Annotated in this window: 76 protein-coding genes (1 of these 76 only partly in view); 42 read left to right on the plus strand and 34 right to left on the minus strand. The window is 64.2% G+C overall.

Features of this window, described 5'->3' with window-relative positions:
* Positions 1–317, minus strand: the 5' portion of a protein-coding gene (locus ACREXZ_RS20070; protein ID WP_431765861.1) for an MFS transporter. The gene continues 922 nt to the left of window position 1, outside the view; the window shows 317 of its 1239 coding nt (coding positions 1–317); the start codon lies at positions 315–317; the stop codon falls past the left edge of the window.
* Positions 318–481: 164 nt separating this feature from the next.
* Here ACREXZ_RS20070 and ACREXZ_RS20075 point away from each other — a divergent pair, with 164 nt between their 5' ends.
* Positions 482–1195, plus strand: a complete 714-nt coding sequence (locus ACREXZ_RS20075; protein WP_431765862.1) for a pseudouridine synthase — start codon at positions 482–484, stop codon at positions 1193–1195.
* A gap of 219 nt (positions 1196–1414) precedes the next feature.
* Entirely contained in the window at positions 1415–1603 is a 189-nt protein-coding gene (locus ACREXZ_RS20080; protein ID WP_431765863.1) for a hypothetical protein, read from the plus strand.
* Between the two features lie 19 nt (positions 1604–1622).
* Here ACREXZ_RS20080 and ACREXZ_RS20085 read toward each other — a convergent pair whose 3' ends face one another.
* Positions 1623–2690, minus strand: coding sequence for an NAD-dependent epimerase/dehydratase family protein (locus ACREXZ_RS20085; RefSeq protein ID WP_431765864.1), 1068 nt, complete (start codon positions 2688–2690; stop codon positions 1623–1625).
* Positions 2691–2759: 69 nt separating this feature from the next.
* Between ACREXZ_RS20085 and ACREXZ_RS20090 the strand changes: the two genes are divergently transcribed.
* The 3 genes from ACREXZ_RS20090 to ACREXZ_RS20100 all read left to right on the plus strand — a co-directional run bounded on the left by ACREXZ_RS20090 (position 2760) and on the right by ACREXZ_RS20100 (position 5765).
* Positions 2760–3791, plus strand: a complete 1032-nt coding sequence (locus tag ACREXZ_RS20090) for a CDP-6-deoxy-delta-3,4-glucoseen reductase (protein WP_431765865.1) — start codon at positions 2760–2762, stop codon at positions 3789–3791.
* Between the two features lie 325 nt (positions 3792–4116).
* Positions 4117–5301 carry an acetylornithine transaminase gene (locus ACREXZ_RS20095; protein WP_431765866.1) on the plus strand — a complete coding sequence of 395 codons (1185 nt, stop codon included), beginning with the start codon at positions 4117–4119 and terminating at the stop codon, positions 5299–5301.
* Positions 5302–5318: 17 nt separating this feature from the next.
* On the plus strand, positions 5319–5765 hold the full coding sequence (locus tag ACREXZ_RS20100; protein WP_431765867.1) for a GNAT family acetyltransferase: 447 nt from the start codon (positions 5319–5321) through the stop codon (positions 5763–5765).
* 109 nt (positions 5766–5874) lie between these two features.
* Here the strand turns inward: ACREXZ_RS20100 and ACREXZ_RS20105 are convergent, their stop codons facing one another.
* The 7 genes from ACREXZ_RS20105 to ACREXZ_RS20135 form a co-directional block, all read right to left on the minus strand.
* Positions 5875–6591, minus strand: coding sequence for an ABC transporter ATP-binding protein (locus tag ACREXZ_RS20105; protein ID WP_431765868.1), 717 nt, complete (start codon positions 6589–6591; stop codon positions 5875–5877).
* Positions 6591–7367, minus strand: a complete 777-nt coding sequence (locus ACREXZ_RS20110) for an ABC transporter ATP-binding protein (protein WP_431765869.1) — start codon at positions 7365–7367, stop codon at positions 6591–6593. The genes ACREXZ_RS20105 and ACREXZ_RS20110 overlap by 1 nt, the downstream gene beginning before the upstream one ends.
* Positions 7368–7387: 20 nt before the next feature.
* Positions 7388–8557 carry an ABC transporter permease subunit gene (locus ACREXZ_RS20115; RefSeq protein WP_431765870.1) on the minus strand — a complete coding sequence of 390 codons (1170 nt, stop codon included), beginning with the start codon at positions 8555–8557 and terminating at the stop codon, positions 7388–7390.
* Positions 8558–8573: 16 nt separating this feature from the next.
* On the minus strand, positions 8574–9524 hold the full coding sequence (locus tag ACREXZ_RS20120; protein WP_431765871.1) for a branched-chain amino acid ABC transporter permease: 951 nt from the start codon (positions 9522–9524) through the stop codon (positions 8574–8576).
* Positions 9525–9750: 226 nt separating this feature from the next.
* The gene (locus ACREXZ_RS20125) at positions 9751–10686 is read right to left on the minus strand and encodes an ABC transporter substrate-binding protein (protein ID WP_431765872.1); all 936 of its coding nucleotides are present in this window, start codon (positions 10684–10686) and stop codon (positions 9751–9753) included.
* A gap of 519 nt (positions 10687–11205) precedes the next feature.
* Entirely contained in the window at positions 11206–12165 is a 960-nt protein-coding gene (gene ispH, locus ACREXZ_RS20130; RefSeq protein WP_431765873.1) for a 4-hydroxy-3-methylbut-2-enyl diphosphate reductase, read from the minus strand.
* 5 nt (positions 12166–12170) lie between these two features.
* Positions 12171–12626 (minus strand): FKBP-type peptidyl-prolyl cis-trans isomerase, encoded by a 456-nt coding sequence (locus ACREXZ_RS20135; RefSeq protein ID WP_431765874.1) that lies wholly within the window; start codon positions 12624–12626, stop codon positions 12171–12173.
* Positions 12627–12788: 162 nt separating this feature from the next.
* On the opposite strand from ACREXZ_RS20135, the gene radC reads away from it, so the two are divergent.
* From radC to nadB, 4 genes are all read left to right on the plus strand, one after another.
* Positions 12789–13574, plus strand: coding sequence for a RadC family protein (gene radC, locus ACREXZ_RS20140; RefSeq protein WP_431765875.1), 786 nt, complete (start codon positions 12789–12791; stop codon positions 13572–13574).
* Positions 13575–13830: 256 nt separating this feature from the next.
* Entirely contained in the window at positions 13831–14064 is a 234-nt protein-coding gene (gene rpmB / locus ACREXZ_RS20145) for a 50S ribosomal protein L28 (RefSeq protein WP_431765876.1), read from the plus strand.
* 10 nt (positions 14065–14074) lie between these two features.
* A complete protein-coding gene (rpmG, locus tag ACREXZ_RS20150) occupies positions 14075–14242 on the plus strand; it encodes a 50S ribosomal protein L33 (RefSeq protein WP_133647679.1) in 168 nt (55 codons plus the stop codon).
* Positions 14243–14453: 211 nt separating this feature from the next.
* Entirely contained in the window at positions 14454–16052 is a 1599-nt protein-coding gene (nadB, locus tag ACREXZ_RS20155) for an L-aspartate oxidase (protein WP_431765877.1), read from the plus strand.
* Between the two features lie 225 nt (positions 16053–16277).
* Here the strand turns inward: nadB and nadA are convergent, their stop codons facing one another.
* From nadA to purN, 5 genes are all read right to left on the minus strand, one after another.
* Positions 16278–17408, minus strand: coding sequence for a quinolinate synthase NadA (gene nadA, locus ACREXZ_RS20160; protein WP_431765878.1), 1131 nt, complete (start codon positions 17406–17408; stop codon positions 16278–16280).
* Between the two features lie 120 nt (positions 17409–17528).
* The gene (locus ACREXZ_RS20165; protein WP_431765937.1) at positions 17529–18725 is read right to left on the minus strand and encodes a DesA family fatty acid desaturase; all 1197 of its coding nucleotides are present in this window, start codon (positions 18723–18725) and stop codon (positions 17529–17531) included.
* A gap of 202 nt (positions 18726–18927) precedes the next feature.
* On the minus strand, positions 18928–20310 hold the full coding sequence (locus tag ACREXZ_RS20170; RefSeq protein WP_431765938.1) for a mechanosensitive ion channel family protein: 1383 nt from the start codon (positions 20308–20310) through the stop codon (positions 18928–18930).
* Positions 20311–20344: 34 nt separating this feature from the next.
* Positions 20345–21604: an RsmB/NOP family class I SAM-dependent RNA methyltransferase gene (locus ACREXZ_RS20175; RefSeq protein ID WP_431765879.1), complete on the minus strand. Its 1260-nt coding sequence runs from the start codon at positions 21602–21604 to the stop codon at positions 20345–20347.
* Positions 21601–22260 (minus strand): phosphoribosylglycinamide formyltransferase, encoded by a 660-nt coding sequence (gene purN / locus ACREXZ_RS20180; RefSeq protein WP_431765880.1) that lies wholly within the window; start codon positions 22258–22260, stop codon positions 21601–21603. Before purN ends, ACREXZ_RS20175 begins: the two co-directional genes overlap by 4 nt.
* 120 nt (positions 22261–22380) lie before the next feature.
* On the opposite strand from purN, the gene ACREXZ_RS20185 reads away from it, so the two are divergent.
* From ACREXZ_RS20185 to dut, 6 genes are all read left to right on the plus strand, one after another.
* On the plus strand, positions 22381–23376 hold the full coding sequence (locus tag ACREXZ_RS20185; protein WP_431765881.1) for a bifunctional riboflavin kinase/FAD synthetase: 996 nt from the start codon (positions 22381–22383) through the stop codon (positions 23374–23376).
* Positions 23377–23495: 119 nt separating this feature from the next.
* Positions 23496–26333 carry an isoleucine--tRNA ligase gene (ileS, locus tag ACREXZ_RS20190; protein WP_431765882.1) on the plus strand — a complete coding sequence of 946 codons (2838 nt, stop codon included), beginning with the start codon at positions 23496–23498 and terminating at the stop codon, positions 26331–26333.
* Entirely contained in the window at positions 26333–26830 is a 498-nt protein-coding gene (lspA, locus tag ACREXZ_RS20195) for a signal peptidase II (protein WP_431765883.1), read from the plus strand. The genes ileS and lspA overlap by 1 nt, the downstream gene beginning before the upstream one ends.
* 57 nt (positions 26831–26887) lie before the next feature.
* On the plus strand, positions 26888–28111 hold the full coding sequence (coaBC, locus tag ACREXZ_RS20200) for a bifunctional phosphopantothenoylcysteine decarboxylase/phosphopantothenate--cysteine ligase CoaBC (RefSeq protein ID WP_431765884.1): 1224 nt from the start codon (positions 26888–26890) through the stop codon (positions 28109–28111).
* Positions 28112–28133: 22 nt separating this feature from the next.
* Complete coding sequence (locus tag ACREXZ_RS20205) at positions 28134–29138, plus strand: LLM class flavin-dependent oxidoreductase (protein WP_431765885.1); 1005 nt, start codon at positions 28134–28136, stop codon at positions 29136–29138.
* A 32-nt stretch (positions 29139–29170) separates the two neighbouring features.
* On the plus strand, positions 29171–29617 hold the full coding sequence (gene dut, locus ACREXZ_RS20210; protein WP_431765886.1) for a dUTP diphosphatase: 447 nt from the start codon (positions 29171–29173) through the stop codon (positions 29615–29617).
* Between the two features lie 85 nt (positions 29618–29702).
* On the opposite strand, the gene clpA is transcribed toward dut, so the two are convergent.
* Both clpA and clpS read right to left on the minus strand, forming a co-directional pair.
* Positions 29703–32000, minus strand: coding sequence for an ATP-dependent Clp protease ATP-binding subunit ClpA (gene clpA / locus ACREXZ_RS20215; RefSeq protein WP_431765887.1), 2298 nt, complete (start codon positions 31998–32000; stop codon positions 29703–29705).
* A complete protein-coding gene (gene clpS / locus ACREXZ_RS20220; RefSeq protein WP_431765888.1) occupies positions 31997–32311 on the minus strand; it encodes an ATP-dependent Clp protease adapter ClpS in 315 nt (104 codons plus the stop codon). Before clpS ends, clpA begins: the two co-directional genes overlap by 4 nt.
* A gap of 538 nt (positions 32312–32849) precedes the next feature.
* Here clpS and cspD point away from each other — a divergent pair.
* Positions 32850–33056 carry a cold shock domain-containing protein CspD gene (gene cspD / locus ACREXZ_RS20225; RefSeq protein WP_091011243.1) on the plus strand — a complete coding sequence of 69 codons (207 nt, stop codon included), beginning with the start codon at positions 32850–32852 and terminating at the stop codon, positions 33054–33056.
* Positions 33057–33152: 96 nt separating this feature from the next.
* Here the strand turns inward: cspD and ACREXZ_RS20230 are convergent, their stop codons facing one another.
* From ACREXZ_RS20230 to ACREXZ_RS20245, 4 genes are all read right to left on the minus strand, one after another.
* Positions 33153–34775, minus strand: coding sequence for a multicopper oxidase family protein (locus tag ACREXZ_RS20230; RefSeq protein ID WP_431765889.1), 1623 nt, complete (start codon positions 34773–34775; stop codon positions 33153–33155).
* A gap of 173 nt (positions 34776–34948) precedes the next feature.
* On the minus strand, positions 34949–35263 hold the full coding sequence (locus ACREXZ_RS20235) for a hypothetical protein (RefSeq protein WP_431765890.1): 315 nt from the start codon (positions 35261–35263) through the stop codon (positions 34949–34951).
* 230 nt (positions 35264–35493) lie between these two features.
* A complete protein-coding gene (locus ACREXZ_RS20240; protein WP_431765891.1) occupies positions 35494–38145 on the minus strand; it encodes a GH92 family glycosyl hydrolase in 2652 nt (883 codons plus the stop codon).
* A 315-nt stretch (positions 38146–38460) separates the two neighbouring features.
* Positions 38461–41379, minus strand: a complete 2919-nt coding sequence (locus ACREXZ_RS20245) for a GH92 family glycosyl hydrolase (RefSeq protein ID WP_431765939.1) — start codon at positions 41377–41379, stop codon at positions 38461–38463.
* A 457-nt stretch (positions 41380–41836) separates the two neighbouring features.
* Here ACREXZ_RS20245 and ACREXZ_RS20250 point away from each other — a divergent pair, with 457 nt between their 5' ends.
* Positions 41837–43267: a glycosyl hydrolase family 28-related protein gene (locus ACREXZ_RS20250; RefSeq protein ID WP_431765892.1), complete on the plus strand. Its 1431-nt coding sequence runs from the start codon at positions 41837–41839 to the stop codon at positions 43265–43267.
* An 85-nt stretch (positions 43268–43352) separates the two neighbouring features.
* On the opposite strand, the gene icd is transcribed toward ACREXZ_RS20250, so the two are convergent.
* A complete protein-coding gene (gene icd, locus ACREXZ_RS20255) occupies positions 43353–44609 on the minus strand; it encodes an NADP-dependent isocitrate dehydrogenase (protein WP_431765893.1) in 1257 nt (418 codons plus the stop codon).
* A 355-nt stretch (positions 44610–44964) separates the two neighbouring features.
* Here icd and ACREXZ_RS20260 point away from each other — a divergent pair, with 355 nt between their 5' ends.
* The 4 genes from ACREXZ_RS20260 (at position 44965) to fusA (ending at position 49195) form a co-directional block, all read left to right on the plus strand.
* Positions 44965–45537 (plus strand): pseudouridine synthase, encoded by a 573-nt coding sequence (locus ACREXZ_RS20260; protein ID WP_431765894.1) that lies wholly within the window; start codon positions 44965–44967, stop codon positions 45535–45537.
* 404 nt (positions 45538–45941) lie between these two features.
* Positions 45942–46145, plus strand: a complete 204-nt coding sequence (locus ACREXZ_RS20265) for a hypothetical protein (protein ID WP_431765895.1) — start codon at positions 45942–45944, stop codon at positions 46143–46145.
* A 145-nt stretch (positions 46146–46290) separates the two neighbouring features.
* On the plus strand, positions 46291–46800 hold the full coding sequence (locus tag ACREXZ_RS20270; RefSeq protein ID WP_431765896.1) for a DUF192 domain-containing protein: 510 nt from the start codon (positions 46291–46293) through the stop codon (positions 46798–46800).
* A 292-nt stretch (positions 46801–47092) separates the two neighbouring features.
* Positions 47093–49195 carry an elongation factor G gene (gene fusA, locus ACREXZ_RS20275; RefSeq protein ID WP_431765897.1) on the plus strand — a complete coding sequence of 701 codons (2103 nt, stop codon included), beginning with the start codon at positions 47093–47095 and terminating at the stop codon, positions 49193–49195.
* Here the strand turns inward: fusA and ACREXZ_RS20280 are convergent.
* Positions 49179–49478, minus strand: a complete 300-nt coding sequence (locus tag ACREXZ_RS20280; protein WP_431765942.1) for a hypothetical protein — start codon at positions 49476–49478, stop codon at positions 49179–49181. The two genes, fusA and ACREXZ_RS20280, sit on opposite strands and share 17 nt — an antisense overlap.
* A 366-nt stretch (positions 49479–49844) precedes the next feature.
* On the opposite strand from ACREXZ_RS20280, the gene ACREXZ_RS20285 reads away from it, so the two are divergent.
* Both ACREXZ_RS20285 and ACREXZ_RS20290 read left to right on the plus strand, forming a co-directional pair.
* Positions 49845–50645, plus strand: coding sequence for a hypothetical protein (locus ACREXZ_RS20285; RefSeq protein WP_431765898.1), 801 nt, complete (start codon positions 49845–49847; stop codon positions 50643–50645).
* A 315-nt stretch (positions 50646–50960) separates the two neighbouring features.
* On the plus strand, positions 50961–51425 hold the full coding sequence (locus ACREXZ_RS20290) for a hypothetical protein (RefSeq protein ID WP_431765899.1): 465 nt from the start codon (positions 50961–50963) through the stop codon (positions 51423–51425).
* Between the two features lie 25 nt (positions 51426–51450).
* On the opposite strand, the gene ACREXZ_RS20295 is transcribed toward ACREXZ_RS20290, so the two are convergent.
* Entirely contained in the window at positions 51451–52299 is an 849-nt protein-coding gene (locus tag ACREXZ_RS20295) for an aldo/keto reductase (protein ID WP_431765900.1), read from the minus strand.
* 176 nt (positions 52300–52475) lie between these two features.
* On the opposite strand from ACREXZ_RS20295, the gene ACREXZ_RS20300 reads away from it, so the two are divergent.
* The gene (locus ACREXZ_RS20300; protein WP_431765901.1) at positions 52476–53222 is read left to right on the plus strand and encodes a GntR family transcriptional regulator; all 747 of its coding nucleotides are present in this window, start codon (positions 52476–52478) and stop codon (positions 53220–53222) included.
* A gap of 21 nt (positions 53223–53243) precedes the next feature.
* Here ACREXZ_RS20300 and ACREXZ_RS20305 read toward each other — a convergent pair whose 3' ends face one another.
* The gene (locus tag ACREXZ_RS20305) at positions 53244–54638 is read right to left on the minus strand and encodes a CoA transferase (protein ID WP_431765902.1); all 1395 of its coding nucleotides are present in this window, start codon (positions 54636–54638) and stop codon (positions 53244–53246) included.
* 123 nt (positions 54639–54761) lie between these two features.
* Here ACREXZ_RS20305 and ACREXZ_RS20310 point away from each other — a divergent pair, with 123 nt between their 5' ends.
* A complete protein-coding gene (locus ACREXZ_RS20310) occupies positions 54762–55997 on the plus strand; it encodes a citrate/2-methylcitrate synthase (protein WP_431765903.1) in 1236 nt (411 codons plus the stop codon).
* 30 nt (positions 55998–56027) lie between these two features.
* On the opposite strand, the gene ACREXZ_RS20315 is transcribed toward ACREXZ_RS20310, so the two are convergent.
* Entirely contained in the window at positions 56028–56345 is a 318-nt protein-coding gene (locus tag ACREXZ_RS20315) for a DUF2917 domain-containing protein (RefSeq protein ID WP_431765904.1), read from the minus strand.
* 284 nt (positions 56346–56629) lie between these two features.
* On the opposite strand from ACREXZ_RS20315, the gene ACREXZ_RS20320 reads away from it, so the two are divergent.
* The 3 genes from ACREXZ_RS20320 to ACREXZ_RS20330 all read left to right on the plus strand — a co-directional run bounded on the left by ACREXZ_RS20320 (position 56630) and on the right by ACREXZ_RS20330 (position 61145).
* Positions 56630–58045, plus strand: coding sequence for a PLP-dependent aminotransferase family protein (locus ACREXZ_RS20320; protein ID WP_431765905.1), 1416 nt, complete (start codon positions 56630–56632; stop codon positions 58043–58045).
* A gap of 152 nt (positions 58046–58197) precedes the next feature.
* Entirely contained in the window at positions 58198–59634 is a 1437-nt protein-coding gene (gene mdtD, locus ACREXZ_RS20325) for a multidrug transporter subunit MdtD (RefSeq protein ID WP_431765906.1), read from the plus strand.
* 233 nt (positions 59635–59867) lie between these two features.
* The gene (locus ACREXZ_RS20330; RefSeq protein WP_431765940.1) at positions 59868–61145 is read left to right on the plus strand and encodes an EAL domain-containing protein; all 1278 of its coding nucleotides are present in this window, start codon (positions 59868–59870) and stop codon (positions 61143–61145) included.
* On the opposite strand, the gene ACREXZ_RS20335 is transcribed toward ACREXZ_RS20330, so the two are convergent.
* Complete coding sequence (locus tag ACREXZ_RS20335; protein ID WP_431765907.1) at positions 61101–62075, minus strand: sigma-70 family RNA polymerase sigma factor; 975 nt, start codon at positions 62073–62075, stop codon at positions 61101–61103. The two genes, ACREXZ_RS20330 and ACREXZ_RS20335, sit on opposite strands and share 45 nt — an antisense overlap.
* Positions 62076–62281: 206 nt before the next feature.
* Between ACREXZ_RS20335 and clpP the strand changes: the two genes are divergently transcribed.
* From clpP to ACREXZ_RS20365, 6 genes are all read left to right on the plus strand, one after another.
* Positions 62282–62923, plus strand: a complete 642-nt coding sequence (clpP, locus tag ACREXZ_RS20340) for an ATP-dependent Clp endopeptidase proteolytic subunit ClpP (RefSeq protein ID WP_431765908.1) — start codon at positions 62282–62284, stop codon at positions 62921–62923.
* Between the two features lie 204 nt (positions 62924–63127).
* Positions 63128–64465, plus strand: a complete 1338-nt coding sequence (locus tag ACREXZ_RS20345; RefSeq protein ID WP_431765909.1) for a chloride channel protein — start codon at positions 63128–63130, stop codon at positions 64463–64465.
* 222 nt (positions 64466–64687) lie between these two features.
* The gene (locus ACREXZ_RS20350) at positions 64688–65020 is read left to right on the plus strand and encodes a DUF4148 domain-containing protein (RefSeq protein WP_431765910.1); all 333 of its coding nucleotides are present in this window, start codon (positions 64688–64690) and stop codon (positions 65018–65020) included.
* A 123-nt stretch (positions 65021–65143) separates the two neighbouring features.
* Positions 65144–65452, plus strand: a complete 309-nt coding sequence (locus tag ACREXZ_RS20355; protein ID WP_431765911.1) for a DUF4148 domain-containing protein — start codon at positions 65144–65146, stop codon at positions 65450–65452.
* A 235-nt stretch (positions 65453–65687) separates the two neighbouring features.
* Positions 65688–66860, plus strand: coding sequence for a class C beta-lactamase (ampC, locus tag ACREXZ_RS20360; RefSeq protein ID WP_431765912.1), 1173 nt, complete (start codon positions 65688–65690; stop codon positions 66858–66860).
* Between the two features lie 24 nt (positions 66861–66884).
* The gene (locus ACREXZ_RS20365; RefSeq protein ID WP_431765913.1) at positions 66885–67301 is read left to right on the plus strand and encodes a cupin domain-containing protein; all 417 of its coding nucleotides are present in this window, start codon (positions 66885–66887) and stop codon (positions 67299–67301) included.
* A gap of 182 nt (positions 67302–67483) precedes the next feature.
* Here ACREXZ_RS20365 and sodB read toward each other — a convergent pair whose 3' ends face one another.
* Both sodB and xseA read right to left on the minus strand, forming a co-directional pair.
* Positions 67484–68062 carry a superoxide dismutase [Fe] gene (gene sodB, locus ACREXZ_RS20370; protein WP_431765914.1) on the minus strand — a complete coding sequence of 193 codons (579 nt, stop codon included), beginning with the start codon at positions 68060–68062 and terminating at the stop codon, positions 67484–67486.
* 208 nt (positions 68063–68270) lie between these two features.
* Positions 68271–69650: an exodeoxyribonuclease VII large subunit gene (gene xseA, locus ACREXZ_RS20375; RefSeq protein WP_431765915.1), complete on the minus strand. Its 1380-nt coding sequence runs from the start codon at positions 69648–69650 to the stop codon at positions 68271–68273.
* Between the two features lie 542 nt (positions 69651–70192).
* Between xseA and lpxK the strand changes: the two genes are divergently transcribed.
* The 5 genes from lpxK to ACREXZ_RS20400 all read left to right on the plus strand — a co-directional run bounded on the left by lpxK (position 70193) and on the right by ACREXZ_RS20400 (position 74146).
* Positions 70193–71218 carry a tetraacyldisaccharide 4'-kinase gene (gene lpxK, locus ACREXZ_RS20380; protein ID WP_431765916.1) on the plus strand — a complete coding sequence of 342 codons (1026 nt, stop codon included), beginning with the start codon at positions 70193–70195 and terminating at the stop codon, positions 71216–71218.
* A complete protein-coding gene (locus ACREXZ_RS20385; protein ID WP_431765917.1) occupies positions 71199–71405 on the plus strand; it encodes a Trm112 family protein in 207 nt (68 codons plus the stop codon). Before lpxK ends, ACREXZ_RS20385 begins: the two co-directional genes overlap by 20 nt.
* 128 nt (positions 71406–71533) lie before the next feature.
* Positions 71534–72355: a 3-deoxy-manno-octulosonate cytidylyltransferase gene (gene kdsB / locus ACREXZ_RS20390; RefSeq protein ID WP_431765918.1), complete on the plus strand. Its 822-nt coding sequence runs from the start codon at positions 71534–71536 to the stop codon at positions 72353–72355.
* A gap of 191 nt (positions 72356–72546) precedes the next feature.
* Positions 72547–73209, plus strand: a complete 663-nt coding sequence (gene adk / locus ACREXZ_RS20395; RefSeq protein ID WP_431765919.1) for an adenylate kinase — start codon at positions 72547–72549, stop codon at positions 73207–73209.
* 178 nt (positions 73210–73387) lie between these two features.
* On the plus strand, positions 73388–74146 hold the full coding sequence (locus tag ACREXZ_RS20400) for a 3-hydroxyacyl-CoA dehydrogenase (protein WP_431765920.1): 759 nt from the start codon (positions 73388–73390) through the stop codon (positions 74144–74146).
* Positions 74147–74269: 123 nt separating this feature from the next.
* On the opposite strand, the gene ACREXZ_RS20405 is transcribed toward ACREXZ_RS20400, so the two are convergent.
* The gene (locus ACREXZ_RS20405) at positions 74270–75112 is read right to left on the minus strand and encodes a SirB1 family protein (RefSeq protein ID WP_431765921.1); all 843 of its coding nucleotides are present in this window, start codon (positions 75110–75112) and stop codon (positions 74270–74272) included.
* A 5-nt stretch (positions 75113–75117) separates the two neighbouring features.
* Positions 75118–76668 (minus strand): murein biosynthesis integral membrane protein MurJ, encoded by a 1551-nt coding sequence (gene murJ, locus ACREXZ_RS20410; RefSeq protein WP_431765922.1) that lies wholly within the window; start codon positions 76666–76668, stop codon positions 75118–75120.
* A gap of 474 nt (positions 76669–77142) precedes the next feature.
* Between murJ and rpsT the strand changes: the two genes are divergently transcribed.
* Positions 77143–77424 carry a 30S ribosomal protein S20 gene (rpsT, locus tag ACREXZ_RS20415; RefSeq protein ID WP_431765923.1) on the plus strand — a complete coding sequence of 94 codons (282 nt, stop codon included), beginning with the start codon at positions 77143–77145 and terminating at the stop codon, positions 77422–77424.
* Between the two features lie 214 nt (positions 77425–77638).
* Here rpsT and ACREXZ_RS20420 read toward each other — a convergent pair whose 3' ends face one another.
* A complete protein-coding gene (locus ACREXZ_RS20420) occupies positions 77639–77968 on the minus strand; it encodes a DUF3579 domain-containing protein (protein ID WP_431765924.1) in 330 nt (109 codons plus the stop codon).
* A 426-nt stretch (positions 77969–78394) separates the two neighbouring features.
* Between ACREXZ_RS20420 and argF the strand changes: the two genes are divergently transcribed.
* Positions 78395–79324 (plus strand): ornithine carbamoyltransferase, encoded by a 930-nt coding sequence (argF, locus tag ACREXZ_RS20425; protein WP_431765925.1) that lies wholly within the window; start codon positions 78395–78397, stop codon positions 79322–79324.
* Positions 79325–79357: 33 nt separating this feature from the next.
* Here argF and murB read toward each other — a convergent pair whose 3' ends face one another.
* On the minus strand, positions 79358–80407 hold the full coding sequence (gene murB, locus ACREXZ_RS20430; RefSeq protein ID WP_431765926.1) for a UDP-N-acetylmuramate dehydrogenase: 1050 nt from the start codon (positions 80405–80407) through the stop codon (positions 79358–79360).
* A 161-nt stretch (positions 80408–80568) separates the two neighbouring features.
* On the opposite strand from murB, the gene ACREXZ_RS20435 reads away from it, so the two are divergent.
* On the plus strand, positions 80569–81054 hold the full coding sequence (locus tag ACREXZ_RS20435; protein WP_431765927.1) for a YajQ family cyclic di-GMP-binding protein: 486 nt from the start codon (positions 80569–80571) through the stop codon (positions 81052–81054).
* Positions 81055–81070: 16 nt separating this feature from the next.
* Here ACREXZ_RS20435 and plsY read toward each other — a convergent pair whose 3' ends face one another.
* Positions 81071–81709: a glycerol-3-phosphate 1-O-acyltransferase PlsY gene (gene plsY / locus ACREXZ_RS20440; RefSeq protein ID WP_431765928.1), complete on the minus strand. Its 639-nt coding sequence runs from the start codon at positions 81707–81709 to the stop codon at positions 81071–81073.
* 141 nt (positions 81710–81850) lie between these two features.
* On the minus strand, positions 81851–82342 hold the full coding sequence (locus ACREXZ_RS20445; protein ID WP_431765929.1) for an aminoacyl-tRNA deacylase: 492 nt from the start codon (positions 82340–82342) through the stop codon (positions 81851–81853).
* Positions 82343–82654 lie beyond the last annotated feature (312 nt).

The following is an 82654-nucleotide window of genomic DNA, read 5'->3' on the forward strand; positions in this document are numbered from 1 at the left end:
AACGGCAGCGACAGCGCGTGCGCAAAGATCAGCAGCAGCACCGCCAACATCGCGAGCACGCGCACGCTTTCGGCTACGGTCATCAACGTGCGGCGCGAACGGCGGTCGACCCACACGCCGAACGGAATCGACAGCAACAGGAACGGCAGCGTCTGCGCGGTCTGCAGCAGACCGGTCTCGCGCGCGGTCGCGCCCAGCGCGAATACCGCGACGAGCGGCGCGGCAGCGAGACCGATCTGTTCCGCCGACTGCGCGGCAAGATTCGACCACGCGAGCCGCCGGAACGCGGGCGGCAGGATCGGATGCGATGCGTTCATTCGATGACCTCCAGTGACGATGAGACCATCGTCACTGGATCGACGCGCGGTCGCGCTCCGGTTCTTGCTGTGTCATTCACGTTGCACGCCCGGCGCTCAGGAGGGACGCAGCGTGTGCCGGGTAAAATGCGGGCGCACGTCGCTACCACTGGCCTTCTCTCTCCATGGATCTCGAAAGCGTTCTCTTCACCCAGGGCTTCGGCTCGCGACGCCAGTGCCGCGCGCTGATCGCGGAAGGCCGCATGGCGATCGACGGCGTCGCGTGCGACGACCCCGACGCCGACGTCGCGACCGATAGACTCGACACGCTGACGTTCTCGGTCGACGGCACGCGCTGGCCGTATCGCGAGCGCGCGTATCTGCTGCTCAACAAGCCCGCGGGCTACGAATGCTCGCGCGATCCGCAGCATCATCAGAGTGTGTTCGGTCTGCTGCCCGCGCCGTTCATCACGCGCGGCGTGCAGTGCGTCGGCCGGCTCGATCAGGACACGACCGGCTTGCTGCTGCTGTCCGACGACGGCCAGTTCGTCCACGCGTTCACGTCGCCGAAACGCAAAGTGCCGAAGACCTATGTCGCGACGACCCGTCATCCGCTCGACGATGCGCAACTCGCTGCGCTGCGCGGTGGCGTGCTGCTGCACGGCGAAGCGAAACCCATCCAGGCCGTCGAGGCCCGCGCGCGCGATTCGCACGTCCTCGAACTGACGGTGCTCGAGGGCAAGTATCACCAGGTCAAGCGGATGGTCGCGGCCGCGGGCAACCGCGTCGAGGCGCTGCATCGCGAACGGATCGGCGGGCTTATGTTGCCGGCCGCGCTCGTCGAAGGCGCATGGCAATGGCTCGACGATGCCCAGCTCGCGGCGCTGCGCGGCGGCTGATTTTCGTCGGCAAAAGCTTGCCAGATCCTTCAGGAAATTTACTGACGGGGTAAACATCTAACGGACCCCGCGTGCCGCGCAAAAGCCCGCCGGAGCTAGGCCCGCCGCCCGTCGGCGCGCGCCGGCGCCGTTTTTGCGTTGCGTCGCAGCATGCCCTTCCTGACAGTGCACCCTATACTCGATTAAACAAACATTACAAGGGAAACAAGGGAGGGTGCTATGTACACCAACGGCAATTTCGCGATCTCGTACGTGATGCTTGCGTTCACGGGTCTAGGCGCGATTCTGGTCGGCGGCTTGCTGACCGCGATGCATCTGAGGCATCAATATCATCCGAACCTGATCGGCGCGCTGATCGGTGCAATGCTCTGCTTCCTGTTGCTCGAGGCACTGCCCGCACTGACGTGATGCGCCGGCGCAACCGGGATCAGACGTCGCTCCCGGGCGACGTCTTGCGCTCGTGCGCGCTATGGGTCTGGGTCTGAGTCTGGGTGCGCAGGAAATCGTCTACGCTGGGGTAGCGCAGGCGCACGCGCAGTTCGCGCTTCAACCGCGTGTTGACGAGCCGGCGCGACTCGCGCATGAACGACAGCAGCATCGGATCGAGTTGCTGTTCCGCCGCGTCGCGCGCGATGCGCGGTGCGCGTGCAAGCCCATACGCATCCGCGACCTTGTCGAAGTACGCTCCCATCTTCATCTCGCTGTCGTCCGACGCGTGGATCACGCGCGCGGTGCGACCGTGCGTTGTCATGCGCACGAGGATCGCCGCGAGATCGTCGGCGTGAATGTGACTCGTGTAGACGTCGTCCGCATCGATCAGCGCCGGTGTGCGCTTCTCGAGCCGCGCGAGCGGCAAGCGGTTCGCCGCGTAGATGCCGGGGATCCGCGCGATGCACGCGCGCGCGGCGCCGCGCGCCGTCGCGCGCCGCAACTGGCGCTCGGCCGACACGCGCCGCAACGCGCGCGGATTGGCCGGTTGCACCGGTCGCGTCTCGTCGATCCGCGCGCCGCCGCAGTCTCCGTAGACCCCCGTCGTGCTCGCGTAGACGACCTTGGGCGGGACGCTCCACGGAGCGGTCCGGACCACCCCGTCGGGTACAATAGCGCCTGTTTCGCGCTCCATCCGTGCTGTGCACAAGCGCCGCAAACGCGCCACCGGCACGATCGTGGCAGCGCGTGCGGGACTGGCCCGGCGGGCACTCAGCGCAGCAAGCAACGCACGCGTGCGGCGGTCGTCATCGCCGGTTTTCTGCGGCGGCGCCAGGTGCAGCACGGTCGGCGCAAGCCCTGCGAGTCGCATGAGCGAGCGGCGTACGTCGAGGTCGCCCACCAGCGGTGTCACACCGGCGGCACGCAGTTCGGCGCATCGTGCGGGCTGGGTGGTCAACGCGACGACGCGAGCGCGCGGTTGCAGTTGTTCGGCGCAGCGCATGCCGACATCGCCGCAACCGACAATCAGCACACGCGGGCGACGCAGTTTTCGTATCGCTTTCATGGTGGACGCATTGTAGCCGTCGCGAACGGCATGCATCGATTACCGACCCTTCGATCTCATCATCTCTCTATGGCATTTAACGTCACGCTCCGGCAAAGCGGCCGGCAGTTTCAGGTGGAACCCGATGAACCCGTGCTGACCGCCGCGCTTCGCCAGGGCATCGGTCTCCCGTACGGCTGCAAGAACGGCGCGTGCGGTTCGTGCAAGGGCACGCTGGTGAGCGGCGAGGTCGCGCAGCGCGCGCATTCGTCGTCGGCGCTGTCGAACGATGAAAAGACCCGCGGCATGGCGCTCTTCTGCTGCGCGACGCCGCAAAGCGATCTCGAGATCGACATCCGCGAAGTGGCCGGCGTCGGCGACGTGCAGGTGAAGAAACTGCCGTGCCGCGTGAACGCAATCGAGCGCAAGGCCGACGACGTCGTCGTGCTGAAGCTGCAGTTGCCGGCCAACGAGCGTCTGCAGTATCTCGCGGGCCAGTACCTCGAATTCATCCTGAAGGACGGCAAGCGCCGCAGCTATTCGATGGCGAGCGCGCCGCACGCCGAAGGGCCGATCGAACTGCACATCCGCCACATGCCCGGCGGCGCATTCACCGACCACGTCTTCAGCGCGATGAAGGAGCGCGACATCCTGCGCTTCGAAGCGCCGCTCGGCACGTTCTTCCTGCGCGAAGACTCCGACAAGCCGATCGTGCTGCTCGGTTCGGGCACCGGCTTCGCGCCGCTGAAGGCGATCATCGAGCACGCGGTGTTCCAGAACATCGAGCGGCCAATGACGCTCTACTGGGGCGCGCGCCGCAAGAAGGATCTGTACCTGCTCGATCTCGCCGGGCAGTGGGCGAAGGAGGTTCCGAACTTCCGCTTCGTGCCGGTGCTGTCCGAGCCGGACGCGGACGATGCGTGGACCGGCCGCACGGGCTTCGTTCATCGCGCCGTCATCGAGGATCTGCCAGACTTGTCCGGCTACCAGGTGTACGCATGCGGTGCGCCGGTCATGGTCGAGTCGGCCCAGCGCGATTTCACCCAGCATCATCGGCTGCCGGAAGACGAGTTCTACGCGGATTCGTTCACGAGCGCCGCCGATCTGGCGAACCCGGTCTGACCGGGTCACGTCAACGGGGCTGCGGCGGCGCACGCGAAATTCATGGTTTACATGAGCGCGCGCGTTGTCGTATTCTTTCGCGCATGAACCGCATCCAGTCCGAATTCCGACGTCGCCGCTCGCCGCTCCCTTAGGGGCGCCGCTGGCTCGTCACGGATTCGCGCCGTTCAGGCGCATGCAGTTCGAATCATGAAAGCCACGGCATGCCGTGGCTTTTTGTATTTCCGTTTCACCCGTTTGCGCTGTCCTCGAGTTGTCGTCGGGTTGTCCTCGATTAACCGCCCTTTGCCGGCCCTTCCATTTGCATCGCCTGGAGTCTGTCGCCATGAATTTCAATGAGTATCCGATCGAGTCGTTGATGTACATCACGAACCGGCCCGAAATCGTTTTCACGCACGGCAAGGGGTCGTGGATCTACGACAACGAAGGCAAGCGATATCTCGACTTCATCCAGGGCTGGGCCGTGAACAGTCTCGGCCACTGCAACGACGGCATGATCGAAGCACTGGAAAAGCAGGCACGCCAGCTGATCAACCCGTCGCCGGCGTTCTACAACGCGCCGATGGCGCAGCTCGCGAACCTGCTCACGGAGCACAGCTGCTTCGACAAGGTGTTCTTCGCGAACAGCGGCGCGGAAGCGAACGAAGGCGCGATCAAGCTCGCCCGCAAGTGGGGCCGCAAGTTCCGCGACGGCGCGTACGAGATCATCACGTTCGATCACAGCTTCCACGGCCGCACGCTCGCGACGATGTCGGCGAGCGGCAAGCCGGGCTGGGACACGATCTACGCGCCGCAGGTGCCGGGCTTTCCGAAGGCCGATCTGAACGACATCGCATCGGTCGAGAAGCTCATCACCGGCAAGACAGCCGCGGTGATGCTCGAACCGATCCAGGGCGAAGGCGGCGTGATTCCGGCGACGCGCGAATTCATGCAGCAGCTGCGCGCGCTGACGAAGCAGCACGGCATCCTGCTGATCGTCGACGAAGTGCAGAGCGGCTGCGGCCGCGCGGGCACGTTGTTCGCGTACGAACTGTCGGGTATCGAGCCGGACATCATGACGCTCGGCAAGGGCATCGGCGGCGGCGTGCCGCTCGCGGCGCTGCTCGCGAAGAAAGAAGTGGAAGTGTTCGAGGCCGGCGATCAGGGCGGCACGTACAACGGCAATCCGCTGATGACGGCGGTCGGCTATTCGGTGATCTCGCAGCTCACGGCGCCCGGCTTTCTCGAAGGCGTGCGGGAGCGTAGCGAGTATCTGCGCACGAAGCTGCTCGAACTGTCGAACGAGCGCGGTTTCGAGGGCGAACGCGGCGAGGGACTGCTGCGCGCGCTGCTGCTCGGCAAGGACATCGGTCCGCAGATCGTCGAGAAGGCGCGCCTGATGCAGCCGGACGGACTGCTGCTGAACGCCGCGCGGCCTAACCTGCTGCGCTTCATGCCGGCGCTGAACGTGACGCGCAACGAGATCGACCAGATGCTCGCGATGCTGCGCACCATACTCGACTCGCTGTGATTGCCGGAGCGCTGCCGATGACCGACACCCTGTCTATCCGTTGCTTCGACGCACGCGATACCGAACCCGTGATCGCGCTATGGCAAACGGTGTTCCCCGAGTACCGGAACCCGGACAAACCGCAGCGCGACCCGCGCCTGTCGATTGCGAACAAGCTCGCCACGCAGCCCGAGCTGTTCTTCGTCGCCGAACGCGAGGCGCGTGTGATCGGCACCGTGATGGCCGGCTACGACGGCCATCGCGGCTGGCTGTACTCGCTCGCGGTCGATCCCGCGCAACGCCGGCTCGGCATCGGCACGCAGCTGGTCGCGCACGTGGAAGCGGCGCTGAACGCTCGCGGCTGTCCGAAGCTGAATCTGCAGGTGCTATCGACGCGCGCCGATGTGCGCGCGTTTTACGAGTCGCTTGGCTATCGCGCTGATGAGGTGATCAGCTTCGGGAAACGGCTCGGCGTGGCGGCCTGATTCTCTGCTGACTCACAAAAGGAAAAGCCGCATGCAGTTCATTCTGCATGCGGCTTTTTCGTGTGCCTTCGTGCGCCGGAACAGCGCTTACGAAGCGCTCAAGCTTCGATCATTCGCCCAGATACGCAGCGCGCACCTTCGGATCGTCGAGCATCTGCTTCGCGTCGCCGGACATCGTCACCGTGCCCGAGTCCATCACATAGCCACGGTTCGCGGCCTGCAGCGCGAGGCGTGCGTTCTGCTCGACGAGCAGCACCGTGATGCCCTCCTTCGAGACTTCGCGCACGACTTCGAAGATCTTCTCGACCATGATCGGCGACAGACCCATCGACGGCTCGTCGAGCAACAGCAGCTTCGGCTTGCTGATGATCGCGCGCGCCATCGCGAGCATCTGCTGCTCGCCGCCCGACAGCGTGCCCGCGTATTGCGATGCACGCTCCTTCAGGCGCGGGAAGAAGCCGAACATGCGCTCGACGTCCGCCTTGATGCCATCGGTGTCGTTGCGCAGATACGCGCCCATCTGCATGTTCTCGATGATCGACATCCGCGCGAAGATGCCGCGGCCTTCCGGCACCATCGCGAGACCGCGCTTGAGCAGTTCGTGCGCGGGAATGCCCTTGATCGACTCGCCCATGTATTCGATGTCGCCGGCCGAGTACGGCTTCAACCCCGTGATCGCCTTCATGGTCGTCGTCTTGCCGGCGCCGTTCGCACCGATCAGCGTGACCAGCTCGCCCTGCGCCACTTCGAGGTCCACGCCCTTGACGGCCTGAATACCACCGTAGTTGACCTGCAGGCCCTTGACTTTCAACATTGCCGTAGCCATCAGTGGACTCCTGCACCCAGATATGCCTCGATCACCTTCGGGTCCTTCTGCACATCCTGCGGCAGCCCCTGGGCGATCACCTTACCGTAATCGAGCACTGTCATCTGATTGCACAGGCCCATCACCAGTTTCACGTCGTGCTCGATCAGCAGGATCGTCTTGCCGTCGGAGCGGATCTTGTCGAGCAGCCGCGTCAGTTCGACCTTCTCCGTCGCGTTCATGCCGGCAGCCGGTTCGTCGAGTGCGAGCAGCTTCGGATCGGTAGCGAGCGCACGCGCGATCTCGAGACGCCGCTGGTGACCGTACGACAGATTGCGCGACGTGTAGTCCGCGTACTGCGCGATCCCTACGTAGTCGAGCAACTCGACCGCGCGCTCCTTGATCTCGCGCTCTTCCTTGCGCTCGGACGGCGTCTGGAACACGGCGCCGATCAGGCCGTGTTTCGTGCGCACGTGGCGGCCCACCATCACGTTTTCCAGCGCGGTCATGCCGCCGAACAGACGGATGTTCTGGAACGTCCGTGCGATGCCGGCCTTCGCGACCTGATACACCGCGGTCGGCGTGTAGTTCGTGCCGTCGAGTTTGAACTCACCGGAATCTGGCGTGTAGAGCCCGGTGATCACGTTGAAGAACGTGGTCTTGCCCGCACCGTTCGGTCCGATCAGTCCGTAGATCTGCCCCGCCTTGATTTCGATGCCGACGTCGGACAGGGCCTGCAGCCCGCCGAAGCGTTTGTTGACGCCCTTGACGGACAGTCGAATGTCACTATTGCTCATATGTTCTCTCCACCCGTCCGTTACGCGCGCACCGGCTTCTTGCCGCTGCGCCTTGCGAACTTCGCGATCTTGTCCTCATGCTTCGGCGACGGCCACAGACCCTCCGACCGGTACAGCATGATCAGCACCATCGCCAGACCGTACAGCAACTGGCGGATCACTTCAGTGTCCACGATCTGGTGACCGAAGATCGCGTTCTGCAGCGGACCCATCGTCGAGCGCAGGAACTCGGGGAATACGGAGAGCAGCACCGCACCGAGGATCACGCCCGGAATGTGGCCCATGCCGCCGAGCACCACGCACGCGAGCACCACGACCGACTCCCAGAACGTGAACGATTCCGGCGACACGAAGCCCTGAAAGCCCGCGAACATCGCGCCCGACAGACCGCCGAACGACGCACCCATCGCGAATGCCAGCAGCTTGACATTCCGGGTGTTGATGCCCATCGCCTTGGCTGCGACTTCATCTTCGCGGATCGCGGCCCATGCCCGGCCGATGCGCGAGTGCTGCAGGCGCGTACAGACCCAGATCACCAGCAGCGCGCAGAGCACGAACAGGTAGTAATACATGTACACGGTCGTGAACGTGAAGCCGAACAGCGTGTGGGTCTGCGACAGGTTGAAGCCGGCGACGTGGATTGGATCGATGCCGGTGATCCCCTGCGGCCCGTTGGTGATGTTCACCGGACGGTCGAGGTTGTTCATGAAAATCCGGACGATTTCCCCGAAGCCCAAGGTGACGATCGCGAGGTAGTCGCCCCGCAGACGCAAAGTCGGCGCGCCGAGCAGAATCCCGAAGAGCGCGGCAAGGCCCATGGCAACCGGCACGATGACCCAGATCGGCGCGTGCAGGCCGTTGGGGAACATCGCGGCGATCCACGCGAACTGTGTGGTCAGGTGCGGCGACGACAGCAGTGCCGCGACATAGGCGCCGATCGCGTAGAACGCGATGTAGCCCAGGTCGAGCAGGCCGGCAAAGCCGACCACCACGTTGAGACCCAGCGCGAGCATCACATACAGCATCGCGAAGTCGAGCACGCGGACCCAGTAGTTGCCGCCGACGGCGCCGATGATCATCGGCGCCGCAATCACGAAGAACGCGGTGACGAGGCCGACGATCAGCGTCTTCGTCATGTTCTTTTCGGGGATGAGCGTCGTGGACGGCTCGATCGGTTGAATGGAAGTCATTTTGCTCCTCTCCTTCTTACGCTCGATCCGCAACACGTTCGCCGAGCAGGCCCGACGGACGGAACACCAGCACGATGATCAGCACGATGAACGCGAACACGTCCTGGTAGTTACTGCCGAATACGCCACCGGTGAGATTGCCGATGTAGCCCGCACCCAGCTGTTCGATCAGCCCAAGCAGCACACCGCCCACCATGGCGCCGCCCAGATTGCCGATGCCGCCGAGCACTGCCGCGGTAAAGGCCTTGAGACCGGGGATGAAGCCCATGTAGAAGTGCGCGTTGCCGTATTCGGACGCGATCATCACGCCGGCGAGCGCGGCCAGCGCCGAACCGATCATGAAGGTCGCCGAAATCACGAAGTTCGGGTTCACGCCCATCAGGCTCGCCACGCCGGGGTTCTCGGCGATCGCTCGCATCGCGCGGCCGAGCTTCGTCTTGTGGACCAGCAGCAGCAGGCCGCCCATCACGAGGAACGCGACGACGATGATCACGATTTCGGTCATCGAGATCACGGCGCCGGGCGTCGTGTCGGTGGCCTTGATCACGTTGATCGGGTCGGTGGGCAGCAGTTGCGGGAACGGCAGCGGGTTACGCGACCAGATCATCATCGCGAGCGTCTGCAGCAGGATCGATACGCCGATCGCGGTGATCAGCGGGGCGAGACGCGGCGCTTTGCGCAACGGCCGGTACGCGACCCGTTCGATCGTATAACCGACCACGGAGCACACCACGGCGGCAATCGCCAGCGCGATGATGAGCGTCGGCACATTGCCTAGCCAGGGGAAATGATTGTGCAGGACCCCGATGGCCGACAACGCCACCATCGCGCCCACCATCAGAACGTCGCCGTGAGCGAAGTTGATGATGCCGAGAATCCCGTAAACCATCGTATAGCCCAGTGCGATGATGGCGTAGACGCTGCCAAGCACCAGTCCATTGAGGACCTGCTGGATGAAAATATCCATTTAAAGCTCCTTAGCCCGTGCGACTGGATTCGCGTTCGTCATCGGCCGGTGGGCGGCGATGAGTCGGGGAATCGCAACGGCACTGCGGGTACTGATGTAAAAGACCGGTAAGGGTTATCCGCTCGCGTCGCGCCGCGCGACCGGGGTGCGGTCGCGGGTTTGCCGCCAGCGGATGCAAAAACGGCACCGTAGGATGGTTCGGTGCCGTCACGTTGTACGTCCCGTCTTACATCTTCACGACGTCGAGGACCGCTTTTTTGCCGTCCCTGAAGTCGTAAAGCGTAATCGCGTGGTCTTTCAAATCGCCCTTGTCGTCGAATGCGATATCGCCGATCACCTCGTTGTAACCGGTGGACGGCGTCGCAGCGAGTACTCTGGGCGCGTCGATCGAACCGGCGCGCTTCATTGCATCGACGATCGCGTACAGGGCGTCGTACGCGAACGGCGCGTCAATCTGCGCCGGCGTGTGAATGTGGTCGCCAGACTTCTTTTCGAAGCCAGCCCCCTTGTCCATAGTCGAAAGCGCGAGTCCCGCTTTTGAACGGACCAGGTTCTGCACGGCGATCTCCGCCTGCTCCCCTACCTTGCCGGTACACACGCCGTCGCCGCCAAGGATTTTTGCCCTGCTGCCGGGCGCCGCCTGCTTCATAAATGGCGCGCCCGTCGCGTTCATTCCGCTGGACATGATGACGTCCGGCTGAACGCTGCTGATCTTTGTGACCTTCGTGAGAGTCGCCCGGATATCCGTGGCAAGGTCGTTCGTCGTTTTGCGCTCGACGATCTTCGCCAGGCAGGTCACTGCGTCGGCGTGATCGTCGACAAGCGCCCGCGCCGCCTGCGTGCAGGCTTTCGGATCGGCCGCGTCGTGCTGCCCGTCGAATTGCCTCTCGATGCGACGACCGTCGACCGTCAGACCCTGTGCGTTGATTTCTTCGACCGCCAACCGCGCCCCATTTTCGTTGTCCTTGCCGAGATGCGCGATGCCCCTCGTCAAAGGAGCCGTATGGCCGATCTTCACCGCCGTAACGCTGCCTGCCGATACTGCCGCGGCCACTGCCACCGACGCACCGTTGCCCGCCTCGCCATCGCTCTTTTTGCCGTAAGCGGTCAATAGTGCAACCGCGGCCGCGATGGACTCCGCGTAAGCAAACTTGACTCGCATTAACTGGTCTCCCGCGCCTTGCAAAATCCGCTGTCCCAAGGCCCACAGGGCTCCAGAAACGCGCGCATTGTAACTCCAATTATGCGGCGGCCAATATATTGAACCGGCAGGGTTTTCCTGCATTGCAACCTTATTTTTAGCCGCACTCCCGGTCGCTGGCGCAACCTGGTTGCGCCTGCTTTTCGCGCATCAGTTGCACCATATTTGAGATGACCGTCACCAAGTGTTGCGACGGTCTGGTTAAGGAGCCTCGTAATCATTGAAGCGGACGGGTTTTGGATCAACCCGTCCGCGCGGACGAGTTTGGACCACCAAAAATCCAGTGAACAGCCGATTTCGGTGGAAATGGGGATCGAGTGGGGTGAAGGTGCCCGAAATAATCGCGCTCGCGTCGAAAATAGTGGCTACGAATGCGTGCCGAAGCGGCATTTTTGATGATGCGCCCCTTAATTTTCAAGAAGGCGAGCGAGCAATAAAAAAGCGCGCCGAAGCGCGCTTTTTTATTGGCGAGGGACTGGATCAGGCGGGCAGACCCAACCCGCGTGGCAGCGGAAACGCGATGTTTTCCTCGATGCCTTCGAGCGCGCGCACGTTGCGCACGCCCAGCTCGTGCAGTCTCGCAATTACCGCCTGCGCAAGCACTTCGGGCGCCGACGCGCCGGCCGTCACGCCGATGCGCCGCTTGCCGACGATCCACGCGGGATCGATCTGGTCCGGCGAATCGACCATATAGGCAGGGATGCCGCGCTTTTCGGCCACTTCGCGCAGCCGGTTCGAGTTCGAGCTGTTCGGGCTGCCGACGACGATCACCACGTCGCACTGCGGCGCCATGAACTTCACCGCGTCCTGGCGGTTCTGCGTCGCGTAGCAGATGTCCTGCTTCTTCGGTTCGCGGATCGACGGATATTTCGACTTGAGCGCCGCGATGATTTCCGCGGCATCGTCGACGGACAGCGTGGTCTGCGTAACGAACGCGATCCGTTCAGGGTCCGTCAGCGACAGCGCCTGCACGTCCTCGATGTCTTCGACGAGATACATGCCCTCGCCCGTCTGTCCCATCGTGCCTTCCACTTCGGGATGGCCCTTGTGGCCGATCATCACGATGTCGAAGCCGTCCTGACGCATTTTCGCGACCTCGATGTGCACTTTGGTCACGAGCGGACAGGTCGCGTCGTACACGCGCAGCCCGCGAGATTCCGCTTCGCTGCGCACGGCCTTCGACACGCCGTGCGCGCTGAAGATCACCGTATTGCCGGCAGGCACTTCTTCGAGTTGCTCGATAAAAATCGCGCCCTTCTTGCGCAGATCCTCGACGACGTACGCGTTGTGGACGATCTCGTGGCGCACATAGATCGGCGAACCGTGCAACTGGATTGCCCGCTCGACGATTTCGATCGCCCGGTCGACGCCGGCACAGAATCCGCGTGGCTGCGCCAGCAGGATTTCGGTGTCGGCGAGGGTCGTGTCCGTGATGCTCATGATATTTACAGAATCCCGATGATTTTCACTTCGAACGCCAGCGGCTGGCCGGCGAGCGGGTGATTGAAATCGAACAGGGCGGACGTTTCGCCGACTTCCTTCAGCACGCCCGCGTAACGTCCGCCGCCCGGTGCATTGAATTCGACGAGATCGCCCGGAGAAAAATCCTCGCCAATCATGCTGTTTTCGCGCAGCGTCGCGAGCGACACGCGCTGGATCAGCTCCGGATTGCGCGGACCGAATGCGGCGCCGGGCGCTAGCCGAAAGGTCGAGTGGTGACCCACCTTCAACCCCAGCAGAATGTCTTCAAGCGGAGGCGCCAGTTGCCCTGCACCCAGTAACAGCGTCGCCGGCTTGTCGGCGAACGTATTGATGATGTCGGCGCCATCGGCGAGCGAAAGCCGGTAGTGAAGCGTCACGTGCGAACCGGGTTTCACTTCGGAAATGTCGATGATGCTCATGCGGTACTCATTCAGTCGGAACGCGCCGCCGGCGCAGTCGGTGCGCACGGCGCGCGCATTGCGGCGCGACGCGCAAAGGCTCTATTGTAAGCCACATATCCCGCCCCGGTCGTGCGCCCGTCGCAGCATGCCGGGCATCGCCCCTACTCACGCAGGTCGCGCATGAACGACAACCTTTGTTTGCACGTCGACACCACGATTGACGCATCGCCCGATGCCCCGGCCGTGGTGGCCACCCGTGCGCTGGTCGCCGGTGTGCCTGCTGCTGCGCCCCCACGTCGCGGCCGCCGGATGCATCACGATATGCCGCGCGAACGGTTGCTCGAAGCGGGGCCCGGTACGTTGACGGACGTCGAACTCATTGCGCTGGTGCTCGGCTGCGGGCTCCCGGGCCAAAACGTGCTCGAGCTCGCACGCTCGCTGCTGTCCCGCTTCGGCTCGCTGCGTGCGATGCTCGACGCGACACCCGGCGATTTCGGCGGGATTCGCGGCATCGGGCCCGCCAAGACGGCTCAGTTGCTCGCCATTCTGGAGACCGCCCGCCGGGCGCTCGCCGAAAAAATCCGCGAGCGCCCAGTGATCGATTCGCCGGAAGCGGTGGAAGACTATCTCCGCCTGCTGATCGGCACGCGTCCCTATGAAGTGTTCGTCAGCCTGTTTCTCGACGCGCGGCACCGGCTGATCCGCTCGGAGGAGAGTTCGCGCGGCTCGCTGACCCGTATGGCGGTCTACCCACGCGAAATCGTGCGGCGCACGCTCGCGCTTAATGCGGCCGGGCTGATCGTCGCGCATAATCACCCTTCCGGCGCGGTCAAGCCGAGCGCCAGCGACCGGCGGCTCACCCGTATGCTGCGCGAAACGTTGGCCTTGATCGACGTGCAGCTGATCGATCATTTGATCGTCGGGGCGCAGGAGACCTTCTCGTTCGCCCGCGCCGGGCTGCCGTGAGGCCTGCCGCCCCGCCGCCGCGCCCTGCCGAGGCATTCCCGGCGGCCATGCAGCCCACTTCCGGTCCGCAAATAAGGTTTGATTTTTCGGCTTTTTTTCTGCTAGAATCGCGGTTTGCTTCTTTCCAACCCTGTTCTGAAGCCAGTCGGTCGAGGTCTTCCGAAAACCTAGAGAAAGCGCCAACCATCGGTGCATTCGCTTTTCGGAAACTTTCGTGGCGTCGAACTCAGAATTTAAGCGTATTAGGAGTGCTCTCATGGCACGCGTATGCCAAGTAACTGGGAAAGCGCCGATGAGCGGCAATAACGTTTCCCACGCGAACAACAAGACCAAGCGTCGTTTCCTCCCGAATCTGCAAAATCGCCGTTTCTGGGTCGAAAGCGAAAACCGTTGGGTGCGTCTGCGCGTTTCGAACGCCGGCCTGCGCCTGATCGACAAGAACGGCATCGACACCGTGCTCGCAGATGTGCGCGCACGCGGTGTAGCGTAAGGAGTAAATCATGGCCAAGGGCGCACGCGACAAGATCAAGCTGGAATCGACCGCAGGTACGGGTCACTTCTACACGACGACGAAGAACAAGCGCAACATGCCGGAAAAGATGGAGATCTCGAAGTTCGATCCCGTCGCCCGCAAGCATGTGGCGTACAAGGAAACCAAGATCAAGTAATCTCGGTTCCTGCTGCAACGAAAAAGCCCCGCCTCTGCGGGGCTTTTTGTTTTCTCCCAGGCTTTAACCTCACTCCCGCCTTTTCTCGAGCCGTGATCCTGCGAGCTTTCCCTCCCAGGCGCCCGCGCGTATCCTCTTTCGTTTGCCGGGACGCGCGGCATGCAGGCAGGCGCACGCGTCGCAACAACAGCGAAAAACGGAGAAGCAGAGCATGAACTTCGATGTGGCGATTGTCGGCAGCGGGCTCGCGGGTTTGAGCGTCGCACTGAATCTGGCGGAAACGCGGCGCGTCGCGGTAATAGCCAAACGCTCGTTGACCGACGGCGCGAGCGATTGGGCGCAAGGCGGCATCGCGGCCGTGCTCGATTCGACCGATAGCGTCGACAACCACGTCCGCGATACGCTCGTTGCCGGCGCCGGTCTCTGTGACGAAGCGGCGACGCGCTTCATCGTCGAGCACGGCCGCGACGCAATCGACTGGTTGATCGCGCAGGGCGTGCCCTTCACGAAAGACGATGCGGCCGAACTCGGCTTTCATCTGACTCGCGAAGGCGGCCACAGCCACCGCCGCATCATTCACGCCGCCGACGCGACTGGCCACGCCGTCATCGCGACGCTCAGCGAACGGGTCCGGCGCCATCCGAATATCACGCTGCTAGAAGATCACTACGCAATCGACCTGATCACATCGGACCGCCTCGGCCTGCCCGGGCGTCGCTGCCACGGCCTGTACGCGCTCGACCTCGCGAGCGGCCGCACCGTCACGATCGAAGCGCCGCACACCGTGCTTGCGACCGGCGGCGCGGGCAAGGTCTATCTCTACACGACGAACCCCGACACGGCGACCGGCGACGGCATCGCGATGGCCTGGCGAGCCGGCTGTCGCGTGTCGAACATGGAGTTCATCCAGTTCCATCCGACCTGCCTGTTCCATCCGTACGCGAAGTCGTTCCTGATCTCGGAAGCGGTGCGCGGCGAAGGCGGCATTCTCAAGCTGCCCGACGGCACGCGCTTCATGCCGAACCACGACGAGCGCGCCGAACTGGCGCCACGCGACGTCGTCGCGCGTGCAATCGACTTCGAGATCAAGAAGCGCGGCATCGATTGCGTGTATCTGGACATCAGTCATCAGCCAGCGGCATTTCTCGAGGAACACTTCCCGACGATCCTCGCACGTTGCCGCGAGTTCGGCATCGACATCACGAAAGAGCCAATTCCGGTCGTGCCGGCCGCGCACTACACGTGCGGCGGCGTCGTGACCGATCTGGCCGGCAGGACTGATCTTGCCGGTCTCTATGCGGTCGGCGAGACGTCGTGCACGGGCCTGCACGGCGCGAACCGGCTCGCGAGCAACTCGCTGCTCGAATGTATCGTGATCGGCCGCTCGGCCGCCGCCGCGATCGAGGAAGAAGGCTTCAGCGCTGCGGCCTACGCGCCGCTGCCGGATTGGGACGAAAGCCGCGTGTCCGATCCCGATGAAGAAGTGGTCGTCGCGCACAACTGGGACGAACTGCGCCGACTGATGTGGAATTACGTTGGGATCGTGCGGACCGACAAGCGCCTTGCGCGTGCGAAACATCGGCTCGCGATGCTGCGCGACGAGATCCACGAGTTCTACGCAAACTTCCGCGTGAGTCGCGATCTGCTCGAGCTGCGCAATCTGGTCGACGTCGCGTCGCTGATCGTCGACAGCGCGCGTTCACGGCGCGAAAGCCGCGGGCTGCATTTCAGCCGGGACTGGCCGGCCGCGTTGCCGAAGGCGCTGCCCACGGTGCTATCGCCGGAACGCGTGCGCAACCGCAACGTGTAACGCGCGCTCGAATGAAAATGCCATCGCGCGTCGCGATGGCACTCTCCAACCCGGCAATGAAACGCGACGAAGAGCCGTGCGTTAAATCACCCGCGTCGCGCATCGCGCCAAAAGCGAAGCAGTCGAACAACACGCATTCGACCACTCAGGTAGCCGCTGCAGCCACCTTCCATAGCTACTGCATCGACAACGCGACATCAAGCTACCCCTGCAGCATCGCGCCGATCACGCCGCCCCCACATTCGAAAAGAGCCCCCCGTCGCGCGCCAGATCGCCGCTCGTCTGCACACGCTTCTTGTGACGCGCGGCGAAGTCGAGCATCCGGTCGATCGGACGCTTCGCGCGCTCGCCGATGGTCGGATCGACGGCGATCTCGTTGTGACCGCGTTCGAGCACGTCGGCGAGATTGGCGAGGCCGTTCATCGCCATCCACGGACAGTGCGCGCAGCTCTTGCAGGTCGCGCTGTTGCCGGCGGTAGGCGCCTCGATAAAGGTCTTGCCCGGTGCCGCGAGCCGCATCTTGTGCAGGATGCCGAGGTCGGTTGCGACGATGAAATGCGTCGCGTCGAGCCGTTGTGCCGCATCGATCAGCTGGGTGGTCGAGCCGACCACGTCGGCCAGCGCGACGACGCCCGCCGGCGACTCGGGATGCACGAGCACCTTCGCATGCGGATATTCGGCGCGCAGCAGATCGAGCTCGATGCCCTTGAACTCGTCGTGCACGAGACACGAGCCCTGCCACAGCAACATATCCGCGCCGGTCTTGCTCTGGATGTAGCCGCCGAGATGCCGGTCCGGCGCCCACAGGATCTTTTCGCCGCGCGCATGCAGGTCGGCTACGATCTCGAGACCGATCGACGACGTCACCATCCAGTCCGCGCGCGCCTTCACCGCCGCGCTCGTATTCGCATACACGACGACCGTGCGGTCGGGATGCGCATCGCAGAACGCGGAGAATTCGTCGGCGGGACAGCCGAGATCGAGCGAACACGTCGCGTCGAGATCGGGCATCAGGATACGCTTGTTGGGGCTCAGGATCTTCGCGGTTTCACCCATGAAGCGCACGCCCGCGACGACCAGTGTCTGCGCGTCGTGATCGCGACCGAAGCGCGCCATCTCCAGCGAATCCGCGACGCAACCGCCCGTTTCGTCGGCGAGTTCCTGCAGTTCCGCATCGACGTAGTAGTGCGCGACGAGCACGGCCTTTTCGCGCGCGAGCAGCGCACGGATGCGTGCCTTCAACGCTGCTCTTTCTTCCGCCGACGGCGCGTCCGGCACCTTCGCCCACGCCTCGCCCACGCCGCATGTCATCCCCTGCGGCCGGTCGTATTCGACGCTCCTGATCGCCTGATTCATGAGTCACCTCTGCACTGCGGCCAGGCAGCGCGCGATGCAGCTCGCGCGGTGGCCTCCAAAAGAAAAAACCCCGCCAACGCGGGGTTTTCTGACGTACTGAAATTCTAAAGGATTTCGTGCTCAGGCGTAGCGGCGCAAACGCATCGCGAATTCCTGCAGCGCCTTGATGCCGCTTTGTTCGGCGCGATGACACCAGTCCTGCAACTGCGTCAGCAGCTGTTCGCGCGATACATTCGAACGCTCCCACATCGAAGCCAGTTCGCTACGCAGTTCGATATACGTGCGCAGCTTCTGGCTGTTCGCGAAGATCTGCGGCAGCTGGCGCTTCTGCGGTTCGTCGAGACCCGACTCTTCCTTGTGGAACCAGCCGCGCGCGCCACGCATCAGCTGATACTTTTCGCGCGCGCCCACTTCCTTCAGATGCGCGAGTTCCTGGCGGTACGCACGCTTGAGCGCCTTGCCGTAACGCGCCATCACTTCGTAGCGGTTGGCGAGCACGGCCTGCAGCGTCTCCTGATCGAGCACGAGCTTGCCGGCTGCGAGGCGCGGCGTCGGTGCGATCTTCTTCACCTTAGCGAGACGGAACGCGGACAGGATGCGGATGTACATCCAGCCGATATCGAACTCAAACCACTTGTTCGACAGCTTCGCTGAAGTCGCATACGTGTGGTGATTGTTATGCAGTTCTTCGCCGCCGATCAGGATGCCCCACGGCAAGATGTTCGTGCTCGCGTCGGCCGAGTTGAAGTTGCGGTAGCCCCAGAAATGCGCGAGACCGTTGACCACGCCGGCGGCCCAGAACGGAATCCAGATCATCTGCACGGCCCACACGCTCAGGCCGACGATCCCGAACAGCGCAACGTCGATAACCATCATCAGGCTGATGCCGAGAATCGGATACTTCGAATAAACGTTGCGTTCCATCCAGTCGTTCGGCGTGCCGTGGCTGAACTTGCGCATCGTCTCTTCGTTCTTCGCTTCCGAGCGGTAGAGTTCGGCGCCTTCCAGCAGCACCTTCCAGATGCCGCGCGTCTGCGGGCTATGCGGGTCTTCTTCGGTTTCGCATTTCGCGTGGTGCTTGCGGTGAATCGCAGCCCACTGACCGGTCAGCATGCCGGTGGTCATCCACAGCCAGAGCCGGAAGAAGTGGCTCGCGGCAGGATGCAGATCGAGCGCGCGATGCGCCTGGTGACGGTGCAGATAAACCGTCACACCGATGATCGTCACGTGCGTCATCGCCAGCGCGAACAGCACGATCTGCCACCACGAAAAACGCAGCAGGCCGTGGGCCAGAAAATCAAGCGAGGAGTTCAGCAAGGTCATCTACCTGTAGCTCGAAAAAACATCCGCACGAGGCGGGTGTCAAGAAAGTGAAAGCATGTGCCGGGGTTCGTCGGCATTTTACTAGAACCGTTCCAAGTGTTTGTAACAAATGGGGATTTTTTTGTTGCGCTTCAAGGGGGCGAGCCTTCGGTGGACCCAAAAAATCACCGCTCCGACGTGTCCGCGGCCGCGTGCTTCAGCGTGCAGCGGGCTCCGGCGGGGCGTTGCCCGCCGGGCTCGCTTCGTTCGCAGCGGCTCCGGTCATTGTTACCGCCTGCGGCAGGATGTCGCTGGCCCCGCCGACGATGCGCACTTCGCGCTGCGCGTACGGGATCGAAATGCCGTGTTCGACGAACAGTCGCCAGATGTTGCGGTTCACCGCCGAGCGCACCGAGGCCGTGCCGGTCGCCGCATCCTCGATCCAGAAGCCGAGTTCGAGATTGATCCCATCCGCGCCGAAGCTCGCGAGATACGGCGTCGGCGCCGGCTCCTGCAGCACGCGATCTACGCCGTGGGTCGCGTCGACCAGCAGCGCCATCGCGCGCTCGACGTCCGACGTGTACGCCACCTGCACCGCGGCCTTCGCATAGCCGCGCGTCAGGTACGACGACTGGTTCTGCACGACATCGGTGATCAGCTTCTCGTTCGGAATCAGCGTCTCGTTGCCGTCGAGCCCGCGCACCACCGTATAACGCGTGCGGATCTGCGTGACCATGCCCTGCAGGCCACCCACGTTGATCGTGTCGCCAAGGCGCAGCGAGCGGTCGATCAGGATGATGAACCCCGACACATAATTGCTCGCGATCTTCTGCAGCCCGAAGCCGAGCCCCACGCCGAGCGCACCGCCGAACACGCCGAGCACCGTGATATCGATACCGACCAGCGACAGACTGATCAACACCGCGGCCAGGATCAACAGCGCCCGGCCGACGCGCGCGAGCACCACCTTCAGGTTCGCATCGAGCGTGCGCGAGCGCATCAGCCGGTCTTCGAAGGTCGAGCCGAGCCACATCGCGACGATCATCGTCACGCACACCCACAAGATACCGGTCAGCAGCGACAGCAGCGTAATGTGCGTATTGGCGATGCGAAACCGCACGCTCGCCATCCACGCGATCACCTGGTCCTGGATACCCAGCACGGTGAGCACCATGCCTGCCCACACCGCGAGCGACACGAGCTTCTCGACGAGGGAGAGCCACACATGCGTCTCACCGTCCGAGCCGAACACCCGCCGCGCGACGAAGAACACGATGTAGATCAGGCCGATCCCGAACAGCGGCACGAGTGCGAGGTCGAGCAGCGACGTGGACATGAACTGCTCGGTGATCGCCTGCGCGATCAGCACGAGCACGCCGCCCACCAGCGGGAAGAACGCCTTGTTCAGGCTTTCCGCCCCGAAGCGCAGCGTCTGGTAGCGCGTCTGGCGCCGCAGGTCGAGCGTCCGCCGCAGCAGCCGCGCGAGCACCCATGCCAGCGTCAGCGTGCCGAGCAGCACGCCAACCTGCCACGCGATCCCCGGCTGGCCGAAATCGCGCGCGAGGCCGCCGAGCATGTGTGAAAACAGGCGATCTGACAGTGACATGAGATCTGAGGTCGTGAAGTCGGCGGGCCTAGCCTCGACGTTCCAGCACGGCGGCAAAGAAGCCGTCGGTCGCATGGCGATGCGGCCACAGCGACAGATACTCGCCAGTGTCGAGATCGATGCGCTGCTCGGCGAGGACGTCGCGCGCGGGCACCAGTGCGAACTCCGCGTGATCCGCGAGGAACTGCTGCACGATCGCTTCGTTCTCCGCGTCGAGCACGCTGCACGTCGCGTAGATGAGCCGGCCGCCCTTCTTCACCAGACGTGAAGCACTCGCGAGAATCGACGCCTGCTTCGGCGTCAGTTCGGCGATCGATTGGGGTGTCTGCCGCCACTTCAGGTCGGGATTGCGGCGCAGCGTGCCGAGCCCACTGCACGGCGCGTCGACCAGCACGCGGTCGATCTTGCCGGCAAGGCGCTTGATCTTCGCATCGTGCTCGCTGTCGATCAGCACCGGGTTCACGTTCGACAGGCCGCTGCGCGCGAGCCGCGGCTTGAGCTTCGCGAGCCGCCGGTCGGAGATGTCGAACGCATACAGCCGGCCGGTGGAACGCATCATCGCACCGAGCGCGAGCGTCTTGCCGCCGGCGCCCGCGCAGAAATCGACGACCATCTCGCCACGCTTCGGTGCGACGATCGAACATAGCAGCTGGCTGCCTTCGTCCTGCACCTCGATCCAGCCGTCCTGGAACGCGTCGAGCTTCGTCAGCGGCGGCTTGCCGACCACCCGCACGCCGAACGGCGCGAACGGCGTCGCGCCCGCTTCGATGCCGGCCTTGCCGAGCGCATCGAGCACCTGATCGCGGGTCGCCTTCTGCGGATTGGCGCGCAGATCGAGCGGCGCGGGGTAATTCAGCGCGGCGGCCAGTTGCGCGAGTTCCTCGGGCGAGAAGCGTTTGCCGAGCGCATCGCAGAGCCAGTCGGGCAGATTCATCCGGATGCGCAGCGGCAGGCTCTCCGGATCGATCTTCGCCACGTGTTCGAGCCACGTGCTTTCGGCGTCCGACACGAACGGCTTCAGCGCGTTGCGGCCGGCCGTCTGCATCAGGCCGAGCAGCGCGAGGCGCCGCGCGGGGCTGCCGTTGCCGCTCTCGGCCAGATGCGCGAACTCCATCCGGCGACGCAACACCGCGAACACCGCCTCCGCGATCACGCCGCGTTCGCCATGCCCAAGCTTCGGGTGCGCCCGGAAAAAGCGGCTGGTCGCGGCATCGGCGGGGCCGGCAAACTTCAGCACGTCCGCGAGCAGCGTTTCGGTTTGTCCAATCAGAAATCCGTGCAGTCTCATGCGCCCTCCCCGGCGTGGCTGGTCGTATCGGCGAAGAGCCACTGCGGCTCGGACGGTGTCAGCACGACGCGCAGTCCGTCGAGCGCGAGGCGCCCTTCAACGAACCAGCGCACCGCGCGCGGATAAAGAATATGTTCGACGGCAAGCACGCGCGCGGCAAGCGCCACGGCGTCGTCGCCCGCCTGCACGGGCACGACCGCCTGCGCGACGATCGGACCGTGATCGAGTTGCGGCGTGACGAAGTGCACCGACGCGCCGTGCACATGCACGCCCGCATCGAGCGCCTGTTGATGTGTCTTCAGGCCGGGAAAGCACGGCAGCAGCGACGGATGGATGTTCAGCATGCGGCCCGCGTAGCGCTCGACGAAGCCGGTCGTCAGGACGCGCATGAAGCCCGCGAGCACCAGCAGATCGGGCGAGAAACGGTCGATTTCCGCGGCGAGCGCGGCGTCGAAAGCGGTACGGTCAGAGAACTGGCGGTGGTCGACGACCGCCGTGGCAATGCCTTGCGACGCCGCGAACGCGAGGCCCGCGGCGTCGGGACGGCTGGCAATCACAGCGGCGACCTGCGCCGGCCAGCGATCGCGCTCACACGCGCGAACGATGGCTTCCATGTTGCTGCCCCGCCCCGAAATCAGGATAACGAGTTTTTTCATCCGCGGATTTTATCATCCGGGAGGAGGCGGAACGGCGCAGCGGCGCCGCGGCCGGCCTGTAGCGTTTATAATCATTTGTTTTGCGGCACTCCAGCCGCGCCAATCGACGCCCCCGCTATCGTGAGAGTTTTCCGCGGTCTTCCCAATGCCGAAAGCCGTGCGCCGTGCGCATTGACGATCGGCAATTTCGACGGTGTCCACCGCGGACATCAGGCGTTGCTCGCGCACGTGCGCGCCGCCGCCGATGCACGCGGACTGCCCGTCTGCGTGATGACCTTCGAACCCCACCCGCGTGAATTCTTCAACCCGGCCGGCGCGCCGCCGCGTATCGCGATGCTGCGCGACAAGCTCGAGGCGCTGCGGATGAACGGCGTCGATCGCGTCGTCGTCGAGCACTTCAACCAGACCTTCGCGAGCCAGTCGCCGGATACGTTCGTCGAACGGATCATCGTCAACGGGCTGCACGCGCGCTGGGTGATGATCGGCGATGACTTCCGCTACGGCTCGAAGCGTGCCGGCGACTTCGCTTCGCTGAAGGCCGCGGGCGATCGCTACGGCTTCGAAGTCGAACAGATGGCGACCGTCGCCGATCCGTCCGGCGCGCGCATCTCCAGTTCCGGCGTGCGCGCCGCGCTGGTCGCCGGCGATCTCGATGCGGCGCGCGCGGCGCTCGGCCGCGACTACGTGATCAGCGGCCACGTCGTGCACGGTCTGAAGCTCGGACGCGACCTCGGCTTCCCTACGCTGAACCTGCCGATCGCGCACAAACGTCCGGCGCTCGCGGGCATTTTCGTCGTCCGTGTACACGGCGTCGAAGACCAGCCGTTGCCGGGCGTCGCGAGCCTCGGCTTGCGGCCCACCGTCGACGACTCAGGCCGCGTGCTGCTCGAAGTCCATCTACTCGACTGGCACGGCGACGCCTACGGCAAACTCGTGCGCGTCGAATTCCTGAAGAAGCTGCGCGACGAAGAGAAATACATCGATCTCGAAACGCTGACCGCTGCGATTGCCCGCGACGTCGACCATGCGCGCGAGTGGTTCGCCGCGGCGGGCGTTGCATCGCCGGGCAGCCGCTCGACGGGTTTCGCCACCTCGGCCACCGACCGAATTAGCTAGCCGCGCGGACCGCGCCGGCCCAGCGCCCGCACGGTCCGATCGCCGCATCCAGCAAGGCTCGCTCATTGCGCGGGCCGCACACTGACCGCGCACTTATACCGTATTCAACCGACCTCATTATGAGCAACAAGAAAGCCGATTCGAAACCGCAGGCCCGCTACCCGGTCAACCTGCTCGACACGCCGTTTCCGATGCGCGGCGACCTGCCGAAGCGCGAGCCGCAGTGGGTCAAGGAGTGGCAGGAAGGCCGAGTCTACGAGAAGATCCGCGAGGCGTCGAAGGGACGCAAGAAGTTCATCCTGCACGACGGCCCGCCGTACGCGAACGGCGACATCCACCTCGGCCACGCGGTGAACAAGATCCTGAAGGACATGATCGTCAAGGCGCGCAATCTCGCGGGCTTCGACGCCGTCTACGTGCCGGGCTGGGACTGCCACGGCATGCCGATCGAAATCCAGATCGAAAAGCAGTTCGGCAAATCGCTGCCGGCCGCTGAAGTGATGGAAAAGGCGCGCGCGTATGCGACCGGCCAGATCGAGAAGCAGAAGGTCGGCTTTCGCCGCCTGGGCGTGCTCGGCGACTGGGACAATCCGTACCGCACGATGAACTTCGCAAACGAGGCCGGCGAAATCCGCGCGCTCGCGAAGATCATCGAAAAGGGCTACGTGTTCCGCGGCCTGAAGCCGGTGAACTGGTGCTTCGACTGCGGCTCGGCACTCGCCGAGGCGGAAGTCGAGTACAAGGACAAGACCGACCCGACCATCGACGTGCTGTTCGCGTTCGCCGATCCGGAGAAGACCGCGCGCGCGTTCGGCCTCGCGGCGTTGCCGCGCGCCGAAGGCGGCATCGTCATCTGGACCACGACGCCGTGGACCATTCCCGCGAACCAGGCGCTGAACGTGCATCCGGAAGTGGTCTACGCGCTCGTCGATACGCCGCGCGGCCTGCTGATCCTCGCTCAGGAGCGCGTCGAAGCGTGCCTGAAGGACTTCGAGCTGACCGGCAACGTGATCGCGACCACGCCCGGCGAGAAGCTCGCGAACCTGCGCTTCCATCATCCGCTCGCGTCCGCGCATCCGGGCTACAAGCGCACGGCGCCGGTGTACCTCGGCGACTACGTGACGACCGAGACCGGCACCGGCATCGTCCATTCGTCGCCGGCCTATGGTGTCGAAGACTTCGTGTCGTGCAAGGCGCACGGCATGGCCGATTCCGACATCATCAACCCGGTGATGGGCGACGGCCGCTACATCGAATCGCTCGCGCTGTTCGGCGGTCTGTCGATCTGGGCGGCGAACCCGCAGGTCATCGACGCGCTGCGGCACGCCGGCACGCTGCTGCGCAGCGAGAAGTACACGCACAGCTACATGCACTGCTGGCGCCACAAGACGCCGATCATCTATCGCGCGACGTCGCAGTGGTTCGCGGGCATGGACGTGAAGCCGAACGACAGCGACCGCACGCTGCGCGAGACCGCGCTCGCGGGTATCGAGGCGACCGCGTTCTATCCGTCGTGGGGCAAGCAACGCCTCTTCTCCATGATCGCGAACCGGCCCGACTGGACGTTGTCGCGTCAGCGGCAATGGGGCGTGCCGATGGCGTTCTTCGTACACAAGGAAACCGGCGAGCTGCATCCGCGCACGCTTGAGTTGCTCGGGCAGGTCGCGCAACGCGTCGAGGTGGGCGGCATCGAGGCATGGCAGACGCTCGATCCGCGCGAGCTGATCGGCGACGACGCGAACCTGTACGAGAAGAACCGCGACACACTCGACGTCTGGTTCGATTCGGGCACGACGCACTGGCACGTGCTGCGCGGCTCGCACAAAGATTCACTGCAGTTCCCTGCCGACCTGTACCTCGAAGGCTCGGACCAGCATCGCGGCTGGTTCCATTCGTCGCTGCTGACCGCGTCGATGCTCGACGGCCGGCCGCCGTACAACGCGCTGCTCACGCACGGCTTCACCGTCGACGGCGAAGGCCGCAAGATGAGCAAGTCGCTCGGCAACGGCATCGATCCGCACGAAGTCGCGAACCGGCTGGGTGCGGAAATCATCCGGCTGTGGATCGCGTCGACCGACTATTCGGGCGAACTCGCGATCTCCGAGGAAATCCTGAAGCGCGTGACGGAGAGCTATCGCCGCATCCGCAACACGCTGCGCTTCCTGCTCGCGAACCTGTCGGACTTCGACTTCGCCGCGCACGCGCGTCCGGTCGAAGAGTGGCTCGAGATCGATCGCTACGCGGTGGCGCTGACGTCCGCGCTGCAGACCGACGTGCTCGCGCACTACGACAAGTACGAGTTCCATCCGGTCGTCGCGAAGCTACAGACGTTCTGCTCGGAAGATCTTGGCGGCTTCTATCTCGACGTGCTGAAGGACCGCCTCTACACCAGCGCGCCCGACTCGACCGCGCGCCGCGCCGCGCAGACCGCGCTCTATCACATCGCGCACGGGTTGCTGCGGATCATGGCGCCATTCCTGTCGTTCACCGCCGAAGAAGCATGGAAGGTGTTCCAGCCGGGCAGCGACACGGTGTTCATCGGTACGTATCACGTGTATCCCGACGTGAAGGACAGTGCCGCGCTGATCGACAAGTGGGCGCTGCTGCGGTCGGTGCGCAGCGACGTCACGAAGGCGCTCGAGGAAGCGCGCGTTGCGAACCTGATCGGCTCGTCGCTGCAGGCCGAGGTCGAGATTCGCGCGAGCGGTGCACGTCACGATGCGCTGGCCAGCCTTGGCGCGGACCTGAAGTTCGTGCTGATCACGTCGGCGGCGACGGTCGTGCGCGTCGACAGCGAAGCGGACGAAGGCGTCGAGGTCATCGCGTCGAAATATCTGAAGTGCGAGCGCTGCTGGCACTACCGCGCGGACGTCGGCGAGAACGCCGAACACCCGACACTGTGCGGACGCTGCATCGGCAATCTGTTCGGCAGCGGTGAAACGAGGAGCGCGGCATAATGGCCAGAACCCTGTCGAAATCGGGCGGATCGCTCGCGCCGTGGCTGGGCGTCGCACTGATCGTCATTCTGTTCGACCAGTTGACGAAGATCGCCGTCGTGCGAGTGTTCGCCTACGGTCGCCCGTACGAACTGACGCCGTTCTTCAACCTGCTGCTGATGTTCAACCGCGGTGCGGCGTTCAGCTTCCTCGCGGCGGCCGGCGGCTGGCAGCGCTGGGCGTTCACCGCGCTCGGCATCGTTGCTGCGCTCGTGATCTGCTATCTGCTGAAGCGGCACGGCACGCAGCGCCTGTTCTGCACGTCGCTGTCGCTGATTCTCGGCGGCGCGCTAGGCAACGTGATCGACCGGCTGATGTATGGCCACGTGATCGACTTCCTCGACTTTCACGTGCGCGCATGGCACTGGCCGGCGTTCAATCTCGCCGACAGCGCGATCACGATCGGCGCCGCGCTGCTCGTGTTCGACGAACTGCGGCGCGTGCGCGGCGCGCGCTGAGACGGTTTCAAAACCGGCGCGCTGCGCCGGCGGCACTTGCTTAGTCGGAGGCTTGCGTTGGCGACTGTCACAAGCGGAGAACTCGCAGGAAAACATCTCGTCCTCGGTCTGACGGGTGGCATCGCCTGCTACAAGATCGCCGAGCTCACGCGCCTGCTGGTCAAGGCCGGCGCGAGCGTGCAGATCGTGATGACCGACTCGGCCACGCAGTTCATCACGCCGGTCACGATGCAGGCGCTATCGGGCCGTCCGGTCTACACGAGCCAGTGGGATGCGCGCATCGCGAACAACATGCCGCACATCGATCTGTCGCGCGAAGCGGATGCGATCGTGATCGCGCCGGCGTCGACCGATTTTCTCGCGAAGCTCGCACACGGCATGGCCGACGATCTGCTGTCCACGCTGTGCATCGCGCGCGACTGTCCACTGCTCGTCGTCCCCGCGATGAACCGGCAGATGTGGCAGAACCCGGCCACGCAACGCAACGTCGCGCAACTGCGCGGGGACGGCGTCGAAGTGCTCGGCCCGGACTCCGGCCCGCAGGCGTGCGGCGAAGTCGGCGACGGCCGGATGCTCGAACCCGAAGCGACCTACGAAGCGATCGCATCGTTCTTCCATCCGAAGCTGCTTGCCGGACATCGCGTGCTGCTGACCGCGGGTCCGACCTTCGAGCCGCTCGATCCGGTGCGCGGCATCACGAACCGCTCGAGCGGCAAGATGGGTTTCGCGCTTGCGCGCGCGGCACAGCAGGCGGGCGCCGACGTGCATCTGGTGGCCGGTCCGGTCGGTCTCGACACGCCGTGGGGCGTCTACCGCGAAGACGTGCAGACCGCGCAGCAGATGCACGACGCGGTCATGCGCGCGGTGCCCGACTACGACATCTTCATCGGTGTGGCGGCGGTAGCCGACTGGCGCGTCGATCATCCGAGCGCGCACAAGATCAAGAAGACGGCCGACAAGCCAATGCCGTCGTTCACGTTCGTCGAGAACCCCGACATCCTCGCGGCCGTTGCGAAGCTGTCGCATCCGCCGTTCTGCGTCGGCTTCGCGGCGGAGAGCGGCGACCTCGACGTGCACGGCGAAGAAAAGCGCGTGCGCAAGAACGTGCCGCTGCTGATCGGCAATCTCGGCCCGCTGACATTCGGTCTCGACGACAACGAAGTCGTGCTGTTCGAAGCGGGCCGCGCGACGAAGTTGCCGCGCGCGGACAAGCGCTCGCTCGCCAGCGCGCTGATCGCCGAGATTGCGAAGCGACTGCCCGATACGAGCCTGATCCGCTGACTTCATCTGGAGCGGTACTGTCATGACGCGACTTTCCGTGCTCGATCAAACGCCCGTGATCGATGGGCACTCGGTAGCCGATGCAATTGCGGCGACCGTCGAACTCGCGCAGCTCGCCGACGATCTCGGCTACACGCGCTACTGGTGCGCCGAGCACCACGGGCTGCGTGGCGTATCGAATCCCTGTCCCGAAGTAATGCTCGCGCGGCTCGGCAGCGTGACGAAGCGCATCCGCATCGGCTCCGGCGGCGTGATGCTGCCGTACTACAGTCCGTTCAAGCTCGCCGAGCAGTTCCTGATGCTCGAGGCGCTGTTCCCGAACCGCATCGATCTCGGTGTCGGGCGAGCACCCGGCGGCGACATGCGGACCGCCCAGGCGGTCGCAGCGGGTGCGTACAACCGCGGTGATATCTTTCCGCAGCAGGTCGCCGAACTGGTCGGGCTGATGAACGGCACCCTGCCCGCCGACCACATCGCGCATGGCGTGCTTCTGCAGCCAGAAGTCGATACACGGCCGGAACTGTGGGTGCTTGGATCGAGCGACTTCGGTGGACTGCTCGCTGCGCAGCTCGGTGTCCGTTTCGCGTTCGCGCATTTCATCAACGCGCACTTTGGACAGCAAGTCGCGCAGGCGTATCGCGAACGCTTCACCGTCGGCAACGAAGCGCGTCCGTACCTCGCGGCCGCGGTGTTCGCGATCTGCGCGGACACCGAACAGGAAGCCGCCGACCTCGAAAAAGCGGTCGATCTGCGCCGCGTGCAGATGGCCTACGGATTGAACGCACCGATCCCGTCGATCGAACAAGGCCTCGCGCAGGAATACGGCGAACGCGAACAACTGGTGATCGCGCGCGAAAAACCGCGCAGCGTGATCGGCACGCCCGACACCGTGACCGAGCGGCTGCTCGCGCTGAAGGACGAGTTCGAGGCCGACGAACTGATCGTGCTGACCGTCGCGGGCAGCTACCGCGCGCGGCTGCGCTCGTACGAACTGCTTGCCGACGCGTTCCAGCTGACAACACGCTGAACTTCTCTCCCCACCTTCTTTCCCGATACCGCATGAAACTCGACCTGAAGATTCTCAACCCGAAGATGCGCGACCAGCTTCCGCACTACGCGACGCCGGGCAGCGCGGGCCTCGACCTGCGGGCGTGCCTCGACGCGCCGCTGACGCTCGAACCCGGACAGACCGTGCTCGTGCCGACGGGCCTCGCGATCCACGTCGGCGATCCGGGCTACGCGGCGCTGATCCTGCCGCGCTCGGGCCTCGGCCATAAACACGGCATCGTGCTGGGAAATCTGGTGGGCTTGATCGATTCGGATTATCAGGGCGAGCTGATGATCTCGACGTGGAACCGCGGCCAGACCACCTTCACGCTGAATCCGTTCGAACGGCTCGCGCAGCTGGTGATCGTGCCGGTCGTGCAGGCGCAGTTCAATATCGTCGACGACTTCGAAGAGAGCGCGCGCGGCGCGGGCGGTTTCGGCAGCACCGGCAAGCACTGAGGCACCAGGCGCGGGCTGAGCACCAAAGAAAAACGGCGCGGGTTTTAAAAACCCGCGCCGTTTTTTTACTTGCTGCTCTTAACGCTTACTCGACTTCGACCGCTTCCGGATTCGGATTGCCCGGCTCCGAGTGCTCGTCGAACGTCAGCTGCACCTTGTCGTTCCCGTCGACGTCGACCGTCACGCGGCCGCCGGTCACCAGCTTGCCGAACAGCAGTTCGTCGGCCAGCGCGCGGCGGATCGTGTCCTGGATCAGGCGCTGCATCGGCCGTGCACCCATCAACGGATCGAAACCGTGCTTCGCGAGATGCGCGCGCAGCGCGTCGGTGAAGAGCGCGTCGACCTTCTTCTCGTGCAACTGGTCTTCAAGCTGCATCAGGAACTTGTCGACCACGCGCATGATGATTTCTTCATCGAGCGAGCGGAAGCTGATCGTCGCGTCCAGACGGTTGCGGAACTCCGGCGTGAACATCCGCTTGATATCGGTCATTTCGTCGCCGGTTTCGCGCTTCGTCGTGAAACCGATCGTCGACTTCTGCATCGACTCGGCACCCGCGTTCGTCGTCATGATGATGATGACGTTGCGGAAGTCCGCCTTGCGGCCGTTGTTGTCCGTCAGCGTGCCGTGATCCATCACCTGCAGCAGCACATTGTAGATGTCCGGATGCGCCTTCTCGATTTCGTCGAGCAGCAGCACGCAGTGCGGCTTCTTCGTGACGGCTTCGGTCAGGAGGCCGCCCTGGTCGAACCCGACGTAGCCCGGCGGCGCGCCGATCAGACGGCTCACCGCATGACGTTCCATGTACTCCGACATGTCGAAGCGCAGCAGTTCGATGCCCATCGTGAACGCGAGTTGCCGCGCCACTTCGGTCTTGCCGACGCCGGTCGGACCGGAGAACAGGAACGCGCCGATCGGCTTGTCCGTCTTGCCGAGGCCCGCGCGCGCCATCTTGATCGCGGCGGACAGCGCGTCGATGGCCGGGTCCTGCCCGAACACCACGCTCTTCAGATCGCGATCGAGCGTCTGCAGTTTGCTGCGGTCGTCCTGCGACACGCTCTGCGGAGGGATGCGAGCGATCTTCGAAATGATTTCCTCGATCTCGCCCTTGCCGATCGTCTTCTTCTGCTTCGACTTCGGCAGGATACGTTGGGCCGCACCGGCTTCATCGATCACGTCGATCGCCTTGTCCGGCAGATGACGGTCGGTGATGAAGCGGGCCGACAGTTCAGCCGCCGCCGACAGCGCGCCCGACGAATACTTCACGCCGTGGTGCTCTTCGAAACGCGACTTCAGGCCGCGCAGGATCGCCACCGTCTGCTCGACGGTCGGTTCGGCCACGTCGACTTTCTGGAAGCGGCGCGACAGCGCAGCGTCCTTCTCGAAGATGCCGCGGTATTCGGTGAACGTCGTTGCGCCGATGCACTTCAGCACACCCGACGACAGCGCGGGCTTCAGCAGATTCGATGCATCGAGCGTGCCGCCCGACGCGGCACCCGCGCCGATCAGCGTATGAATTTCGTCGATGAACAGAATGGCGTGCGGCCGTTCCTTCAATTCCTTCAGCACCGTCTTCAGGCGTTGCTCGAAATCGCCGCGATACTTCGTGCCGGCGAGCAGCGCGCCCATGTCGAGCGAATAGACCTGTGCATCCGCGAGGATGTCCGGCACTTCGCCGCGCGTAATGCGGTAGGCGAGGCCTTCGGCGATCGCCGTCTTGCCGACGCCCGCCTCACCAACCAGCAGCGGATTGTTCTTGCGCCGACGGCACAGCACCTGCACGACACGCTCGACCTCGGCTTCGCGCCCGATCAACGGATCGATGCGGCCGTCCTTCGCCATCTGGTTCAGGTTCTGCGTGAACTGCGCGAGCGGCGTTTCCTTCTGCGCACCGGCTTCATCGGATTCGGCATTCGCGTCGCTCGCTTTCGCGGCGTCGGTACTGCTCGTCTTCGCGATGCCGTGCGAAATGAAATTCACGACGTCGAGCCGCGTGACGCCCTGCTGCTGCAGGTAGTACACCGCGTGCGAATCTTTCTCGCCGAAGATCGCCACCAGCACGTTCGCGCCGGTCACTTCCTTCTTGCCGTTCGACGTTGACTGCACATGCATGATCGCGCGCTGGATCACGCGCTGGAAACCGAGCGTGGGTTGCGTGTCGACGTCGTCCGTGCCTGGCACGGTCGGCGTGTTGTCATGAATGAAGTTGCGCAGGTTCTGCCGCAGATCTTCGATGTTGGCCGCGCATGCGCGCAACACCTCTGCGGCCGTCGGATTGTCCAACAGGGCCAGTAAAAGATGTTCGACCGTTATGAACTCGTGCCTTGCCTGGCGTGCTTCCATGAACGCCATGTGCAGGCTGACTTCCAGTTCCTGGGCAATCATGCTTCCTCCATCACACACTGCAGCGGATGCCCGGCCTGCCGTGCGTGGGTAACGACTTGCTCGACTTTGGTCGACGCGATGTCCCGCGTATAGACCCCACAGACTCCCCTACCTTCGCGATGTACCTTCAACATGATCTGCGTTGCGGTTTCACGATCTTTATTGAAATACTCCTGCACGATCATCACGACAAATTCCATCGGCGTGAAGTCGTCATTCAGCAGCACCACCTGATACATGGATGGCGGTTTCAGCTTTTGTTCCTGCCGCTCCAGTACGGTGCCGTCCTGCTTGTCCGGAATAATCGCCATACACCCATTCTAAACAACTCGGACAGGCCCGCAATCCTGCCAAAACCCCGACCGGTCGGCCGGTGACCGTTGCCCGGAGGCCCGATGACCAGCGTTGCCGGCGCGAGCGTTCCGCGACGAGCCGAGTGCGGTGCCGGCCCTCCCGAAAGTCGTTGCTGCATCCTGAAAACCATCGTCGGATCGAGTATCGCATAACCCGCCGGAAGCGGTTGGCGGCTCAGCGTTCCCGCATGACCCGCTACGCTGCATGTGAGTCGATTATGCGTCTTTTCAAGACTGCACGCTCGTACGGTCGCACATAAGAAAAGCGGGAAAAACCCTGAAAATGGGATTCACGCAACGGCCCGCCGCGCGTCTCAAAATTTTCTTGACACTCGAATTAAGAGCCTCAACAATCAAGCTGGCACTTTTTTCAACCAGCCTATATTTCGAAAAAATGCCGATGGTGAGCTTGTGAGGAGGGGGCGGCTGCAACCCGCGGTCGTTAAGCTTTTCGAGCGTGCTCGTGGTGGGAACATGAGTTACAGGGGAAGTTGGTATGTCAACTGGTACAGTCAAATGGTTCAATGACGCGAAAGGTTTCGGATTCATTACGCCCGACGAAGGCGGTGAGGATCTGTTCGCACACTTTTCGGCAATCCAGATGAATGGGTTCAAGACCCTCAAGGAAGGCCAGAAGGTAAGCTTCGAGGTCGTGCAAGGCCCGAAAGGCAAACAGGCATCGAACATCCAGGCTGCCGCCTGACCCCGTTCGATTCCCGACCCTCGGAAACCCGGCTTCGCGCCGGGTTTTTTCATTCAGCGGTCACATCGCGCAGTGCTCTGATCGCTCCGATTAGTTTCAGACGACCTTGAGCGTGCCCATCATCCCGAGATCCTCGTGCTCGAGGATGTGGCAGTGGAACATCCGCTCGCCCGCCATCCGCTGCACCGTCGAAATGCGCACGGTCTCATCGGGCTCGACGTTCACGGTGTCGCGCCACGCGCGATAAGGCTCCGGCGTCGCCACGCCGCCGCGCACCCGCTCGATCACCTGAAACTGCGTGCCGTGCAGATGGAACGGGTGATCCATGTCGGTGCGATTTTCGATCGACCAGATCTCTACGTCGCCGCGCCGGCTCGTCAGCGTGACGCGAGCGGGGTCGAACGTCGCGCCGTTGACCATGAACGTCATCCCGGCAGGCATGCCGTGCGCGGACGCGCCGGGTTTGTCGGGCTTATGCATCGCCGCCATGTCCATCTGTTCGGAAAACACGACCGATTGCTTCGCGGCGGGTGCGCCCAGCGGCTCGATCGTGCGCAGCGTCGCGGGCAGTTCGCGCGGCGCCCCCGAACCGGCCGGAGGCGCGAACGCGAGATCCGCGAGTGCGTGTGCGGGGTCGGCGGGCAGGCTGCCGTGCGACATCGACATCGCCATCTTGCGGCGATCGTAGACGTCGGCGGTGAGCACCGTCTGCTGCGGCCGCGCACCCGCGCGCACGATCAGTTCGGCGCGCTCGCCCGGCGCGAGCAGCAGCTCGGTCAGACGGTCGCGCGGCCGCTCCAGCAAACCGCCGTCGGTGCCGACCTGGGTGAACGGCACGCCCGGCGACAGCAGCAGATAGCGCGCGTTGCACCCATTCCAGACGCGCCAGCGCTCGTCCTTCGCGACGACGATGCGCGGCCGGCGCGCACCGTTGACCAGCACGAACTGCCCTTCGCGGCCGTTCATCCAGTCCATCATGTCGTTCGGCGGGATCGTGCCGTCCGCAGCCAGCTTCAGGTCCGAGAAGAACAGATGACGCTCGGGCCAGGCAGCGAGCGGATCGTTGGCGGCACGCACGACGATCGGACCGGCCAGCCCGCGAAACACCTGCTCGGCGGACATCATGTGCGGATGCGGGTGATACCAGTACGTGCCGGCACTGCCGGGCGGCAGCGTGAACCGGTAGACCCGCGTTGCGCCCGGTGCGACCGGATCGGACGGATTGCCGTCCTGATCGGGCGGTACGGGCAGACCGTGCCAGTGAATCGTCGATGGCTGCGCGAGACGGTTGACGAAGCGGATCTCGACGGTATCGCCTTCGCGTACGTCGATCAGTGGCCCGACGACCGGCCCTTGCGAGGTACCACCATTCATCGGATCGTACTGCCAGAACGTCGTGGATTTGCCCGCCAGCATGTTGCGCTGGACCGGATGAGCAACCAGCGTCGCGCGAAACACACCCGGCTCGCGACTTTCATTCGCGAGCACGCGCAGCGGCGCGAGCGGACGCCCCGCCGGCAGCGCGTCGACAGCAGCGAGCGGCGCCGGAGCGTGTGCGGCAGCGCCCGCCTTGTGTGACATACCCGACATGCCGTCCATCCCTGCCATGCCCGCCATATCGTGCATGCCTTGCGACGCCTGCTGCGCAAACGCACCGCGACCGGCCAGCGAAGCCGCCGTCGCGGTCAACGTGCGAATCAAAAATTCTCTGCGGATCATCGATCGATTCCTCTTTGCTCGCGCACGCTGATGCCACTCGGGCCCTGTCGCGTGCGCATTCGTTCATTCTGGGAACGGCCATGGGCTGCGCGAATGCGCGGCAGGCCGTCGTCCTCGCAGCGTGCCGCAGGCGTCGCGTGACATGAGTCGCGCAAGCGGGCGGCACGGCAACATCAGGCGATCGGCGGACGCAGCAGCGGTGCGTACGAAATGCTCGCTCGACGGGAACCGGCAGCCAGCGGTGGCTGCGATGCATCGGGTGTCCATGGCTCGAAGCGGTAGGCGACGAACAGCGCGCCGCAATGCGCACCGCACATCGTCGTGCAGCACGACGCGTGGCTGTGCTCGCAGTGCAGCGCATCGCAATGCACACCCTGCACGTGCTCCGCCGTCGCGACGCGATGCACGACCTGCACATCGTGTTCATGCGCGGCCACGCGCTGCGTGAACAGCAGCGCGATCGACAGCACGATGAGGATTCGCCACAACGAGGACATGCGACGCGGATGAGGAGAGTGGAAAAGGCGTGCGGGCATCATACCGCAGCGCGTCGCCGCACCCGGTCGATCCGGGCAACACCGATGCCGCGAACGTCACGCGCAACTGAACAAGGAAAACCCTGGCGAGTCGCCTCGCCAGGGTTCGGAAAACAGCAGCCAATAAAAGCAACCCGCCACCGCATCCGCGCCTCACCCCAGCGCGGATGCAGCCCGCCGATTCAAGGCTGCGGCTTCGCCAGCGCCTGCGTGTAGTCCGCGCCCGGTCCGGACGGCGGCGCGAGCGCGGTGCCGGTCGCCCAGTCGGTCGGAGTCGCCGACAGCGTGTAGGTCAACGTGCCGCCGTTGGCGATCGCCGCAACGGGCAGCCACGATCCCTGATACGTCTTGCCGTTCAGCTGCACGGACTTGATATACGGCTTGCCGTTCAGCAGCGCTTCGTCGTCGGCCTCGATCCGCAGCTTCTTCGTGCCATCGCCGAGCCAGACGGTCATCCCCTTGAATTGCGGTGTCGACATCGCGAGGCCGGGCGCCGAAGGAATCACCGGATACAGCCCGAGGCTCGCCCATACATACCATCCGGACGTCGCGCCCAGATCGTCGTTGCCGGGCAGGCCGCCTGGGTCGTTGGCAAAGGTCTCCGTCATCACAATCGGAATCACACGCTGCGTGAGCTGCGGCGTGCCGGTCCAGTTGTACGCCCATGGCGTCTGCAGCGAAGGTTCGTTACCGATATACAGCGTGCTGCCACCCTCCCCGCTGTTCAGCGTCGAAGCGCTCGGCAACGGGCCACCGTACGGATTGCTCGCGTTCAGTCCGAACAGCGCGTTCAGCTGTGTGATTGCAGCCGTATTGCCGCCGAGCGCTGCGTTCAGCGCCGTGTAGTCGTGGCGGATCGTCCAGATGTAGTTCGGCTCGGTCGATTCGTGGAAGCCGCCGTTTTGCGGATCGTCGAACACCCACTGCCCGCTCGAACTCTTCGGCACGAGTCCCTTCGTCACGCCGAAGTAGTTCTGGCTCGCCGGAATGTTCGCGTCGAAGATGTTCATCCAGTTGCCCGCGCGCTTGTGCAGCGCCGTCACGCTGCTCGCATCCTGCGACAGACCGAGAGCGGCGAGAAAATTGCCGATCGACTCGTCGGCGGTCATCATCTCCAGTGTCACCGATCCCGCGTGATGATTCACCGAGACGTCAGTGGAAACATAGCCGTTCGTTTGATAGAAGCTGCCGACTGCCTGCGAGCCCGCGCTCCAATCCACGCTCGGCTTGTCGTTGCACGCGCCTTCCGTGAACGCACTGCCCGGGCCGCCGGTTCCGAACGCCGACTGCAGCATGTACTTGCGCGCGGTCGACGTATCGAACGAGCGCGCGCCGAACGCGTAGGCCCCGGCAATCACGTTGGGCGCATGATCGCCTTCCATCGGCGTCGTGTCGTCGCTGCCATCGACCCAATGCGGAAACGCACCGCACTGACTCGCGTCGGCGACGAGCGACTGCATCATGTCGCTCACTTCGCCCGGAAACAGCAACGCCTGAAGCTGCGTCTCCGAACGATACGTGTCCCACAGCGAGAAACCCGAGTAGTGCGTGCGGTACGCGTTCGCGTTGCCGGGCACCGGATACTGCGACACGTTCGCAGTCGGTCGCGCAGGGGCCGTGTTGGCCGGCGCGTTGAGATTGGTCTGCTGCATGCTGCGGTAGTCGCCGTTAACGTCGCTGTAGACGGTCGGACCCGTCATCGTGTGGTACAGCGCCGTGTAGAACTGGGTCACATAGCTGGTCGCGGCCTGCGCTTTCGTACCGAGACTCGCCATGGCACCGGTCTGCGCGAGGTCGAGTTGCACGGTGTTGAGCCGGTGATTCCAGATCGCATCCTGGTTCGTTCGCACCGTATCGAACGACCAGCCCGGGTTTTCCGTCGTCAGGTTCAGTTTCGCGTTGGCGACGCTGACCGACGAGATGCCGACCTTCACCTGCACGACCGTCGAGGTCCCTGCGGCCGCGGGGGCGAACGCGAGAGTCGCGACGCCGTTCGACACGCTGGTCTTCTTCGGATCGAGCGCGGTATCGAAGACGATGTAGAAATACACCGGCTTGTACCAGGTCCCGCCACAGAACGAGCCGACCACCGTTTGACCGGACACCACGCCGGCGGTCGTATCGGCGGCGATGGTGACAAGCGACGGCGACACGCCGCCCTTCATGCCGTTGCTCTTCAGCGCGTTGACGACGAGCGTCGGCGTCGACCCTGCCGGATAAGTCAACCGGGCCATGCCGGTGCGCGTCGTCGCGGTGAATTCATTGACGATGCCGTTGCCGGTCTTCACCTTGTAGTAGCCAGGCGATGCGCTTTCGTCCGCATGCGAGAAGGTCAGTGGTCCGCCGCCGGGAATCATCGCGACGGCGCCCTGACCACGGCAACCGGGCCCTTGCAGATGCGTGAGACTGAAGAAGTCGATGCTCGAATCTTCATAGAAGTAGCCGCCCGACCCCTCCCCATACGGCGACCCGCTGCCGGGCGTGTCCGGACCGAAGCTGACCATGCCGAACGGCGTTTCCGCTGCCGGGTTGAGGTTGCCGGGATAGCCCGAAAGACCCGTGTCCGGCGTATCGGTACCAATGAACACGTTGACGAATTTCGTCAGGCCCGCAATGTCGGTGCGCGTGACAGGCGGTGTGACTGCAGGCGGACTGGTGGTCGGATTAGCGGTTGGGTTGCTCGTGACCGGCGTGCCCGCACCACCGCTCCCTACCCCCGCTCCGCTGCTCCCGCTCGTATGCGTCGCGGACTGCGGCGACCCGACGTCGCCGCCGCAACCGGCGAGCGCCGCGACGCTCGCGATAACGACCGCGAGCTTCTGTATATTTTTCATGTTTATCTCCCTGTCGACGGCAGTTGGCGCTTCAGCACCTGCTGCCGTCCCATGCAACGTAGTTGTATTGAATGCATCGTGACGACGCGGCTCGACGGCTGCTGCGATCGGCGCGCGTTGCCGCAAGCCGATCGTGTTCGATGCGGTTGATTGTTCTTGCTTCTTTGATGTAACGACGCGGGTGTCGTTGTTACGGCGAACCCGGTGCGACAAGAAGCGACGATGGCGAGTTGGCGGTCTGCTCGACGCGCTGTTCGCCAGCGCGTCGAGCAGCAGAATCACGGGCTTGCGTGAGCGGCGTCGACGACGCCCCGATCACGAACCCACCGCCATCCCGAACACGTGAATCTCCCCGGTGCTCACCTGCCGCGGCAGCGTCACGCTGGCGACGGTCTTGCCCGCCATCAACGGCACCTTCACGGCGAACACATAGGTTTTCGTGTTGTCCTTCTGACCGCTGCCGGTATTGCGGTACGGCATCGTCAACGCGATGTCCGCGCTTGCGGTCTTGCTGCCGCCATTCAGCGTCCAGTCGTCGAACGCGAGCGTGAAAGTGGACGACGTGCCGTCCGAATAATTGATGCGTGCAGTGCCGCTGCTCGGCCCATTGTTCGACGCGCCCAGCACGACAAGATTGCTGCCGGGCTGTGCCTGCCTCAATATCACCGTCTGTCCGACCGCGATCGCGTTGTCGAGCATCGCCGCCCCCGAAGCCGGGAAGGTCGCGCCGTCGAACGTGAACGACTGGTTCGGCGTCCAGCCGGCCGCCGTCATCGCCGCCGACGAGTACGTGAACAGACCGCCGTCGAAGTTCGCACCCGTGCCATCGGTATTGACGGCGCCGTCGATACCGATGCCATGATTGTTGAACGCGTCGGCAACGTTCAGCGCAACCGGTACGCCGAATGAAGGCGGTGCGTCCGCTGCGGCCGTGCCCCAATCCGACGGTGACGATCCCATCGCGAAGTGCAGTGTCGCGCCGCGCTCGAGCGCAGTGAGCGGCAACCACGTGCTGGTGTGCGGGCTGCCGTTCACCGTCAGGCTCTGGATGTAGTTCGCCGTGGGCGCGTCGCGCGCCGAGATGCGCAGCATCTGGCCGTTGCCAAGACGCACCGCGATCTCCGGAAATTGCGGGCTGCCGATCGCAAAACCGCCGACCGCAGGCACTTCAGGATAGAGACCGAGCGCCCCCCACACGTACCAGCCCGATACTGCGCCGAGATCGTCGTTGCCGGGCAGACCGTCGGGCTGCGTGCTGAACGCCGTGTTCATGATCCGCTGGACGACGTTCTGCGTGCCGGACGGCGATCCGGCCCAGTTGTACAGCCACGGCACTTCGAACGTCGGCTCGTTGCCCATGTAGAAATTGGGCAGGCTCATGCCGGCATTGAGCACGGTGAAGAAGTTGTTCAGCCGCGGCACGACCACGCTGTTGCCGCCCAGTTGCCCGAAGAGTCCGGTGGGATCGAACGGCACCATCCACGTGTATTGCTCGGCATTGCCTTCGGTGTAGTTGTCGGTGCTGCTCGGGGTTTCGGTCGTGGACCAGGTGCCGTCAGTATTTCTTGTTGCGATCAGCGGCGGATTCAACGACGTGTCCAACAGGTATTGCCAGTACGCGGAATGGCCCAGCATCATCTTCTGGATGGGCGCATTGCCCAGCGCGCCGGCAAAGGCCGCAATCGCGAAGTTGCTGCTTTCGTACTCGAGGTTCGCAGACGACGATGCTGCCGAACTGCCCGGCACGACGTGTCCCAACCCCAGGAAGTTGATCTGGTCCTGCGTGTCGCCGTAACTTGCCGCGCCGTTGCACGCTGTGCCCGGAATGTTCGCCATCTGGATCATGTGCTTCAGCGCGCCCTGCGTGTCGAACGCTCTCGCGCCGAACGCATAGCCGCCCGCGACCATGATCGAACCGGCGTCGCCGGGCATCACGCCGTCTTCGACGTTGTCGTTGACCCAGTGCGGAATCGCCCCGCACTGATCGGCGTCGTTCACGAGCGACTGCATCATGTCGCTGGTTTCCCGCGGGAACAGCACGGCCTTCAACGGAATCAGCGACCGATAGACATCCCAGCCGGAAAAGCTCGTGTACTGCGCGTGTCCGTGCGCGACGCTATGCACCGTGTTATCGAATCCGATGTATTGCCCGTTGGCATCGCTGAATACGCTCGGCGCCCACAGCGCGTGATAGAGCGCGGTGTAGAACTTCGTCGTCGCATCGCGCGTGCCGCCGGTCGCCTGGATCGCATTCAGGCGCGTGTTCCACGTTTGTTCCGCGAGCGCCTTGACTCCGTTGAAGTCCCACGTGGGGTTTTCTTTCGCGAGATTGTCCTTCGCATTCGCGACGCTCACATAGGAGATACCGATTTTCATCAGTACGGTTGCGCCGGGCTTGAAGTTCATCACCGCGAGGCCATTGCTGAACGACGACGTACTGGCGAACGGCTGGCTGAACTGCGCGTAGAAGTAGACCGGCACCGCCGTCGAATTGCCGCAGAACCCGCCACCGGTCGTGGTGCCGGAGATCGTGTCGCTGGCTACCTTCGTCACCGAACCCGCTACCGACGTGCGCGTGTTGGTATGCGTGGTATCGAGCACGACGATCGAGGGCTTCGCAGCCGGATACGTGAAGCGGCCGAAGCCGGTGCGCAGCGTCGCGGTGAGTTCCACCTTGACCTGGCTGTCCAGCACGACCGAATAGAAACCGGCCGCCGCGTGCTCGTTGCTATGGCTGAACGAGGGCGTGAGTTGCGTTGCATCGGTGGTCGGCATGACGGGAAACTCGCCGTCGTTGCCGCCGCAGCCGGCGCCGCTCATGTGCGTGAGACTGAAGCCCTGGATATTCGACAGATCGTAGTAGTAGCCCGCGGGTGAACCGGGCTCCTTGCTGGTCGACGGCGCCGAGGTGGTGTTCGTGTCGGGCGCCCACTGCACCATGCCGGACGGCAGACCCGCCGCCGGCACCACGCTGCCAGCCTGGCCGGCGGGCACCGGGTTCGGCGAATTGCTCGCGAGCGTGCCGATCAGCGGATTCACATATTGGGTTAGCGGCAGGTTGGCGCGCGGGGTTGCGTCTAAGTCGTCGCTGCTGTCGGCGCTGCCGGTGCCGCCACTCCCGCCGCCTGCCGACGCGGATTGGCTCGTTTCGTTGTTGGCAGCCACCGACATTGTCGCGACCTGCGCCGCACCCGAATGACTGTCGCCGCCGCATCCCGCCAATGCACCGAGCATCAACAGGACCAGACCAATCTCCTTGTCTCTTTTCACAGCCGTCTCCTTTCTTATAGTTTTTGTTTAGTAGATATCCTAAACAAATCTATTTGTAAAAGCGGATCCGATCTCTATGCGAACCAAGTCTAGGTGGTATAAATCGCGAAAGTCAATGATGTATTCCTATCGCATTATGTTTATTCGTTTTGCTAAACGAATTAGTCGATGAATTGAGTGAATTCGCGATGCCTTACATTTCGATTATTGAGGTGAAGGATAAACGGGAGAACCCCATCCGGGCCGACGTGACCGCGATTGGGCCGTCGAATGCGGCTGGCCGGGTTTTTCGTGTTTATGCCGGAAACTTCGTATCGTGCGCGTACCGACTGATTTCGCGCCCCACACTATGTGCAATGGGTCTTCCGTTTCCCGGCGCAATGTTGCGGTGCAATCTCCACTGATTTATCAGGAAATCATCATGTCTACGATCGCCGGGGCTTACAGCACGAACCCTTACGATTATCTGAACAGTTCAACGGGCGGAGCCAGTTCGAGCAATCAGACGATCAACGAACTGATCCAGTTCATCGAAGCCATGTTGATGCAGATGCTGAACCAGAATCAGAATACGTCGTCGCCTTCGAACGATATGGGCGGCGGGAGTGGAGGCGGCGGAGGTGGAGGCGCAGCGCCTTCTTTCTCGATGCCTCAACCAGTTGCGGCACCGATGCCTGCAGTCGGCTCGCCGTCGGGCGGCAGTCCTGCTGCGTTGCCGCCTGCGGGCAGTACCGGCGGACCCGGCACGACACCGGCTGCGGGAACGCCCGGCGCCACAACACCATCGACCGGAGCACCCGCGGTCAACACACCCAGTCCAGTGACGGGCGCGCCACCGGTGAGCGGCGGCTCCGGTCCGGGCGCGCTGTCCGGCACCGCGACGCAGCCGCCGAACTCGATCAACGTGAAGGACTACGGCGCGAAGGGCGACGGTTCCTCCGACGATCAGCCCGCGATCCAGAATGCAATCGATGCGGCGCAGAAAACCGGCCAGACCGTCTGGTTCCCACCCGGCACGTACAACCACAGCAATGTGCTGAATGCCAGCGGCGTCAAGATTCAGGGGTCCGGCAGCGGCACCGTGCTGCACGCGACCAACCCGAGCGAGGAAGCGATCAAGCTCGGCAGCAATGCATCGATCTCGAATCTCGCGACGTCGACGTCGGCCGGGAGCCGCGATTCGCAACCGGGTGAAGCCGCGATCGACGTCACCGGTTCGGGCGACAGCGTGAGCAACGTGACCACGCTCGGCGCGGAATCGAATGGCATCCGGCTGGACGGCGCGAGCGGCGCGCAGATCAGCAACAATCTCGTCGAAGGCTCGAACGCCGACGGCATCGCGCTGATGAACGGCTCGACGAACAACATGATCAGCGGCAACGAGGTCTATCAGGCCGGCGACGATTCGTTTTCGGACGACTCGTACAAGTTCGACGGCAAGCAGGACAGCGGCAATGTGTTCAGTCACGATCTGTCGCTCGACAATTCGTACGGCCGCAGTTTTGCGTTGATGGGTGCGAGCGGCGACACGATCGAGAACTCGGTGTCCGACGGTTCGAAGTGGATGGGCATCGTCGCGGGCACGGACTCCAACAGCCAGACGCTCGCCGGTTCGAACGACACGATCAGCAACAACCTGATCGTGAACAGCAATGGCGACGCGGTGGACGTGATGGGCGCGGGCGGATCGCTGAGCCAGAGCGGCGCCGGCATGAACATCTCGGACAATAGCTCGAGCGGATCGGAAGCATCGATTCTCGGCTTCGATCCCGTGACGAGCCTGACCCAGCGCAACCAGATCAACGCCGCGTATCAACCGGGTACGGGCAACGGCGCGAACAACGGTGGTTAAGCTTTGCTGAACGCGATTCGCCATAAAACAAAAACCCCGGCAACACGATGTGTCGCCGGGGTTTGCCGGATCGCTCCGAACCGCTTTACATGTTTTCGATCAGCACCTGACCGAAGCCCGAGCACGACACCTGCGTCGCGCCTTCCATCAGGCGCGCGAAGTCGTACGTGACGCGCTTTTGCAGGATCGACTTTTCCATCGACTTGATGATGACGTCGGCCGCTTCGGTCCAGCCGAGGTGGCGCAGCATCATTTCCGCCGAAAGGATTTCCGAACCCGGGTTCACGTAGTCCTTACCCGCGTACTTCGGCGCCGTGCCGTGCGTCGCTTCGAACATCGCGACCGAATCCGACAGGTTCGCGCCCGGCGCGATGCCAATGCCGCCGACCTGCGCAGCCAGTGCATCCGAGATGTAGTCGCCGTTCAGGTTCAGCGTCGCGATCACGTCGTATTCGGCCGGACGCAGCAGGATCTGCTGCAGGAATGCGTCGGCGATCACGTCCTTCACGACGATATCGTTGCCCGTCCGCGGGTTCTTGAACTTCATCCACGGGCCGCCGTCGATCAGCTCGGCGCCGAATTCCTTCTGCGCAAGCTCATAGCCGTAGTCACGGAACGCACCTTCCGTGAACTTCATGATGTTGCCCTTGTGGACCAGCGTCAGCGAGCGGCGATCGTTGTCGATCACGTACTGGATCGCCTTGCGCACGAGACGTTCCGTACCTTCGCGCGACACCGGCTTCACACCGATCGCCGACGTTTCCGGGAAGCGGATCTTCTTCACGCCCATTTCTTCGCGGAAGAACTTGATGACCTTCTTCGCCTGCTCCGACTCCGCCGCCCATTCGATACCGGCGTAGATGTCTTCCGAGTTCTCGCGGAAGATCACCATGTTGGTCTTTTCCGGCTCACGCACCGGCGAAGGCACGCCCTTGAAGTACTGCACCGGACGCAGACACACGTACAGGTCGAGTTCCTGGCGCAGCGCGACGTTCAGCGAACGGATGCCGCCGCCGACCGGGGTCGTCAGCGGACCCTTGATCGACACGACGTATTCCTTCACGACGTCGAGCGTTTCTTCCGGCAGCCACACGTCCGGACCGTACACCTTGGTCGCCTTCTCGCCGGCATAGACTTCCATCCAGTGGATCTTCTTCTTGCCCGCATAGGCTTTCTCGACCGCCGCATCGACGACCTTGATCATCACCGGCGTGATGTCCGCGCCGGTGCCGTCGCCTTCGATGAAGGGGATGATCGGCTGGTCGGATACGTTGAGCGAGAAATCCGCATTGACGGTGATCTTGTCTCCGCCGGTCGGAACCTTGATGTGCTGATACGGCATGGTCGACTCCAGTGATAGCGATGCTGATGGAAGCTGTGGGGAAAGCAGACGATGGACTGCGGAACCGGGGGCCATCGTTGCGCCTGGTGCGGGGCGCCAGGCGTCACCAATAAGCGGCCAGGCCGCTATTCTAGCCCACGCCGACGACTGCGCGCCCGCACCCGGACACGACGTTTTTGCATGGCCGGCAGTACGCAGACGACACCCGCGTTCTCAAGCCTTCTGAGTCTTATATAAGACAAAAGACTTGTCGCTTCGTATTATGCATTAATATCCCGCCAGTTGCTACCGGACCTCCTCCCGGACTTGCCACCAAACCCGCGCCAGTGGGCGCTCCGCCGAAGCCACGATCCGTATGCGTCTGCTCGCTCTCAACAAGCCTTTCGGCACCATCTGCCAGTTCTCGCCGCACGAGACGCGCGCGTCGCTGGCGGACTGGATCAAGTTACCCGGCATCTATCCGGCCGGTCGGCTCGATTCGGACAGCGAGGGTCTGCTGCTGCTCACCGACGACGGCGGATTGCAGGCGCGCATCGCCGAACCGCGGCACAAACTCGTCAAACGCTACTGGGCCCAGGTGGAAGGCACGCCGGACCAGACGACGCTCGCGGCACTCGCGCGCGGCGTCGATCTCGGCGACTACGTCACGCGTCCGTGCAAAGCAGGCTTCGTCGCGACGCCGGATACGCTGTGGCCACGCAATCCACCGATCCGTTATCGCGCAGCGATTCCGGCTACGTGGATCGAACTGTCGATCACCGAGGGCAAGAATCGGCAGGTCAGGCGGATGACGGCCGCGGTCGGTTTCCCGACGCTGCGGCTCGTGCGCGTCGGCATCGGCGCACTCGATATTTTTTCGCTCGGATTGCAGCCCGGCGAGAGCGTCGACCTCCCCGCCCGTGCGCCATGGGATGGTGTCTCGCGCTAACCCGTTGTGACGACACGTATTTTTATTGAGATGAGAAAGTGGCGCCGCGCATGAAGACGGTCTCACATCGTGCAATTGCAAATGCAATCGCACGCGCAATCGCACGCGCAATCGCAAGCAAATAAACAATCCCGAAATTTCACGAAAGAATCTCGTCAACCACGTATTGAACTCACGCGTTATTCGACGCAGATGCCGCTCGAAGCTATCCGGCATTCAGCCACAAGAGCCTTCGTGCACGCCGCTCCAACGGCCTGCACGAACGGTTCGAGCGCTAGCAGTGCCCGTCGGAAAGATTCTTCGACGGGTCTGTCAACCGAAAGGTGGATGGCACGTTTACCGGCATGACTCCCGAATCGGGTCATCTGGTTAATTAACCGCAACTCAAGCTGAGGATTTACAAAATGAACAAACTGATCGCTGCTCTGGTCGCTGGCCTGTTCGCAACGGCTGCTTTCGCACAAGCTTCGGCTCCGGTCGTTGCTTCGGCTCCGGCTGCTCCGGCAGCTGCTGCTTCGATGGCCAAGAAGACCACGAAGCACCACGCTCACAAGAAGTCGCACAAGAAGGCAGCAGCAGCCGCTGCAGCTTCGGGCGCTTCGGAATAAGTAGCTGTAAAAACGCAGTCAAGAACCAGCAGTATTGCCGTTCTTACGGCGTTGAAAGGCAGATCACCGCAAGGCGATCTGCCTTTTTGTTTTTGACGTGCTCGCGTAACATGCGCGGGTTATTTTCGACGCAAGGAGTGTTGTCGTGCGATTTCCCCTGCGCTTGTCGTTGGCACGCGTCGCGATTGCGATCGTGCTGCCCCTCGCTGCTTTATCGTCGGCCTGGCTCGCCGCACCCGGTGCCGCTCACGCGCAGCAAATGCCATCGGGCGCGAAGCAGCCCGGCGATTTCCCACGCGTGAAACTCACCGCGGGCATGTTCGTGATCGATGCCGCGGTTGCGGCCAACGACCCCGATCGCGAGCAAGGTCTGATGTACCGCTCGCAGCTCGCGTCCAACGAAGGCATGCTGTTCGTCTTCAACGAGAACGCGGTGCACTGCTTCTGGATGAAGAACACGTTGATCCCGCTGTCGATCGCGTTCATGCGCGCCGACGGCACGGTGACCGACATCGACGAGATGCAGGCCGAGACGACCGACAACCACTGCCCGCGCAACAACGGCGTCTACGCGCTCGAGATGAGCAAGGGCTGGTTCACGTCGAAGGGGATCAAGCCCGGGATGAAGATTCAGGGGCTGCCCGCGCCGCAGTGATCGCTCGCGGGCGCGTCGTCCATCGACGCGCGCCCGGCATCGGATCCGGAAGCCGGCGGCGCCTCGGGCGCGCCGGCTTTTGCATTTTCGCGGCGCCGGCGTAGAACCGGCGTGATCGTCCAGAAGCAACCGCCTGCCCTGGCCCAAACCGCCCGCCACGGAAGATTCCTGCAAAAGCCTGACGCAGGCGCTATTCTTATGGTCTTCGTACCGCAGCACCGCGATCGTCCGGACGGCGCATCCTGCCGCCCGACGCTTTTTCATCGGCGCGCCTTACTCCAAGGAGATTCACGTGCCCCGCAAGACTCCCATCGAGCGCTACCGGAACATCGGTATCAGTGCTCACATCGATGCCGGCAAAACTACCACCACCGAACGCATTCTGTTCTACACCGGCGTGACCCACAAGATCGGCGAAGTTCACGACGGCGCGGCGACGATGGACTGGATGGAGCAGGAACAGGAGCGCGGCATCACGATCACGTCCGCGGCCACGACCGCCTTCTGGAAAGGCATGGCGGGCAACTATCCGGAACACCGCATCAACATCATCGACACCCCGGGGCACGTCGACTTCACCATTGAAGTCGAGCGCTCGATGCGCGTGCTCGACGGCGCGTGCATGGTCTATGACTCGGTCGGCGGCGTGCAACCGCAGTCGGAAACGGTGTGGCGTCAGGCGAACAAGTACAAGGTGCCGCGCATCGCATTCGTGAACAAGATGGACCGCGTCGGCGCCGACTTCTTCCGCGTGCAGCGGCAGATCGGCGAGCGTCTGAAGGGCACTGCGGTGCCGATCCAGATTCCGGTCGGCGCTGAAGAACACTTCCAGGGCGTCGTCGATCTGGTCAAGATGAAGGCGATCTACTGGGAGGATGAGAACCAGGGCATCAAGTTCGAGTACCGGGATATTCCGGCGGAACTCGCGGCCACCGCGAAGGAGTGGCACGACAAGATGGTCGAGGCCGCCGCTGAAGCGAACGAAGAACTGCTCGAAAAGTACCTCGGCGGCGAGACGCTGACCGAAGACGAAATCAAGCACGGCATTCGCACGCGCTGCATTGCGAACGAAATCGTGCCGATGCTGTGCGGCAGCGCGTTCAAGAACAAGGGCGTGCAGGCCATGCTCGACGCGGTGATCGACTATCTGCCGTCGCCTGTCGACGTGCCCGCCATCACCGGCCACGACGAATACGACAAGGAGATCGAGCGCCATCCGAACGACAGCGATCCGTTCTCCGCCCTCGCGTTCAAGATCATGACGGACCCGTTCGTCGGCCAGCTGATTTTCTTCCGCGTGTATTCGGGCGTGGTGAATTCGGGCGACACGGTCTACAACGCGATCAAGGAAAAGAAAGAGCGCCTCGGCCGGATCCTGCAGATGCACGCGAACGAGCGCAAGGAAATCAAGGAAGTCTACGCGGGCGACATCGCTGCGGCGGTCGGCCTGAAGGAAGCAACCACCGGCGACACGCTGTGCGATCCGAACCACGTGATCATCCTCGAAAAGATGATCTTCCCGGAGCCGGTGATCTCGCAGGCCGTGGAGCCGAAGACCAAGGTCGATCAGGAAAAGATGGGCATCGCGTTGAACCGTCTCGCGCAGGAAGACCCTTCGTTCCGCGTGCAAACGGACGAGGAATCCGGTCAGACGATCATCTCCGGGATGGGCGAGTTGCACCTGGAAATTCTGGTCGACCGGATGAAGCGCGAGTTCGGCGTCGAGGCGACCGTCGGCAAGCCACAGGTCGCGTATCGCGAAACGGTGCGCAACAAGATCGAGGACGTCGAAGGCAAGTTCGTCAAGCAATCGGGCGGCCGCGGCCAGTACGGCCACGCGGTGATCACGCTCGAGCCGGCGCCGCAAGGCAAGGGCTACGAGTTCGTCGACGCGATCAAGGGCGGTGTGATTCCGCGCGAATACATTCCGGCGGTCGACAAGGGCATCCAGGAAACGCTGAAGGCCGGCGTGCTGGCGGGCTATCCGGTGGTCGACGTGAAGGTCACGCTGACCTTCGGTTCGTACCACGACGTCGACTCGAATGAAAACGCGTTCCGCATGGCCGGCTCGATAGCGTTCAAGGACGCCATGCGCAAGGCCAAGCCGGTGCTGCTCGAACCGATGATGGCCGTCGAAGTGGAAACGCCGGAAGACTTCATGGGCAACGTGATGGGCGACCTGTCGAGCCGCCGTGGACTCGTGCAAGGCATGGAAGACATCGCCGGCGGCGGCGGCAAGCTGGTGCGCGCCGAAGTGCCGCTCGCGGAGATGTTCGGTTACTCGACGTCGCTGCGTTCTGCAACGCAAGGCCGCGCCACCTACACGATGGAGTTCAAGCACTACGCCGAAACGCCGAACAACGTCGCCGAAGCTGTGATCAACGCGAAGCAGTAAGCGTCGCACTGCAGGTCTGGAAAAGGAAAAGCCCGTTCATTGCGAACGGGCTTTTTTTCGCGCTGGCCGCGCCGGGCGCCTGCTCGACATCGGACTGGCTGCCGTCGGGCTGCGTATTCCACACGCGCCCACACGCGCTCTTCGCGCAAGCCCGGCGCGATCTGCAAACAAACAACAGCCGGATCCCCTCTTCCTCGAGGCGGGCGACGGCCATCGCATCCGCTGCCACATTCCGCTCGCGGACCTGCGCAGCCTGCAACGCGGCTGATCGCAACATCGTCACGGCATCCGCGTTTCACGTTCGAAACGTTTTCCGCAGATTTATCCTGAACTGTGTCCTGTGCGCTCTGCCCATGCCCGACACGACGCGGCTTCGCGACGAATGGCACGGTTATCGCTAAGTAACGATCGGGCAACGGGTTCACGTGCGACGGAGGCCAGACAGCGAAGCGATGCTGGCGCCGCCGTCTACGCGGCCTGCGCGATGAACACTGCGGCAGCCGCCGAAACATTCGCGCGCGGGGAGCGACATGCACGCGGGCGCCCGGACAACCGGGCGACCCGTGCACCGTGACGCGCTGCATGGCCGGCTCCGCGCAACCGATGGAGTGACGTCGACGAGGACCGCCATGTCGTAGGGAGAGATGTGATGAGAACCATAACATTCGATCAGTACAGCTACGGGTTGATGAAGCGTGCGGCGCTGCTGTCGGTTGCCGCGGGAATCGTGCTGACGCCGCACCACGCGCACGGCGCGCCTGTCGACAATGCGATCCCGAAGTGGGTCGTCGCCGTCGATGTGGCCGATGCGGCGTTGCCGGCAAGCGGCGTCGCACCGGTCGCAGTCCTCGCGCAAAGCGGCGCTGCGGGAACGGGCGCAGGCGCTGCCGATGCAGCAGCGGGTGCGACCACCGCTGACGCAGACGCCGCCGCCGTCTTCCTGCCGAAGACGTGCCCCGGCAATAACGGCAACTGCACGCCGAACAGCGGTCGCGGCGGCGGTTCGTCGGGCTCGTCCGGCTCGGGTAGCGGCAGCGGCGGCGCAAGCGGCGGTAGTAGCGGAGGCGGTGGAAGCAGCAACTCGAGCGGCAGTTCGGGCGGCGGCGGTGGAGGAAACAACGGCGGTGGAAGTAGCGGTGGCGGTGGCGGTGGCGGTGGCGGTGGCGGTGGCGGTGGCGGTGGCGGTGGCGGTGGCGGTGGCGGTGGCGGTGGCGGCGGTGGCGGCAGTGGCTGCGGTTGCGGCAGTAGCGGCAGTAGCGGCAGTAGCGGCGGCCCAGGCGGCGGTCCCAGTGGTGGAGGTTTCGGCGGTGGATTCGGCAGTGGTAAAGGCGGTTTCGGTGGGATGGGCGGCGGCTTCGGTGGAGGTTTCGGCAAAGGCGGCGGCTTCGGTGGGGGTCATGGCGGCGGCTCCGGCGGAAGCAACGGCAACAGTGGTGGCAACGGACACTAGATCCTCGCGACGGCGCCCCCGCGCCGTCCACCACGACGAAATCTTCAGCAGATCGCGGCCCTCCCGGCCAGCGTCGGCGGTGACGTTGCGATCCCCCGGTCCAACGTCGCCGCCGGGGGCCGGGACCCTCGGGCACGACAGCGACGGCCGGCGAGCGCACCGCCGGCCGTCCACGGCCCCTCGCGAACAACGCTCCGCATCGCGATGCAGCCCGCACGCACGACGCACGTGACGGCACCCGCGCAAAGGCGGCAGGAACCAAACGGCGCCGCGCGCCTCATACGAGATTCAACGATCGATATGAGGACACCACACATGCAGAAAAACGTCCCCCTCGCTTCGTCGCGCGCTGTCGCCGCGTTGCTGATGGCTGCGGTCGTCGCGCTCGCGCCGTCGCTCGCTACTGCGCAAACCGCAGCGCAAACCGCGACCACGGCCCAACCCGATCAGACCGCCCCGCCCGTCGATCCCAGTTTCTCCGCATCGTCGCTCGCACAGCTATGCCGTCAGCAGGACAACACCGCACACGGTCAGTGCGTCGGTGCGATTCGCGGCATCATCCACGGCTATCAATACGGCGTGCTGTTCCTCGGCCAGCGTGCGTCGCTGCCCGCCAACGAAACGCAGCGCGTGTCGCTGTGCCTGCACGGCACGTCGGTCTCGTCGATCGTCGACGAGTTCGTCACCGACGCGGGCCAGGTCAGTGAAGACTCATTGAAACGCACGCCCGCCGAGGTCGCAGTGCTCGGCTCCGTGCACATGCATCACGCATGCAGTTGAGTGGCAACATACAGAAGGCAGCCGCTCACAACATCTCGAGCGGCCGCTTGCTGCGCGGCGGTCTGAAGTGCGCGTCAATCCGCGTGCACTCATCCGCATCGAGTCGCAGGTCGAGCGCGCGACGGTTGTCGCGCACGTGCTCGATCCGCCCTGACTTCGGAATCGCGAATACGTCAGGCTGCTGCAGCACCCACGCTAACGCCACCTGAACCACCGACACACCGCGCGCATCCGCGATGTCGTCGAGCGGCGAGCGTTTCGGCAGCCGCGCATGATCGACCGGACTGTACGCCATCGCGGGCATCCTGCGTTCCGCGAGCCACGGCAGCAGATCGAACTCCGATCCGCGACGCGCGACGTTATACAGAATCTGATTGGTCGCGCAGCGTTCGCCGTCGGGCACGCTGACGAGTTCTTCCATGTCGTCGGTGTCGAAATTGCTCACGCCCCAGTGGCGAATCTTGCCGTCGCGACGCAGCGCCTCGAAGCCCGCGACGGTCTCCTCGAGCGGCATCGACCCGCGCCAGTGCAGCAGATACAGATCGAGCCGGTCGGTCTTCAGGCGCTTCAGACTCTGCTCACACGCCGCCTGCACGCCGCGTTTGCCCGCGTTATGCGGATACACCTTGCTCACGAGAAACACCTGGTCGCGCAGCCCGTCGAGCGCTTCGCCGAGCAGCGATTCGGTTGCGCCATCGCCGTACATCTCGGCGGTATCGATGAGCGTCATGCCCAGTTCGATGCCCAGGCGCAGCGCCGCGATTTCCGCCGCGCGCTGCGCGCGGCGCTCACCCATTTCCCACGTGCCCTGCCCCAGCTTCGGAATGCGCTCGCCGTCGGGCAGCGCGACGCTGGCTGGATCGGTCGTCGTCATGTCTTCTCCGGTTGAATGACAGTCGTGCTTATGCTGCTTTAAAAGAGATCGCCGCGTTCGTTCACCGGTTCAGTGTAGCCGCTCGTCCGACGCGCAAGCAGCACGCACACAAAAGCCCGCTATAACGGAGCGCGCCGATGTCATAGAATTGTCGCTTGCCCTTCTACGCCCGTCTTATGAACTCTGCCTCGGAAGACCGCTGGCGCGACCTGCGCCCGGACCCGGAAAGCGACACACCGCTGTATCTGCAACTCGCCCGCAAGCTCGGCCACGCAATCCACGAGAACCGCTGGAACGCGGGCGAAGCGCTGCCGTCGGAGCGCGTGCTGTCGGAAGCGCTCGGCGTGTCGCGGATCACGGCGCGCAAGGCGATCGCGCTGCTGGTCGAGCAGGGGTTGATCCGCCGTACGCAAGGCGCGGGCAGTTTCATCACACCGCGCTACGAAGACCCGCTATCGCGGCTATCGAGCTTCAGCGAGATGCTGCGTCGCCGCGGCTTCACGCCGAGTTCGCAATGGCTGTCGCGCGAAATCCTGCCGGCCAATCGCGACGAAGTGATTCAACTGGGTCTGTCGCCGGCCGCGGCCGTGACACGGCTGCGCCGTCTGCGGCTCGCGGACGGCATCGTGATGGCGGTCGAAAACTCGACCTTCCCCGCTTCGCTGATTCCCGATCCGCAGTCGATCGGCGATTCGCTGTACAGCTATCTCGAGCAGCGTGGGCTGTCGATCGTGCGCGCGCTGCAGCACTTTCGCGCGGTCAACGCGAGCGAAGAGATCGCGCAGCAGATGAGCATCGCGCAGAACGAAGCGCTGCTGCTGATCACGCGCGTCGGCTACACCGCCGATCAGCGCGCGATCGAACTCACCGATACCTACTGCCGCAACGATTACTACGACTTCGTCGCGGAGCTGCGCAAGTAGTCACTCGAAGCTGCGCGTGCTTCAGTCGTCCCAGCGCGCGTCGTCGTGCCCGACCGGCACCGGCGGCCGCGCGAAGAACGGCGGCGTTTCGGTCAGCCGTTCCGCCGGCTGCGTGCCGAGTACTCGACCGAACGGCGAGTCGACGGTTTCGACGCAGTCCGCGACGTCGTCGGGTGTGACGTCGGGCGCACGCCAGCCATCTTCGATCTGCCCCATCGACTGCAGCCATCGCCCAGTCTGCGCGAGCGACACACGCACGTGCCAGCTGCCGCCCTCGGTTGCGCGCCGTGCAAGCGCGGCCATCGCGCCGAACGCGGCCAGGTAACCGGTCGCGTGATCGAGCGCCTGACACGGGAGATGCTTCGGCGCATCGGTTCCCGCAGCACGGCTCTCCGTCCACGCGATCCCGCTCGCCGACTGCACGAGACTGTCGAAGCCGCGTCGCCCGGCCCAGGGTCCCGTGTGGCTGTATGCGCACACCGACACGTAGACGATCCCGGGCCGCAGCTGCGCAAGCGCATCGGGTCCGAAGCCGCGCGTCGACAGCGCGCCCGGACGATACGCCTGCAGGAACACGTCGGCCCCTGTGGCCAGTTCACGCAACTGCGCACGCGGCGCTTCATCGCGTAGATCGAGCACCGCCGACCGCTTGCCGCGCCCGAGATCGATCACGAGCGGCGCGATGTTCGGCAGGTGCGGACCGTTGATCAACAGCACCTGCGCGCCATGCTGCGCGAGCGCGCGACCCGCCGCCGGTCCCGCGATGATGCGCGACAGGTCGAGCACACGCACGCACGCAAGCGGCCGGTCGAGACCGCCACGGCCCGGCGGTTCCGGCGGCGCATCGCCGATCCGCTCGATCTCGAAGAGCGGCAGGTTCGCGATCGCCTTCGCCTGATCGAGCACGGCCCACTCGCGCGGCGAACGGATCAGCGCCGCGCACAACCCGGCATCGGCGAGCGTCTGGTCGAGCGCCGCGCCGTCCCAGCCGCGAATCGCATCGGCCACCGCCGTGGGGTCGTTCGCGCAATCGAGCACCGTCAACACGCCCTGCAGATGATGCGGAAAATTCGTGTGCAGCTGGATCCATCGACCATCGCGCGTCGCATAGAAACCGGTGACGGGATCGCGCAGCGCGGGTGGCGGTCCGCCGTTCACCCGCAGATAGCGCTCGCTGCGAAACGCGGCGAGCGCGCGTCGCACGTCGACCTCGACGCGCTGCCGGCAGCCGGTGCGCAACCGGAAGCATTCGGCCGCGGCGAGTCCGGTCGCGGCGATCGTCGCGGCGGCCAGCGTGCCGACGCGATACACCGACGGCAGCGCGGGATCGTCGCCCGTGATGGACACAGTATCGAGTGCCGCCGGGTCGCATGCGGCGACGGTCCATAGATGATCGAGAGCAAGAGAAGGCGTCATGACCGGCATCGCAGAAAGAAGAGAACGGCTCCGAGTCTAGAATTCCAGGCCGCATCGATCAATCTTGATTAAGATAATCAACATAGATCGATTTCTCCTGTTTTTCCGCTGCCTTATATATCCATGCCCAGTCACCTCACCGCGACCGAAGCCGCCGAAGCGCTCAGCATCAGCCTGTCCACGCTCTACGCGTACGTGAGTCGCGGCATGCTGCACTCGACCCCCGACGCGCACGGACAGCGCCGTCTCTACGATGCCGCGGAAGTGCGCCGGCTCGCACGCCGCAAGGCCGACGGCAAGCGCGCCGGCAAGGTCGCACAGAAGGTGCTGGACTGGGGCGTACCGGTGCTGGAGTCGTCGATCACGCTGATCGCGGATGGTCATCTGTACTACCGCGGCCACGATGCGACCGCGCTCGCACGGACCGCGACGCTTGAACAGGTCGCCGCGCTGCTGTGGGAATGTTCGCCGCGACGCATCGCTGACGCGCCATCGCCACGTGAAGGTCCGCCGTCGCCTGCGCAATGGGCCGCCTGGCTGAAGCTATGGAGCGACAGCACGCCGCTCGACCGTGCGCTGGTCCTGCTGCCCGCGGCAGCAGCGCAAATGCCGCGGATCTGGGCGCTCGGCCGCGACGCGCAACTCGATACCGCGTGTGCGCTGATGCGGTTCGTCGCCGCCGCGATGATCTCGACCGCGCCGTCAGGCGATGCGCTGCATCGCCAGCTCGCCGCCGCATGGGGCGTGCGCAACCGTCAGCAAGTGGATCTGTTGAGAATGGCGCTCGTCGCGTGTGCCGATCATGAACTGAACGCATCGACGTTCACCGTGCGTTGCATCACGTCGACCGGCACGCATCTGTTTGGCGCGGTGACCGGTGGCCTCGCGGCGCTCGCGGGACCGCGTCACGGCGGCGAGACCACGCGCGTCACCGCGCTGTTCGACGAAGCAGCACGCGCCGCCGATCTCGACCGCTTCCTCGGCACGCGCCTCGCGCAGCATGAGCACGGCGCACCAGGCTCCGTGCTGTCGGGCTTCGGTCATCCGCTGTATCCGCACGGCGATCCGCGCGCCGCGCTGCTGCTCGACGCGCTCACGCACTGCGCGCCCGCCCGCTCGCCGCTGCCGGACATACTCGCGCTCGCGCAAACGGTGCGAGAAACCGCCGGCACGGAGCCGACGCTCGACTTCGCGCTCGCCGCGATCGAGCGCGTTCTCGGGCTGCCGAAAGAAGCGGCCTTTACGCTGTTCGCGGTGGGCCGCACCGTCGGCTGGATCGCGCACGCGATGGAGCAGACCGCCGACGGCCGGCTGATCCGGCCGCGAGCCCGCTACGTCGGAGAGCATCCGGCGGACTGAGTGTGAACTGAGCCGGCAGAGGCCGCTCAATCAGGCCGTGCGCAACCAGCGAGGAAACCAGCCTGGCAGCGCCCGCGCACCAACGAGACGCGAGCGAGCCGGAACACGGACACTCGCCTCCTCGAAAGCGAGCGCGACCCGCGCACCGTTGCGGCCCGCGCTGATCCACGCCATCGCCCCACGCGGCAGACGGAACGACTCGCCGGATGCGAGCCAGTAATCTTCCGCGTCGCCTTCGACCGTCAGCCAGATCTCGCCCGCCATCACCTTCACGACGAGCGGTTGGGCGGCGCGCCACGCGGCCGCCGGCTCGCCATGTTCAAGTTCGAAAGTACGGATTTCACGCATCGCCATTCTCCTTTGTCGACGGGAGTTAGCGCAAAGCACTTACTCCGGTCCCATGCACCGCTGTCGACGGGAGTTAGCGCTTTAGCTGTCGACCAGAGTTCGCGCTTTAGCACTTACTCCCGTCCCATGCACCGCACAGGGTCCTCTGGTGCAATCATTATTGTCGTGCGACGATCCGAAACCCATGAACAGTTCCGGACAGTTTCAACGGAACTGTGCAGTTGAAAAACTGGACAGTTTGGTTTTTATCCGTTGTGTCCAGCGCCATCTGTCAGGAGCCGCAGATGAAACTCCCCCTCGAACTCGACCGCGACAACGGCGTGCCGCTGACCGAGCAGATCGTCAGCGGCGTGCAGACCTGGATCCGCTCGCGCGCCGCACATCCTGGCGCCAAGCTGCCGTCGATCCGCCAGCTTGCTGCCGATCACGTGATCAGCCGTTTTCCGGTGATCGAGGCGTACGACCGTCTGGTGTCGCTCGGCTACGTCGATTCGCGGCCAGGGTCCGGCTTCTATGTCGCCGAACGCTCGCGCACGACGATGTCGGGCATGGGCACGTCGGACCCGCGCCGCGCCGAGGAAGAGTCGGGGCACATCAGCCAGCAGTTCAATCACCCGGGCGAATCGCTGAAGCTCGGCACCGGCTTCGTTCCGGAATCGTGGCGCGACATGGACAGCCTCGGGCAGGCGATCCGCCACGTGTCGCGCGTCGACATGTCGGCCCTGATCGACTACGCGACGCCGCTCGGCAACCCAGCGCTGCGCGAGCATCTGCAGGCGCGCATCGCGCAGCTCGGCATCGTGGCCGACGTGTCGCAGATCCTGATTACCGAAGGTGCGAGTCAGGCACTCGATCTGGTGATGCGCTATCGCCTGAAGCCCGGCGACACGATGTTCGTCGAGGACCCCGGCTACTACAACCTGAACGGCCTGCTGAAGCTGCACGGCGTGAAGATCGTCGGCATTCCGCGCACGCGCAGCGGTCCCGATCTCGACGTGCTGCAGACGCAGTTGCAACAGCACCGCCCTAAGCTGTTCTTCATCAATACCGTGTTCCACAATCCGACCGGCACGACCGTGTCGCCGCCGGTCGCGTTCCGGCTGCTGCAGCTCGCGCGCGAACACGGCTTCACGTTCGTCGAGGACGACATTTACGCGGACTATCAGACCGACCCGACCGACCGCCTCGCAACGCTCGACCAGCTCGAACACGTGATCTACGTCGGCGGGCTGTCGAAGACGCTGTCGTCGTCGCTGCGCGTCGGGTACGTGGTCGCGAGTCACGAGATCATCAAGGACCTTGCCGACATCCGGATGCTGACGAGCATCGGCGGTTCGCGCTTTATCGAGGCGGTCGCGCACGCGCAGCTCGAACGCGGCGCGTACCGGAAGTTTCTCGATCGACTGCGCCGGCGGATGCGCGAGGCAATCGGCACGACTGTGCAGACGCTCGAGAACTCCGGCTGGGAAGTGTTCGAAAAGCCGCTTGGCGGCACGTTCGTGTGGGCGCGTGTGCCGGGCATCGCGGACGCGGAGCAGCTTGTCGCGTGCGGCGAACCGCTCGGCGTGACGGTCGCGCCGGGCCGCTATTTCCGGCCGCACGCGGAAACGAGCCCGTGGACCCGCATCAACGTGGCGTTCACGAACGATCCACGCGCGCAGACCTTCTTCGCAGCAGCGGCCGCGCTCGCCACACGTTGAGCGAAATCCGGCAACTCACCTTGCGCGACTACCGCGCGCTATCCCCGCCCCACTCTTTTCCCTAGAATGTGGGCTGCCCCGTCAGTCCCATCCATTCGAAGCACCGCGTCCCGGTGTCCCCGGGCATGCGTCGATCCGGCGCCTACTCTCCCATGTCCACGCCCTCTCCCGCAGTCGCCCCGTCTCCCCGCGCACTCAACGTGATGCTGTGGCTCGCCGCCACCGGCTTCTTCATGCAGGCTCTCGATTCGACCATCGTCAATACCGCGCTGCCCGCGATGGCGACGAGTCTCGGCGAGTTGCCGCTGCGGATGCAATCGGTGGTGATCGCGTACTCGCTGACGATGGCCGTGATGATCCCGGTGTCGGGCTGGCTCGCGGACAAGCTCGGCACACGGCGCGTGTTCTTCAGCGCGATCCTCGTGTTTACGCTCGGCTCGCTGCTGTGTGCAAACGCGCATACGCTGACGCAACTGGTGATCTGGCGCATCGTGCAGGGCGTGGGCGGCGCGATGCTGCTGCCGGTCGGGCGGCTCGCCGTGCTGCGCACGTTTCCCGCCGAACGCTATCTGCCCGCGCTGTCGTTCATCGCGATCCCGGGCCTGGTCGGGCCGCTGATCGGCCCGACGCTCGGCGGCTGGCTCGTCAAGATCGCGTCGTGGCACTGGATCTTCCTGATCAACGTGCCGGTGGGAATCATTGGTTGCATCGCGACGTTCATCTTCATGCTGGACAGCCGCAACCCGGACACCCCGCCCTTCGACATGAAGGGTTACGTGCTGCTGGTGCTCGGCATGGTAGCGATCTCGTTCGCGCTCGACGGCCGCACCGAACTCGGCATCCAGCATGCCACCGTGCTCGTGCTGCTGATCCTGAGCCTTGCCTGCTTCGTCGCCTACGGGTTGCACGCGGCGCGCGCATCGCAGCCGCTCTTTCCGCTCGATCTCTTCAAGATCCATACGTTCAGCGTCGGCCTGCTCGGCAACCTGTTCGCGCGGATCGGCAGCGGCGCGATGCCGTACCTGATTCCGCTGCTGCTACAGGTGAGCCTCGGCTATTCGGCGTTCGAAGCCGGCCTGATGATGCTGCCGGTCGCCGCCGCCGGCATGACGTCGAAGCGGATCGTCACACGGCTGATCACGAAATACGGCTACCGGCGCATCCTCGTCACGAACACGGTGCTGGTCGGTCTCGCGATGGCGAGCTTCTCGCTGACGAGCATGGCCCAACCGCTCTGGCTGCGGCTCGTGCAGCTCGCGTTCTTCGGCGGCGTCAACTCGATCCAGTTCACCGCGATGAACACCCTCACACTGAAGGACCTGGGCACGGGCGGCGCGAGCAGTGGCAACAGCCTGTTTTCGCTGGTGCAGATGCTGTCGATGAGCCTCGGTGTGACGGTGGCCGGTGCATTGCTCGCGACGTTCACCGGGCTGATACCGCGCGTCACCGAAGCGAACACGCTGCCCGCATTCCACGCGACGTTCCTGTGCGTCGGCATCATCACCGCCGGGTCGTCGTGGATCTTCGCGCAGCTCGCGCCGGACATCCGCCGCACGGCGAAAAAGACCGACCCGTCCGAGCGGACGTGATCCTGTGAGCGGAGTGCCCGCGTGCCTCCGACGTGCAATAAGCGGGCGCCAGGCGCACCATCGCTGTGCGAATGCGGCGCGCCTGATCGCGCAGCACACGTAAACGCGAAGCCAGCCTATGCGGCGTGCACTTTCCTCATGTGCATGTTTCTTGCTGGCCTATCCTGTAAACTTGTTTGCAGCCCCCGCGTCATTTCGCGACTTTGCACGTCGCCCTTCACCCGACCGACATGATGAGCCTGATCGACCTCGACCCACCCGGCTTCCAGCCGCCGCGCCCGATGGCAGGCGGCGACGAAGGCTCCCGGCGCACCGTGCTGTACGGCGGCTACACGGTCTTCAGCGTGTTCCAGCCGGTGTTCTCGGTGTCGCACCGGCGCGCCATCGGCTACCACGCGTCGCTGCGCGCGCACGACGAGCACGCGCAGCAGGTGCCGTCGCACGAGGTGTTCACCCAGGCGGCGCGGCGTGGCGATCTGCTGGAACTCGGGCGGCTCGCCGAGTCGCTGCATCTCGGCAACTTCAATGCATTCGACAGCCACGACGAGTGGCTCTTCCTGAATCTGCACCCCGCCGCGCTGATGGACACGAGCTACGGCGACGCGCTGCTCGCGAGCCTGAAGGCACTCGGCTTGCCGCCGCAGCGCGTCGTACTCGAAGTGTCGGAACAGGCGGGCGGCGAAACGACGCGCTTCGCGGAAATCGTCGACGCGCTGCGCAAATCGGGCTTTCTGATCGCGCTGGACGGCTTCGGCGCGAAGCATTCGAACATCGACCGCGTATGGCAGCTGCGGCCCGACATCGTCACGCTCGACCGCTGCATCCTCGCGCAGGCGAGCGAGCATTCACACATTGAACGCGTATTGCCAGGGCTCGTGTCGCTACTGCACGAGTCGGGGCAACTCGTACTGATGGGCAGCCTCGCGACCGAGCGCGACGCGCTGATCGCGCTCGAATGCAACGTCGATTTCGTGCAAGGTGCGTATTTCGCGGGGCCGAGTGTCGAACCGGTGAAGCCGCAGACAGCGGCGGGGCTGATGGACGCGCTGTCGGCCGCGTTGCGCGAGCGGGTGGCCGCGCGCGAACGCGCGCAGGTGAAGCGCCTCGCACCCTACGTTGCCGCGCTCGAACAGGCGAGCGCGCAACTCGCCGGCGGCACGACGGTCGCGAACGCGACGGCGCCGCTACTCGCGCTCGGTGAAACGGCGCGCTGCTTCCTGCTCGACGGTTCGGGCCGGCAGATCGGCGACAACGTGCTGCCGCCGGGCCGCTCGTCACAACGCGCGAAACGCTTCCGGCCGCTGCTGCATTCGGAAGGCGCAAGCTGGGAACGTCGGCCGTATTTCATCGAGGCGCTGCGCGCGCCGGGCAAGGTGCATCTGACGCCGCCGTATCTGTCGATCAATGAAGCGCACCTGTGTGTGACCGCGTCGATCGCCGCGCAGACCGCGCACGGCACGCAGGTGCTATGCGTCGATATCAACTGGGAAGTCGCCGCACACCGTAACTGACGGACGCATCGTCCGCGCACGAATCCGCTTCAGCAGACGTTGCACCGCGCGCAGACCGAACCTGCCGTTCAATACGTGCAGCGTCGCGGCATCCGCCACGATCCGCAGTTCCGCGATGCTTCCGTCGTCGCCCGCCGAGACCTCCAGCAAACCGACGATCTCGCCGTCGCGCATCAGCGCAACATCTCGTACACCTTCCACCGACAACGCTTCCGACGTGCAGCCGCTAATGCGTTCGACGAACGCTTCAACGGTCAGCGCATGGTCGTGCTCATCGAGCATCGCCGGCACATGGCCGACGAGCAGCAGCACACGCTCGCTGTCCTGCGCATCGATTGCCGTGCGCAACGCATCGACGAGCCGCCGGTGCGTGGCCGGATCGGCTGCGGGCAGCGGCGCGCCCGCGCGCTGCAGACGATGCTTCGCGCGATGCACGATCTGCCGGCAGGTCGATGGCGGCCGGTCGAGAATCTTGCCGATTTCCGCGAAATCGCAATCGAACGCTTCGTGCAGCACGAGCGCCGCGCGCTCTTCGGGCTTCAACCGTTCGAGCAGCAGCCGCACCGCGTCGGAGAGTTCCGACGTGCGCAGCGCGAGCGTTTCCGCGGACGGCGCGAGATCGTCGAGCCACGGCGGCAACCCGCTGTCGGCCTGTAGCGCACGCTCCGACTGCCGGTGCCGCAGCCGGTCGATCGCGAGACGCGTGGTGATCGTCGTGAGCCAGGCCACCGGCGTGCGCACGTCGTCGGCGCTCGCGAAGCGCCATTTGAGCCACGCATCCTGGACGACGTCCTCGGCTTCCGCGCGGCTACCGAGCAACCGGTAAGCCAGCGCGTGCAGCCTCGCGCGCGCGGCGTCGAACGCGGCGGTGGAATCGTCTGCCTCTTGCGTTGTTGCCTTCACTGGCGTCATTGCCGTCGTTTCCGTCATTCGTGACCTCTGTTGAACGGTCGGTCGTGAATCTTTCGTAAAGGGCATCCGCACGCGCCCGTCCGCTTGACGTTCGACGCGCCGCGAACGTGACACCCGCGCGCAAAAATTTTCTCGTCACGCGGCGCCGCGCTGCCGCGTCATGCGGATGAAACCCGTGCCGCGAATGCAGGTACGGGACACTCACCTGTCATCGCGAGGAACGCATGCCATTTCATCCCCCTGCTCTTTCCGGACTCGGCCTCGTGCCGACGGTCATCGAACAGTCCGGTCGCGGCGAACGCGCTTACGACATCTACTCTCGCCTGCTGCGCGAACGGATCGTGTTTCTGGTCGGGCCGGTCAACGAACAGTCGGCGAGCCTGATCGTCGCGCAATTGCTGTTTCTCGAATCGGAGAATCCCGACAAGGACATTTCTTTTTATATTAACTCGCCCGGCGGCTCGGTCTACGACGGCATGGCGATCTACGACACGATGCACTTCATCAAGCCGGACGTGTCGACGCTGTGTACCGGCTTCGCCGCGAGCATGGGGACATTCCTGCTCGCCGCGGGCACGCGCGGCAAACGCTACGCGCTGCCGAACGCGCGGATCATGATCCATCAGCCGTCGGGCGGCAGCCAGGGAACGGCCTCCGACGTCGAGATCCAGGCGAAGGAAGTGATCTTCCAGCGCGAACGGCTCAACGCGATGCTCGCCGAGCACACCGGAAAAAGCATCGAGCAGGTCGTCAAGGACACGGACCGCGACAACTTCATGTCGGCAGCAGCCGCGAAGACCTACGGGCTGATCGACGACGTGCTGGCGCATCGCAACGCCGCGGCGGCGCTCGCGAACACCGCCTGATCCGCGCGGTGTTCGCGCCTCACCCGAGGCGCACTGGACCGCATTCCCAAATCGCATCAATTGATTCTAATAACCAATTTGAATCATGATGCGATGCGGGATACCATTCGAGGCAAAGAACACAGACCATGCGGACCACGCGAACCGCGCACAACCAGCGTCGGCGGTCCGTTGTCCACGAATGCGAGTCCAGGGAGCAGCGCCATGTCAGCCGAAAACAAACGCCGTGCGGAATCCGCGGAGGAACCCCGTTCACTGGCGAGGTTCGCGGCCGTCACGGTATTGACCGGCATCGGTGCGGGGCTCGGCGGCATGGCGCTCGCGATGCTGCTGCACGCGATCCAGCACGTCGCATACGGCTACAGCGTCACGCACGTGATCAGCGCGGAGAGTTTTCTCGAGGGCGTAACGGACACGGAACCGCTGCGACGTCTGCTCGTCGTGTCGGTCTGCGGGGTAATCGCGGGCGGTGGCTGGTGGGCGCTGTATCGCTTTGGCCAGCCGCTCGTCAGCATTCGCCAGGCGATGAAAAGCGACGACCCGCGTATGCCCGGCATCAGCACGACCCTTCACGCGCTGCTGCAGATCGTCACCGTCGCGATGGGCTCGCCGCTCGGCCGCGAAGTGGCACCCCGCGAAATCGGCTCGGCGTTCGCCGCGTGGCTGTCGCGCCGCGCGGGACTGTCGGTAGCCGATCGCCGGATCATGGTCGCGTGCGGTGCGGGTGCCGGCCTCGCCGCCGTGTACAACGTCCCGCTCGGCGGAGCGGTGTTCGTCGTCGAAGTGCTGCTCGGCACGTTCGAGTGGACCGTGGTCGTCCCCGCGCTCGCGACGTCCGCGATCGCCGCGGTCGTCGCGTGGATCGGGCTCGGTAACGAGCATCAGTATCAGGTGCCGCAGTTCACGCTGAATGCGCAGCTGGTCGTGTGGTCCGTCGTGTGTGGGCCGCTCTTCGGTGTCGCGGCCTACGGATTCACGCGCCTGACGGACCACGCGCGCTCGCTCGCGCCAAAAGACTGGCGCATGCCGGCGTTGTCAGTGATCAACTTCATTGTGATCGGCGTACTCGCGATGTCGTTGCCGCAATTGCTCGGCAACGGCAAGGGACCCGCCGGCCTCAGCTTCGACAGCCATCTGACGGTCAGCCTCGCCGCGACGCTGCTCGTGCTGAAGGTCGCGATCACCACAAGCACCCTGCGCTGCGGCGCCGGAGGCGGTCTGCTGACACCAGGGCTCGCGAACGGCGCGCTGCTGGCCCTCGTGATCGCGGGCCTGCTGAATCCGCTGTGGCCCGGTATGCAACCGGGCGCATTCGCGGTCGTCGGTGCAGCGTCGTTTCTCGCGGCGTCGATGCAGATGCCGATCACCGCGGTCGTGCTGATTCTCGAATTCACGCGCGTCAATCACGACATGCTGATTCCGATGCTGCTCGCGGTGGGTGGATCGGTCAGCGCATTCAAGCTCGCGGAACGCTGGTTTCCGTCGTCGCTGCCCGCGGCGAAGCAACCGGAGCCCGCATTGCGAACCGGCCGCACCGCGTAACGCGATGCGCAGTCCGCTCTAACGGCGCGGCGTGCAACACACGCCGCGCCGTTCTTATTCCCGCTATCCGCAGATTTTTTTGTACGCGAACGTATCGCTGTGACACAGCAGCGGTGACACAGCACGTTCCACGCTTTTTTTCGAATTCCGGGAATATCCGTGCGAGAGTCGATGTTCACTCAGATGAACACAGCAGTCGTCTCTCACCCTCAGGAGTTCAAAATGAAAAAGTTTTCGATCATCGCCATGTCCTTCGTCGCCATTGCTTCGGCAAGCGCGTTCACCAATGCATACGCGCAGGAAAAGACCCGCGCAGAAGTGCGTCAGGAACTGATTCAGGCGGAGAACAACGGGTCGCGTCTCGTCACCGATACGTCGTACCCGGACGTCAATCCGATCTTCGCGCAGCAGCTCAAACATCAGCAGCAACAGCAGGACGCAGTCGGTGCACAGACGGCTGGCACCAGCGACGCCGGAACGCGTATGGGACAGCATGACGCAATGACGCAGTGCGTCGGCCCCGTCAGCTACTGCACGCTGTATTTCGGCAGCTGATGCGCACGCGCATCGATCACACATCGCTTTGGCACCACGCAGGCTTCCGGTTCGGGTGAACACCCGTACCCGGCGGCATGGCGATGGTTGCTCCTCGCGTTACCGCTATCGGAAACCTCGATCATGAAAACGCTTATCGCTATCGCGCTGACCCTCGGCGCCTGTACCGCCTCCATCACCTCCTTCGCTAGCACGACCGCGCCGCTCACACGTGCGCAGGTTTATGCCGACCTCGTACGCGTCGAACAGGCGGGCTATGTGCCCAGCGCAGGCGACGACGAAAATTACCCCGAAGACATTCAGGCCGCCGAGGCGAAAATCGCCGCGACCGATGCAGCCTCGCGAAACGCACAAGCCACGCTGGACACGCAACGCGCGGTCGGCGGTACGTCGGTGGAGGGTACGTCGCAGGCGGGTTCGCCGTCCCAGTGATGCACGCCGCCCCATCGGCGACAAGCGTCGAGAACGACGACCGCATGACCGCCGCGTCATGCGGTCGTGCGTTTGCTATGGCGCGGGATCGTGGTCCGTCGGTTGCTATCTCGACGTTCACCCGCCCGCATCGATAAGAATTTCTTTTGCGTCCCACCAGTTATCGTCGCTTGCTGCCGACTCTCGACGACGCCACAATTCCTCGTCTCCTACCCTTCGGCTCGATCCCCCCGTCATGTCCAGAAACGCTCAAAGCACGAAGAAAACGCTGCTGATACTTACGTGCCTGTGGGCCACATATAGCTATGGAGCAGGAAGCGCGGACCGGTCGACACAAACACGCGCGATCGATGCAATCGTTCAGCCGCTGCAGCAGAAGTACGCGATTCCCGGCATCGCGGTCGCAGTCACCGTCGGAGGAAAGCAGTCCTTCTACAACTACGGTGTGATGTCGAAAGCGACGAGCGAACCGGTCACGCCGCAGACGCTCTTCGAAATCGGCTCGTTCAGCAAGACCTTCACGGCGACGCTCGCCTGTTATGCGGAAGTCGATGGCAAGCTGTCGCTATCCGACAGTGCAAGCCAGCATCTGCCCGCGCTACGCGGGAGCCGCTTCGATCAGGTCAGCTTGCTGAATCTCGCGACGCACACGTCGGGGCTGCCGTTGTTCGTGCCTGACAGCATCACGAACAACGATCAGTTGATGGCCTACTTCCGCGCATCGAAGCCCGATCATCCGGTCGGCACATACCGGATCTATTCGAATCTCGGCATCGGGATGCTCGGCATGATCGCAGCGAGCAGCATGAACCTGCCGTTCGACGATGCGATCGAAAAGCGGCTGCTGCCCGAACTCGGTATGACGCATAGTTACATCAACGTGCCCGCCAGCGAGATGAAGCGCTATGCGCAGGGCTACACGAAGGCGGACGCGCCCGTCAGAGTGAATCCCGGGATGCTGTCGTCTGAAGCCTACGGCCTCAAATCGAGCACGTCCGACCTGATACGTTTCCTCGATGCCAACATGCAGCTCGTTCCGGTGAGCGACAAACTGCGGCGCGCGATCGCCTGCACGCATACCGGCTACTACAAGGCAGGCGCATTCATTCAGGATCTGGTGTGGGAGGAGTACCCGTACCCCGTGGCGCTCGATACGATCGTCGCGAGCAACAGCCCCGACGTGATTCTCAAGGGCATGCCGGCGACCGCGCTCACGCCACCGTTGCAACCTCAGCCCGCATATCTGCTCGGCAAGACCGGTTCGACCAACGGCTTCTCGACTTACGCCGCGTTCATCCCGGCGAAAAAGATCGGCGTGGTGATACTCGCCAACAAGTCGTTCCCGCTCGATGCGCGCGTGACCGCTGCTTACGACATTCTCGAGTCGCTCGGTGCGGGCACGCCCTGAGCGTTTCTCGATCGACCACTCTCATTGACCGGTGCCGTTGTGATCAGCCATCGTCGTCTGTTCGTTCTCATCGTCGTCATGATGGCCGCGCCACTTGCACAAGCGGCCAGCACCGCGCCTGCCGCGAAAGACACCGTCGTTCTGCAGAGAGTGCCGGTGCCGGGCACCGATCGAGAGATGGGGATGGGTATCGCCGAATTTCCGCCGAACGCCGCCAAGCCTCGACATAAGGCGACCGGGCCCGAGGTGTTCTACGTGCTCGAAGGCGAAGTGACGGTGCAGATGGAAGGCCAGCCCGCACGAGTCGTGCATGCGGGCGAGAGCGTGCGGCTCCCCGCGAATGTCGTGCACGTGACGACCGCCGGACCTGCTGGCGCGAAGGTCGTCGCGACGTGGGTGTGGGTGCCGGGCAAGCCGTTCAACATCGCCGAGCCGGATTGATTGCGCAGAAAAGGCTTCGGTATCAGTGCCGCGATTCGTGAGTTAATTTCATGTTTTGTGGTGAATCCGGATGTGCCTGGCGGTTAGCGGGACGACGATGCCAAAAAAACAGAAAGCCCTCTTATTCGAGGGCTTTCTTTATGGCTACCGCCTGCAGACTTTAGCGCGGAGCTATCTCAAGCTCAAGCAAAGTTCTTTGCAGCAAAATCCCAATTCACGATGTTCCAGAATGCCTCAACGAACTTCGGACGTGCATTGCGATAATCGATGTAGTACGCGTGCTCCCAAACGTCGAGCGTCAGCAGGGCTTTCGCGTCGGTGGTGAGCGGCGTGGCTGCATTGCTCGTCGACACCAGATCCAGCGAACCGTCGGCCTTCTTCACGAGCCATGCCCAGCCCGAGCCGAACGTGGTGATCGCGGTCTTCGTGAATGCTTCCTTGAACGCATCGTAGGAACCCCACTTCGCGTTGATCGCGTCGCCGAGCGCGCCCGACGGTGCACCGCCACCTTGCGGCGACAGGCTGTTCCAGAAGAACGTGTGATTCCACACCTGTGCCGAATTGTTGAAGATACCGCCCGACGACTTCTTCACGATCTCTTCCAGCGACAGATTTTCGAACTCCGTGCCAGGGATCAGGTTGTTCAGGTTGGTCACGTAGGTCTGATGGTGCTTGCCGTAGTGGAACTCGAGCGTCTCTTTCGAAATGCTCGGCGCGAGAGCGTCCAATGCGTACGGCAGCGGCGGGAGCGTATGTGCCATGGTGCTTTCCTTCTGTCTGTTTATGGGGAGTTCTGCGGATAACGCTGTAGAGCACTCGATTGTAGGCGACTTGGAATAACCCCGCAAACACGCGGCCTTTATGCCTGGCATCGCGTGCAGAAGCATCGTGCATCGCCGGGCGAGCAGCGTAATAAATGCGCTTGCAGCGATGCGTCGAAGGTCAAATGTACTGCGACCGAAAGCGTTGTCAGAAACCGTCGGTAAGACGTTGTTGCACGTCGGCGAGCGCGACGTCGGCCGTCCCTTCGGCGAGATGCACGGTGAGACGCTTGCCTGGTTTCAGCGATGCCGGCGCACGCACCGCGCGACCGCTCTGCGCGTCGAGCACCGCGGCGTAACCGCGTTCGAGCGTGCGCTGCGGACTCAGCACTTCGAGTCGCGCGGCCAGCGACGTCACGCGCGCGGTGTGACGTTCATGCTGCCGTAACAATGCATGCTCGAAACGCTGCGTCAGTTGCTGCAGTGTCGCGCGATGCGCGGCAAGATCGGGATGCGTGCGCCGCCAGCGCATCTGCAGCAGCGCAAACTGCGCGCGTGCGTCGCGCACGGGTCGCGCCCCCGCCAATACGAGACGCGCGCCGAGCTGCTGCAGATGCGTACGTTGTCGCGCGAGCCGTTCGGCCGGCGACACGAGTCTGCGCGACAGCCAGTCGAGTTGCTGCGCGCGCTGCTCCATCATCCGGCCAAAGCCCCGCGCAAGCGAGGCATGCCGTTGATCGAGATCGCGCAACAGCAGCACGCGCTGCGGACTCACGAGTTCCGCGGCACCGGTTGGCGTCGGGGCGCGCACGTCGGCGGCAAAATCGGCGATCGTGAAATCGGTTTCGTGACCCACGCCGCTCACCACGGGCAACGCGCTTTCGGCGATCGCACGCGCGAGTATTTCTTCGTTGAACGCCCACAGGTCTTCGATCGATCCGCCGCCCCGGCACACGATCAACACGTCCACTTCGCGCCGCGCGTTGGCGGCGTCCACCATCGCGGCGAGCTTCGCGCTCGCACCGGTTCCCTGCACGGGCGCCGGATAGACGATCACGGGCACGTGCGGCGCGCGACGCGACAGCGTCGTCAGCACATCGCGCAACGCTGCGGCCTGCAGCGACGTGACGATACCGATTGCGCGCGGATGCGCGGGCAACGCGCGCTTGCGCTCGGCGGCGAAGAGCCCTTCGGCCTCGAGTTGCGCCTTCAGCCGCAGAAACGCTTCGTACAGTCGACCCTGGCCAGTGCGACGTACCGCTTCGACGTTCAGTTGCAGTTCGCCGCGCGGTTCGTACATCGTCACCAGCGCGCGGACTTCGATGCGGTCGCCTTCGCGCGGCGTGAACTCGGCGTGCTGCGCGCGACCGCGGAACATCACGCAACGCATCTGCGCCTGCGCGTCCTTGATCGAAAAATACCAGTGGCCGCTCGCGGCGCGCGTGAAGTTCGACACTTCGCCCGACACCCACACAAGCGGAAACGAGCGCTCGAGCATCGTGCCGATCGCACGATTGAGCATCGACACCGGCACGACCGCATCATTGCCGGCAGGCAACGACGACGAAAAAGGACTTTCGGAATTCATGCGAAGAATGAGAACAGGACCTGTGAAAAGCAATGGAAAGCGTGCCCGAACAGCCGACAGACGATAGTCCGGCGCGCCCGCGCCGTCCAGTCCCGCGCGTCGGAACGTCGGAGTGTCCACACAAGCTATGCATTGCGCAAATCGCAGACCCGACATCGCGCTGAGGCCGGTGAGTTCGTATCATGTATTTGATTTGATTAAGCTTTTTGTCTCGTTAATGGTGTACGACACCGATCCGGGGCTTTCTGCGCGGCCTTTTCCACGCAGCGCGAGGCATTTTCTCCACAAAGTTATCCACAGGTCGCCCCTGTGGATAACCGATGCGCGGGCGGCGCGACTCCGCGCGACTTGCCGCCAGTGACGCCGGCACGCTAGAGTGCCGGCTTTCCCGGACGTTGCGCGCGCCTTGCAACGCGCGACGTCCGCCAGCACCTCATTTAACGACCCGTCCGGAGAATCGCGCCGATGTCTTTTTCGTGGATCGCGTCATCCCTGCGTCCGATGCCTATGTCGTGCGTTGCGCTGTTCGTACCCGTCATCCGATGAGCGGACTCACTGCCCGCATCGAAGCGCAACTCGCGCGCGAATGGCAACGGCGCGGACCGATCGCGTGGGCACTCACGCCATTCGCGTGCGTGTTCGGTGCGGTGGCCGCCGCTCGACGCGCGATGTTTTCGCGTGGCTGGCGCAAGACGGTGCGTGTCAGCGTGCCAGTCGTCGTGGTCGGCAACGTGACCGTGGGCGGCACCGGCAAGACACCGACTGTGATCGCGCTCGTCGATGCGCTGCGCGCCGCCGGTTTCGCTCCGGGCGTCGTGTCGCGCGGGTACGGCGCGAAGATCGCGCAGCCGACGCCGGTCACGCCGGCCTCGCTCGCGAGCGAAGCCGGCGACGAACCGCTGCTGATCGCGCGACGCACTGGCGTGCCGGTGTGGGTCTGCCCCGATCGCGTCGCGGCTGCGCAGGCGCTGTGCGCCGCGCATCGCGACGTCGACGTGATCGTCAGCGACGACGGCCTGCAGCACTATCGTCTCGCGCGCGACGCCGAGCTGATCGTGTTCGATCACCGGCTCGGCGGCAACGGCTTCCTGCTGCCCGCCGGTCCGCTGCGCGAACCGCTGTCGCGCCGCCGCGATGCAACGCTGATCAACAACCCTTACGACCGCGCGCTGCCACCGTGGCCGAACACCTATGCGCTCACGCTCACACCGGGCGACGCATGGCAACTCGACGACCCCGCGCGGCGCCGGCCGCTCGCGCAATTTGCCGGCAACCCCAGCAACCGCGTGCTGGCCGCGGCGGGCATCGGTTCGCCCGAACGCTTTTTCGCGACGCTGCGGGCCGCGGGCCTCGCGCCTAACACGCGCGCATTGCCCGATCACTACGCGTTCAGCAGCAATCCGTTCGCCGATGCCGACGCCGATACGATCCTGGTCACCGAAAAGGATGCGGTAAAATTGGCGGCCTGGCATGATGCGCGGATCTGGGTTGTTCCGGTCGAAGCCGCGCTCGATCATCGCCTCATCGCACTGGTTGTGGAGAAACTCCGTGGACGCTCGCCTGCTTGAAATTCTTGTCTGCCCGATCTGCAAGGGCCCGCTCAGCTACGATCGCGCCGCGCAGGAACTCGTCTGCCACGCCGACAAGCTCGCGTATCCGATCCGCGACGGCATCCCGGTGATGCTCGTCGACGAAGCGCGTCAGACTGTCGAGGGCACGCCCGTCGAACCGTCGAATCCAGGCTCGGGCAACTGACCGGCCGCTCACCGTTACGACGTCACGCCGCGGCGGCATCGCGTTCGCGCAGCCGCTGCCGCTTTCCCCGGGTTCCGAGTGCACCGGTTCCCGCCTTCCTCCGGTTCCCTGCTGCGGCCCTCCTCGCGATGTCCATCGTCACTGACTCCGTTCCGCCCTTCATCGCCGTCGTTCCCGCGCGGCTCGCGTCGACGCGTCTGCCGAACAAACCGCTCGCGGACATCGGCGGCAAGCCGATGGTCGTGCGTGTCGCGGAACGCGCGCGCGAGTCGGGCGCGCAGCAGGTGCTGATCGCATCCGACGCCCAGACGGTCATCGACGCAGCGCGCGCACACGGCTTCGATGCGATCCTCACGCGACCCGAGCATCCGTCGGGCACCGACCGGCTCGCGGAGGTCGCCGTGCACTTCGGCTGGAGCGACGACACGATCGTCGTCAACGTACAGGGTGACGAGCCGCTGATCGACCCGGCGCTCGTGCGCGGCGTCGCCGCGCATCTCGCCGCGAGCGACGGCTGCGCGATCGCCACTGCGGCACATCCGATCCACGATCCCGCCGAGATCTTCAATCCGAACGTCGTGAAGGTCGTGCCCGACGCGCGCGGTGTCGCGCTGTATTTTTCGCGCGCGCCGATCCCGTGGGCACGCGACGCGTACCAGCCGCACTGGCCGAACGTCGCCGCGTTGCCCGCACCGCCGGCGCCGGCCGTCGTGTATCGGCACATCGGGCTGTACGCGTATCGCGCGAAATTCCTGCGCACTTATCCATCGCTCACACAATCGCCGATCGAGCAGGTCGAGGCACTCGAGCAGTTGCGCGCGATGTGGCACGGCGAACGGATCGCGGTGCTGATCACGCAGGACGTACCGCTGCCGGGCGTCGACACCCCCGCCGACCTCGCCCGCGTACGGGCGCTATTCGGGTCGAACGCAGAAAAACCCATGGCATAATCGGACGCTTGCGCGGCCCTTCCGGAACCGCCGTCAGCAGGTCTTCGTCGTATCGCTCGCCGTGCGCTGTACTGCCCCGTCTCCGCCGCTTCGCATGAAGCGAAACGGTGCGGCATGCAGCGCGAGCGGCTCGCAGCATCGACCCGCCTGCCTGAACGATGCATAGAATTCACACAATCTGGAGATATCACATGCGTTTGATCCTGTTGGGCGCTCCCGGCGCGGGCAAGGGAACCCAGGCAAACTTCATCAAGGAAAAATTCAGCATCCCGCAGATTTCCACCGGCGACATGCTGCGCGCCGCGGTGAAAGCGGGCTCGCCGCTCGGCGTCGAAGCGAAGCGCTACATGGATGCCGGCAATCTCGTGCCGGACGACCTCATCATCAATCTCGTGAAAGAGCGCTTGACCGAGCCGGACTGCGCGAACGGCTATCTGTTCGACGGCTTTCCGCGCACGCTGCCGCAAGCGGAAGCGATGAAGCAGGCCGGCGTCGCAATCGACTACGTGCTGGAAATCGACGTGCCGTTCGACGAGATCATCGTCCGGATGAGCGGCCGTCGCGTGCATGCGGCATCGGGTCGCACCTATCACGTGAAGTTCAATCCGCCGAAGGTCGAGAACGTCGACGACGTGACCGGCGAACCGCTGATCCAGCGCGTCGACGACAAGGAAGAGACCGTGCGCAACCGGCTCGACGTGTACGTCGCGCAGACGCGTCCGTTGATCGACTACTACAACGGCTGGGCACAGCGCGGCGACGAGAGCGGCCTGAAGGCGCCGGCCTATCGCCGTATCTCGGGACTCGGCAGCGTCGACGAAATCCGTACGCGCGCATTCGACGCGCTGAAGTAAATCCGGCGGCCGCACCTCGGGCGGCCGTCGACGCGCGCCGCCGGCCTCGTGTCCGCGGCGCGTTTTCTTTGGGGTGCCGGCACGCGGCGACGGCGACGGTCGCCGCGGTACACCGGCAAACGGCCACGAGCCCGACCCCTCACGACTTGCCCACAAGGCACATGAAAAGGAGAGAAAGATGGAGATTCGCGACAACGCATTCCTGATTACCGGCGGCGCTTCAGGCCTCGGCGCGGCTACCGCGCGCCTCTTTGCCGCGCAAGGCGGCAAGGTCGTGCTGGCCGACCTGAACGAAGCGGCCGGCAACGCGCTCGCGCAGGAACTCGGCGGCGTGTTCGTCAAGTGCGACGTGAGTCGCGAGGACGATGCCGTTGCCGCCGTCGAAGCGGCGACGAAGCTCGGCACGCTGCGCGGGCTCGTCAATTGCGCAGGCGTCGCGCCCGCGGTGAAGACGGTCGGCAAGGACGGGCCGCATCCGCTCGACGCGTTTGCCCGCACCATCTCGATCAACCTGATCGGCACGTTCAACACGGCACGACTCGCGGCCGCGGCGATGTCGAAGAACGAGCCGAACGCGAACGGCGAGCGCGGCGTGATCGTCAATACGGCGTCGGTCGCGGCCTTCGACGGGCAGATCGGTCAGGCTGCTTACGCCGCATCGAAGGCCGGCGTCGCGGGTATGACGCTGCCGCTCGCACGTGACCTCGCGCGCAACGCGATTCGTGTGATGACGATCGCGCCAGGGATCTTCGAGACGCCGATGCTGCTCGGGATGCCGCAGGACGTGCAGGACGCGCTCGGCGCGATGGTGCCGTTCCCGTCGCGCCTCGGTAAGCCCGACGAATACGCGATGCTGGTCAAGCAGATCTTCGATAACCCGATGCTGAACGGCGAAGTGATCCGCCTCGACGGCGCGATCCGGATGCAGCCGAAGTAACGCGCGACCCTCGACCCGCGATACGGCGGCGTTCCTGTTGAACAAAAGCCCGCGACGCAGATTGTGCGTCGCGGGCTTTTTAGTTTCGATTGGGCGCTTCAGCAGCCCGGCGATGAAGGAAATTCAGTCGCGGTCGTTGTGCTGCGTGCGCTGCCGCAATTCGTGCAACTGCGCCTCGACGACGGTCGCGTCCTCGGCATCGGGCCGGTCGCCCAGATAACGTTCGAGATCTTCGAGCGCCGGACGCAGATAGTCGAGCCGCGCATACGCGAAGCCGCGGTCGCGTACCTCGTCGATGCTGTCCGGCAGCAGGATCACGAGCCGCTGCTGCACCGAGAGCAGCCGCTGCCAGCGTTCCGTCTGCAGATACGTCGCCTTCAGGTTGCGCAGCATCCGCGCGACGACCTCGCGGCGGGTAGCTGGCTGCAGCAGGATACGCAGCGCACGGCCGACCGATTCGCCCGCCTTCGCCACATACGGCTCCAGCATGTCGACCATCTCGGACTCGCTGAGCGAGTGACCGGACGTCGGATCGAGCATCATCTCGCCGTCGGGCATCGTGATGCGCAGCAGGAAGTGTCCAGGGAACGACACGCCGCGCGCTGGCACACCGACCTGCTCGGCCATCTCCAGATACAGCACCGCCAGCGAGATCGGAATGCCGCGGCGGCGCTTGAGCACCATGTTCAGATGACTGTTGTCCGGATCGTAGTAGTCGTTCAGATTGCTCGCGAAGCCGAGCTCGCGAAAGAAGAACCGGTTCAGGATGCCGACCCGTTGCCGGATGTCGGCGTCGTCGGGCATGCGGCGCTTCAGGCGCATCGCCAGTTCGTCGATCTCCGCGAGAATGCCCTGCAGATCGAGATCGGGATAGGCGTCCTGCGCGAGCGAAAGCGCCGTTTCCGTGAGCGGGAGGCTATCGTCCTCCGCCACGAGCGTACTGAAATAATCGAGAACCCGCGTCATCGTGATCACTTCACTCGCCTTCTGAAATACGCGTACTTGAACCCCATCAGCCAGAGCATACCGAAATATAGCGTCGCGAACAGCACGAGGCTCGCCGCGAGCAACGCGATGCGCATCAACGGCCGTTCGTGCAGCCCGATCCAGTCGAAACTGATCGCGAACCAGTGCATCGTGCCCGCGAGCACGAGGCATGCGCCGATCAGTTGCATGAAGAATATCGTCCAGCCGCGTGACGGCATGTAGATGCCGCGGCGCCGCAGCATGAAGAACAGCAGCCCCGCGTTCATGCACGATCCGAGACCGATGCTGAGCGTCAGGCCGGCGTGCGCGAAGATCGGCACGAAGATGAAGTTGCTGATCTGCGTCGCGATCAGCACCGCGACCGCGATCTTCACCGGTGTCTTGATGTCCTGCTTCGCATAGAAGCCGGGCGCGAGAATCTTGATGAGGATCAGGCCGATCAGCCCCACCCCATACGCGGACAGCGCCCGGGCGACCATCACGACGGCGTTCGCGTCGAACTTGCCGTAGTGGAACAGCGTCGCGGTAAGCGGCTCGGCGAAGAAGAACAGCGCGACCGCGCTCGGCGCCGCCAGCAGGAACGTGACGCGCAGCCCCCAGTCGAGCAGCGACGAGTACTCGTGCGGATCGGCGTCGACGTGCGCCTTCGACAGGCTCGGCAGCAGGATCGTGCCGAGCGCGACGCCGAGCAGCGCGGTGGGGAACTCCATCAGCCGGTCCGCGTAGTTGATCCACGACACCGCGCCCGGCCCGATGCGCGACGCGATGTTCGTGTTGATGATCAGGCTGATCTGCGCGACCGATACCGCGAACATCGCCGGCACCATTTTCGCGAGCACGCGCTTCACGCCGCGGTGCGCCAGCGCCCGCAGCGGATTCCACCCGATGCGCGGCAGCATGTCGATCTTCTTCAGCCCCGGCAACTGCACGAGGAACTGCAGCACGCCGCCCGCGATCACCGCCCACGCGAGCGCATAGACCGGCTTCTGCAGATGCGGTGCGACGAACACGGCCGCGACGATGAACGCGACGTTCAGCAGCACCGGCGCGAACGCGGGCAGCGAGAAGTTCTTGTACGTGTTCAGCACGCCGGACGCGAGCGACGTCAGCGAAATGAACACGATGTACGGGAACATGATCCGCGTCATCGAGACCGCGAGCGGGTACGCCTGGCCGTCGGCACGCAACCCCGACGCGACCACGAAGACGACGAACGACGCGCCAAGGATACCCAGCACCGACAGAACCGCTAGCACCCAGGCCAGCACTGTCGACGTCGCGTCGACGAGCGCCTTGGTCGCGTCGTGGCCCTGCTGGTTCTTGAATTCAGCAAGGATCGGCACGAATGCCTGCGAGAACGCGCCCTCGGCGGAAATGCGGCGCAGCAGGTTCGGAATGCGGAAGGCGACGTAGAACGCGTCGGTATATTGACTGGCGCCGAACGCACGGGCGATCAGCGTTTCGCGGGCCAGTCCGGTCACGCGAGACAGCAGCGTGAAGCCGCTGACCGTCAGCAGGGCTCGGAGTAGATTCATGGGGCGCTTATTATACGGGTGCCGCCGGGGCGAACGGACGATCGTCCGGCAGCACGCATCGGACCCGTTCAGACCGCAGACGTTCTGGCCTCCGCACAATTTCTGGTTCAGACCGGGCCGGGTCACGGTTCGTGCCCTTTTGGGTGCTTTTCAGGATGAGCCGGCAGTACGCCAGCTGCGACTCGTCCCGCCGATCCGTTTCGTTTGCCACGTGCCTGATTTTGTTGCTATAATCGCCGGTTTCTACGCTTGCTCGGCTGTCGGGCTGCTGGAAAATCGTCGGTAGGGATTGGGTTACAGCGGGGTCGCCAGAGCAGAACGGGGCCCGCAGAATCCGGCCGATGTCCGCAGATCGTCGTCGAAATTCTCTCTTTGCGCCTCTGGGCAATCGCTTCCAGGGGTTCGGATTAAAAGCAGCGCCCGGCCACCTTTTCAGGTCAGGCTCTGGAAACAGGAACAGGATAAGGAACCGTCATGGCTAACTCCGCACAAGCACGTAAGCGCGCCCGCCAGGCCGCCAAGGCCAACTCGCATAACTCGGCGCTGCGCTCGAAGTTCCGCACCGCCATCAAGGCCGTTCGCAAGGCGATCGACGCCGGCGACAAGGCTAAGGCCGCTGAGATTTTCCAGGCTTCGTCGAAGACGCTCGACATCATTGCCGACAAGAAGATCGTTCACAAGAACAAGGCTGCTCGCCATAAGAGCCGCCTCGCCGCAGCCATCAAGGGTCTGCAGGCGCCCGCAGCAGCACAGTAATTCCGGCTGGTCCGCGACAGCGGACCGCGTCCTGTTTCCGCTGCGTCATTAAAGCTCGCCTCGGCGGGCTTTTTTGTCGTCGCGTGGTTTCGTAGTTGTATCCACACGCCTCCGCCCGCTGCGAGTGCAGCGGACACAAAAAAGCCCGCGACCGCGGGCATTTTCATTTTGAGACAAGACGCTGCGCGATTCTCGCGCGATCAGGCGACCAGAACTACGCGCTTTTCCGTGTTCCGTGATCCGCCGGCAGTTCGCATGCCTCGGTCACGACGAGATCGTTGTCTTTCGCGAAGTTCAGCACGAAATCGAATGCCATCGGTTCGATTTCGCGCAAACGGGAATCGAGGATTACGCACTTCACATTGCCCAGCATCGTAGGACGCACATACAGCGAATACTGCAAGCGGGCGTTCGGCCCCTTGGCACCCGGCCCGAAACACGACATCACACCAGCGAGCCGCTCCGACCAGTCGCTCGGTCGAAACGTCTTTCCGCTGTGGGTGATGCCCTGAATGAAATATTCGGTCGGGGGTGCTTCGGCCATGTGATTACCTGTTGACTGCCCGGTGACTTGCCGGCGAACGCCGCTGCGTGCGTGATTGTGCGAACACGTTGCGCGCGGCCCGCCGTTACGGCGAACCCTCATGCCGCCGGCTGCCGGAAGCGACTGCGGCCGATGACGCCAGACAGCGCACCGCGAAGCAGAATTACCGGATACGCGACCGCGCCCCGACTGGCGGAACGCCTGCTGACCGGGCTTCAGAAAACCTCGCGATTATAGCGCAGCGAGCCCCTTTCCGCACCGCACACAAACCTTCCGACGCACTGTAAACGGCGTTTTTCGAGGGCTGGCGCGGCCTTTCGGCCGACTCGTCAAACGAGTCAAAATCCTTTATGCTGCATTGAGTTACCACAAACGACGGCGGCGCCGTCCGGCGTCGGCGCCGGGTGAGACCGCCGTATTTGTTTTATGACCGCCAAGAAAATTCGTCACTATCTGCAGTTCAACGATTTCTCGCTGGACGACTACGAGTACGTGCTCGAACGCGCGCGCATCCTGAAGCGCAAGTTCAAGAATTACGAGACGTATCACCCGCTGCACGACCGCACGCTCGCGATGATTTTCGAGAAGAACTCCACGCGCACGCGCCTGTCGTTCGAAGCGGGCATCTTTCAGCTTGGTGGCCACGCGGTGTTCATGAGCACGCGCGACACACAGCTCGGCCGCGGCGAACCGATCGAAGACGCCGCGCAGGTCATCTCGCGGATGGTCGACATCATCATGATCCGCACGTTCGGTCAGGACATCCTGACGCGCTTCGCGGAAAATTCGCGTGTGCCGGTCATCAACGGTCTGACCAACGAATATCACCCGTGTCAGGTGCTGGCCGATATCTTCACGTACTACGAGCATCGCGGTCCGATTCGCGGCAAGACTGTCGCGTGGGTCGGCGACGCGAACAACATGCTCTATACGTGGATCGAAGCTGCGCAGATTCTCGGCTTCAAGCTGCGTCTGTCCACGCCGCCCGGCTACCAGCTCGACCGCGGAATGGTGGCGGCGGATAGCGCGCCGTTCTACGAGGAATTCGCCGACCCGAATGAAGCCTGCACCGGCGCCGACCTCGTCACCACGGACGTCTGGACCAGCATGGGCTTCGAGGCGGAAAACGACGCGCGCAAGAAAGCGTTCGCCGACTGGTGCGTCGACGCCGAGATGATGGCCCTCGCACAACCGGACGCGCTCTTCATGCACTGCCTGCCCGCGCATCGCGGCGAGGAAGTCAGCGCAGAAGTGATCGACGGGCCGCAGAGCGTCGTGTGGGACGAAGCGGAAAACCGCCTGCACGTTCAAAAGGCGTTGCTGGAATTTCTTCTGCTCGGCAAGCTGAATCACTGAGCAGCGCTGCGGCTGGACGCACGCAGCAAGCGGTTACCTCAGACACACCGGTTCTGCTTCGAGCGCCACGCCGAACCGGCGTTGCACGTCGTCGCGGATCGCATCGGCTAGCGCCAGCACGTCCGCGCCGGTTGCGCCGCCGCGGTTCACGAGCACGAGCGCCTGGCGGTCGTGCACCGCCGCCGCGCCGACCGCGCGCCCTTTCCACCCACAGCGGTCGATCATCCACCCGGCCGCGAGTTTCACGCTGCCATCCGGCTGCGGATACGACACCAGCTCGGGCTCCTGTACCTTCAACGCCGCAAAGCGGGCAGCATCGACCACCGGATTCTTGAAAAAGCTGCCCGCGTTGCCGAGTACCGCCGGGTCGGGCAGCTTCGCCGAGCGCACCGCGACGACCGCATCGAAGATCGCACGGGCATCGACTGCCTCGGATGCGCCTGCACCAGGCCGCGCGGCCAGTGCCTGAGCAATGTCCGCGTAGCCGGCCCGCGGCGTCCATGCTTTAGGCAAACGGAAGGTCACCGCCGTGATCGCGAACCGGTCCCGCCCTTCCTGCTTGAAGAAGCTGTCGCGATAGCCGAAGCGGCACGCGGCCGCATCCATCTCGACGACGTCGCCGGTCGCCAACTCCACCGCGCGCAGTGACGCGAAGCGCTCCGCCATCTCGAGGCCGTACGCGCCGATGTTCTGGATCGGCGCGGCGCCGACGGTGCCTGGAATTAGCGCGAGGTTTTCGAGCCCGGGCAGGCCCTGCTCGAGCGTCCACGCGACGAAGGTGTGCCAGTTCTCGCCTGCGGCCACCTCGACGTACCACGCATCGCCGTCTTCGCGCACCACACGACGGCCTTTCAGTTCGACCAGCAGCACCAGCCCGTCGAAATCGCGCGTCAACACGACGTTGCTGCCGCCGCCCAGCACGAACCGGCGCAGCCCCGCCGCCCGCGGATCGCGCACGGCCGCGGCGAACTGCGCCTCGTCCACCACGTGGCACGCAAGCTGCGCACGGACGTCGAAGCCGAACGTGTTATGCGCACGCAGCGAATAGTTGGCGATCAACGGAAGGGAATCGGGCTGCGGCATCGGGATGGGCGAAGAAGCGGAATGACAAAGAAGGGCAAACGAAAGCAGCAGCGGCCTTGGGCAAACGGGATCGCGTCGGTAAAATGACAGCCGGTCCGTGATTATAGCGAGTGCGTCGTGCGCAGCCGCGCCGCGCGCCGCCGCACTATTGGGAGAGAGCAATGCCATCGTTCGACGTCGTCAGCGAAGCCAACATGATCGAAGTCAAGAATTCGATCGAGCAGTCCAACAAGGAAATTTCCACGCGATTCGATTTCAAAGGGTCCGACGCACGCGTCGAGCAGAAGGAGCGCGAGCTGACCCTGTACGCCGACGACGATTTCAAGCTCGGCCAGGTCAAGGACGTGCTGCTGTCGAAGATGGCGAAACGCAACGTCGACGTGCGTTTCCTCGACTACGGCAAGATCGAGAAGATCGGCGGCGACAAGGTCAAGCAGGTCGTCACCGTCAAGAAAGGCGTGTCCGGCGATCTCGCGAAGAAAATCGTCAAGCTCGTGAAAGACAGCAAGATCAAGGTGCAGGCGAGCATTCAGGGCGACGCGGTGCGCGTCGCCGGCGCGAAGCGCGACGACCTGCAGGGCGCGATCGCGATGCTGCGCAAGGACGTCACCGACACGCCACTCGACTTCAACAACTTCCGCGACTGAGGGCGACCCCGGCGCCCTAGCGCCTGGTGCCACCGGCCCGTGGCGCGTCGCCCTTCTTCTTCCCGCCGAGCCGGCTCTCCTGCCCGGCCATCAGCTTCGCGATATTCGCGCGATGCCGCCAGATCAGCAGCCCGCTCATCACGACGATCGCGAGCGCAATGATGTTCGCGCCGAACAGAAAGCCGTCGAACAGCGGCGCGAACACCGCGGCTACCAGCGCCGCCAGCGACGAATAGCGGAAGAAGAACGCGACGATCAGCCACGTCAGCGCGGTCGCGAGACCGAGCACGGGGTTGATCGCGAGCAGCACGCCCGCGGCCGTCGCGACGCCCTTGCCGCCCTTGAAGCGGAAGAACACCGGGTACAGGTGCCCGAGGAACACGGCGATCGCCGCGAGCGCGACCGCATCGTCGCCGAGCCCGTAGTGCGGGCCGAAGCGGTCGGCCAGCCAGACCGCGAGCCAGCCCTTGAACGCATCGCCGACCAGCGTCAGGATCGCCGCGGTCTTGTTGCCGCTGCGCAGCACGTTGGTCGCGCCGGGATTCTTCGAGCCGTACGAACGCGGGTCGGCCAGCCCCATCGCGGCGCTGACGATCACGGCAAACGACACCGAGCCGATCAGATAGGCCACGACGGCGACGATCAGGTTTTCCATGGCGGGGCTCTCTTGTCTCTTTGTCTTGTGGAGAAGGCGCGATGCGGCATAGATGAAGCTCATACGGACGCGGGCGCAACGGCCGCCATTCTACCGAACCGGCGCGCGGCTCATGCATCCGCTCGAGTTCTCACCCGGTCCTCACTCAATGCTCGCGCACTGCACCGGTTTCGCGTCGAGCAGCGTCGTGAGCACGGCGGGTTCGATGCTGACGAGAAAACCGCGCCGGCCGCCGTTCAGCAGAATCCGTTCGAGTTCGAGCACCGTCGATTCGACGTACACCGGCATCGTCTTGCGCGTGCCGAACGGTGACGTCCCGCCGATCAGATAGCCGGAATGCCGGCTCGCCACGTCGGGCTTGCACGGCTCGACACGCTTCGAGCCGATCTGTCTCGCGAGGTTCTTCGTCGATACGGTACGGTCGCCGTGCATCAGCACGATCAGCGGCTTCGCGTGCTCGTCTTCCATCACCAGTGTCTTCACGACCGCATGCTCGTCGACGCCGAGCTGCCGCGCCGATTCGGCGGTGCCGCCGTGCTCCACGTAGTCGTACGGATGCTCGCCGAACGGCACACTGTGACGACGCAGAAACTGCGTCGCGGGCGTTTCGGAAACGTGTCGGGTTTTGCTCATCGGCGCATTGTAATGGGCACGCCGCACAACGGCTATTTGCCTTGCCTGCCTCGCCGTCGATTGTGCGCGGCTCCTGCTTGTGGCACGATCGTTCGAAAATCTTCACACGATACGCCGATGAAGACTGGCATTCAGACGATCCCAGCAACCATGTTGCATGGGACCAGAGTAAGCGCTAAAGCGCCAACTCTGGTCGACAGCAACTATCTTGAGACGAGCAATGTCACGCGTCATGGAAGTCCGACTGCCAGGGAGTGTTGGAGCGAACCATTGCGTTAAGCGTGATGAGCAGTTTGCGCATGCAGGCGACAA

It is taken from the genome of Paraburkholderia sp. (assembly GCF_050742655.1).
Classification (GTDB): Bacteria; Pseudomonadota; Gammaproteobacteria; order Burkholderiales; family Burkholderiaceae; genus Paraburkholderia.

Bases quoted from the DNA above. Each gene is read 5' to 3' on its own strand.
- murB (WP_431765926.1), bottom strand. From the start codon at position 80,407: ATGCCGCAGCCCGATTCCCTTCCGTTGATCGCCAACTATTCGCTGCGT.
- ACREXZ_RS20125 (WP_431765872.1), bottom strand. From the start codon at position 10,686: ATGCGAGTCAAGTTTGCTTACGCGGAGTCCATCGCGGCCGCGGTTGCA.
- ACREXZ_RS20320 (WP_431765905.1), top strand. From the start codon at position 56,630: ATGAAACTCCCCCTCGAACTCGACCGCGACAACGGCGTGCCGCTGACC.
- nadA (WP_431765878.1), bottom strand. From the start codon at position 17,408: ATGAATCAGGCGATCAGGAGCGTCGAATACGACCGGCCGCAGGGGATG.
- rpmB (WP_431765876.1), top strand. From the start codon at position 13,831: ATGGCACGCGTATGCCAAGTAACTGGGAAAGCGCCGATGAGCGGCAAT.
- ACREXZ_RS20265 (WP_431765895.1), top strand. From the start codon at position 45,942: ATGAACAAACTGATCGCTGCTCTGGTCGCTGGCCTGTTCGCAACGGCT.
- clpS (WP_431765888.1), bottom strand. From the start codon at position 32,311: ATGGCGATTATTCCGGACAAGCAGGACGGCACCGTACTGGAGCGGCAG.
- ACREXZ_RS20075 (WP_431765862.1), top strand. From the start codon at position 482: ATGGATCTCGAAAGCGTTCTCTTCACCCAGGGCTTCGGCTCGCGACGC.
- ACREXZ_RS20175 (WP_431765879.1), bottom strand. From the start codon at position 21,604: ATGAGACTGCACGGATTTCTGATTGGACAAACCGAAACGCTGCTCGCG.
- ACREXZ_RS20435 (WP_431765927.1), top strand. From the start codon at position 80,569: ATGCCATCGTTCGACGTCGTCAGCGAAGCCAACATGATCGAAGTCAAG.
- ACREXZ_RS20405 (WP_431765921.1), bottom strand. From the start codon at position 75,112: ATGACGCGGGTTCTCGATTATTTCAGTACGCTCGTGGCGGAGGACGAT.
- lspA (WP_431765883.1), top strand. From the start codon at position 26,333: ATGGCCAGAACCCTGTCGAAATCGGGCGGATCGCTCGCGCCGTGGCTG.
- ileS (WP_431765882.1), top strand. From the start codon at position 23,496: ATGAGCAACAAGAAAGCCGATTCGAAACCGCAGGCCCGCTACCCGGTC.
- ACREXZ_RS20400 (WP_431765920.1), top strand. From the start codon at position 73,388: ATGGAGATTCGCGACAACGCATTCCTGATTACCGGCGGCGCTTCAGGC.
- ACREXZ_RS20445 (WP_431765929.1), bottom strand. From the start codon at position 82,342: ATGAGCAAAACCCGACACGTTTCCGAAACGCCCGCGACGCAGTTTCTG.
- xseA (WP_431765915.1), bottom strand. From the start codon at position 69,650: ATGAATTCCGAAAGTCCTTTTTCGTCGTCGTTGCCTGCCGGCAATGAT.
- ACREXZ_RS20345 (WP_431765909.1), top strand. From the start codon at position 63,128: ATGTCAGCCGAAAACAAACGCCGTGCGGAATCCGCGGAGGAACCCCGT.
- icd (WP_431765893.1), bottom strand. From the start codon at position 44,609: ATGCCGTATCAGCACATCAAGGTTCCGACCGGCGGAGACAAGATCACC.
- ACREXZ_RS20105 (WP_431765868.1), bottom strand. From the start codon at position 6,591: ATGGCTACGGCAATGTTGAAAGTCAAGGGCCTGCAGGTCAACTACGGT.
- ACREXZ_RS20260 (WP_431765894.1), top strand. From the start codon at position 44,965: ATGCGTCTGCTCGCTCTCAACAAGCCTTTCGGCACCATCTGCCAGTTC.
- cspD (WP_091011243.1), top strand. From the start codon at position 32,850: ATGTCAACTGGTACAGTCAAATGGTTCAATGACGCGAAAGGTTTCGGA.
- ACREXZ_RS20420 (WP_431765924.1), bottom strand. From the start codon at position 77,968: ATGGCCGAAGCACCCCCGACCGAATATTTCATTCAGGGCATCACCCAC.
- ACREXZ_RS20355 (WP_431765911.1), top strand. From the start codon at position 65,144: ATGAAAACGCTTATCGCTATCGCGCTGACCCTCGGCGCCTGTACCGCC.
- ACREXZ_RS20310 (WP_431765903.1), top strand. From the start codon at position 54,762: ATGCCCAGTCACCTCACCGCGACCGAAGCCGCCGAAGCGCTCAGCATC.
- ACREXZ_RS20230 (WP_431765889.1), bottom strand. From the start codon at position 34,775: ATGATCCGCAGAGAATTTTTGATTCGCACGTTGACCGCGACGGCGGCT.
- ispH (WP_431765873.1), bottom strand. From the start codon at position 12,165: ATGAGCATCACGGACACGACCCTCGCCGACACCGAAATCCTGCTGGCG.
- plsY (WP_431765928.1), bottom strand. From the start codon at position 81,709: ATGGAAAACCTGATCGTCGCCGTCGTGGCCTATCTGATCGGCTCGGTG.
- argF (WP_431765925.1), top strand. From the start codon at position 78,395: ATGACCGCCAAGAAAATTCGTCACTATCTGCAGTTCAACGATTTCTCG.
- ACREXZ_RS20245 (WP_431765939.1), bottom strand. From the start codon at position 41,379: ATGCTCGGTGCATTGGCGGGATGCGGCGGCGACAGTCATTCGGGTGCG.
- ACREXZ_RS20295 (WP_431765900.1), bottom strand. From the start codon at position 52,299: ATGACGACGACCGATCCAGCCAGCGTCGCGCTGCCCGACGGCGAGCGC.
- clpP (WP_431765908.1), top strand. From the start codon at position 62,282: ATGCCATTTCATCCCCCTGCTCTTTCCGGACTCGGCCTCGTGCCGACG.
- rpsT (WP_431765923.1), top strand. From the start codon at position 77,143: ATGGCTAACTCCGCACAAGCACGTAAGCGCGCCCGCCAGGCCGCCAAG.
- murJ (WP_431765922.1), bottom strand. From the start codon at position 76,668: ATGAATCTACTCCGAGCCCTGCTGACGGTCAGCGGCTTCACGCTGCTG.
- ACREXZ_RS20300 (WP_431765901.1), top strand. From the start codon at position 52,476: ATGAACTCTGCCTCGGAAGACCGCTGGCGCGACCTGCGCCCGGACCCG.
- dut (WP_431765886.1), top strand. From the start codon at position 29,171: ATGAAACTCGACCTGAAGATTCTCAACCCGAAGATGCGCGACCAGCTT.
- ACREXZ_RS20285 (WP_431765898.1), top strand. From the start codon at position 49,845: ATGAGAACCATAACATTCGATCAGTACAGCTACGGGTTGATGAAGCGT.
- ACREXZ_RS20335 (WP_431765907.1), bottom strand. From the start codon at position 62,075: ATGACGGAAACGACGGCAATGACGCCAGTGAAGGCAACAACGCAAGAG.
- ACREXZ_RS20205 (WP_431765885.1), top strand. From the start codon at position 28,134: ATGACGCGACTTTCCGTGCTCGATCAAACGCCCGTGATCGATGGGCAC.
- mdtD (WP_431765906.1), top strand. From the start codon at position 58,198: ATGTCCACGCCCTCTCCCGCAGTCGCCCCGTCTCCCCGCGCACTCAAC.
- ACREXZ_RS20135 (WP_431765874.1), bottom strand. From the start codon at position 12,626: ATGAGCATCATCGACATTTCCGAAGTGAAACCCGGTTCGCACGTGACG.
- ACREXZ_RS20095 (WP_431765866.1), top strand. From the start codon at position 4,117: ATGAATTTCAATGAGTATCCGATCGAGTCGTTGATGTACATCACGAAC.
- ACREXZ_RS20240 (WP_431765891.1), bottom strand. From the start codon at position 38,145: ATGAAAAATATACAGAAGCTCGCGGTCGTTATCGCGAGCGTCGCGGCG.
- ACREXZ_RS20085 (WP_431765864.1), bottom strand. From the start codon at position 2,690: ATGAAAGCGATACGAAAACTGCGTCGCCCGCGTGTGCTGATTGTCGGT.
- ACREXZ_RS20305 (WP_431765902.1), bottom strand. From the start codon at position 54,638: ATGACGCCTTCTCTTGCTCTCGATCATCTATGGACCGTCGCCGCATGC.
- ACREXZ_RS20315 (WP_431765904.1), bottom strand. From the start codon at position 56,345: ATGCGTGAAATCCGTACTTTCGAACTTGAACATGGCGAGCCGGCGGCC.
- nadB (WP_431765877.1), top strand. From the start codon at position 14,454: ATGAACTTCGATGTGGCGATTGTCGGCAGCGGGCTCGCGGGTTTGAGC.
- ACREXZ_RS20290 (WP_431765899.1), top strand. From the start codon at position 50,961: ATGCAGAAAAACGTCCCCCTCGCTTCGTCGCGCGCTGTCGCCGCGTTG.
- adk (WP_431765919.1), top strand. From the start codon at position 72,547: ATGCGTTTGATCCTGTTGGGCGCTCCCGGCGCGGGCAAGGGAACCCAG.
- kdsB (WP_431765918.1), top strand. From the start codon at position 71,534: ATGTCCATCGTCACTGACTCCGTTCCGCCCTTCATCGCCGTCGTTCCC.
- ACREXZ_RS20100 (WP_431765867.1), top strand. From the start codon at position 5,319: ATGACCGACACCCTGTCTATCCGTTGCTTCGACGCACGCGATACCGAA.
- rpmG (WP_133647679.1), top strand. From the start codon at position 14,075: ATGGCCAAGGGCGCACGCGACAAGATCAAGCTGGAATCGACCGCAGGT.
- ACREXZ_RS20115 (WP_431765870.1), bottom strand. From the start codon at position 8,557: ATGACTTCCATTCAACCGATCGAGCCGTCCACGACGCTCATCCCCGAA.
- lpxK (WP_431765916.1), top strand. From the start codon at position 70,193: ATGAGCGGACTCACTGCCCGCATCGAAGCGCAACTCGCGCGCGAATGG.
- ACREXZ_RS20330 (WP_431765940.1), top strand. From the start codon at position 59,868: ATGAGCCTGATCGACCTCGACCCACCCGGCTTCCAGCCGCCGCGCCCG.
- ACREXZ_RS20120 (WP_431765871.1), bottom strand. From the start codon at position 9,524: ATGGATATTTTCATCCAGCAGGTCCTCAATGGACTGGTGCTTGGCAGC.
- ACREXZ_RS20080 (WP_431765863.1), top strand. From the start codon at position 1,415: ATGTACACCAACGGCAATTTCGCGATCTCGTACGTGATGCTTGCGTTC.
- ACREXZ_RS20350 (WP_431765910.1), top strand. From the start codon at position 64,688: ATGAAAAAGTTTTCGATCATCGCCATGTCCTTCGTCGCCATTGCTTCG.
- ACREXZ_RS20110 (WP_431765869.1), bottom strand. From the start codon at position 7,367: ATGAGCAATAGTGACATTCGACTGTCCGTCAAGGGCGTCAACAAACGC.
- sodB (WP_431765914.1), bottom strand. From the start codon at position 68,062: ATGGCACATACGCTCCCGCCGCTGCCGTACGCATTGGACGCTCTCGCG.
- purN (WP_431765880.1), bottom strand. From the start codon at position 22,260: ATGAAAAAACTCGTTATCCTGATTTCGGGGCGGGGCAGCAACATGGAA.
- ACREXZ_RS20090 (WP_431765865.1), top strand. From the start codon at position 2,760: ATGGCATTTAACGTCACGCTCCGGCAAAGCGGCCGGCAGTTTCAGGTG.
- ampC (WP_431765912.1), top strand. From the start codon at position 65,688: ATGTCCAGAAACGCTCAAAGCACGAAGAAAACGCTGCTGATACTTACG.
- ACREXZ_RS20250 (WP_431765892.1), top strand. From the start codon at position 41,837: ATGTCTACGATCGCCGGGGCTTACAGCACGAACCCTTACGATTATCTG.
- clpA (WP_431765887.1), bottom strand. From the start codon at position 32,000: ATGATTGCCCAGGAACTGGAAGTCAGCCTGCACATGGCGTTCATGGAA.
- radC (WP_431765875.1), top strand. From the start codon at position 12,789: ATGAACGACAACCTTTGTTTGCACGTCGACACCACGATTGACGCATCG.